The sequence below is a fragment of the Lapidilactobacillus wuchangensis genome, assembly GCF_003946645.1.
Classification (GTDB): Bacteria; Bacillota; Bacilli; order Lactobacillales; family Lactobacillaceae; genus Lapidilactobacillus; species Lapidilactobacillus wuchangensis.
On sequence record NZ_RHOU01000006.1, the window covers coordinates 1 to 115,343 of the forward strand.

At 41.6% G+C, this 115,343-nt stretch carries 113 protein-coding genes, 1 other RNA gene, 2 pseudogenes, 1 riboswitch and 1 other annotated feature (1 of these 118 running past the window's edge); of the genes and pseudogenes, 26 read left to right on the plus strand and 90 right to left on the minus strand.

The genetic code is table 11. The features are described 5' to 3' along the window. Nucleotides 1-260: 260 nt before the first annotated feature. Nucleotides 261-626 (minus strand): CvfD/Ygs/GSP13 family RNA-binding post-transcriptional regulator, encoded by a 366-nt coding sequence (locus EKM82_RS06240; RefSeq protein WP_125767448.1) that lies wholly within the window; start codon nt 624-626, stop codon nt 261-263. Nucleotides 627-871: 245 nt separating this feature from the next. On the opposite strand from EKM82_RS06240, the gene EKM82_RS06245 reads away from it, so the two are divergent. Together EKM82_RS06245 and EKM82_RS06250 are read left to right on the plus strand one after the other, a co-directional pair. Next, entirely contained in the window at nt 872-1,855 is a 984-nt protein-coding gene (locus tag EKM82_RS06245; RefSeq protein ID WP_125767449.1) for an NAD(P)/FAD-dependent oxidoreductase, read from the plus strand. A gap of 18 nt (nt 1,856-1,873) precedes the next feature. Then, entirely contained in the window at nt 1,874-2,392 is a 519-nt protein-coding gene (locus EKM82_RS06250) for a phosphatidylglycerophosphatase A family protein (protein WP_125767450.1), read from the plus strand. Between the two features lie 179 nt (nt 2,393-2,571). Here the strand turns inward: EKM82_RS06250 and EKM82_RS06255 are convergent, their stop codons facing one another. The 5 genes from EKM82_RS06255 to EKM82_RS06275 all read right to left on the minus strand — a co-directional run bounded on the left by EKM82_RS06255 (nt 2,572) and on the right by EKM82_RS06275 (nt 6,723). Then, entirely contained in the window at nt 2,572-3,198 is a 627-nt protein-coding gene (locus EKM82_RS06255) for a TIGR01906 family membrane protein (RefSeq protein WP_125767451.1), read from the minus strand. Between the two features lies 1 nt (nt 3,199). Beyond that, nucleotides 3,200-3,979: a TIGR01457 family HAD-type hydrolase gene (locus EKM82_RS06260; protein WP_125767452.1), complete on the minus strand. Its 780-nt coding sequence runs from the start codon at nt 3,977-3,979 to the stop codon at nt 3,200-3,202. A gap of 24 nt (nt 3,980-4,003) precedes the next feature. Continuing rightward, nucleotides 4,004-4,900, minus strand: a complete 897-nt coding sequence (locus tag EKM82_RS11795) for a YutD-like domain-containing protein (protein WP_225419674.1) — start codon at nt 4,898-4,900, stop codon at nt 4,004-4,006. A 1-nt stretch (nt 4,901) separates the two neighbouring features. Then, nucleotides 4,902-6,293, minus strand: coding sequence for a bifunctional metallophosphatase/5'-nucleotidase (locus EKM82_RS06270; protein WP_125767453.1), 1,392 nt, complete (start codon nt 6,291-6,293; stop codon nt 4,902-4,904). 115 nt (nt 6,294-6,408) lie between these two features. Beyond that, nucleotides 6,409-6,723, minus strand: a complete 315-nt coding sequence (locus EKM82_RS06275) for a hypothetical protein (protein ID WP_125650931.1) — start codon at nt 6,721-6,723, stop codon at nt 6,409-6,411. Nucleotides 6,724-6,937: 214 nt separating this feature from the next. On the opposite strand from EKM82_RS06275, the gene EKM82_RS06280 reads away from it, so the two are divergent. Then, a complete protein-coding gene (locus EKM82_RS06280; RefSeq protein ID WP_164508143.1) occupies nt 6,938-8,320 on the plus strand; it encodes a glycerophosphodiester phosphodiesterase in 1,383 nt (460 codons plus the stop codon). 94 nt (nt 8,321-8,414) lie between these two features. Then, on the plus strand, nt 8,415-9,824 hold the full coding sequence (gene pepV, locus EKM82_RS06285; RefSeq protein WP_125767455.1) for a dipeptidase PepV: 1,410 nt from the start codon (nt 8,415-8,417) through the stop codon (nt 9,822-9,824). 699 nt (nt 9,825-10,523) lie between these two features. On the opposite strand, the gene EKM82_RS06290 is transcribed toward pepV, so the two are convergent. After that, nucleotides 10,524-11,000, minus strand: a complete 477-nt coding sequence (locus EKM82_RS06290) for an ASCH domain-containing protein (protein WP_125767456.1) — start codon at nt 10,998-11,000, stop codon at nt 10,524-10,526. A gap of 218 nt (nt 11,001-11,218) precedes the next feature. On the opposite strand from EKM82_RS06290, the gene EKM82_RS06295 reads away from it, so the two are divergent. After that, on the plus strand, nt 11,219-14,002 hold the full coding sequence (locus EKM82_RS06295; protein WP_225419675.1) for a transglycosylase domain-containing protein: 2,784 nt from the start codon (nt 11,219-11,221) through the stop codon (nt 14,000-14,002). A 66-nt stretch (nt 14,003-14,068) separates the two neighbouring features. On the opposite strand, the gene ccpA is transcribed toward EKM82_RS06295, so the two are convergent. Further along, nucleotides 14,069-15,070 (minus strand): catabolite control protein A, encoded by a 1,002-nt coding sequence (gene ccpA / locus EKM82_RS06300; RefSeq protein ID WP_125767457.1) that lies wholly within the window; start codon nt 15,068-15,070, stop codon nt 14,069-14,071. A gap of 204 nt (nt 15,071-15,274) precedes the next feature. On the opposite strand from ccpA, the gene EKM82_RS06305 reads away from it, so the two are divergent. Both EKM82_RS06305 and EKM82_RS11405 read left to right on the plus strand, forming a co-directional pair. Next, a complete protein-coding gene (locus tag EKM82_RS06305) occupies nt 15,275-16,378 on the plus strand; it encodes an aminopeptidase P family protein (protein WP_125767572.1) in 1,104 nt (367 codons plus the stop codon). Between the two features lie 555 nt (nt 16,379-16,933). Continuing rightward, entirely contained in the window at nt 16,934-17,137 is a 204-nt protein-coding gene (locus EKM82_RS11405) for a hypothetical protein (protein WP_164508144.1), read from the plus strand. A 78-nt stretch (nt 17,138-17,215) separates the two neighbouring features. Here EKM82_RS11405 and EKM82_RS06310 read toward each other — a convergent pair whose 3' ends face one another. The 3 genes from EKM82_RS06310 to EKM82_RS06320 all read right to left on the minus strand — a co-directional run bounded on the left by EKM82_RS06310 (nt 17,216) and on the right by EKM82_RS06320 (nt 18,611). Beyond that, nucleotides 17,216-17,440, minus strand: coding sequence for a hypothetical protein (locus EKM82_RS06310; RefSeq protein WP_125767458.1), 225 nt, complete (start codon nt 17,438-17,440; stop codon nt 17,216-17,218). Between the two features lie 82 nt (nt 17,441-17,522). Next, nucleotides 17,523-18,179 carry a YtxH domain-containing protein gene (locus tag EKM82_RS06315; RefSeq protein ID WP_125767459.1) on the minus strand — a complete coding sequence of 219 codons (657 nt, stop codon included), beginning with the start codon at nt 18,177-18,179 and terminating at the stop codon, nt 17,523-17,525. Nucleotides 18,180-18,200: 21 nt separating this feature from the next. Continuing rightward, nucleotides 18,201-18,611: a DUF948 domain-containing protein gene (locus EKM82_RS06320; protein ID WP_125650917.1), complete on the minus strand. Its 411-nt coding sequence runs from the start codon at nt 18,609-18,611 to the stop codon at nt 18,201-18,203. Between the two features lie 462 nt (nt 18,612-19,073). Here EKM82_RS06320 and EKM82_RS06325 point away from each other — a divergent pair, with 462 nt between their 5' ends. Both EKM82_RS06325 and EKM82_RS06330 read left to right on the plus strand, forming a co-directional pair. Further along, nucleotides 19,074-19,901, plus strand: a complete 828-nt coding sequence (locus EKM82_RS06325) for a mechanosensitive ion channel family protein (protein ID WP_125767460.1) — start codon at nt 19,074-19,076, stop codon at nt 19,899-19,901. Between the two features lie 197 nt (nt 19,902-20,098). After that, a complete protein-coding gene (locus EKM82_RS06330) occupies nt 20,099-20,380 on the plus strand; it encodes a hypothetical protein (protein ID WP_125767461.1) in 282 nt (93 codons plus the stop codon). A gap of 173 nt (nt 20,381-20,553) precedes the next feature. On the opposite strand, the gene EKM82_RS06335 is transcribed toward EKM82_RS06330, so the two are convergent. Continuing rightward, nucleotides 20,554-21,459: a helix-turn-helix domain-containing protein gene (locus EKM82_RS06335; RefSeq protein WP_125767462.1), complete on the minus strand. Its 906-nt coding sequence runs from the start codon at nt 21,457-21,459 to the stop codon at nt 20,554-20,556. Nucleotides 21,460-21,556: 97 nt separating this feature from the next. Between EKM82_RS06335 and EKM82_RS06340 the strand changes: the two genes are divergently transcribed. Then, entirely contained in the window at nt 21,557-22,828 is a 1,272-nt protein-coding gene (locus EKM82_RS06340; RefSeq protein WP_164508145.1) for an MFS transporter, read from the plus strand. Between the two features lie 145 nt (nt 22,829-22,973). Here the strand turns inward: EKM82_RS06340 and EKM82_RS06345 are convergent, their stop codons facing one another. The 4 genes from EKM82_RS06345 to EKM82_RS06360 all read right to left on the minus strand — a co-directional run bounded on the left by EKM82_RS06345 (nt 22,974) and on the right by EKM82_RS06360 (nt 26,513). After that, a complete protein-coding gene (locus EKM82_RS06345; RefSeq protein ID WP_125767464.1) occupies nt 22,974-23,450 on the minus strand; it encodes a flavodoxin family protein in 477 nt (158 codons plus the stop codon). 30 nt (nt 23,451-23,480) lie between these two features. Then, nucleotides 23,481-24,338: an aldo/keto reductase gene (locus EKM82_RS06350; protein ID WP_125767465.1), complete on the minus strand. Its 858-nt coding sequence runs from the start codon at nt 24,336-24,338 to the stop codon at nt 23,481-23,483. Nucleotides 24,339-24,985: 647 nt separating this feature from the next. Then, on the minus strand, nt 24,986-25,633 hold the full coding sequence (locus EKM82_RS06355) for an NAD(P)H-binding protein (protein ID WP_125767466.1): 648 nt from the start codon (nt 25,631-25,633) through the stop codon (nt 24,986-24,988). Between the two features lie 19 nt (nt 25,634-25,652). Beyond that, nucleotides 25,653-26,513, minus strand: coding sequence for an aldo/keto reductase (locus tag EKM82_RS06360; RefSeq protein WP_125767467.1), 861 nt, complete (start codon nt 26,511-26,513; stop codon nt 25,653-25,655). Nucleotides 26,514-26,627: 114 nt separating this feature from the next. Between EKM82_RS06360 and EKM82_RS06365 the strand changes: the two genes are divergently transcribed. The 3 genes from EKM82_RS06365 (at nt 26,628) to EKM82_RS11410 (ending at nt 29,305) form a co-directional block, all read left to right on the plus strand. Continuing rightward, on the plus strand, nt 26,628-27,488 hold the full coding sequence (locus tag EKM82_RS06365) for a LysR family transcriptional regulator (RefSeq protein WP_125767468.1): 861 nt from the start codon (nt 26,628-26,630) through the stop codon (nt 27,486-27,488). A 128-nt stretch (nt 27,489-27,616) separates the two neighbouring features. Then, a complete protein-coding gene (locus EKM82_RS06370) occupies nt 27,617-28,645 on the plus strand; it encodes an alcohol dehydrogenase catalytic domain-containing protein (RefSeq protein WP_125767469.1) in 1,029 nt (342 codons plus the stop codon). A 519-nt stretch (nt 28,646-29,164) separates the two neighbouring features. Beyond that, the gene (locus EKM82_RS11410; RefSeq protein ID WP_164508146.1) at nt 29,165-29,305 is read left to right on the plus strand and encodes a hypothetical protein; all 141 of its coding nucleotides are present in this window, start codon (nt 29,165-29,167) and stop codon (nt 29,303-29,305) included. Nucleotides 29,306-29,353: 48 nt separating this feature from the next. Here the strand turns inward: EKM82_RS11410 and cbpB are convergent, their stop codons facing one another. Continuing rightward, nucleotides 29,354-29,812, minus strand: coding sequence for a cyclic-di-AMP-binding protein CbpB (gene cbpB / locus EKM82_RS06375; protein WP_318531086.1), 459 nt, complete (start codon nt 29,810-29,812; stop codon nt 29,354-29,356). 132 nt (nt 29,813-29,944) lie between these two features. Between cbpB and EKM82_RS06380 the strand changes: the two genes are divergently transcribed. Beyond that, entirely contained in the window at nt 29,945-30,676 is a 732-nt protein-coding gene (locus EKM82_RS06380) for an MIP/aquaporin family protein (protein WP_125767471.1), read from the plus strand. Between the two features lie 130 nt (nt 30,677-30,806). Here EKM82_RS06380 and EKM82_RS11415 read toward each other — a convergent pair whose 3' ends face one another. The 5 genes and pseudogenes from EKM82_RS11415 to EKM82_RS11420 all read right to left on the minus strand — a co-directional run bounded on the left by EKM82_RS11415 (nt 30,807) and on the right by EKM82_RS11420 (nt 34,366). Beyond that, nucleotides 30,807-30,980: a hypothetical protein gene (locus tag EKM82_RS11415; RefSeq protein WP_164508147.1), complete on the minus strand. Its 174-nt coding sequence runs from the start codon at nt 30,978-30,980 to the stop codon at nt 30,807-30,809. 415 nt (nt 30,981-31,395) lie between these two features. Next, entirely contained in the window at nt 31,396-31,959 is a 564-nt protein-coding gene (gene lepB / locus EKM82_RS06385; protein WP_125767472.1) for a signal peptidase I, read from the minus strand. Nucleotides 31,960-32,185: 226 nt separating this feature from the next. Continuing rightward, nucleotides 32,186-32,704: a metallophosphoesterase gene (locus tag EKM82_RS06390; protein ID WP_125767473.1), complete on the minus strand. Its 519-nt coding sequence runs from the start codon at nt 32,702-32,704 to the stop codon at nt 32,186-32,188. Further along, nucleotides 32,701-34,133: pseudogene (gene racE / locus EKM82_RS11800) on the minus strand (glutamate racemase). Before racE ends, EKM82_RS06390 begins: the two are co-directional and overlap by 4 nt. An 83-nt stretch (nt 34,134-34,216) precedes the next feature. Beyond that, nucleotides 34,217-34,366, minus strand: coding sequence for a hypothetical protein (locus EKM82_RS11420; protein ID WP_164508148.1), 150 nt, complete (start codon nt 34,364-34,366; stop codon nt 34,217-34,219). A 372-nt stretch (nt 34,367-34,738) separates the two neighbouring features. Here EKM82_RS11420 and EKM82_RS06405 point away from each other — a divergent pair, with 372 nt between their 5' ends. Next, on the plus strand, nt 34,739-35,227 hold the full coding sequence (locus EKM82_RS06405) for a DUF2507 domain-containing protein (protein WP_125767476.1): 489 nt from the start codon (nt 34,739-34,741) through the stop codon (nt 35,225-35,227). A gap of 59 nt (nt 35,228-35,286) precedes the next feature. Here EKM82_RS06405 and trxA read toward each other — a convergent pair whose 3' ends face one another. Then, complete coding sequence (gene trxA, locus EKM82_RS06410) at nt 35,287-35,595, minus strand: thioredoxin (RefSeq protein WP_125767477.1); 309 nt, start codon at nt 35,593-35,595, stop codon at nt 35,287-35,289. A gap of 406 nt (nt 35,596-36,001) precedes the next feature. Between trxA and EKM82_RS06415 the strand changes: the two genes are divergently transcribed. Next, nucleotides 36,002-36,538, plus strand: a complete 537-nt coding sequence (locus EKM82_RS06415) for a DUF4352 domain-containing protein (RefSeq protein ID WP_125767478.1) — start codon at nt 36,002-36,004, stop codon at nt 36,536-36,538. Between the two features lie 62 nt (nt 36,539-36,600). Here EKM82_RS06415 and EKM82_RS06420 read toward each other — a convergent pair whose 3' ends face one another. The 14 genes from EKM82_RS06420 to groES form a co-directional block, all read right to left on the minus strand. After that, nucleotides 36,601-38,955, minus strand: coding sequence for an endonuclease MutS2 (locus tag EKM82_RS06420; protein WP_125767479.1), 2,355 nt, complete (start codon nt 38,953-38,955; stop codon nt 36,601-36,603). Nucleotides 38,956-39,072: 117 nt separating this feature from the next. Further along, the gene (locus tag EKM82_RS06425) at nt 39,073-39,615 is read right to left on the minus strand and encodes a CvpA family protein (RefSeq protein ID WP_125767480.1); all 543 of its coding nucleotides are present in this window, start codon (nt 39,613-39,615) and stop codon (nt 39,073-39,075) included. 29 nt (nt 39,616-39,644) lie between these two features. Further along, complete coding sequence (gene zapA / locus EKM82_RS06430) at nt 39,645-39,884, minus strand: cell division protein ZapA (protein WP_164508149.1); 240 nt, start codon at nt 39,882-39,884, stop codon at nt 39,645-39,647. Between the two features lie 1,030 nt (nt 39,885-40,914). Continuing rightward, nucleotides 40,915-41,241: a DUF1292 domain-containing protein gene (locus EKM82_RS06435; RefSeq protein ID WP_125651028.1), complete on the minus strand. Its 327-nt coding sequence runs from the start codon at nt 41,239-41,241 to the stop codon at nt 40,915-40,917. Between the two features lie 8 nt (nt 41,242-41,249). Further along, nucleotides 41,250-41,684, minus strand: coding sequence for a Holliday junction resolvase RuvX (gene ruvX, locus EKM82_RS06440; RefSeq protein ID WP_125767482.1), 435 nt, complete (start codon nt 41,682-41,684; stop codon nt 41,250-41,252). 1 nt (nt 41,685) lies between these two features. Then, nucleotides 41,686-41,943 carry an IreB family regulatory phosphoprotein gene (locus tag EKM82_RS06445; RefSeq protein WP_125651024.1) on the minus strand — a complete coding sequence of 86 codons (258 nt, stop codon included), beginning with the start codon at nt 41,941-41,943 and terminating at the stop codon, nt 41,686-41,688. Nucleotides 41,944-42,012: 69 nt separating this feature from the next. Further along, nucleotides 42,013-44,658, minus strand: a complete 2,646-nt coding sequence (gene alaS / locus EKM82_RS06450; protein WP_125767483.1) for an alanine--tRNA ligase — start codon at nt 44,656-44,658, stop codon at nt 42,013-42,015. A gap of 1,130 nt (nt 44,659-45,788) precedes the next feature. Beyond that, nucleotides 45,789-46,592 carry a hypothetical protein gene (locus EKM82_RS06455; RefSeq protein WP_125767484.1) on the minus strand — a complete coding sequence of 268 codons (804 nt, stop codon included), beginning with the start codon at nt 46,590-46,592 and terminating at the stop codon, nt 45,789-45,791. Further along, nucleotides 46,589-47,938 (minus strand): DEAD/DEAH box helicase, encoded by a 1,350-nt coding sequence (locus tag EKM82_RS06460; protein WP_125767485.1) that lies wholly within the window; start codon nt 47,936-47,938, stop codon nt 46,589-46,591. Before EKM82_RS06460 ends, EKM82_RS06455 begins: the two co-directional genes overlap by 4 nt. A gap of 14 nt (nt 47,939-47,952) precedes the next feature. Next, nucleotides 47,953-48,915, minus strand: coding sequence for a DHH family phosphoesterase (locus tag EKM82_RS06465; RefSeq protein WP_125767486.1), 963 nt, complete (start codon nt 48,913-48,915; stop codon nt 47,953-47,955). Between the two features lie 2 nt (nt 48,916-48,917). Continuing rightward, nucleotides 48,918-50,243: a DRTGG domain-containing protein gene (locus EKM82_RS06470; protein ID WP_125767487.1), complete on the minus strand. Its 1,326-nt coding sequence runs from the start codon at nt 50,241-50,243 to the stop codon at nt 48,918-48,920. A gap of 172 nt (nt 50,244-50,415) precedes the next feature. Next, entirely contained in the window at nt 50,416-50,637 is a 222-nt protein-coding gene (locus EKM82_RS11425) for a hypothetical protein (protein ID WP_164508150.1), read from the minus strand. 724 nt (nt 50,638-51,361) lie between these two features. Then, nucleotides 51,362-52,999, minus strand: coding sequence for a chaperonin GroEL (groL, locus tag EKM82_RS06475; protein ID WP_125767488.1), 1,638 nt, complete (start codon nt 52,997-52,999; stop codon nt 51,362-51,364). A gap of 64 nt (nt 53,000-53,063) precedes the next feature. After that, nucleotides 53,064-53,348: a co-chaperone GroES gene (gene groES, locus EKM82_RS06480; RefSeq protein ID WP_125767489.1), complete on the minus strand. Its 285-nt coding sequence runs from the start codon at nt 53,346-53,348 to the stop codon at nt 53,064-53,066. Between the two features lie 306 nt (nt 53,349-53,654). Here groES and EKM82_RS06485 point away from each other — a divergent pair, with 306 nt between their 5' ends. Beyond that, the gene (locus EKM82_RS06485; RefSeq protein WP_225419676.1) at nt 53,655-54,314 is read left to right on the plus strand and encodes a CPBP family intramembrane glutamic endopeptidase; all 660 of its coding nucleotides are present in this window, start codon (nt 53,655-53,657) and stop codon (nt 54,312-54,314) included. Nucleotides 54,315-54,444: 130 nt separating this feature from the next. On the opposite strand, the gene EKM82_RS06490 is transcribed toward EKM82_RS06485, so the two are convergent. Then, nucleotides 54,445-55,122 (minus strand): redox-sensing transcriptional repressor Rex, encoded by a 678-nt coding sequence (locus tag EKM82_RS06490; RefSeq protein ID WP_125651008.1) that lies wholly within the window; start codon nt 55,120-55,122, stop codon nt 54,445-54,447. Nucleotides 55,123-55,385: 263 nt separating this feature from the next. On the opposite strand from EKM82_RS06490, the gene EKM82_RS06495 reads away from it, so the two are divergent. Then, nucleotides 55,386-57,287, plus strand: coding sequence for an ABC-F family ATP-binding cassette domain-containing protein (locus tag EKM82_RS06495; protein WP_125767490.1), 1,902 nt, complete (start codon nt 55,386-55,388; stop codon nt 57,285-57,287). Nucleotides 57,288-57,388: 101 nt separating this feature from the next. Here EKM82_RS06495 and EKM82_RS06500 read toward each other — a convergent pair whose 3' ends face one another. From EKM82_RS06500 to EKM82_RS06580, 17 genes are all read right to left on the minus strand, one after another. After that, the gene (locus EKM82_RS06500) at nt 57,389-57,706 is read right to left on the minus strand and encodes a PTS sugar transporter subunit IIB (RefSeq protein WP_125767491.1); all 318 of its coding nucleotides are present in this window, start codon (nt 57,704-57,706) and stop codon (nt 57,389-57,391) included. A gap of 97 nt (nt 57,707-57,803) precedes the next feature. Beyond that, nucleotides 57,804-58,826 carry a tRNA (adenosine(37)-N6)-threonylcarbamoyltransferase complex transferase subunit TsaD gene (gene tsaD / locus EKM82_RS06505; protein WP_125767492.1) on the minus strand — a complete coding sequence of 341 codons (1,023 nt, stop codon included), beginning with the start codon at nt 58,824-58,826 and terminating at the stop codon, nt 57,804-57,806. Nucleotides 58,827-58,849: 23 nt separating this feature from the next. Then, nucleotides 58,850-59,338: a ribosomal protein S18-alanine N-acetyltransferase gene (rimI, locus tag EKM82_RS06510; protein ID WP_164508151.1), complete on the minus strand. Its 489-nt coding sequence runs from the start codon at nt 59,336-59,338 to the stop codon at nt 58,850-58,852. 37 nt (nt 59,339-59,375) lie between these two features. Next, entirely contained in the window at nt 59,376-60,110 is a 735-nt protein-coding gene (gene tsaB, locus EKM82_RS06515; protein ID WP_164508152.1) for a tRNA (adenosine(37)-N6)-threonylcarbamoyltransferase complex dimerization subunit type 1 TsaB, read from the minus strand. A gap of 899 nt (nt 60,111-61,009) precedes the next feature. Beyond that, nucleotides 61,010-61,546, minus strand: coding sequence for a folate family ECF transporter S component (locus tag EKM82_RS06520; protein WP_164508153.1), 537 nt, complete (start codon nt 61,544-61,546; stop codon nt 61,010-61,012). A 36-nt stretch (nt 61,547-61,582) separates the two neighbouring features. Next, nucleotides 61,583-61,676, minus strand: a riboswitch (THF riboswitch). Between the two features lie 70 nt (nt 61,677-61,746). Beyond that, nucleotides 61,747-62,496 carry an acyl-[acyl-carrier-protein] thioesterase gene (locus EKM82_RS06525; protein ID WP_125767496.1) on the minus strand — a complete coding sequence of 250 codons (750 nt, stop codon included), beginning with the start codon at nt 62,494-62,496 and terminating at the stop codon, nt 61,747-61,749. A gap of 38 nt (nt 62,497-62,534) precedes the next feature. Next, complete coding sequence (gene rsmI / locus EKM82_RS06530; protein WP_125767497.1) at nt 62,535-63,407, minus strand: 16S rRNA (cytidine(1402)-2'-O)-methyltransferase; 873 nt, start codon at nt 63,405-63,407, stop codon at nt 62,535-62,537. Nucleotides 63,408-63,422: 15 nt separating this feature from the next. Further along, nucleotides 63,423-63,773 (minus strand): initiation control protein YabA, encoded by a 351-nt coding sequence (locus EKM82_RS06535; RefSeq protein ID WP_125767498.1) that lies wholly within the window; start codon nt 63,771-63,773, stop codon nt 63,423-63,425. Further along, nucleotides 63,770-64,759, minus strand: coding sequence for a hypothetical protein (locus EKM82_RS06540; RefSeq protein WP_164508154.1), 990 nt, complete (start codon nt 64,757-64,759; stop codon nt 63,770-63,772). Before EKM82_RS06540 ends, EKM82_RS06535 begins: the two co-directional genes overlap by 4 nt. A gap of 14 nt (nt 64,760-64,773) precedes the next feature. Then, entirely contained in the window at nt 64,774-65,103 is a 330-nt protein-coding gene (locus EKM82_RS06545) for a cyclic-di-AMP receptor (RefSeq protein ID WP_125649910.1), read from the minus strand. Nucleotides 65,104-65,115: 12 nt separating this feature from the next. Next, complete coding sequence (gene tmk / locus EKM82_RS06550) at nt 65,116-65,751, minus strand: dTMP kinase (RefSeq protein ID WP_125767574.1); 636 nt, start codon at nt 65,749-65,751, stop codon at nt 65,116-65,118. A 74-nt stretch (nt 65,752-65,825) separates the two neighbouring features. After that, entirely contained in the window at nt 65,826-66,071 is a 246-nt protein-coding gene (locus tag EKM82_RS06555) for a DUF2508 family protein (protein WP_125767500.1), read from the minus strand. A 2-nt stretch (nt 66,072-66,073) separates the two neighbouring features. Beyond that, the gene (gene recR / locus EKM82_RS06560) at nt 66,074-66,670 is read right to left on the minus strand and encodes a recombination mediator RecR (protein ID WP_125767501.1); all 597 of its coding nucleotides are present in this window, start codon (nt 66,668-66,670) and stop codon (nt 66,074-66,076) included. An 18-nt stretch (nt 66,671-66,688) separates the two neighbouring features. Continuing rightward, complete coding sequence (locus EKM82_RS06565) at nt 66,689-66,994, minus strand: YbaB/EbfC family nucleoid-associated protein (RefSeq protein ID WP_225419680.1); 306 nt, start codon at nt 66,992-66,994, stop codon at nt 66,689-66,691. A 17-nt stretch (nt 66,995-67,011) separates the two neighbouring features. Beyond that, nucleotides 67,012-68,736: a DNA polymerase III subunit gamma/tau gene (gene dnaX / locus EKM82_RS06570; RefSeq protein ID WP_125767503.1), complete on the minus strand. Its 1,725-nt coding sequence runs from the start codon at nt 68,734-68,736 to the stop codon at nt 67,012-67,014. 904 nt (nt 68,737-69,640) lie between these two features. Further along, an RNA gene (ffs, locus tag EKM82_RS06575) (signal recognition particle sRNA small type) lies at nt 69,641-69,739 on the minus strand. Nucleotides 69,740-69,774: 35 nt separating this feature from the next. Beyond that, the gene (locus EKM82_RS06580; RefSeq protein ID WP_125767575.1) at nt 69,775-70,299 is read right to left on the minus strand and encodes a nucleoside deaminase; all 525 of its coding nucleotides are present in this window, start codon (nt 70,297-70,299) and stop codon (nt 69,775-69,777) included. 77 nt (nt 70,300-70,376) lie between these two features. Here EKM82_RS06580 and EKM82_RS06585 point away from each other — a divergent pair, with 77 nt between their 5' ends. Then, the gene (locus EKM82_RS06585) at nt 70,377-71,255 is read left to right on the plus strand and encodes a helix-turn-helix domain-containing protein (protein ID WP_125767504.1); all 879 of its coding nucleotides are present in this window, start codon (nt 70,377-70,379) and stop codon (nt 71,253-71,255) included. Here EKM82_RS06585 and EKM82_RS06590 read toward each other — a convergent pair. From EKM82_RS06590 to EKM82_RS06665, 16 genes are all read right to left on the minus strand, one after another. Beyond that, a complete protein-coding gene (locus tag EKM82_RS06590) occupies nt 71,245-71,859 on the minus strand; it encodes a class I SAM-dependent methyltransferase (RefSeq protein ID WP_125767505.1) in 615 nt (204 codons plus the stop codon). The genes EKM82_RS06585 and EKM82_RS06590 overlap by 11 nt on opposite strands. A 531-nt stretch (nt 71,860-72,390) precedes the next feature. After that, a complete protein-coding gene (rplL, locus tag EKM82_RS06595; protein ID WP_125767506.1) occupies nt 72,391-72,759 on the minus strand; it encodes a 50S ribosomal protein L7/L12 in 369 nt (122 codons plus the stop codon). Nucleotides 72,760-72,798: 39 nt separating this feature from the next. Continuing rightward, a complete protein-coding gene (gene rplJ, locus EKM82_RS06600) occupies nt 72,799-73,305 on the minus strand; it encodes a 50S ribosomal protein L10 (RefSeq protein WP_125767507.1) in 507 nt (168 codons plus the stop codon). 43 nt (nt 73,306-73,348) lie between these two features. Continuing rightward, nucleotides 73,349-73,465 (minus strand) — a sequence feature (ribosomal protein L10 leader region). A gap of 38 nt (nt 73,466-73,503) precedes the next feature. Continuing rightward, a complete protein-coding gene (gene rplA, locus EKM82_RS06605) occupies nt 73,504-74,193 on the minus strand; it encodes a 50S ribosomal protein L1 (RefSeq protein WP_125767508.1) in 690 nt (229 codons plus the stop codon). A 121-nt stretch (nt 74,194-74,314) separates the two neighbouring features. Next, a complete protein-coding gene (gene rplK / locus EKM82_RS06610) occupies nt 74,315-74,740 on the minus strand; it encodes a 50S ribosomal protein L11 (protein ID WP_125767509.1) in 426 nt (141 codons plus the stop codon). A gap of 153 nt (nt 74,741-74,893) precedes the next feature. Beyond that, on the minus strand, nt 74,894-75,439 hold the full coding sequence (gene nusG, locus EKM82_RS06615) for a transcription termination/antitermination protein NusG (RefSeq protein WP_125767510.1): 546 nt from the start codon (nt 75,437-75,439) through the stop codon (nt 74,894-74,896). Between the two features lie 134 nt (nt 75,440-75,573). Continuing rightward, entirely contained in the window at nt 75,574-75,759 is a 186-nt protein-coding gene (gene secE, locus EKM82_RS06620) for a preprotein translocase subunit SecE (protein ID WP_125649947.1), read from the minus strand. Nucleotides 75,760-75,776: 17 nt separating this feature from the next. Continuing rightward, entirely contained in the window at nt 75,777-75,926 is a 150-nt protein-coding gene (rpmG, locus tag EKM82_RS06625; protein ID WP_125649950.1) for a 50S ribosomal protein L33, read from the minus strand. A gap of 1,077 nt (nt 75,927-77,003) precedes the next feature. Then, nucleotides 77,004-77,579, minus strand: a complete 576-nt coding sequence (locus EKM82_RS06630; protein WP_125767511.1) for a sigma-70 family RNA polymerase sigma factor — start codon at nt 77,577-77,579, stop codon at nt 77,004-77,006. 235 nt (nt 77,580-77,814) lie between these two features. Then, on the minus strand, nt 77,815-78,732 hold the full coding sequence (gene rlmB, locus EKM82_RS06635; RefSeq protein WP_125767512.1) for a 23S rRNA (guanosine(2251)-2'-O)-methyltransferase RlmB: 918 nt from the start codon (nt 78,730-78,732) through the stop codon (nt 77,815-77,817). Next, complete coding sequence (locus EKM82_RS06640; RefSeq protein WP_125767513.1) at nt 78,710-79,123, minus strand: Mini-ribonuclease 3; 414 nt, start codon at nt 79,121-79,123, stop codon at nt 78,710-78,712. Before EKM82_RS06640 ends, rlmB begins: the two co-directional genes overlap by 23 nt. After that, nucleotides 79,120-80,526, minus strand: a complete 1,407-nt coding sequence (gene cysS / locus EKM82_RS06645; RefSeq protein WP_125767514.1) for a cysteine--tRNA ligase — start codon at nt 80,524-80,526, stop codon at nt 79,120-79,122. The genes EKM82_RS06640 and cysS overlap by 4 nt, the downstream gene beginning before the upstream one ends. A 196-nt stretch (nt 80,527-80,722) precedes the next feature. After that, nucleotides 80,723-82,213, minus strand: coding sequence for a glutamate--tRNA ligase (gene gltX, locus EKM82_RS06650; RefSeq protein ID WP_125767515.1), 1,491 nt, complete (start codon nt 82,211-82,213; stop codon nt 80,723-80,725). 170 nt (nt 82,214-82,383) lie between these two features. Next, nucleotides 82,384-83,508: a PIN/TRAM domain-containing protein gene (locus EKM82_RS06655; protein WP_125767516.1), complete on the minus strand. Its 1,125-nt coding sequence runs from the start codon at nt 83,506-83,508 to the stop codon at nt 82,384-82,386. 39 nt (nt 83,509-83,547) lie between these two features. Continuing rightward, a complete protein-coding gene (gene radA, locus EKM82_RS06660) occupies nt 83,548-84,945 on the minus strand; it encodes a DNA repair protein RadA (RefSeq protein WP_125767517.1) in 1,398 nt (465 codons plus the stop codon). Nucleotides 84,946-85,029: 84 nt separating this feature from the next. Further along, nucleotides 85,030-85,569 (minus strand): dCTP deaminase/dUTPase family protein, encoded by a 540-nt coding sequence (locus tag EKM82_RS06665; RefSeq protein ID WP_125767518.1) that lies wholly within the window; start codon nt 85,567-85,569, stop codon nt 85,030-85,032. Nucleotides 85,570-86,031: 462 nt separating this feature from the next. Between EKM82_RS06665 and EKM82_RS06670 the strand changes: the two genes are divergently transcribed. Beyond that, complete coding sequence (locus tag EKM82_RS06670; protein ID WP_125767519.1) at nt 86,032-86,331, plus strand: GNAT family N-acetyltransferase; 300 nt, start codon at nt 86,032-86,034, stop codon at nt 86,329-86,331. A gap of 1 nt (nt 86,332) precedes the next feature. After that, nucleotides 86,333-87,022: a ribose-5-phosphate isomerase RpiA gene (gene rpiA, locus EKM82_RS06675; RefSeq protein WP_125767520.1), complete on the plus strand. Its 690-nt coding sequence runs from the start codon at nt 86,333-86,335 to the stop codon at nt 87,020-87,022. 9 nt (nt 87,023-87,031) lie between these two features. Here rpiA and EKM82_RS11430 read toward each other — a convergent pair whose 3' ends face one another. The 3 genes from EKM82_RS11430 to EKM82_RS06685 form a co-directional block, all read right to left on the minus strand. Then, nucleotides 87,032-87,208 carry a hypothetical protein gene (locus EKM82_RS11430; RefSeq protein ID WP_164508155.1) on the minus strand — a complete coding sequence of 59 codons (177 nt, stop codon included), beginning with the start codon at nt 87,206-87,208 and terminating at the stop codon, nt 87,032-87,034. A 555-nt stretch (nt 87,209-87,763) separates the two neighbouring features. Then, a complete protein-coding gene (locus EKM82_RS06680; protein WP_125767521.1) occupies nt 87,764-88,726 on the minus strand; it encodes an AEC family transporter in 963 nt (320 codons plus the stop codon). A gap of 83 nt (nt 88,727-88,809) precedes the next feature. After that, a complete protein-coding gene (locus EKM82_RS06685; RefSeq protein WP_125767522.1) occupies nt 88,810-90,432 on the minus strand; it encodes a malolactic enzyme in 1,623 nt (540 codons plus the stop codon). A 192-nt stretch (nt 90,433-90,624) separates the two neighbouring features. On the opposite strand from EKM82_RS06685, the gene EKM82_RS06690 reads away from it, so the two are divergent. Genes EKM82_RS06690 through EKM82_RS06695 form a run of 3 tightly spaced genes read left to right on the plus strand, consistent with a single transcriptional unit; the run spans nt 90,625 to nt 92,292 of the window. Next, a complete protein-coding gene (locus tag EKM82_RS06690) occupies nt 90,625-91,503 on the plus strand; it encodes a LysR family transcriptional regulator (protein ID WP_125767523.1) in 879 nt (292 codons plus the stop codon). Nucleotides 91,504-91,521: 18 nt separating this feature from the next. Further along, nucleotides 91,522-91,692, plus strand: coding sequence for a hypothetical protein (locus tag EKM82_RS11435; protein ID WP_164508156.1), 171 nt, complete (start codon nt 91,522-91,524; stop codon nt 91,690-91,692). 24 nt (nt 91,693-91,716) lie between these two features. Then, on the plus strand, nt 91,717-92,292 hold the full coding sequence (locus EKM82_RS06695) for a GNAT family N-acetyltransferase (RefSeq protein WP_225419677.1): 576 nt from the start codon (nt 91,717-91,719) through the stop codon (nt 92,290-92,292). Nucleotides 92,293-92,956: 664 nt separating this feature from the next. Here EKM82_RS06695 and EKM82_RS06700 read toward each other — a convergent pair. The 14 genes and pseudogenes from EKM82_RS06700 to EKM82_RS06765 all read right to left on the minus strand — a co-directional run bounded on the left by EKM82_RS06700 (nt 92,957) and on the right by EKM82_RS06765 (nt 110,867). After that, nucleotides 92,957-94,233: pseudogene (locus EKM82_RS06700) on the minus strand (NCS2 family permease). A gap of 603 nt (nt 94,234-94,836) precedes the next feature. Continuing rightward, nucleotides 94,837-95,508 carry a beta-phosphoglucomutase gene (pgmB, locus tag EKM82_RS06705; protein ID WP_125767524.1) on the minus strand — a complete coding sequence of 224 codons (672 nt, stop codon included), beginning with the start codon at nt 95,506-95,508 and terminating at the stop codon, nt 94,837-94,839. Nucleotides 95,509-95,525: 17 nt separating this feature from the next. Beyond that, on the minus strand, nt 95,526-97,820 hold the full coding sequence (locus tag EKM82_RS06710) for a glycoside hydrolase family 65 protein (RefSeq protein ID WP_125767525.1): 2,295 nt from the start codon (nt 97,818-97,820) through the stop codon (nt 95,526-95,528). Between the two features lie 229 nt (nt 97,821-98,049). Further along, nucleotides 98,050-98,760: an MgtC/SapB family protein gene (locus EKM82_RS06715; protein ID WP_125767526.1), complete on the minus strand. Its 711-nt coding sequence runs from the start codon at nt 98,758-98,760 to the stop codon at nt 98,050-98,052. Between the two features lie 162 nt (nt 98,761-98,922). Further along, nucleotides 98,923-99,711, minus strand: coding sequence for a DUF1189 family protein (locus EKM82_RS06720; RefSeq protein ID WP_125767527.1), 789 nt, complete (start codon nt 99,709-99,711; stop codon nt 98,923-98,925). A 5-nt stretch (nt 99,712-99,716) separates the two neighbouring features. Continuing rightward, a complete protein-coding gene (locus EKM82_RS06725) occupies nt 99,717-100,568 on the minus strand; it encodes a sugar ABC transporter permease (RefSeq protein ID WP_125767528.1) in 852 nt (283 codons plus the stop codon). Between the two features lie 2 nt (nt 100,569-100,570). Then, nucleotides 100,571-101,854: a carbohydrate ABC transporter permease gene (locus tag EKM82_RS06730; RefSeq protein WP_225419678.1), complete on the minus strand. Its 1,284-nt coding sequence runs from the start codon at nt 101,852-101,854 to the stop codon at nt 100,571-100,573. A gap of 128 nt (nt 101,855-101,982) precedes the next feature. Beyond that, complete coding sequence (locus EKM82_RS06735) at nt 101,983-103,227, minus strand: extracellular solute-binding protein (protein ID WP_125767530.1); 1,245 nt, start codon at nt 103,225-103,227, stop codon at nt 101,983-101,985. Between the two features lie 24 nt (nt 103,228-103,251). Beyond that, complete coding sequence (locus EKM82_RS06740; RefSeq protein WP_125767531.1) at nt 103,252-104,013, minus strand: tyrosine-protein phosphatase; 762 nt, start codon at nt 104,011-104,013, stop codon at nt 103,252-103,254. Nucleotides 104,014-104,039: 26 nt separating this feature from the next. Next, entirely contained in the window at nt 104,040-104,801 is a 762-nt protein-coding gene (locus EKM82_RS06745) for a tyrosine-protein phosphatase (RefSeq protein WP_125767532.1), read from the minus strand. An 88-nt stretch (nt 104,802-104,889) separates the two neighbouring features. After that, entirely contained in the window at nt 104,890-106,656 is a 1,767-nt protein-coding gene (locus EKM82_RS06750; protein WP_125767533.1) for a glycoside hydrolase family 13 protein, read from the minus strand. Nucleotides 106,657-106,709: 53 nt separating this feature from the next. Next, nucleotides 106,710-108,398: an alpha-glucosidase gene (locus EKM82_RS06755; RefSeq protein WP_164508157.1), complete on the minus strand. Its 1,689-nt coding sequence runs from the start codon at nt 108,396-108,398 to the stop codon at nt 106,710-106,712. Between the two features lie 227 nt (nt 108,399-108,625). Next, nucleotides 108,626-109,465 carry a metallophosphoesterase gene (locus EKM82_RS06760; RefSeq protein ID WP_125767535.1) on the minus strand — a complete coding sequence of 280 codons (840 nt, stop codon included), beginning with the start codon at nt 109,463-109,465 and terminating at the stop codon, nt 108,626-108,628. A gap of 415 nt (nt 109,466-109,880) precedes the next feature. Beyond that, the gene (locus EKM82_RS06765; protein ID WP_125767577.1) at nt 109,881-110,867 is read right to left on the minus strand and encodes a LacI family DNA-binding transcriptional regulator; all 987 of its coding nucleotides are present in this window, start codon (nt 110,865-110,867) and stop codon (nt 109,881-109,883) included. A gap of 262 nt (nt 110,868-111,129) precedes the next feature. On the opposite strand from EKM82_RS06765, the gene EKM82_RS06770 reads away from it, so the two are divergent. Continuing rightward, nucleotides 111,130-112,473, plus strand: a complete 1,344-nt coding sequence (locus tag EKM82_RS06770; RefSeq protein ID WP_125767536.1) for a C1 family peptidase — start codon at nt 111,130-111,132, stop codon at nt 112,471-112,473. A 617-nt stretch (nt 112,474-113,090) separates the two neighbouring features. Next, a complete protein-coding gene (locus EKM82_RS11440; protein WP_164508158.1) occupies nt 113,091-113,264 on the plus strand; it encodes a hypothetical protein in 174 nt (57 codons plus the stop codon). Between the two features lie 19 nt (nt 113,265-113,283). Here EKM82_RS11440 and EKM82_RS06775 read toward each other — a convergent pair whose 3' ends face one another. After that, a complete protein-coding gene (locus tag EKM82_RS06775; RefSeq protein WP_125767537.1) occupies nt 113,284-113,955 on the minus strand; it encodes a 2,3-bisphosphoglycerate-dependent phosphoglycerate mutase in 672 nt (223 codons plus the stop codon). 14 nt (nt 113,956-113,969) lie between these two features. After that, nucleotides 113,970-115,343: the 3' portion of a M3 family oligoendopeptidase gene (locus tag EKM82_RS06780; RefSeq protein WP_125767538.1), read on the minus strand. Its footprint extends 327 nt past the window's final position; the window shows 1,374 of its 1,701 coding nt (coding positions 328-1,701); its start codon lies beyond the right edge, outside the window; its stop codon occupies nt 113,970-113,972.

A 115,343-nucleotide genomic window follows, 5' to 3' on the forward strand; every position in this document is an offset into this window, starting at 1 on the left:
TACTTGATCACAACAACCGAAATTGTTATGAGCCCTGCACATTTTCGAAACTTTGTTCAGTTTTCAAAGATCTACCATTGTTGCAACAGCAACTTAACTATCATATCAAAGCGCTTAATCAATGTCAACAACTTTTTTCAAAACATTTTTCAACGTGATAAGCAAGTTATCAGCTCGTTTTGCAACACAAACTATCTTATCAACTCAGACTCAGTTCGTCAATAAGAAATTGAAAAAAAGTAAAAATTACTTATTAATTTCTAAGGGAAATCTCGCAATGCCGCCGCCAGCCACTGTTCTTGAACGTCGGCAATCGGCTGAAAACCAGTATCAGTCCGATGATTCGTCCAGAAATGGGTCTTGCGACGGTAAGGGCCAACATAGGGATCAGGTTGCAAAGCTCGAATCGACAAACTAATCTTCTGCGAATACTCGTCGATATCCAGAACCACCACCCGAATGCGATCACCTAAGCGAACAATTTCATGTAAATCTGTCACATAACTATGGGTACACTCAGAAATATGGACCAGTCCCTGAGTTTCCCCGCCAAGTAAAACAAAAACCCCATAAGGTTGAATTCCCGTGACTTGTCCAATCAAAATATCACCGATGCGATATGTCATTTGCGCTCACCTCGTTACACTATCATTTTATTTAAGACTATCATTAACCACAGACTTCAGCCACTGATAGCCATTCCCACGTTTCACAGCCAAGCCACACGATTACTACTCGTGCGACTCACCTTAACATTCACTTTAACGCTCACTTTGTCTTTCATTTTAACATTAAATTGTGCTAAAGTTGTTTTGCAAGCTGTCAATATTACCAGTTTTCGCAAATTCTTAATAGAAAGTGTGACCACACCTTGACCCATACTTATGATCTACTAATTGTCGGCGGTGGCCCCGTAGGATTATTCACTGCCTATTTTGCCAGTATGCGCAACGCCGACGTGGCAATTATCGAAAGTTTACCGCAAGTGGGCGGCCAAGCCAACGCTCTTTTTCCAGAGAAAGAGATTTATGATGTTGGTGGTATTCCAAAAATAAAAGCCAAACAACTGATTCAACAACAGTTGACCCAACTCAATCTTTTTAAACCCGATATCAAATTAAATACGACCGTCAACAATATCATTGAACAACCTGATGGTAGTTTAGTCGTTGCGACTAATCACGGTGATCTGCAAACCAAAGCGGTGATTATCGCGATTGGTACCGGCTCCTTTGCACCACGAAAATTAAATAACGTTTATGACCCAGCACTAGAAACTAGCGGCCAAATCACGTACTTCGTTAAGAACCTCGCTGATTTTGCTGATCAGGATGTGATGGTTGCCGGCGGTGGCGATTCGGCCGTTGATTGGGCCTTAGCCTTAGAAAATGTTGCCAAATCCGTCACGATTATTCACCGGCGCGATCAATTCCGCGGTCTTGAATCTAGCGTCGAGAAATTACAAAATTCAACCGTCAATATTATGACGCCCTACTTACTGAATCAAGTTACAACTAGCGCCGATCAATTAGAGGTTGATCTTAAAAAGGTGAAGACGGAAACACACCAAACCTTAACCGTTGATAAATTGTTGATTAATTATGGTTTTGTTGCGGATAGTCGCTTGCTACGCCAATGGCAGCTTGATTTGGCGGGAACTAAAATTAAAGTCAACACTAAGATGGAAACAAATCGGCCCCGCATTTATGCCGTGGGTGATGCCGTCACTTATCCTGGGAAGCTTGATTTAATTGCCGTCGGTTATGCTGAGGCGCCCATTGCCGTCACCACTGCGCTGCAAACAATCTACCCCGAAAAGATTCAACCGTTACACAGTACCAGCTTATTCAATTAGAGATAGGAGTTGTTCATCATGGAAAAACATGAAATGTTATATCAACACGTAGTTGGTTTACTAAACAAGCGTGGCGTTACCATTGATGACATTGCCGACTTGGTGATTTTCCTCCAACGTGATTACATTCATGGCTTAACTCGCGCTGAAGCAGCCAAAAATGTCGAAATTGTTCTGCAAAAACGTGAGGTTCAAAATGCGATCATGACCGGCATTCAATTAGACATGCTGGCCGAAAAAGGTGGTCTCACTGAACCGTTGCAGACAATCGTCGCTGATGATGAAGGCCTGTATGGTGTCGACGAAATCATGGCCTTAAGTATTGTTAACGTCTACGGCTCAATTGGTTTCACTAATTACGGCTACATTGATAAAGTTAAGCCTGGTGTTCTGGCAAAACTAAATGCCCATGAACCTGGGATCATTCACACTTTCTTAGATGATCTCGTTGGTGCCACAGCTGCAGCAGCTGCTAGTCGGTTGGCCCACGCTCATCCCGAATTAGAAGATGACGAAGCTATTTACCAAGATCAATAAAGCCAAGCAATCGCGCATGCCATCATCAGAATTGAAAAAGCAGCCCCAACAATCATCCTAACTTGATTGTTGGGGCTGCTTTTTATATTTGTTCATCATCAAAGAAATAAACGTGAACCACGCCTAAAATTTTAGACCAAGTAAAGCTACTTTTTACTGCAGTAGCTGCATAGATTTGCTTAACGCCAAGAGCGGCGGGCGCGTATGATTCCGGTAATCATTAAAGCTTCAAATATAACGAAGGCTAAAATAAAGCAGTGACTAAAAAATGATTCTGGTAACACTAAAATAATGGGGTCAGTGTTGGGATCAAACAGCCAATTACTATTTCGGAAAAATAAATGATGAAAGGTCACAAAAAATTGATCAAAATTCAAGCTGGCAATCAAGGCAATTGCTACTGGCAAAAGTGCCCCAACTTCAGCCGGATATTTCAAAAGATCTAATTGCCGTCGTTGCCGCAGTTTTCCGAGAAAAGCTAGCGCCCAAGGAACGGTAACGATCAATAAGGCCCAAGCAAGTAGAAACAACCGTTTAACATCAGCAAAATGAGCGGCGCCACTGGCAGACGTGGGAAAATCACTCATCACTAATTTACCCACCCAAGGGAAATTCAAGTAAGCCATTAACTGCTGATAATTTGCATTCAACTTCGTCGCACTCAAACCATAACTGGTTAAATGCTGACCTTTAATTTCCAGTGGATACATGATTAATGTTAAAAGAATCGTGGCAATCGCGGTGAAACTAATACAAGCGAAAATTAAAGCCACCCAATTAAGGACGGCTAAACTGTTTTTTTTCATTTTAGAGCTCCCAGTCGTCAAGCGAATCAATTTCGTGAGTTGGTTGAACTGCTTCTTTAGCGACGACTTCTTTCTTGCTGACCCCGGTGTAGACCAGCAATGTGTCCACATGGGCATTGATGCCAGCCCGAATATCCGTATCATAGTTGTCACCAACCATGACCGTCTGTTCAGCGGTTGTATTCAAAACACTCAAGGCCGCCTGCACAATAATCGGCTCCGGTTTACCAATATAAATGGCTTGTTGCTGAGTTGCATGCTCCACTAAAGAAATAACTGAACCGGCACCAGGCACTAAGCCCCGCTCATTAGGTAAATTCTTATCAGCGTTGGTGCCAATAAATGTTGACCCGGCCCGAACGGCTAACGTGGCGATTTCAAATTTGTGATAGGTCACGTCATAATCCAAACCAACCACTACATAATCAGGATTAGTTTCCGCCAGGCGCATCCCCGCACCAAGAAGCGCCGATAATAGGCCAATTTCACCAATTACATAGACAGTCTTGCCCTGAACGCTGCCGTTATTCTTGGCTTTCAAATAACTGACCGTTGCCAAAGATGGCGTATAAACTTGCTCGGGCTGCACATGAATATCATGATTGTCGGCCAAGTTTTTAACGACAGCTGCTGGTGTTTTGGTGGTGTTGTTTGTTAAAAATAAAAAGGGAATCCCCTTTTTTTGCAATCGCTCTACGAACCGTTTTGCTGCTGGAATTCGTTCACTGCCACGATAAATTGTGCCATCTAAATCAATTAAATAACCATTATAATGTTTCAATTACTTGTCCCCCACTTAATTAAATTACTGATTGTTCACATGGCGAATCCGAAACGGATGGGCCTTAGCTTGCTTAGTTGTTGCTGGTTTTGCAGCTGACGCCGGTGAGGAATGACGAGCTGTTGCTGACTGATTACTTTTAGGTGAGTGAACCGTTGCTTGATCAGCCTGTTTATTGGTTGTTGCCACCTTGCGACGCCGACTATTGCGTCGATTAGATTTCGCCGGTGTTGATTTAGGCGTTGCTTGCTTCGACGTCGTTGGCTTAGTCGCCGTTTTGCCGGTTGTTGCTGGTTTCGTCGATTGATTGGCGGTTTTCACATTTGGCTTAACTGGCTGCTTGGCTGTCGTCGTGGCTTTGTTGCCATGATGCTGACTGTTATTATTATTACTGTTATTACTATTGTTTTTATTGCTATTGTTGGTGTTGTTATTGCTATTTTTATTGCGGCGATTACGATGATTCTTCTCGTGATTAGGTCGTGACTGTTCCGCATTGGTATGCTTATTCGTCGGCTTTGCTGGGCCACCTTCGCGTTGCAACACAAAGAACGCACAACCGAAATTACAAAAATCGTTGATATAGTCTTCCAACGTGGTAATAATCTGATCACGATTAGCTGTGCGATTCTGGCTTTGATAGAAGCCACGCAGCCGCAACTGTTCAAAGCCCCAATCACCAACAATATAATCATATTTATTGAGAATTGTTTCAAACCGTTGGCCGAAACGTTCAGGATCAAAACCAGCACGATAATCATAAACCAGTTGATAAGCATGGTTATTCACCATAATTTTATCAACGGCCACTTGTTTCACTGCCGCACCCCGATAATCGGGATCGTCATCATGTTTAACATTGTAAATGTGTGGATAAATCACTGGTGCTACTGGACCCACACTAGCTATTTCTGAATTCAAATTAAGACTCCTTTGACAAGGGATAATGTTGTTGTAAATAATGGCCAAAGATATTGCGTAAAAAGTCGGGCATGAGAAATTCAACTTGCCCTTTGATAGCGACTGTTGGGAAGAACGGAATGAACATAAAATTATCGACCGTCGCCAAAGTATACGTTTGTTCCGGCTGAATCAGTTGCTGCTGCACCCAAACTTGCCGATTGACTGGATCGATCCGCCAATCTCGCAAAACCAGCTCACCATATATTTTACCGCGAAAGCTCATGCCTTTCAGCGGAAAATGTTGCACGAAATGACGATTCTTTTCAATTTCCATCGCTAACCGCCACAAGTCGGCGCCCGTTAACTTCACCGCAATCACGTGCATGGGATGGGGCAATTGTTGATGAAGGTCGTTTGCGGTCACCACCCCTTGGGGCAAATCACTCAGAAATAAGCCACTATTCAAGATCGCACAGTCAGCCTGGGCCGCCTGTTGAATTGCCGCCAAACAAACTTTAATGGCGGCATTGGGCGCATGAGGATCTGACGTCAATGCTTGAGGCAGTTGGGCCAAATGTTGCTGACTCAATAAAGCCACCCCACGTTGCTGATAACCGGCAATTTCCGCAGCATCATTGGCCAAAACCGGCAGTTCCGCCGTGGCTTGGACTGTTGCCGTGGCCGTTTGTAAATGATGTTGCGAATCGATTGTCAACGAAATTTTACCAATGTACTGGCCAAACTTACCTGCCGCTGCCAACAAAGTCGTGCCTTGTCGCTCACCAGTTGGCAACAAGTGATGGGTATGGGAACCAATTATAATCGCAATTTCAGGAAACTTTTGTGCTAAAAAGCGATCAACTGGTAGGCCTAAATGTGATAACAACACGACAAAATCAACTTGTGGGCTTAACTGGTCCATAAGAGCTGGCAACACATCAGTCGCGCGCTTGATTTGCCAGCCCAATGGTTGGTAAGTCGCGGGAAAGGCTGCTGTTAAACCGAGAATGCCAATCCGCGTGCCTTGTTCAGTGGTGATAATCAACCAAGGTTGGGCGAAACTAGCCAGTTGTTTCGTATCAGGGTCATACAAATTACCTAGAATCACAGGAAAATTGGCCTGTTGGTATAATTTTAAAAGTTGGTCCTTGGCATTGCCAATACCTTCATTATTGCCAATCGTGACACCATCATAATGAAGCTGATTCAAAAGTTCAACATTAAATTGACCGTTTGTCGCTTCAGTTAACGGATGTACCCGATCCATGGCATCCCCTAAATCAAAAGTCAGCGGCTGACTGCCAGTCGCCCGCGCTTCCGCCTGCTGTGCTAAAACATAGCGCCGTAAACGGGGCCAGTTCTCTAAATGCGAATGAAAATCATTTGTATGCAGTAATATTATTCGTTCCATGATAATTCTTTAACCTCGTCACTTAAAAGTCAAGCCAGCTAAGTCACATTTGGGTTGGCTGGCAATCACGGTTATAATAGACTGATGTACTTGGCAACCCTAATTGGCTTAAATTTTAGCCAATGTGATTAGCCCGCAAAATTTCTTTAACTGCATCAGCGATTTTACCTGCGGGTTTCTGCCACTCGACCCACTCCGTAAAATCCTCAGCCGGCATTTGATAATGATCATTAATATAAGTTTCATACGTATTAACGGCCGTTGAATGAGGAATATTCAACTGTAAAATCCGCACTTCTTTCAGAAAGCCGCGAACAACAGCTAATTCAGCCCGACCATTCATGAAAATATTGGCAATTTCATAATACTTGGAACCATCATTGCGCGTAATTTGTTCAATTAAATCAAGATTTTGATATTTTTCTGCCATTGGAATTCCTCCAAACTCTTATATAGTGTAACATGTTTTTTAGTTGTGTTGGTCATCAGTTCTACTCGTCATGATCACTAATGTTGACGGCTGCAGCAAGGCAAGTGACACCTAGGCGACGCAGCCTAAACCGCCAAAGCAAGTTTTCAGCCAAAAAAAGCCTGATTAGCTTGCACGCCAGGTTAGAATCTAAGTTAGAAAGTTGGTTACTTTTTTGATACGAAAATTATCGCTCTTACTGTTTATTTCTGGGCTCTGGTTACTGACCAGCGCCTTCACTGTTGTTGGTCACCGTGGCGACCCTTTGCGCGAACCGGAAGAAACTTTTGCCAGTTTTAACTCAGCCTTTAAAAGTGGCGCTGATTATGTAGAATTAGATTTACATGTCTCCCAAGATAATGTCCTCGTCATCTCCCACGATCGCAATTTGGAACGAGTCACTGGTCACAATGCCATCGTTTCGCAAACACCTTGGGCCGAAATCAAAACTTTCACCCAAGCCAATGGCGAACCGATGCATTCTTTAGACGAGTTATTCGCCTATTATCAAAATCGACCCAATACCAAATTCCTAATTGAGACTAAAAAAACCAAAAAAGGCAATCCTCAAAATATGGAAGCCTTAATTAAAGCCAGTGTCACCAAATACCAAATGGAAAATCGGGTCATGTTTCATTCTTTTTCACTGGCTAGCCTGCAAAATCTTAAAGTCGAATTACCACAAGCGCCGCGTATTTTCATCGCCGGCTCACTGCAACGTTTAAATTTCGAAGTTTTTCAAACGACGACTGGGGTTAACATTTCTTCCAATTTAGTCAATGAAACGTTAATCAAACAATTGCACGATTTGAATCAACAGGTTTACGTTTGGGACGAGATGAGCGAAAATGCGAAACAATGGAATTGGTTAGTGAATTTGCCAATTGATGGCGTGGTAACCAACTATCCGCAAACTGGTAATGAATATCGTGAACAGAAAGCAGCCGCTGATATTAAGGCAGTCGATTTTCCCGGCGTGCTTGTTAGTCTCACATCTGAAACTAGTTACGAAAATCCTTATAATCTTGATTTAGTTCGCCAGCAAGTGCAACCATTGCATCCTTTCGAAGTGAGCAACTTAATCATTAAACACGGCGAGCCATTTTATCAAATTGGCGCTAATCGCTTTATTCCCGCGGCTGGTTTTAATCGTGTGACTGATTTGGCAACAGCTTTGCCTTACTTAGGTTTAACTGTCAAACCAATTAATCAGAGTCGCGAACACACCCAGCTTTATGACCGACCACTGGCGCCGCGGCCCATTAATCAGTCCCTCAATCCTCAGCAAACTTACCAAATTCAAGCAGTGCAAATCAATGGTCTAGCTACTTGGTTCCAAGTCGCCGGACACTGGATCAATGCGAAACAAGTTTTAGTTGATTTCCGCGAACAAACTAGTCCCTGGCAACAATATCTGGCTATTTCTCAGAAACATCGCGCCGCATTACCTAATTTACAGACTTGGTTTCACCCTTGGTTAAAGTCAACCACCACCGCCGCTAATTTCAAACCAACTGCTTTACCGCAACCAATGATTTGGCAAACGAATTTGTGGTGAAATGGTAGCCCGATTGGTTGGTTATCCGCTATAATATAACCAACCACCGAAGCAGTTATTTCCGCAAACAAATATTTGAAAAGAGGTTATCCAAATGATTGATTGGTTAAATGAAGCCAAGAAATACCAAAATGATTTATTCCGTGATTTAGAAATGATTTTAACGATTCCTAGTGTTCGTGATACTGAGCATGCGACTAAGGAATTTCCGCTAGGACCTGGTCCCGCTGAAGCCCTAACAACCATGTTAGATTTAGCTGAACGTGATGGTTTTACCACGAAAAATGTTGAAAACGTGGCTGGCCGCATTGAATATGGTGATGGTCCAGAAACATTAGGCGTCTTTGGTCATTTAGATGTGGTTCCTGCTGGTGATGGCTGGCAAACCGATCCTTTTAAGCCAGTCATTAAAGACGGCAAACTTTACGCCCGGGGCAGCGCTGATGACAAAGGACCAGCACTGGCTGCTTATTACGCCCTGAAAATTCTTAAAGATTTGAATTTGCCCGTTAATAAAAAAATTCATTATATTCTTGGCACTGATGAAGAAAGTGAATGGTATGGCATCAATCGTTATTTAGCTGTTGAACCGACACCTGACTTTGGTTTTTCACCTGATGCTGAATTTCCGATTATTAATGGTGAAAAAGGGATTGCTTCATTTAAGGTCACTTTTAAGGCTGGACCAGCAATCACTGGGGCTTTACAATTACGCAGTTTCGACAGCGGCATTCGTGAAAATATGGTGCCTCAAAATGCCCAAGCAGTGCTAGTTGGTCATGATTTGGATGATTTAAGCGCACAATTCACTGATTTTGCTGCGGAAAACGAACTGATCGGCGACGCGCAATTAGAAGATCGTGGACTAATTCTTTCCTTAACTGGTAAAGGCGCTCATGCTTTGGAACCTGATGCTGGTGTTAATGCTGGCACTTATTTGGCAACTTTCTTGAATCAATTACCATTAGATGAGGCTGGTCAGCAATACGTCCGCGCAATTGCTCAAGTAATGCAACTGGACTCACGTGGTCACAAATTAGGCGTTGCTTACCAGGATCAATTAATGGGTGACTTGACAGCTAGTCCTGATATTTTCAACTATCAAGCTGGTGAGAATAACAGCGTCATCATTAACATTCGCTATCCTCAAGGCACCACCGCGGAAACAATCAATCAACAAATTAACACGACCATGGCTAAGTTCGGTGACAATATTGCTAGCGAAATTTTCGGTCATGCTCAAACACCTCATTACGTACCCGCCAACGATCCGCTGGTTCAAACTTTGTTGGCTGTTTACGAACGTCAAACTGGCCTGAAAGGTCAAGAACAAATTATCGGCGGTGGGACTTACGGTCGGCTTCTTAAACGCGGTGTAGCCTTCGGTGCCCAATTCCCAGGCCAACCTAATGTCATGCATCAAGCTAATGAATATATGCCAGTTGCCGATATTCTGAAAGCCACTGCCATTTATGCTGAAGCGCTGTATGAATTGACTAAATAAATTCTGCAAAAACCGATAAATATGATGAGACAGAATTGGTTCTGACTGCATTCCGGGCTTGCTGGTTGTGGAACGCTGCCGGCATCGATTGATGCCAATTTTTCAAATTGTCATCAATACGAGCCTTTGTCTAACCGCTGAAGCGGCAAGACAAATTTGGCGGCTGACAACCACGCCCTCCATTTCGTCTGGAATTGAGTTAGTGCATTTCATCATTGTTAGTGCTTAAGACACTTCTAGTGGAACTGAATCAACTATTGTTATTTTAACTAAAGAGTAGTAGCGAAAAAGCCCGTTTGACATTCCTCTGGTTTTAAATCCAGAAAACTTGTCAAACGGGCTTTATTAGTTTATTTCAATCTGTTTTTTCAAATAGTGGTAATCAGTTTTGTTAGTTTCATCCGGTGGTTGCTGGGCGATTGGCGTCAGCTGTGAAATTATTCTTAGCGATTTATCGCTTAGAATAAGCCTCGAATTTGAAACAATTTGGTTTGTAATTGGTTCAAATCGATGGCCACAGCGTTCCACGCCTTCTAAATCGCCCAGCGACCACCGCCCAAATTGGGGTAGTCTTGGTACTATTCTTTATTAACATTCTAAGGTATCAACAAAAGTACCACCAAGCAGTCGCAACTTTCCACAACCAACCGGCCGGAACGGAGTTGTCCTCAATTCTGTTCGAAATCAGTTTGAGTGGCATCAATTCTGTGCCAGTTCAACTGATCCGGGAACCACTTTGAACAACTCACAGACGACCAGATCATGTTCGTTAAATTGATAACGTGCCGCCGCGGATTCGTGGCTGAAGAATTGCCAGTGCACTTCCCGCCAATAATCAAGGCTGAGATCACCCTCACCTTCAGCCGCCGCATGTTGGGCGGTCACATCAGCAAACGGGACCACATCGATTTTCGTTGTTTGGATAATACAACGGGGCTGTTGACCACCGTCAAGAATGATACTGTAATCGCCAACTTTAGGTAGCGGCTCATTGGTCCAGCGATACAATTGATATAATGAAGCCGTGCCGACTTTTTTGCCAGCCAAAACTAAAGCCAGCAGTTCATCGGCCTGTTTAGGACTATTACCAAATGACCAGGCTTGAAACTGATCACTTAATTCGGGATTTTTTTCTTGAAAACGGCGCCAATATTCAGCCGCAGATAAATGAACCATGACGATCACTCCTCATCAATCAGTTTAATAGATTCTGTCAAAAAAGACAATCCAAACCGTGGCTCGACTAGACGGGCAATTAAAATCCCCTTGATTTTCTGGCCACGATGCCAATTGAAAGATGACATTCTAATGACAGTTTATCGGTTTCTAACCATTTAACAGTAAAAATGTTATATAATTTCAAAGAGTAACTATTAAAAAAGGTGGCGCTCCTCTTGAATAAGCCTCAAAATTGGTGGCAAGCATTTCTGAAAAACTTGCAACAGTTGGGCCAACGACTGGCAACCTTCTTCCAGAACCTTGGTCGTCGACTAACGCGTAACCGCGGGCAAGCTCAAACGAAAACCACATGGCAATTTAAAGTCAATGTGTTTATCCAAACCATTCGTTCCTTGTTTATTTATATCTTCTCAGCGTTACTAGTTGTTGGCGCTTTAGCATTCGGCTTACTATTGGGTTATTTCGGTGGCATTATGAGCCACGAATCAATTCCATCTTATGCCAGCATGAAACGACAAATTGAAAACGTCAATCAATCTTCCAGTCTTTATTTTGCTCAGAAGGTCAAGTTGGCCGATGTTAAAAGTGACTTAATTCGGACGAAAACTTCTTACGATGATATGTCACCCTACTTGATCAAAGCCGTGATTGCCACGGAAGACGATGACTTTTATGAGCATCGTGGCGTGGTGCCCAAGTCGCTGATCCGGGCCGTATTATCTGATGTAACGGGCATGGGCGCCCAAACTGGTGGCTCTACTTTAACGCAGCAATTAGTTAAAATGCAATTATTATCTTCAGAAACAACCTGGCGTCGTAAGGCCACTGAAGTCATGTTGGCATTACGAATCGACAAATACTTTTCGAAGCAACAAATTATTGAATCTTATCTGAACGTGGCAACGTTAGGCCGCAATAATGCTGGTCAAAACATTGCTGGGGTTGAAACGGCAGCCCAAGGATTGTTCGGCACCACTGCTAAGAATTTAACTTTGCCTCAGGCGGCTTTTATTGCTGGCCTGCCCCAAAGCCCTTCGATTTATACCCCTTATCAACAAGATGGTACTGTCAAAAAAGATTTGACTTACAGCATGAAACGTAAAGATGTGGTCCTCTTCCGGATGTATCGCCACGGCGACATTACCAAGAAGCAGTATAACGAAGCCAAGAAAGTTGATTTGCGGGCGCAATTTCAGGCGCCAACGACGGCTAGCAGTTCCACAACTGAAGGCTATATGTATAACTTGTTGTTAACGCAAGCCCGTAGTATTTTAATTGACCAATTGATCGAACAAAACGGCCGTAAAGTGGCGACAGTTAAGAAAGATGCCAAACTTTATGCCCAGTATTATGATCAAGCTGATGAATTACTGAAACAAAAAGGTTATCGAATTGACAGCACGATCAACAAGAAATTATATGATGAATTACAAGACGTCACGGCAACTCAAGGCACAACTTTCGGCGAAGATTACACCGAAACGGCTTTCGATGATAATCTCAATAAGAATGTCACCATTACTGAAAAAGCTCAAACAGGTAGTGTCTTGTTAGATAACGAAACTGGTGCGGTCTTAGCGTTCGTTGGTGGTCGTGATTTCAACGATAATCAAATCAATCACGCCTTTGACACCCAACGTTCGCCTGGTTCTTCGATCAAACCACTGATTGCCTATGGACCTGCTGTGGAAAACAAGGTGATCAATAGTCAGACGATGATTGCTGACTTTGCCCATAACTTCAACGGTTACAAACCAACCGACTATAACAAGTCGATTGAAAACCGGTTTGTGCCAGCAACTGAAGCCCTGGCTTGGTCCTATAATTTGCCAGCAGTTAACCTTTACAATCATTTGAAGAATGAAACCAAGGTTGACGTCAGCACTTACATGAGCAAAATGGGTATTAACTTAACTAGCAATGAGTACTCACAATTAGGGATTGCCCTTGGTGGGACTGATAAAGGGATTAGCGTCGAGCAAAATGCCAGTGCCTTTACAACTTTCGCCAATGGTGGCAACCATGTTAATCCTTATGTCATTGCCAAAATCACCGCCCCCAATGGCAGCGTGATTTACCGGCATAAGACTAAAAAGACCAAAGTTTTCAGTAAATCAACGGCCTACATCATGCAACAAATGATGAAGAGCGTCATTTCCACTGGTACTGGGACGCAACTTGCTTGGCAATTGAATTTCAATACCAGCAATGTTTATGGTAAAACTGGGACCTCAAATGATTACCGCGATATTTGGTTTGTTGGTTCCACTCCCGGCGTTACTTTAGCTACTTGGATGGGTTACGATAACTTCTATGGTAACTCCCACAACTTAACCAGTGCCTCCAGTAATACCAATATGAGTTACTGGGCGAAAATGGCCAATGCCTTATACCAGACCCAACCTGATCTTTTCAAGTTGGAACAAACACCGGCGAAACCGACTGGCGCTGAACAGCATCAAGTGCTAGCTAGTACTGGTACTGAAGCTGGTAGCATCACTTATGGCAGTAGCAAGATCAATTTAACTGGCGCTAAAACTAACGCCTGGTTTAATGATGGCGCCACCCCAGCTAAAGCTTCGGCTAATTTCGCCATTGGTGGTACTGAAGAGAATTACAAACTATTCTGGGATCATTATCAAGGTAAGAGCAATGACTACGGTGTGGTCCAAAATGTCGACGACAATGGTGATGTCATCAAACGAACCACAACAACGACTGATACCACTAGCGATAATAACAACACAACCAGCGAAGCGACCACTAATAAGGATGTTAATAATTCCAGTGGTCAAAATACCGACAGTGCGAATAATGCTACGGATAGTAATACGACGACTGGTGGCACTGGTAGTAATCCTGATACTGGCACTGAAGATACCACGAATCAAGGTAACGAAAATACAGGCAACACCACCGATACGACTACTGATCAAGGCAATACTGGCACTGGCAACACCACTGATCAAACCACTAATAATCAAGCAGCCACAAATTAACCAAGGTCAAACAAAAAAGCTTCAGTCGCAATCAAATGATTGCTGGCTGAAGCTTTTTTACAAGGCTTATTTAGTTGAATTACGAGTAATAATACTGTGTGGTAATAAAACTGTCTTTTGTTCGATTTCTTCTTTGTTCATCATCTTGGTCAACAGACGCATAGCAACGGCACCAATATCATAAAGAGGTTGCGCAATCGAAGTTAACTTAGGCCGAACAATTTCGGTTAACATCGTGTTGTTGCTAGTAATAATTTCAAAGTCTTCCGGAATCCGCACATGAGAATCATTGGCACCATTTAAGAAACCAACGGCTAATTCATCATCAGTAATGACTGCTGCAGTCGCACCAGAACGTTTAACCGCGTCCCAAATTGCCTCACCAGCACGATAACTATATTCAGTTTCAAAAACCAAACTTTCATCATAAGGAATTTTGGCATCAGCCAAAGCTTCTTGGTAACCCTTCAAGCGGAATTGACCATTGATTGGATCATCTAAGGCGCCAGTGACAAAGGCAACATGTTCGTTACCAGTTGAAATTAAGCGTTGCGTTGCCTCACGAATGGCAGCCACATAGTCAATATTGACACTACCTAATTTGTTTTGTGGATCAACTGTCCCGGACAAAACAACTGGTGTCTTGCTCCGTTCCAATTCCTTACGCGTTGAATCTTGTAAGTTTTGGCCCATGAAAATCAAACCATCAACTTGTTTAGCTAAAATACTTTCCAAAACTGTATTTACTTTACCCTTAGCAGCGTCAGCACTAGCTAAAATAATATTGTATTTATACATTGTTGCCACATCATCGATACCACGTGCTAACGAAGCATAGAAAATGTTCGTCAAGTCAGGGATCAAAACCCCAACAGTAGTGGTCCGATGACTAGCTAAGCCACGAGCTACGGCATTTGGCCGATAATCTAATTTTTCAATCACTTTTAAAACTTTTTCCCGAGTATCAGGACGAACGTTAGGGTTGCCGTTTACAACCCGCGAAACAGTTGCCATGGAGACATTTGCTTCACGTGCCACATCATAAATCGTAATCGTTTGTTTTTCCATTTAAAGTATCTCCCTGTCATTTTCATATTTCCAGTTTTCACTTTAGCACTAGCCTAGTGGAAATGCAAGCGTTTTTACATAAATGTAATGAAAATGAATCGTTTTCACTCCATCCGCTTTCAAATTTCTTTTTCATTTGTGCTGTGATCAATTATGTTATACTAGCATTATCAGTACAGTATGAAAGGAAGCCCTATCATGACTATGACAAAACTTGAGTCACTGCAACAATGGATCCAAGAACAACAGCTAGATTTGGTTTATATTAGTGATCCCGGCAGCGTTGCCTACTTCACCAATTTCATTTCTGATCCCCACGAGCGAATCCTCGGTTTATTTGTTTTCGCTGATGCCGCACCTTTCCTATTTGCGCCTGAATTAGAGGTCAATTCCGCTAAGAAGGCCGGTTGGGATGGCGATGTTTATGGTTATCTTGATCATGAAAAGCCATTTGCCTTGATTGCTGAACACATTAAGGCACGCACTAGCCACTTCAAAAACTGGGGCCTTGAAAAGGATAGCCTTTCGGTGCAACATTATGACGCGGTGCGCCAAGAATTTCCTAACGCTGAATTTCCGGGTAATGTTTCTCGCTTTGTTGAACATCTCAAACTTTTCAAAACGCCTGAAGAAATCAAAATTATGGAAGAAGCCGGCGAAGAAGCTGACCTCGCCTTTTCAATTGGTTTCAATGCCATTCAAGCCGGCCGCACTGAAGAAGAAGTTGTCGCCGAAATCGAATATGGTTTAATGAAACAAGGCATTATGAAAATGAGCTTCGACACCATCGTGCAAGCCGGTGCCAACGCTGCGAATCCTCACGGTGGCCCCGAAAAGAATCCGATCAATCCTGGAGAACTCGTTTTATTTGACCTTGGTACTGATCACTTAGGTTACATGAGTGATGCTAGTCGGACGATTGCTTTTGGTAAATTAAGCGATAAGCAACGCGAAATTTATGATGTCTGTCTTGAAGCCCAACTAACTGCTCAAGACGCAGTGAAACCTGGGTTAACTGCCGCTGAATTAGATAAAATTGCTCGCGATATTATTGATAAGGCTGGTTATGGCAAGTACTTCATTCACCGGTTAGGTCATGGGATCGGTACTTCCACTCATGAATTTCCATCAATCATGGCTGGCAATGATTTAGTCTTGCAACCGGGTATGTGTTTCTCAATTGAACCTGGTATTTACATTCCTGGTTTTGCTGGTGTTCGAATTGAAGACTGTGTTCATGTTACTGAAAATGGTAGTGAGGCTTTCACTCATACCTCTAAAGAGTTGAACCACATTCCTGTTCATTAGTTTAAAGGCGTAAACCAATTAGTGGCAAGTCTTCCCCATTGAGAAAGATGGTTGCTGGGCGATTTAAATCTAAACTGATTTTAGGCAGAATTGTGAACAACTCCGTTGCGACCGGCGGGTTGTGGAACGTTGCCGGGATTGATTCGAGCTTATTGCTTTGCAACAATCTCAAATACAACCCTTCTTCTAACCGCTGAAGCGGCAAGAAGAATTTGGCGACTGACAACCCGGCGGCCTTCACTTCGTTTTGAGCTAATTTAAATCACTTTAAATTTAGTCGATCTTAAGGCACTACTAGTAAAGCGAGCGGTCAATCGCCCAGCAACCACCTGAATAAACTAATGGAACTGATCACCACTATTTGAAAAAACAGATTGATGTAAACTAATAAGCCTGTTTGACAAGTTTTCTGGAATTAAAACCAGAAACCGTCAAACGGGCTTTTTCGATACTACTCTTTAGTTACAAACACAATTTGAATTTAGTTGATCAGTTTCGCTAGAAATATCTTAAGCACTAACAATGATGAAATGTTCCACCTCAACTCCAGACGGAATGGAGGGCGTGGTTGTCAGCCGCCAAATTCTTCTTAGCAATTTATTGCTTAGAAGAAGGCTCGTATTTGAAACAATTGTGGTTTTCAATTGGTTCAAATCGATGCCGGCAGCGTTCCACAACCAGCAAGTCCGCAATGCAGTCAGAACCTGTTCTGTTTCAACACTATTACTTCAGAAACATATCTCGCAACTGTTCTTGTAATGCACCTGGTAAATAATCATTGGTTTGAAAATGATTGGCAGCTGGTCGATAGGCATAGCCAATCAACTGCTGATCATCCTAAAGTCCATATAATTCGGGAAATCCTGGCTGCTGGACTTCCTTTTGAAATTGATCAAACCGTTGCCGCACATCACTTTGCCAAGCTGCTGAGAATTGGTGTTGTTTGAAATAGTCTTCAATTTGCGTCCACGAGGTCAACTTGGCATTATCATCCAAATTCATTTGGACAAAGGCGCGAACTAATAAATCCGTTTCACCTTGATAAGGTCGCACTTCAGTCATCACAATATCCCCTTACTTTTGTTTTTATGTACTAAAAAACTTCATTCGCTCTTATCACGAATGAAGCTCATTAATTTTAGAATTACTTGTCAGAAGGTGTTGCACCCAATTTAGGGTCACTGTCGTCAAAACTGAATTTGTCAGTAGTCTTTTCAGCAGGTTCCGCAGGTTTTGGTGCTTCAGGAGCTTCTGGTTGAGCAGGTTCAACTGGGGTTTCTTCAGACTGATCATTGTCATCATTGTCATCGTTCTCATCAGCTTCAGCTGTATCAGCCTCTGCTGGTTCGTCGTCTTTAGCTTCTTGGAAAGCTGATTGACTGTCTAAGACGATATCATCGAAGTCACCATTATCTTGGTCGAAACTATCTTTAGTTTCTTCAAAACTGCTCTTCAATTGTTGGCTAGCATCGCCAAATTGAGATTTCAATTGATCAGTTGTGCCTTGGAAGTTGTCTCGCAATTGGCCTAATTTCTCACTTGAAGTGGAAACAGCTGATTGCAAACCTTCATGTTCATTTAAGACCTGTTCAACTTTGGCAGCAGCATCTTCGCGCCAGCTAGCCGTCGCTTCATCGGCAACTTCATATAAATCCATTGCGCGCTCTTTGAAGTCGTCGCATTTTTCAGCAACTTTTTTCTTCAAATCAGCTGCGGTTTCTGGGGTTAACAACATTGAGGCGCTAACGGCCGCCGCACTACCAATAATTAAACCTAATAGAAAGTGTCCTTTTTTTGCCATGTGATAATCTCCTTCAATAAATTAATCGTTGTTCCGCGAAAAAATAGAAGTTAACATTCGTTTACCTAATCGAGCCTTAGCAACCGTACCACCAGCATTGGTGATGCGTTCAGCCAAATCCCGAGATGATGCATTCAAATCAGAAACAGATTCGCCTAAGTCACCCATTGCTTGGAAGACCGGATCCAAAGTGGCCATCTTACCGTTGACGTCATTCATTAAGGTATTGCTCTTGACCAATAGGCCCTCGACCTCACCTGATAAAACGTTCACGTCTTTCGTGACAGACTGCATGGAAGTATCCAAGTTCGCAACCGTCTTTTCAATATTCTTTGTCACTTTACTTAATCGAGTTAAGAAAATCGAAATAAAGATGACTAGGATCAAAAGTGCACCTGCAGCAATTAAGCCTGCAATTTCTCCACCTGACATAATGGCCTCCTCTAGAGTAAAAACTTATATAGCTTTAGCATAACACCAATAAACCAAGGGGGCAATTGAAAAACGTGAAATCGCTTTTCATTTTTTTAAAGCTAAAAAATTGCCGCCGAATTTGGTAAAATAAAGCTATTAGCCGAAAATATCTTGGGCTGTGATATTCGAGTAAAACAGAATGGCGTCTGACTCTGTTCCGGGCTGCTTGGCGTGGAACGCAGCCGACGTTGATCTGAGCCAATTAGAAACCAAATTGTCTCAGATACAAGTCTTGTACTAAGCGGTAAACCGCTAAGAACAATTTGGCGGCTGACGCCAAGATCCCTCCACGCCGTCTGGAGTTAAGTTGGCGCTCTTAATTTTTGCAAAATTTCAAGGCAGCAACCGTAAGACGGTGGCATATTTTCTACTGATATCACAGCCTGATTGAACATCACATTAGTAAGGAGTTTTACAAACATGAAATTGAATCTTTTCGAAAAATTTGATTGGAGTCAGCTGGGAACCACTATTTTAACACGTGTGATTCAACTCGTTTTGATTTCGTTACTCTTTTATTTCTTGAATTTCTTTGGTCAGAAGTTGATCAACAAAGGCATGGATCATTATGCTAATCTAGAACAAACTTCTAATAACCGCAGCTATACGCTAAAATCACTACTTAAAAACATTTTGCGTTACACCTTAATGATTTTCTACATCTACACTGTTTTGAGCTTGTTTGGCATTCCTGTTGGTACTTTAGTGGCCAGCGCTGGGATTGTCAGCCTAGCCATTGGTCTTGGTGCCCAAGGATTCGTTAACGACGTGGTGACTGGTTTCTTTATTTTGTTCGAGCAACAATTTCAAGTTGAAGATTATGTTCAAATCGGTGATATCACCGGTACTGTCAGCGCTGTTGGTATTCGGACCACTCAAATTCGCAGTTTCGATGGCACCCTACACTTCATCCCCAACCGCAACATTACGATTGTTTCGAATTTTTCTCGCGGTCAACGCCAACAAGTGATCAACTTACGGCTTGATCCAGAAACAGATCTTAAAAAACTTGAAGCAGTTTTGACACCAATCAACCAAGCTGTTTTCAAAGAAACCAAAGACTTATTGGTCGAGCCCCAGTTGTTAGGCGCTAATTTATTGGCTAATGGTGATTTGGTTTATCAAATTCAAATTACCGCCAGCCAAGGCATGGACATTCCCATGCAACGTTTGTTATTAGGCAAATATTTACCCGCGCTGAAAGCTGCTGGGATTAACTTGCCCCAGAGTTTACTGAATTTGCAATAACGTCACTATTTTATATTTTACGCAAAGTTCGTCTGAGCATGATTGAATCAACTCAGACGAACTTTTTATTCTGCTTTTTGTTAAATCTTATTCAACTAAAAACGACTTACGCTACTTGATTTTCATTATTGTAGCAGCTATATTGTTCATAGATAAACTATTCAGTTAAACAAACTTCGAACTGGAGGCATTACCCAATGCGTAAGGGAAAATTAGACCTTGGTAGTTTAGGTATCCTGTTTTTAATCGTCTTTCTAGCACTAGAGGCCATTTGGATTAACGGTCAAAATCTTGCCATGATGCTTTTCGGGAATAATCACGGTGTGGCCTTAATATTTTTATTTGCCGCCCTGTTCTTCGCCGCTGTTTTCCCCGACGACCGCTTCGCCAGTCTTACTCGGAAAGCTGTTGGCATTACCATGCTGGTTGCGCTGATCTGGTTGTTAATTCCCGTCATTATGGTCAAATTACATTCATAAATTAAAGCAGCTGTCCATTTCTGAATCATTACTGAGAATGATCAGGAACAGACAGCTACTTTTTTTACTTGCTTCATTTAAATGTTGCCGTTGATGACGACCGAAAAATAGCACCAGTTTTAACAAGTTGCCTAAGCGTACCAGAGCACTTGTCAGCCAACTCGACCAATCGGTTAATCGTTTGCAGCTCTTTGTCGATAGTGGCGCGCATCAGGTTCGCGATAACGATAAATCGCGTCTAAATTACGATCTGGTCGCTGGGGAAATAGTTGCTGTAATTGATTGATTTTCGCTATCACCTCACGACCGGCAGTGGCGTCGCCAAAATACAATTGCCAAATTGCTAGCCAAAAGCGTTGTGAAATCAACGTATCCCAACTGAGACCAGTATTTTCAAACTGCGTAAAAGCTGATTGTATTGACGCAGCCGCCTGATAATCATGCCGATTCAAGTATTCTTGAAATAACATCGCATTGAAATCAACTAATTCACTTTTAATTTGAAAAGGATCACCATTCTTCACGAGGTAGATTTGGCAGTTGGTCATCATTTTCTGCTGCAATTTGTTCAAAGCCGTTGGATCTGACGTCAAAACTCGTAAGGCCGGAATCAAATAACGAACCAGCTTAATCTCCTGTAAAGTCCAAGTTTTGGTCTGACTTAATTGCTGCCAAAGCGCCTGCATGCTCGGCGTGGGCTCACCAATAAAACGATCGTAACTAATCAATAAAACTTCAGCCAAGGCCACCAATGTTTTCACTTGCGGATTGGTGGCGGTTTTCTGGTCGCTGATCCACTGACTCAGTGCTTCAAAATTATGTTCCCCATACCAAGTATCAATCTGCAAACGAGCTGCCACTACCGGCGAGACCTGATGTCCTTGTAGCAAATATTGAAATTCATCAGGACTGACCCCTAAATTAGCCAAGACCGCCAAAAAGCTGGTGGCTTTCATGTCATTGCGTCCTTGTTCGAAACGAATCGCAAACGAAGGTGAAACCACACCTTGATAAACTTCTTTTTGAGTTAATCCCTTAATCGTTCGAATAGCTTTAACTTGTGGTCCAATTTTCAGCATTTCTAATCCAACCTTGCAAATATGCGACATTTTTCTTTAATAGTCAGCTTAGCACGCCGGTAAAATGAAATCAATCTTAGCAAAAGGACTGATTTTCATGATAATTAACCAGCACGATACCAACATTCAAATTTTCAAAGCTGTTAGTAGCAGTTTAATTAGCGGCATTAGTGGCAACATGTTTTCTTATGGTCTAGGACTAATGCTACTGGCAACCACTGGCTCCGCAATTAGTTTTGGCTTAAGTATGGTGATTACACCGGTAGTCGATCTGTTGGTTCTGGTACCCATCGGCAATTTAGTCGACCACGGCACTCATAAAAAATTAATTCTCAGTGGCATGTTAGGCCGTTTGCTGGCCCTTGCACTACTAATGACAGTCATTGACCGCTTCAGTGGTCAGCAGAAATTAATTCCAGTAAGTATTTTTCTGGTGGTCAATGCGGTTTGCGTGAATCTCTATACCACCGCGCAAAATTCGGCCATTCACGAATTAGTCAATGCCGAGCAGATTCAACGATTGAGTTCATTAAATAATTCTGCTAGTTCCTTAGCCGCGATTATCTCGCCAACTTTAGGGGTGGCACTTTATAGCTGGTTAGGCTTTGATGCCTTCTTAGTCTGTGAATTGGTTGCTAGCCTGATCAGCCTAATCATTACCGCGGCCATGAAATTTCAGGTTAGTTCAAACACAGAGCAGATTCAGCACCAACAACATTTTCAGCAATTGCAGAATTTTAAAATGGGCCTTGCTTATTTAAAACAACGCCCCTTAATTCTAAAATTAATCAGTATTTCCGTTTATTTAAATTTCATCTTCTCAGCTTTAAACATTGGCTTGCCCTTTATTGTGATCAAGCAATTGCACTTAGGTAACGCGGCCATTGGCTATTTAGACACTTTTAACGCGATTGGCATGCTAACTGGCAGTTTACTGTTAAGTTGGCGGCCGCAGCAAAAACATCTCCATCAACAAATTATTGGGCCGGTGATCATGCTAACTAGTTTGCTGGGCTTATTAGGTCTAGTTTTGCGCCAAACAACCTCATTGAGCCAAGTATTGACCTTAGGCGGGAGTTTGTTATTCATTCTAGGATTCAGTTTGGCGATTTTAAATGTCACCAGTCAGGTCCGAATTCAAACGACTGTGCCTAGCCATTTATTAGGTCGAGTTTCGGCGACCATGACCACTGCCAATACAGCAATATTTCCATTGGGCACCTTATTTTTCACGGCTTGTTTCCAAAATTTTCCATCAGGTGCTTTGATTCTAGCCTTAACTGGTGGGATCGGTTTGTTGATCAGCCTGATGATTTTACCGAGTCTGCGCCATGACTTAATTCAAGATCAGCAAAAGTTTGACCATTAAGCTAACTTTATCTATCTGGAAAAATCGATATTGTTGCTAACTTCCATCGCCACAATTAAATTGCACTCAAAACAAAAAAGCAGTTATGCCTGACAATTATCATTCATTGAAACTGATGATTGCCAGGCAACTGCTTTTTATGAATTTAATTTAACTGTTTCCACCAATTATTGATGGTCGTGGTTTCATTGCTAAAGCTACTACCACTTAAACCCAAGCCTTTGACGACACGAGCAGCGGTCAACTTTTGAAAATTGGCCTGATACTGCTCATCCCCACCGGCACTGGTATAAAATGGGGCAATTATTCCGGCATAATTTGCAGGTACCTGCTTTAATAACTGCTGAACTGGCGTGGCTGGTTCACCACTCCAAACTGGCCCACCAACTAATAACAAATCGTAATCATTTAGATCTGGTAATTGGTTATTTAGCATTGGTAAACTTTCCGTTGCCAATTGTTGCTTCGCAATATCCGAGGTTTGATACATGTCAGTTGAGAAAGTGCCTGGTTTAACCGTTAACTCAATGGCTGTAGCTTGACTGACTTTCTGTAAAGCTTGCGCCATTTTTGCGGTGGTACCTGACCAGGAATAATAAAGAATTAACGCTTTTTTTGCCATTTTAATGACTTCCTTCAAAAATTTCGTTGATTAATCGTTGGCATGAACATCGAACGCCGATAATAACATCTCGCCTACGCCGGGTGCATCAGGATCATGACGGCCATGACCTTGATCAAGTTCCTTCATTTGCGCCATTTCAACATTCGTCAATTCAAAATCAAAAATATCAAGGTTACTCTTAATGCGTGCTTCGTGAGTTGATTTTGGCAAAACAATCACGCCCAATTGATTCTCAAAACGCAAAATAATCTGGCCGGCATCTTTATGATATTTAGTTGCTAACTGCTGAATAATTGGTTCCGCAAATAATTGACTATTCCCCTGACCTAAGGGACCCCAGGCTTCAATTTTAACATTAAGTGGCTCAAGAATTTGCCGCAATGGTTGTTGCTGGAAATAAGGATTAAATTCAACCTGATTCACTGCCGGCATCGTCTTAAATTGGGGCACAAACTGCTGCCATAATTTTGGTGTCATGTTGCTCACACCGATCGATTTGATCTGACCCTGTTGCTGACCTTCTTCTAGTGCCTGCCAAGCACCAGCCACATCACCATATGGTTGATGTAACAAATACAAATCAATATAATCTAATCCTAATTTTTTAAGCGAAGTGGCTAAACCTTTCTTGGCAGCTTGGTAGCCATAATCTTGCAACCACAATTTGCTAGTGACGAAAATATCTTCCCGAGCAATGCCACTGTCTTTAATCGCGCGGCCCACTTCGGCTTCATTGAAATAAGCCACCGCCGTATCAATATGACGATAACCAGCCTTGAGCGCTGCTAGAACTGCTTGATAAGTTGACCCATCAGCAGGAATTTGGAAAACGCCAAAACCAATTGCGGGAATTAAGTTGCCATCATTTAATAAAATCTGTTCCATTATTCATAACCTCTTTCTTTAAGTTATTACTAAAAACATTCGTGATTGATTACTTTGCTTGTAAAATCGCTTGAATCTGATTAAGTCGCTCCCTAGATAGTAACGGCAGGGGCCAAGCGATTTAGAGGCGTGGAACATGGTGGCCATCGATTTGAGCTTTTGCTATGCAAAATCTCAAATTCGAGGCTTATCGTAAATGCTAAAGCATCAACGATAATTTCACCATTGACGCCAATTGCTCGGCCCCCGCCTTTACTAAGAAGCTGGATTGAGCACCACCTTTTAGCCAAACCAGTCTACAGAAACTAACTGAATTTGAATGCACAACTTTGACAGCTATTAGTCCTAAGTTTTTTTATTGCAACCGATATTGGCTGACTAAAACCCAAAGACCTAACTTTACTAGTTTTATCTTTGCACTATCTCATCTAAAGATGGCCAACTAAACTGGGCAGCGACTCCGTGGAGGGGACTGGCGTCAGCCGCCAAATTCTTCTTGCCGCTTTAGCGGTTAGAAGAAGACCTGTATTTGAGATTGTTGCGTTAGCAATAAGCTTAAATCAGTGTCGGCAGCGTTCCACGCCAAAAGTCCCTGGAACGGAGTCGTCGCCAGCACAATTTCGTTTTAAAACTTTTTTGCAGCGTATTTAATAAACCGGACGTGTTTCGCCTTGCGTGTCAGCATCAGCAATGCCGACACTATCATTCTTCAAATAGTCAAAATCGGCAATGATCATCACAATCACATCAGCCATACTTTGCCGTGAACCAGAAACACCAAGATAAGGTTCATGGCGATGCGTAATCGTGTACTTGACTTCATCACGATCATTTAACCATGGGAAACGTAACGTGGTGTAATCTAAACCAGAGTTAGCCAACAATTGATCAGCTTTGATTGCTGCTGGTAATCCTGACTTAACCATTTGGTAATTCCAACGACCGTATTCACCAGGCACCTCATTATAAAGGCCGAGCAAGCTGGAAGCGACCACGCGTTGAACGCCATTAGCTTTCATGGCTTTAATGATATTCTTGGTCAAGACATTATCAGGGGTATGATCAACCAGCGCCAAATAAACGAGGTCTTGGCCTTTCATGGCAGTATTAACGGCATCATAATCTTGAATATCGCCATCAATCAAAGTTACCCGATCATCCGCAGCTAATTCATGCAAACGAATAGCTTGCCGTAAAAATAGCGTTAGATGGACATCCAGTTGTTCATTTAATAAGCGTTCTTCGACAATCCGAGCAATTTGCCCGTTGGCACCTAAAATCAAAATATTTTTCATTTTAAAAACTTCCTTTATCTTAATTTTTTAATCGTGCGAGACTCGCACCGAAAATTTGTTCAATGGTCACGGGATCGCGATGGTCGAAGAATTGACTTTCGTGACGATCAAGACCTGCAATCAAAGTCATTTCAGCCGCTGTTAATTTAAAATCAAAAACGTCGATATTCTCGGTAATTCGGGCGGGATGAACCGACTTAGGGATCACCACAATGCCACGCTGCAACAACCAACGTAGAATAACTTGACCAGTGGTTTTATGGTATTTCGCGGCAATGTCAGCCAGGACTTCATTGGTGAAAATATCATGCTTGCCTTCAGCAAATGGGGCCCAAGCTTCAACCGTCACTTGCTCCCGTTGGTTAAAATCAACCTCAGTCCCCTGTTGGTACCAAGGATTAACTTCAATTTGATTAACGGCCGGTTTAACCTCACTAGAAAGTATCAAATTCTGCAACTGGTCAGCGTAAAAATTCGAAACCCCAATCGCTCGGATTTTCCCCGCGTGATAAGCTTCTTCCAAAGCTCGCCAAGCACCAGCCACATCACCATAGGGTTGGTGGAGTAAATACAAATCTAAATAATCCGTTTGTAAATTCTTCAAAGAACGATCAATGGCAGCTTGAGCCCGCTGATAATTGGCATCAGCCACCCAAAGTTTCGAGGTGACAAATAGTTGTTGGCGATCAACACCGCTTTGTTTGATTGCCTGACCAACAGCCGTTTCATTTTGATAAGCGGCGGCCGTATCCAATAAGCGATAACCTGCTTGAATGGCCTCGACAACCGCAGTCCGACATTGTTCTAAATCGGTGATTTGAAAGACACCAAAGCCTAATTGGGGCATGGCTACACCGTTATTTAATTGAATTTCTTGCATTAACTTAACCTCACTACTTACTTGATGAATTCATTCTAACCCCAGTCGCATCGCTTGAAAATTACTAGATAAGCATGCTACTATACGTCTGATGTATACAAGGAGTTGAGGCCCATGATTGATAATTACTTACTGGAAGAATTGGTCACGTTTGCCAAGTATGGTACCTTGGCAGCAACGGCGGAACAACTAATGGTAACCCAGCCCACCGTGACTCGCGGCATGCAAAAGTTGGAAGAAGAATTAGGCGTCACGTTGTTTGTCCGGCAACCTAATCGCATTTCTTTAAGCAAAACCGGTCAATTTGCAGCAAAGGCAGCGCAAAAAGCGCTCGATCAAAATCAGCTTTTCATTGATGAGGTGCGTAAATATGAGCTTAATCAACGCGTCATCCAATTAGGAACGGTGGCCCCAGGACCGCGAATGGTTGTCAATAGTTTGAGATTAGCCAGCAATACCCGGCTTGAGCAACAGTTTATTGCACCAGAAGCTGTGGCGCCAAAGCTATTAAGCCATGACTACACCCTAATTATTACTAATCAAGAATTACAAACTGAGCAGATTGAAGCCCGATATTTAGGGAGTGAAAGTCTGTCAGTCAATTTGGATCAATTTACTTACCTCGCTAATCAACCAATGGTGACTTTTAAAGAGCTGAAGGGTCTGAGCTTCATAGTTTTGACTGATATTAGTCTGTGGCGTGATATTATCCAAGCCAATATTCCCCAGGCTAAATTTCTCTATCAAGCCCAAACGACTGCATTTACCGAAATCACTAAATATTCGAACTTTCCCTATTTCAGTACGAACTTATCTAAATTGGCCCCAGAAAATCATCCCGATGAAAATGATGACCGTGTGCGGATTCCAATTAGCGATCCAGCCGCAAAAATGGATTTTTACGCGGCTTATCTGCAACAAAATCGAAAAATAGTAGCACCCTTAATCAAACAACTTACTGCCGCTTGGCTTTAATTCAAGCAACGGCACTTTAACTTGCACCAGCAGTTTCTGAAGAAGATAAAAAAACTGCTAGTATTCGCGTTATACTGAATGGGTAATTCGTTAAACTAATTTTTACAACAATCAAAGGAGCAAACAAAATGAAATATGCAGAATTTGAAGGCGCGGGACAATTAACAATTAAAGATTATCCGCTGCCAAAAATTGAACAGCCCGACGATGTTATTTTGAAAGTTGTTCGTACTTGTGTCTGTGGCTCAGATCTTTGGGCTTATCGTGGTTTCGAAGAACAAGGTCCCGAAAATGATGGTCATGAAGCACTGGGAATCGTTCAAGCAGTCGGCGCTGAAATCACGACGGTCAAGCCTGGTGATTTCGTCATTGCGCCCTTTACGCATGGTTGTGGTCATTGTCGTGCTTGCCTAGCTGGTTTTGACGGCGATTGTCAAAATCACACGGATAATTTCAGCAATGGCTGCCAAGCCGAATACATTCGTTTCCAACATGGTCAATGGGCTTTGGTTAAGGTTCCCGGCCAACCAAGCGATTATTCTGAAGGCATGTTGAAATCCCTGCTGACCCTTGCTGATGTCATGGCAACTGGCTATCATGCTGCGCGGGTGGCCAATGTGCAACCAGGCGATTCTGTGATTGTCCTTGGTGACGGTGCTGTTGGACTTTGCGCAATTATTGCCGCCAAGCTTCGTGGTGCAACGCAAATTATTTCGACCAGTCGCCACCCAAGTCGGCAAGCTTTAGCCAGTGAATTTGGCGCCACCATCAATATTGCTGAACGTGGTGACGAAGGCATTAAAAAGCTCATTGCTGCTTCAAATGGTGGAGCTGACGCGGTGCTTGAATGTGTTGGTACTGAATTATCAACGAACGAATCCCTAAAGGTTGGCCGTCCTGGCGCCATTATTGGCCGCGTCGGTTTACCTCATGGTGACAAAATTGACCCCAGCGAAACTTTCGAACGAAACAATAGTCTCGCTGGTGGCCCCGCTTCAGTCACAACTTACGATAAAGCCTTATTATTAAAGGCCGTTCTCGATGGCAAAATCAATCCTGGTAAGGTCTTCGATGGCACCTTTACCCTTGACCAAATTGAAGAAGCTTATCAGGCCATGACTGATCGTCAGGTTATTAAGTCTTATATTGTTTTATAATTAATGCCAACTAGAGTGATATTTGCTTTGAATCCGAATTGGTTTTAGGCAGAATAGTGGACAACTCCGTTACGGCCGACGGAGTGTGGAACGGTGTGGGCATTGATTTGGGCTTATTGCTAGCGCAACAATCTCAAATACAAGCCTTATCCTAAGCGATAAATCGCCAAGGATAATTTCACGCCTGACACCCCGGCGGCCTCCACTGCGTTTTGAGTTAGTTTAGTCCACTTTAGATTTGATTGATGTTAAGGCAGTACAAGTGAAGTTAGATACCAATCACCGGTATAAACGAACAAAATTGAGCGTCACTATTTAGAAAAATAAACTGTGACAAATTAATAAGCCTATTTGACAAGTTTTCTGGGAATTAAACCAGAAACTGTCAAACAGGCTTTTTGGATACAGTTCAATTGTGATAACAATTTAAATCAAGTTGATTAGTCGCACTAGAATTGCCTTAAGCACACTGACAAAGATGAAGTGAACAAAATCAACTCCAGACGGAATGGAGGGATCTTGTCGTCAGCCGCCAAATTTGTCTTGCCGCTTTTAGCGGTTAGACAAAGGCTCGTATTTGAAACAATTTGGTCTTTAATTGGTTCAAATCGATGCCGGCAGCGTTCCATGACAAGCAGCCCGGAATGCAGTCAGAACTAATTCTGTTGCAACACTTTTATCAAGCGATAAAACTTCACCTAAAATCTGCTAATCTTTGTCAGCAGGTTCTTTAGCAACGACTTCATATTCCTGCTCAATATTATGGGCCACATAATTGAAAGCCTTCATCATTTCCCGTCGCGTCAAAATACCTTGAAAAACATTTTGCTCATCAACGACTGGCAAGAAAGGATTATCTACTAATAAATGTAAGGTCAAATCCATATCATCAGTCACTTTAATCGTATCAAATTCCGTTTGCATCACGTCTTGCACAGTCATTTCCGCAATCGGATCAAAACTTAATTCCTCTAAGCCTAACATTGATTCCGTAATCATCGGCATAGTCAGTAAACCAGTTAAATGTGAATCAGTATCTAATACCGGAATTTTAGAATAACGCACTTTGGTTAATAGCATAAAGGCATGGGTCAGTGGATTAGTTGCTTGCAAGGTGGCAACGCGATCGGCCGGAATCAAAAAGCCGGTTTGTTTTTTTAGTAACATTTCTTCAATCGATTTGGCAATCATTTAGCAAAAATTCCTTTCTGTTTCCATACTTTTTATTATGACACAGATTGCTTGTCGTGCCATTAACAAGTATAATATTTATCTGTATTTTAATTTTGGAGGAAGAAAATGACTTATTCGTTATTAACGCGGTTAGCCGCGGAATTCATTGGAACGGCCATCATGGTAATTCTTGGTAATGGGGCCGTCGCCAATGTTGATTTAACTGGTACTAAAGGTGAACATGGTGGCTGGGTTTTAATTTCATTAGGATACGGTTCTGGCGTAATGATTCCTGCACTTATTTTCGGTGGTATTTCCGGAAACCATATCAACCCTGCCTTCACAATTGGTTTGGCCGCTAATGGTTTGTTCCCCTGGTCAGAAGTGCTCCCTTATATTTGTGCCCAAATGTTAGGTGCCTTCATTGGCCAAGCCATTGTCGTTTTGATTTACAAGCCCCATTACGACATGACGACCAATCCGCAACATATTTTAGGGACGTTCTCAACGATCGATGCTACTTCTAGTCGTTTCAACGGTTTCGCCAACGAATTTGTTGGTACTTTTATTTTAATTTTCTCAGCGCTGGGCATTACTAAGGCGCCATTTTTCCACAACGATTTGGGCACGGCTCATTTAGCACTTGGTTTCCTAGTGATGACTTTAGTTGCCTCATTAGGTGGCCCAACTGGACCAGCCCTGAATCCGGCTCGTGATTTAGCACCTCGGATTTTACACAGCTTACTGCCCTTGAAAAATAAAGGCAGTTCAGATTGGCGTTATTCTTGGGTACCGGTGGTTGCACCAATTTGCGCCGGTATTCTCGCCGCGTTAACCTATAAGTCAGTCTTCATGTAAACCATTAATTTAAGCTTACAAAAAAGCAACTCAGAAAGCAATTCTCTGGTTGCTTTTTATTTTGGCTAAAATAGTGACATCCTTTCAAAAATACGTAAAGCCTTTCTATTTTCACCAAAAAACTACTCAATCAATTTTGATATGTTGGTAAAACAGAACTCGTTCTGACTGCATTGCGGGCTTGCTGGTTGTGGAACGCGGCCGACACTGATTGAAGCCTTTTTGCAAAAGTCTTCAATGCAGGTCTTATTGTAAGTGCTAAAGCACTAACAATAATTTGGCGGCTGACAACCACGCCCTCCATTTCGTCTGGAGTTAAAGTGGTACATTTAAGAATTATTAGTGCTTAAGACAGTCGTAGTGGGATTCAATAACTCATTTAATCAGTAGTAATAGTTGAACAGTAACAAAAAACGGCGTAACAACTCAATTGTCAGTCGAGATTGTCACACTGACTTTTTTTACCACCACATTCTGGTTCGGCCAAGTAGTGGTGATCAGTTTTGTTAATTTAGTCCAGGCAGGGGCCCAGCGATTGGCGTCAATGGTGAAATTATTCTTGCCGCTTCAGCGGTTAGAATAAGGCTTGTATTTGAGATTGTTGCGCTAGCAATAAGCTCAAATCAACGCCCACCATGTTCCACGCCCTCTTAATCGCTGGGCCCCTGCCGTTCTCAACTAGGGAACGACTTAACTCAATTAATTGCTTGAAGGAAATGCTAATAAAACTGTAAAGTATTCAACGGCCAATAGCGCATTTTAACTGTGCCAATGATTCGATTCTGTTTAATGAAGCCGATCCGTCGACTATCACGGGAAATCGGGCGATTATCGCCGAGGACAAAATAACTGTTAGCTGGCACCTGATCGACGCCAAGCTTTTCTTTTAAAGTAAAGTCCTCCGTAAAGGCACTCCCGGTCAAATAACGCTGCAAATACGGCTCTGGTGTTAAGTGGCCATTGATGTAAAGCCGATCTTGATTCATTTGCACGCGATCACCTGGCAAACCAATCACCCGCTTTATATATAACGTGCCCGGATCATTAGGTGCATCAAAAATAATGACACTACCATGAATAATTTTTCCGTGACGGTAGGTCAGCACTTGATCACCGTCACGAAAATTCTGGGCCATGGAAATGCCAGAAACAACATCTGTCGAAATTAAACGATGCAAAATAAACTGGGTGCACAAAAACAAAATCACCATGCTGGCCATCAATTGTAGCCACCAACGCCAAGTGATGCTGTCATCGATCTGAGATGTTAATTGTTTCGCCATGATTATTAACCCCTAAAATACCGTTAGTTTTGTAGTCGACCGGTCACACCACATCTATTTGTGTATTACTAATCATTATAATCATAGTATACCACTAATTGCTCAATTCATTGCAATCATTTTAACGGCTAATTTTAGTGATTCATGACTTTCAACTAATTTTCCCCATAAAAAAAGCGCTGACTTCCGCTAAAGAAATCAGTGCTCACTAAGCTCATTCAATTAATTAACGTTTGAATTCAAAGGCTAAGTCACTGACTGGCGTTAAATCGCGCGTATAGTACTGTACCTTGATGTTTTCAGGTGTGGTAGTCACAATGGCATAGGTGCCACCTAAAACGGCCCAGTGACCTCGAGGTTGGCTAATTGAACCAGGATTTAAAAACAAACAGCCCGCCGCCATTTCACAGGCCAATTGATGACTGTGACCATAAAAAGCTAAGGTGGCGCCAGCTTCTTGGGCCGCCAACTGCATTTTCGTCAAATCATAATTAATGCCCAGACGATGACCGTGCGCAATAAAAACGGTCTCGTCACCAATCTTCTCAGTTAAACTAGCCGGAAATTGTTGATCAAAGTCCATATTACCACCAACAATTAAAAACTTGCTGCGTAAATCCGCATCATAAGCCAACTCAGAATCACCACAATGGATCAATGCGTCAACATTGTTTTGATAGTGGTGAACTAATTTTTCAAGAATTTTTTGATCGCCGTGATTATCACTGACCACTAGAAACTTCATTTTACCTGCTCCTGTTCTTGCCACCATTGCTGCCAAACGGGTAATAAGTTCTTAATAGCAGCGCCACGATGACTGTATCGATTTTTCTCTGCGGGATTCATTTCTGCAAAAGTCTTCGCTAATTCTGGTAAATAGAACAATGGATCATAACCAAACCCATCATCCCCGCGTGGCACACTGAGAATTTGTCCCAGAACATCACCAGAAATCACTAAATCAGCAGTTGGTCGCTCTGGCCAGGCCAAAACCAAGGTGGTATGGAAATTGGCAGTCCGTTGCTCTGGTGGTAGGCCACCAAGTTCAGCTAAAAGCCGGGCATTGTTGGCAGCATCATTATGATCACCAGCATAGCGGGCAGACCGAATTCCAGGAGCACCATGTAAATAAGCTACTTCCAAGCCAGAATCATCGGCTAAAACCGGTTGTTTTAATAAGGCCGCAAAATGATCCGCTTTTAAGCGCGCGTTTTCTTCAAAAGTATGACCAGTTTCCCGGACTTGTGGTAAATCAGTGAAATCATTTAAAGTTTTGATTTGCCAACCGGCTGCCGCAAATACCGCTTTAAATTCTCGGGCCTTACCTAAATTATTAGTGGCAATGACTAATTCGTGCTTCATTACTTCGACTCCTTCACATTGACTTGTTGTGCCTGGATATCATTGAGACCTAACCAATCCCCAGCAATTTGATCGAACATTTCTGGTGAAGCCGTGGTATAAAACGAGGTTTGTCGCGGTCCTTCGAGATGATGGTTCGCAATTTCAAAGTAATCCAATAAAACCGACACTTCTGACACAGCTTCAGCGCCAGAATCAATTAAAGTGACTTTTGGTCCCATAAAATCTTGAATTAAGGGCCGCAACAATGGATAGTGCGTACAACCAAGGATCAACGTATCAATTTGAGTTTGTTTCAATGGTGCCAATGTTTCAGCCACAATTTTGCGAGCTAACTCGCCTTGATACTGATTACTTTCCACAAGCGGTACAAATTTCGGTGCGGCCAAGCTCACCACATCCAGATCAGGGTCCCGTAATTTGATTGCTTTCTCATAAGCATTGGAGGCAATCGTGCCTTCTGTGGCGATGACCCCAATCTGACCATTTTGCGTGGCCTTAATTGCTGCCCGCGTCCCTGGTAAAATCACGCCGACAACGGGAATTTGTAAATGTGGTTTGATCACCTCTAAGGCCTCAGCTGTGGCCGTGTTACAAGCAAACACCAGCATTTTAATCTGCTTCTTTAATAAAAAGTTGGTCAATTGCCAAGTAAATTCCTGCACCTGACTAGCTGGCCGTGGTCCATAAGGCAAACGCGCTTGATCACCAATAAATACAATATCTTCTTGGGGCAACTGCCGCAGTGCTTCTTTGACAACAGTTAAACCACCCACACCTGAATCTAAAAAACCAATTGGTTGCTTTGCCATAATTATCCCTTCAAATCTTGAATTAAACTATATTGTCGCTTTTTTAGCGACTAATTTCAAGTGGCACCCTGTAAAAATCCCTGTCAAAACAGAATTGGGTCCGACGCCATTGCGGGCTTGCTGGTTGTGGAACGCGGCCGGCATTGATTTGAGCTTATTGCTAGCGCAACAATCTCAAATACAAGCCTTGTTCTAAGTGGCACAGCCACTAAGAACAATTTGGCGGCTGACAACCACGCCCTCCATTCCGTCTGGAGCTGAGTTGGTGCACTTCATCTTTGTTAGTGTTTAAGGCTGTGATAGCATGATTAAGTGATTCAATTCAATCAGTATTAATAGTTGAACAGTAGCAAAAAATCGGTGCGACAGTTCTATTCTTCAGTAGAGATTGTCACGCTATTTTGTTACCACCACCTCATCAAATTAGGGAAGACTTGATACCCTCTAAATCGCTGGGCCCCTGCCGCTCTCAACTAAGGAGCGGCCAAGTTAGTTACGATTCATTCGAAAACTTTCTTCTAACAATCTTACCAAATAGTTCAATAGTTTCCTTTGTCAGACCGCCATAAAACCAGTATAATAGTGGATAGCTTGGAGGATGAACAATGAACTGGGAACAATTACAACAACAACTTGTTAAAGATCCAACTGCTTTTCAAAATGAATTCAGTCGGGAAATTGTTTTACCTTTATTACTAGGTCAAGACACTGCTGACTTAACTTACTGGTTAGGTAAAGAGATTGCCCGCCGCTTTCCTTTAGGTACTTGGTCTGACCTACAACAATTCTTTACCGTCGTTAATTGGGGTCGTTTAGAATTGACCCAACAGAAGAAAGCCACGACCACTTTGAAGTTAACTGGCGCGATTGTTGAGCAACGTTTAGCCAATCCTAAGAATACTGGGTTTAATTTAGAGGGCGGCTTTTTGGCGCAGTCATTACAGCAGCAATTAGGTTTCTTAACCGAGGCGGCTTATGAAGTCGATAAACGTCATCAACAGATTAATTTCACTTTGAAAACCGATCCCCACGATCCAACTGATGATAAGGTGACCGATTTTCTAAAATTTCAAGACCCAACAACGACCGAATAACCACGAAATTAAAAAAGAGTCACTCAACTGCGAAGTTGAGTGGCCCTTTTTTTAAATGCTTATTTGTATTTAGCCAATGTTTCTTGAAGTTGCTCTTTGCTGTGATAGCCAACTAATTTATCAACAACTTCGCCGTCTTTTTTGATGATCAAAGTTGGAATTGCCATAATTCCAAATGATTGAGGTGTTTGTGGGTTTTCATCCACATCCATCTTCGTAAATTTAACTGTCTTGTCTTCGTTCTCCAAAGCCTCGACCACAGGTGATTGCATCCGACATGGACCACACCAAGTTGCCCAGAAGTCAGTTAAAACAACACCATGATCAGTTTCTTGCGCGAAAGTTTTATCAGTAATTGCTTTTACCATTTGATTGCCTCCATTCATGACTACTTTATAATGATAATCAGCCTGATGCAGAAAAGCAATCTTTTTGCTTACTAATAATAACCTTATTATTTCATTGGAAATTAAACGTTATTAGCAACAACTGAAAAAACACTAACCAGCGATCAATGAAAATGGCTACCATTAGATTGCCTTGTCGCACTTATTAGACTTGCTGACTTAATCACGTCGATTTTGAGCAGCACCGCCCTGACCTAATCGTAACTAACGGCGTACAAAACCAGCTGCTAAAACTTTTTTCGGCTTAAATTCAGGAGAAAAGGCGCTTCGCTGAGCTTATTTTTTCGGCCCACTTATCGTATAATTTTTGCTGCTGCCTTTACTTGATGTGGAAAATTCAGTTAATGACTGCTAACGGAGGAGAAAAATGAAGCAACCGCAAAAGAAGAAGCCAATTTATCAACAACTTTGGCTTTGGTTATTAATACTCGCTTTTATTATTGCTGGGGCCTGGAATAGTCAAAGGCCGAAAAAAAGCGCCGACAGCTCGCAACCTAAATCAACGCTGATGGCAAAAAAAAAGCCCGTCAAGAAAGAATTTGGAAAAATCGGCGATTCAATCACGGTCGACAAAGTTACCTACACCTTGAATTCGCTCAATAAAAGTGATGAGCGCAACCTGTTTGACGACACGCAACCTAAGAATGTTATTTTAGTTAAGTATACAGTTAAAAATAACACTGATAAAGAACTGCTAGTTGGTTCAGACATTAATATTTATGGCCCTGACGGCAAGAAGTTACATAGCTATGCCAGTGGGCAAACACTGGACACAATTGCAGTCGGAAAATCGATCGATGCTTATCATCATTTTGGTACGGAAAACCTTGGTAATTTCGAACTACAATTCGCGCCAACTTTCAGCTTAGCTAAGCCTGGTAAATTTAAAGTTAATCTACAATAATTACCAAAAAAGACAGTTAATTAGCGTCTGGCTAATTGAACTGTCTTTTTTTTAATTTTCATTTACTTAAAGAAAACAATCGTGGCGCCGTTACCACCAGCCGAAGCCGGTGCATACTCAAAACGTTTAACCCGCCGATTCTGTTTCAAATAATCTTGAACACCTTGGCGAATTGCACCCGTCCCTTTCCCATGAACAATTGTAACGGACTCATAGCCAGCTAGTAATGCGGAGTCAATGTAACGATCGAGGTTAGCCAAAGCTTCCTCATAACGTTGGCCGCGCAAGTCCAATTGCGTAGCGACATGATGATCACTACCACGAACCGTGACGACTTGCCGACTTGGTTCTGATTGTTTGGGTTTAAGTTTCTCTAATTCGCGTTCTGGCAATTTCATTTTAATAATCCCCATTTGGACTTCAAACTCATGGGCATTAAATTTCTGAGTGACGACCCCAACTTGGCCATAGGAAAGCACCCGGACATCATCACCAACTTGAATCTCTTGTTGCCGTTTAGCTTTTTGTAAAACCCGATTTTTCTTTAAATTATGATCTTGATGTAAACTATTCAACTGACTTTTAGCAGCGATCAGCTTGTCTTCTTTAATACCAGAGCCACCTTGGAGCCGTAATTGTCGCAATTCATCGATAATTTCGGCGGCTTTTTTCTGGGCTTGATCGACTAAATCATTGGCCTTATCTTGGGCCGCTGCTAAGCGTTGCTCTTTCGTCTGATTAAATTCTTGCCAAGCTGAATCCAGTTCTTGATGTAACTTGGTGGCAGCCTGTAATTCCTCTTGCAAATCTTGATCAGTTTGCTCAGTTTGTTTACGTTGCTGTTCCAAACTACTGATCATATTATTTAAATCTTGGCTAGCGCCGTTCATTAGGCCCTTAGCTGCTTCAACAATGGCATCAGGCATTCCTAGTCGCCGTGAAATGTCAAAGGCGTTAGAACGGCCCGGAACCCCAATTAACAGCCGATAAGTTGGCTTTAGCGTATTCACATCAAATTCCATACTGGCATTAATTGTATCTGGTCGTTCATAACCATAGACTTTCAATTCCGGATAATGGGTTGACGCCACAACATAAGCACCAGTACCACCAAGATAATCCAAAATAGCAATGGCTAAACTAGCCCCTTCTTGTGGGTCAGTCCCGGCACCTAATTCATCGAGCAAGACCAGATCCTGATCATTTACTTGATCAAGCATACCAATAATATTTTCCATGTGGGCGGAGAAAGTACTCAAGTTCTGTTCAATCGATTGTTCATCACCAATATCAGCGAAGACTTCGCGGAAAATACCAACGCGACTTTCTTCCCGAGCTGGAATAAACAAGCCTGATTGTGCCATTAACTGAATCAAGCCCAGGGTCTTCAAAGTAATTGTTTTACCACCAGTATTAGGACCGGTGACCACAATTGTCTTGTAATCAGCGCCAATGGCAATATCATTACTAACAACTTTCTTCGCATTTAAAAGTGGATGCCGCGCTTGCAACAAATTAACGTGATTTTCTGAGTCAATCAAGGGCTCAGTTGCTCGCAATTGGGCAGCATAGTGTGCTTTCGCATCAATGAAATCAAATTGCCCTAAAAGATATTCATTGCTTTTTAATTCGTTGGTATAAGGGGCTAATTCAGCTGATAATTCCGCCAAAATGCGTTCAATTTCTTGCTTCTCAGCTAATTGAACTTGACGCAATTTATTATTCATTTCCAAAACACTTTGTGGTTCAACGTAAACTGTTTGCCCACTAGCACTTTGATCATGGATAATCCCGCCGAACTGGCTGCGATATTCAGAACGAACAGGAATAACATAACGTTCATCACGAATCGTCACGATTGGCTCACTTAAATATTTTGCCTGACTACCACGCGTGTAGCCATCCATTCGCGCCCGAATTTGGCTTTCTTGACCGTGCATTGTTTTGCGCAAATCCTGCAAACGGCCTGAAGCGGTATCCAAAACGGTGCCGTCTGATTCTAACGAACGCCGCAACAATTGGCTTTGTGTAGGCAGACTGACTAAATTAGCTGCCAATGCTGGTAAAGCTCTTAATTCAATATCTTCATCTAAATCACGGAAGAAATTGATCACGGCATTCGTCGCTTGCAAACTGCGACTAATCGCGGCCAACTCCTGGCCATTTAAACTGGCACCGATTTCCAGTCGCCGAACTGGCGCATCCAAATTAATTAATTGCGCAATGGGTAAGCCGCCCTTTAAACGCAAGATATCAGCGCCATCTTTAGTTTGGTCTAACCATAATTGCACCGTTTTGGCATCATGACTAGGCGCCAGACCATTCAGCGTTTGTTCGCCCATCTCCGTGCGGAGAAACGGCCGAATTTGTTGTTTAATTTTGTTAAACTCGAGTATTCTTAATACACGTTCATTCATTTAATTGTCACCACAATTCTTCTAATCTATTTCATTGCTAAAGGTTCACTAAACAGTGCTAGCACCAACCGCGGTGTTAATGGCAGTCAGTGCTAACAATGAATTCAATTGACAAAATTACGCAGCCACGATCCAAATTTGCGTCGCCCAATGAGTCAAAAATGGTGTATAACGCACGATTAAAGTTGCAATCCAAGAATTACTTAACATACTTTGAATGCCAGTTACGGGAATTAAAGCCGTTAAATAAAGTAAGAAAAATAACGCAATATAAGTATTGACGAAGGCCAAAAAAATGCCACCAGCCAAACTAACATGCCGATCAATTGGGTAATAAGCCAAATTATTCAAGAAAATCATAACGAAATGAGTCAGGAGCCAACCTAACAGTAAAATAATCATAAATGCACAGCCCCGATAAAAAGCAGTATCCAAACCAAGCCCAACCTCTGTCGAGAAGAAGGCAAAATGGCTATCTAATGAAGCTGATGGATAAGGAATCAGCAAGGTCAACTTACTGCTCAGGCCTAGATAAAAAATCCTGGCAAAAATCAATGTCAGGAGAAAACCAATGGTATAGGCACCTTCCAGCAAAATTCCCCGTCGCGCCCCAACGTATAAATTATAGGCAAAAATCAAAATAATTAAAAAACTTAGCATATTTTCCTCGTTGAAATTAGTCTATCGCATTATTTCTTGCGACGTTTTTGCTTGAGTTCTTCATGAGCAACTTGCTTGGCTGTTAAATTAAAAGCCAACAAAATTGCCGCATCCTCGCTACTCAAAAGTTGATCATGTTGCTTAATTTCTTTTAATTGCTGACTCACCTGAGCCGTCACGCGATCCAAAAAATCAACTGACCCTGGACCAACAATCTGATACTCACGATGATTAATGATGGCCTTATAGGCCCGATTCTGCTTCGTCATAGTCCACTCAATCACCATTTCTATAAACTCTATTACATTTTATCACTAAACAGACATTCCACCAAATCAGATTAGAGTGTGAGGGGCGACGCACTTTTGGCGTAGCCTAATTTCGATAATTTGATTGGGCGAGAATTCGACCGAGCAAATTATCAAATTAGGCATAGCCATTTGGCACCCCGAACACGTTTCAGCTCTTTCCAAATAACAAACAAAAACAAAACCCAAAAACATTTGTACTGGTTTTAAAACAGAATTGAGTCTGACTCTGTTCCGGGCTGCTTGGCGTGGAACGCGGCCGACGTTGATTTGAGCTTATTGCTACGCAACAATCTCAAATACAAGTCTTATTGTAAGTGCTAAAGCACTAACAATAATTTGGCGGCCGACGCCAAGATCCCTACACGCCGTCTGGAGCTGAGGTGGTTCATTACACAGTTGTTAGTGAGTAAGTCACTGCTAGTGGGACAAACCAATTAAATGTCAATCATTGTCACTTCTGAATACTAGTTAAAATTAGCCTTACGGACAGTTTTCGCTTAAGCTAAACAAATTGTTGAGCAGACTTAGCTGCTATCAGAGTATGATTTTCTAAATTGTACTGTACTTAATTTTCTTAGTTTCATCCAGTGGCTGCAAGGCAATCGGCATCTAGTAAGACTGGTATTGCCACGATATCAAACAAATATTGAGTGGGCACCCCTAGCTCAAAACGCAGTGGAGGCCGCCGGGTTGTCAGCCGCCAAATTATCCTTGGCGCTTTAGCGCTTAGGATAAGGGTTGTATTTGAGATTGTTGCGTTAGCAATAAGCTCAAATCAATCCCGGCCGCGTTCCACAACCCAACCGCCGCAACGGAGTTGTCCGCTATTCTGCCTAAAACCAGATCGACTTCAAATCGCTGGGTCCCTGCCGTTTTCAGCTAAGGAGCGTCACAAAGGTTTACCAGTACCATGATCATTAAAAAAAGATTCGGCTCTTCACCGAATCTTTCTCTAAACCATCTTAAACTATTACTTCAATGACAACAATTAATTATTTAAATTCTCGTCATTTAAGAAGACATCAAGGACACCTTGAACCATATCCCATTCAGCGTCATCTTCGATTGGTTGTAATTCGCCATCAGTCGCGTCACCGTTCTCATTAGGTGTGTAAGCAAATGGATAAATATCCGTTTCCTCATCTTCAGCGGCATCAGCAGGAATCAACAAGACGTAAGACCGATTAAAGTCCTCAGAATCAAAAGTGAACAACACTTCATATAATTCTTCGTTACCTTGATCATCAACTAAAGTCACTTGACGATTATCTTCGTCAAAGTTACTGAAGTCAGTAATATTTTGATTGTCTGACATAAATCCTCCTATTTTTGTTGCGTCAAAGGACCATGAGCGTCCAAATAGTTTTGTAAAATAACCACACTGGCCAACTTATCAATCACTTGTTTACGTTTCTTTCGTGAAACATCACCAGCAATCAAAACACGTTCAGCCTGAACGGTGGTCAAACGTTCATCTTCATAGTCAACTGGTAACCCAAATTTATGGGCCACGCGATCACCATAGGCACGACTACGAGCAACTCTGGGGCCACTAGTATTATTCATATTTTTCGGCAAACCTAACACAAAACCGGTGACTCGATATTCCTCAACCAACTTCTTCAGCCGTTTCATGCCGAAGTTCTCGTTGGCTTCATCAATCGCAATAATCTCCACGCCTTGAGCGGTCCAACCTAATTCATCACTAATTGCTACGCCGACTGTTTTCGAGCCAACGTCTAGTCCCATTAAGCGCATCTTATCGTTCCTTATTCAAATATTTACGTACCAATTCTTCAATGATCTCGTCACGTTCATGCTTCAGAATCAAATTACGCGCATCATTATGGCGAGGAATGTAAGCTGGATCACCGGAAAGCAAATAACCGACGATTTGATTGATCGGATTATATCCCTTTTCTTCGAGGGCTTGATAAACACTTTCTAAGGTATCTTTCACATTTTTTGATTCATTTTCATTAAAAGAAAAGGACATTGTCTTATCCAATTCACTCATGACTGTCACCTCACTCTAAACAAAATCATACCTGAAATCGCTTGAAAATACAATGATTGTTATTGATACTTAATCTTGTTTTGCTAAAAATTCTTGAGCTGCTTGTAAAGCTTGTGGTAATTTATCAGCTTCTTTACCACCAGCCTGGGCCATATCAGGACGGCCACCACCGCCACCACCAATAACTGGAGCGATTTGCTTGATGATCACGCCGGCTTTAATGCCCTTAGCAACTGCCGCTTTTGCAACCGCGACTAACAAGTTCACTTTAGCACCTTGGGCCGTGCCTAAAACTAACACGTCATCTTGACTTTGATTACGCCAATTATCAGCTAATTGCCGCAATTCATTCATAGACACGTTCGGAATCAGAGCCGTGGCTAATTGATAATGGCCAGCTGTCACGACTTGTAACTTGTCTTGAGCTTCTTCTTGAGCCATTTTAGCTTTAATATTCTGTAAGTCACGTTGTGCATCTTTCAGATCTTGTTGTAACCGACTGATCTTGTTAGGCAATTCTTTTAATTGCTTCACTTTCAAATCAGCAGCCACATCTTGCAACATTTGATCATGGTCGTTCAAATATTGATAAGCTTCTTTAGACGTGACAGCTTCAATCCGCCGTACACCAGCACCAATTGCTGACTCAGAAGTAATCTTCAACAAGCCTAATTCAGCCGTGTTCTTAACATGAGTGCCACCGCAAAGCTCCATTGAATAATCGCCAGCCTTAACAACCCGAACGCGATCACCATATTTTTCACTGAATAACGCAATTGCACCTAGCTTCTTAGCTGATTCCAAATCAGTTTCTACAGTTGTGACCGGTAATTCTGCCCAGATCTTCTCGTTAACTATTTGTTCAACTTCAGCTAATTGGGCCGCGGTAACTTGACCAAGGTTCGTGAAATCAAACCGTAAATAGTCAGGTTCAACTAATGACCCAGCTTGATGTGTATGTTCGCCTAAAACATCGCGCAAAGCTTGATCTAATAAATGAGTGGCCGTATGATTACGCCGAACTTTACGCCGCCGTAATTCAGCAACAGCTAACTGATATGATTGACCCACAGTTAAATCAGCCACTACTTCAACCGTATGCAGGTTTTGACCATTTGGTGCATGTTGAACATCAGTTACTTTGGCTAAAAGATTGCCATCAGCATCTTCGATTGTTCCCCAGTCAGCAACTTGGCCACCCATTTCGGCATAAAATGGTGTCCGATCGAAAATTAATTCAGCGGTGCCACTAGTCAAAGTCTTCACTTCTTGACCATCTTGCAAAGCCACGACTAATTTTGCATCAGGAATAGTGAGATTGTCATAGCCCACAAATTCACTAGGTTCTTTCAAGGCCATTAAGGTTTCATTTTGAGAACCCATTGACTGTAAATCACCACGAGCAGCCCGGGCCCGATTCTTTTGTTCAGCCATTGCTTCATCAAATTCAGCCTGATTAACGGTTAATCCTTCTTCATCAGCGTACTCAACGGTTAATTCAATTGGGAAGCCAAAAGTATCGAACAATTTGAAGGCATCGCGACCATCGATCACAGTTTTGTTAGCAGCCTTTTGGGTAGCAATTAATTGATTTAATAATGCTAAGCCATCAGTCAAAGTAGCACTGAACCGCACTTCTTCGGACTTAATGACTTTGGCAATGAAGCCTTCTTGTTCTTCAACTTCAGGATAATAGCTGTTCATGATTTTGCCGACAACTGTTACGAGTTCATACAAGAATGGCTTGTCGATTCCTAAACGACGACCATTCAGCACTGCCCGGCGAATCAAACGCCGCAAGACATAACCACGGCCTTCATTGGAAGGTAAAGCGCCGTCACCAATGGCGAAACTAACGGCCCGGGCATGATCAGCAATAATTTTAAAAGCTACATCGGTTTTTTCAGAATCGCCATATTTCACTTGGCCACTGATTTCTTCCGTGCGATGAATAATCGGCATGAATAAATCAGTTTCAAAGTTAGTTGGGGCATTCTGCAAGACTGAAACAACACGTTCGAGACCCATCCCCGTATCAATATTCTTATGAGGTTGTTCAACGTAACGGCCATCAGCTAAATGGTTAAATTCAGAGAAAACAATGTTCCAAAGTTCCAAATAACGTTCATTTTCGCCGCCAGGATAATTTTCGGGATCATCTTCAGCAACATTATTGAACTTTTGACCACGATCGTAGAAAATTTCTGAGTCTGGGCCACTAGGACCTTCACCAATATCCCAGAAGTTATCTTCAACTTTAATAATGTGGTCTTCAGGCAAGCCAACCACTTCATGCCAAATACGATGAGCTTCAGTATCTTTAGGATAAACAGTGACATACAATTTTTCTGGATCCAAATCTAGCCATTTAGGTGATGTTAAGAATTCCCAAGCCCAAGGAATGGCGTCTTCTTTAAAGTAATCACCAACTGAGAAATTCCCCAACATTTCGAAGAACGTTTGATGACGTGCCGTTTTACCAACATTCTCAATATCATTGGTCCGAATACTCTTTTGGGCATTGGTAATTCGAGGATTCTTGGGAATCACGGTACCATCAAAATACTTCTTCAAAGTGGCTACCCCTGAGTTGATCCACAATAAAGTTGGATCATCATGAGGAACTAACGATGCACTAGGTTCAACATCGTGACCTTTTGACTTAAAAAAGTCTAAAAACATTTGCCGAAATTCGGCACTGGATAATTCTTTCATCAGTAAAACTCCTTCTTGATTCTTAAAATAATATAAAAACACCGTTGCCATCAAGGACGCTTATGCGCGGTACCACCTTGTTTGCAACGATGTTCATCGTTAACCTCTTCATTAAAAGAACGTATTCAATTACCACTTAGGGAGCACCAATCGTGTTAACTGGAGATTTCGCACCACCAATCTCTCGCTGAGCAGTCGCCACACGTTGGCATATCTTAAGCCTCCCTAATTATAGTGAACTAGCCGAACCCTGTCAAATGGAAGCTTTTTTGTTACTGCAGGTATTGTCTAGCAAGGCGTAAAACCATTAAAGGCCAGTGAAGGTGTTCAAGCAGAACTGGTTCTGACTCCATTCCGGGCTTGCTGGTTGTGGAACGCTACCGGCATCGGTTGAAGCCAATTAAAGGTTAAAAGTCAAAACCGCTAAAACTTGATAATGGCGTTAAAACAGAACTGGTTCTGACTGCATTCCGGGCTGCTTGGCGTGGAACGCGGCGGCCATCGATTTGAGCTTTTCTGCGAAAATCTCAAATTCGAGGCTTATCGTAAATGCTAAAGCACCAACGATAATTTCGCGGCTGACGCCAAGATCCCTCCATTCCGTCTAGAGCTGAGGTAGTACGCTTCACATTTGTCAGCGTTTAGGGCAATTATAGTGGGATTGTGTAACTCAATTCAGTCAGTAATAATAGCCGAACGGCACCAAAAAACGATGTGACAACTCACTTCTCAGTAGAGATCGTCACACCGTTTTGTATTATCACAATCTGGTTCGACCAAATAGTGATGATCAGTTTTGTTAGTTTCATCAGGTGGTGGCTAAGCGATTGACAGCTTACTTCACTAGTATTGTCTTGATATCAACCAAATTTTAAATGATCTCAATAAAATCAAAACGTAGTGGAGGCCGCCGGGTTGTCAGCCGCCAAATTATCCTTGGCGCTTTAGCGCTTAGGATAAGGGTTGTATTTGAGATTGTTGCGTTAGCAATAAGCTCAAATCAATCCCGGCCGCGTTCCACAACTCGCCGGCCGCAACGGAGTTGTCCGCTATTCCGCCCGATACTAGTTCAGCTTTAAATCGCCCAGCAACCGCCACTCTAACTGCGGAAGTCTTAACATTTCTCACTATCAATCCAACTGCACGTTCAACACAGTCCGGTAATAAAAATCGGCGGTTAAAACAACCGGCAAATCTGCTGCGATCGGCGCTAAACCAACTTTATCTGGTCCGCGATGGAACGGATTAGGTTGGATTAAAGCTGGATCTGTTAGTAACTCAGCTTGCATAGTCGAATTAAAACGCAAGCCCAAACCTAACAAACTATCGCCAGACAAATCATCAATTTGCCAGGACACACTATCCTGATTAGCAAACGCGGCTGCTTGCCATTGATTGGCCGTTGGCAAATTGCCACCCTGGCGCCGCAATTGCTGTTGCAAATCAGCTTGAGACCAGAATTGGCGCTGATAAACGGCGATGACTTGATCCTGGTCCACAAACGTCAAATGTTCGCTGGCCCATTCTGTGGGCTGAGCAAAGGGATTTAAAGTATTATTTGGTCGCTGTAAAAAGTCAGCGATTTCCCCTTGATAATGCTTCAAAGCCAACTGATTAGTTAATGGCTGACCAGAAACTGGATCAATCGTGCCTAAAAAATAATGATTTGCGGGAATGGCGTCAGCACTGATTAAAAAAGGTGCCACGGCCTGCTGTTGATCATTAGCTAATTGTCCTGGTTCAAAATAAAAATGACGACCATTTAAAGCAACCTGCCAAGTTTGCTGGTCAAGCTTATTTTGCAGTGGTTGAATCTCACCAACTTGCCACAGGGGATGAACGAAATACCGTAACATTTGTTCAAATAGACCCCGTTGTTGGGCACTAGTCAGCTGTTGCCACTGTGACCAATATAAAGCCTCTTCTGTAATCATCCGCGCTGCCGTTTCTGCTTCTTATGCAAGTTACGTTCCTCGCGTTCAGCAATTTTTTTCTTACGACGACGATCATCATTGATTGCTTGTTTGATTTTCTTCTTATAACCCGGCTTAACTTTACGATGCTGCTTCTTCACATAACCAATCATATTAGGGTCAAGCCGTTCATGAGTTGCCGTCCGCTGTTCACGCCGACGCCGATCGTAACTCGTAACTATCTGACCGTCATGCAGCGTTTTCGGAATAAAATTAATCCCTAATTTTTCAAGTTGATGAACTCGGCCTTCTTCTTCGGGACTGTACAACGTAATCGCCGTCCCATCTAAGCCGTTACGACCAGTTCGTCCAACTCGGTGAATGAAGAATTCCAGGTCACGGGGAATATTGAAGTTGATAATTAAAGAAACACCAGGAATATCAATGCCACGAGCCGCTAAATCAGTAGCCACCACGTATTGAAAATCAAGATTTTCAATTTGCTTCATCACGCGTTTACGTTCTCGAGGTTGTAAACCACCATGAATTTTCGCAACCTTCAACCCTGATTGTTGTAATTTCGTGGTGATCTCGTCAACTTCTTCTTTGGTGTTGGCGAAAATCAAAGCCAAATAAGGTTGACCCACGTTAAGAATCTTTTCAACTAATTTAACTTTATCGCGGCCTTGACTAGCAAACAGCCAGTTTTCAACGTTAGGATTGATGACTGTTTTCGGCGTCAAATCAACTTCGGCGGGATTCGTTAAATATTTCTTCAAGAATGGTTGTAACTTGTCAGGGATCGTCGCCGAGAAAACCGCCATCTGTAATCCAGTTGGCATTTTACTAGCGACTGCATCGACATCCTTCAAGAAGCCCATGTCTAAAGTCATGTCGGCTTCATCTATAACTAAGAAACGCACTTGGTCAACTCGTAAAGCCGAGCTTGAAACCAAATCCAAGATTCGACCCGGCGTACCAATCACAATATCTGGCTGTTGACGACGTAACTTTTCAATTTGGCGTTCCTTATCGCTACCCCCCACATAAAGATGAGTTCGCCAGTCTAAACCACTGGCCTCAATCAATTTACGAGCAGCTAAATAAGTTTGATTTGCCAATTCTCGACTTGGTGAAGTGATCACCAATTGTGGCAAATCATCGCCCTTTTGTAATTGGGAAATTAATGGTAGTAAGAACGCATGGGTTTTACCACTGCCGGTTTCTGATTGGACAATGGCATCGCGGCCAGCCAATAAAATTGGCATGACTGTTGCTTGGACTTTAGTTGGTACTTGGAACTTGATTTTAGCAAGGCCACTTTGTAGTTCTGGGCTTAAGTTAAAACCAGTAAAATTTTCACTCATATTTTTCTCCTAATTTAAGCTTGGCCGTTTTCAAAGGCTTGGCCGGCAGCAATCATCTCAGCGACAATTTGCTTTACTTCTTCTAAATCAGCGGCACTAGCACCACTAGCCAAAGGATGACCGCCGCCATGATGTGCTTTGGCAATCCCATTGATGACTGGCCCCTTAGACCGGAAATGGACCCGATAAGTGCCATCAGGTTTTTCAACATATAGCGACCAGAGCAAGACTTCCCGCAAGCGACCAGGTGTTGAAACCACAGAATTGACTTGATCATCGCGAACATTTAATTTCTTCAGTAACTCTTGGGAAATAACCAAATGAGCGGCACCATGACCATCAAAAGCCAATTGATCAAAAACAACCGCTTGTAAACGGGCCTGATTTAATGAAATTTCATTTAACGTTTGACTCACGTTACTATGACTAAACTTGTAACTAACCAGCTGGGCTGCCACTTCGAAAGTGTGGGCACTAGTTGCTGGATATAAGAAACGGCCAGTATCACCAATAATGCCGGCATACAAAACCCGTGCTGCTTCAGCATCAAGACTTAATTTACCATCGCTGTGATTGATTAAATCCACAATAATTTCGGAACAGCTTGAAGCATTGGTGTTCACATAATAATAATCGCCATAGGCATCATCATTGGGATGGTGGTCAATTTTGATCAGGAAAGCACCTTGGTCAAAACGGGCATCACTAACTCGCGGTGTATCAGCAGTATCCGTCACAATCACCAGCGCACCTTGATAGAATTCATCTGGAACTTCTTCAGGTGGTGTCAACCAGTCAAGATCACCAACATCCCCACCAACAAAACGAACTTGTTTGTCAGGAAAACTGTGTTTGATTGCTTCGCCTAAGCCACCTTGAGAACCAAGTGCATCTGGATCTGGATTTTGATGACGGTGAATAATAATTTTATCATATGCTTCGATCTTCGCAATAATTTGTTTAAAAGTAGCTTCCATAATTAAATCTCCTCAATAACTTGACAGCCAACAACAGCTTTAGCAACTAATAAATGATCTGAATAAACATTAATATCAAAAGTTGTGCGGCGCCGATTTTCATTAACCACATCCAAATGAATCGTTAACTCATGGTCCAGCTGAACCAAACGCCAATAATACAAGTTCATTTGATCAACCATACTGACCTTTTGTTGATAACGACGTAACGAGCGGGTCGCTGTCAAGGTTAATAGTTCAGTTAAAACGCCAACAGCAAGCGTTCCTTGTTCATTAGCCATCTGCGGGGTCACCATCGCATGCCAATCAGGAAAATCGCGCTCTTTACTAGGCAGTTTTTGCTGATCCACAAACAGTGCTTCGCCAATTTGGGCGGTTAATGTCCAAGTCCCTGTTTTTGGTGCGGGCAAATCATGATTTTGAACATCGCCCCGATTGACCACGCCGATCAAATCATAATTATGATCAACCACCGGCAATAAATCAATCGCATTGGACATTAACAAATGAATGGCATTGGCCAATGAGGTATGGCGTGTCACCGTAATCGGACTTTTGACCATGGCCTTATCTAAACTAGTGCCCTCACTTAAATTCTGGACATCACGATAAGTAATGACGCCGACCAAGCGACCTTTATCAGTGACCACAGCAAATCGCGATTTATTCGTTTGTTGCCGTAATGTTAAGTAATCGGCAACGCGTTGTGATTGACGCAACACCTGAATTTGTTCTAAGGGCTCAAACACATCATTCACTAGTAGAATATCCTGTTTAATATTCTTATTTGATAACTCGCGGTTGATCAAGCTAGCCACTGTATAAGTGTCATAATTCGTGCTAATCAGCGGTAACTTTGCCTGATCGGCCAACGCTGTATTACTGGCCACCGCATCAAAACCACCAGTAATCAAAACGGCGGCGCCATGTTCCAAAGCAATTCGCTGAGCACCTGAGCGATTACCAACAATCACCAACGACATCGGTGAAATGTAAGGAATCATCGCTTCCTCAGTCATCGCACCAATCACGAATTTATTTAAGGTTTTCTTTAACCCTTGCGCACCACCTAAAACACGGCCATTGATCAAATCAAGAATATCGGCAAAGGATAGCTCTTCAATTTTCTTAGGCCGTTCTTTTTCAATTCGAACTGTACCAACTCGTTCAATCGTTGCTACCAAGCCATTAGCTTCAGCAGATTTAATTGCCCGATAAGCCGTACCCTCACTAACCTTTAAGTTATGGGCAATTGAGCGCACTGAAACCTTCTGGCCGATTGGCAGTGTTTCTAAATAATGAATAATTTCTTCATGTTTTGTCGCCATTTCATCACCTACACTATAACAGTTTACCTAATGTTTAGTATATCTGTTTTAATGGCTAAAGACAAAGCTAATTCTTACCGTCAAAAATATTTTTTCGGGCGTTAATCAAAGCCATATGCAAACAAAAGTTTAAAACCATTAAAACATAGCAAAGATGTTGAGACAGAACTGGTTATGACTCCATTGCGGGCTTGCTGGTTGTGGAACGCGGCCGGCATCGGTTTGAACCTGTGAAATAAGTGCAAAAACGGAATGGCGGCTGACTCTGTTCCGGGCTGCTTGGCGTGGAACGCGGCCGACGTTGATCTGAGCCAATTAGAAACCAAATTGTCTCAGATACAAGTCTTGTACTAAGTGGCACAGCCACTAAGAACAATTTGGCGGCTGACGCCAAGATCCCTCCACGCCGTCTGGAGTCGGTGTGGTGTACTTTATCTTTGCTAGTAATCAATGCAGTCAATGTAAGATTGCAGCAAATATCTGACTTATGTCACGGTCTCAAATTTAGCGGCTGACAACCACGCCCTCCATTCCGTCTGGAGTTGATTTCGTTCACTTCATCTTTGTTACTGCTTATGGCAATCAGAGTGGGATTAGTCAGGTAAAATTTAAAATATTGTCATATTTGAGCAGTAATCAAAATAGTCTGACCAACAACTTTTGGTTGATTTAAATAAATTGTTAATCAACCTTTGTGATTACTACAATCTGTTTTTCAAAATACAGTAGGAATTAGTGCTATTGGTTTTTGTTTACTAATACGTTTGCTGAAGGATTAGCACCTGAATTTGCAGCTACTGCCTTGATATCGACAGAATATAAAGTGGACTAGTTTAGCTTAAAACGCAGTGGAGGCCGCCGGGGTGTCAGTCGCCAAATTCTTCTTGCCGCTTTAGCGGTTAGAAGAAGACCTGTATTTGAGATTGTTGCGTCAGCAATAAGCTCAAATCAGTGTCGGCAACGTTCCACACCCCGGCGGCCGCAACGGAGTTGTCCACTATTCTGCCAAAAACTAATTCAAATTCACATTTCGCGCCGTCAACAAAAAACAGTATTCAAACCCCGAAGGATTCAAATACTGTTTCAAAATTATTCATAAATTATTGTAATCAGTTAGATTACATCATACCGCCCATACCAGGAGCGCCAGCAGGCATTCCGGCACCAGCGCCATCATTCTTTTCTGGTTCTGGCTTGTCAGCAACAACAGCTTCAGTTGTTAACATCAAAGCGGCAACACTAGCGGCATTCTGTAAAGCAGAACGCGTAACCTTAGTTGGATCAAGAATCCCAGCTTCGATCATGTTTTCCCACTTGTCAGTTGCGGCATTGTAACCAACTTCATTAGCTTGGCTCTTCATATGTTCAACAATAACTGAACCTTCAAGGCCGGCATTTTCAGCGATTTGACGAACTGGTTCTTCCAAAGCACGGAGAACAATGTTGATCCCAGTTTGAACATCGCCAGTTTCTTTCAACTTAGCAACAGCTGAAATCACGTTGATCAAAGCAGTACCACCACCAGCAACGTAGCCTTCTTCAACGGCAGCCCGAGTTGCATTCAAGGCATCTTCGATCCGATACTTACGTTCCTTTAATTCAGTTTCAGTTGCGGCACCAACATTGATGACTGCAACACCGCCAGCTAATTTAGCCAAACGTTCTTGTAATTTTTCTTTGTCAAAGTCAGAAGTTGTATCAGCGATTTGGCCCTTGATTAAGTCAACTCGTTCTTGAATAGCAGACTTGCTACCAGCACCTTCAACAATTGTTGTATTGTCTTTAGTAACGGTAACCTTGCCAGCCTTACCTAATTGTTCAAGTTTAGTATCTTTCAATTCCAAACCTAAATCACTAGTAATAACTGTACCACCAGTTAAAATAGCGATATCTTCCAATTGAGCCTTACGACGATCACCAAAGCCAGGAGCTTTAACAGCAACAACATTGAAAGTCCCACGGATCTTGTTCAAAACAAGTGTTGGTAATGCTTCACCTTCAACATCGTCAGCAATGATCAATAATGATTTACCTTGTTGAACAATTTCTTGTAACATTGGTAAAATATCTTGAATGTTGCTGATCTTCTTGTCAGTGATCAAGATGTATGGATTGTCTAAGTCAGCTTCCATCTTGTCATTGTCAGTAACCATGTATTGTGACAAGTAGCCGCGATCAAATTGCATCCCTTCAACGACGTTTAAGTCAGTTTCGATACCTTTTGATTCTTCGATCGTGATGACACCATCATGACCAACTTTTTCCATGGCTTCGGCAATCAAATCGCCGACTTCTTTACTTGCTGAAGAAACAGCGGCAACTTGAGCGATTTGGCTCTTGTTTTCAACTTTATGAGCAATCTTGTGTAATTCGTCAACGGCTGCTTTAGTCGCTTCTTCAATCCCAGAACGAATCCCAACTGGGTTAGCGCCGGCAGTAACGTTCTTCATACCTTCGCGAATAATGGCTTGGGCCAAAACAGTAGCTGTTGTAGTACCATCACCAGCGATGTCGTTAGTCTTTGAAGCAACTTCAGAAACTAATTTAGCACCCATGTTTTCGAAATGATCATCTAATTCGATGCTCTTAGCAATTGTCACACCATCATTAGTGATTTCAGGTGAACCATAAGATTGTTCCAAAACAACGTTGCGACCTTTAGGGCCTAAGGTTGTTTTAACAGTATCAGCTAATTTATCGACACCACGTAACATTGCTGAACGCGCGTCTTCAGAAAATTTAATTTCTTTTGTCATTAAAAATGCCACCTTATCTATTTAGAATTTTGCGAAATTTATATTTTTACTTTTAGTTGTTGAATTAGTCGACAATCGCCATGATATCTTTTTCATGAAGAACTAAATAACTGACGTCTTCATATTTAACTTCAGAGCCAGCATACTTATCAAAAAGAACTGTTTCGCCTTCCTTAACTGATAATGGTACTTGTTTGCCATCATCAGTTACACGGCCAGCGCCGACAGCAACAATTTTGCCAGTTTGTGGTTTTTCTTTAGCATTGCTTGCTAAGACGATCCCACCGACAGTTTGTTCTTCTGGTTCTTCAACAGTTACGATCACGCGATCTCCTAATGGTTTTAACACTGAGAATCCCTCCGTTAATGTTTTTCTTTTTTAGCACTCAATGTCATCAAGTGCTAACTACAAAATTCATAATAACATTTCTAGACATGAATGCAAGTATTTTTTCTTATCACGCCCAAAAAGTTAACTGCCAATAATCACAACCAGGCAATCCTCAAATACCACAATCAGTTTTACCAACACCAAGCAAAGAAATTTGTTCTTTTTCAATGAATAGTTATTTCACTAGCTCTTTTTTAATGGTTGATAAATTGTTATGATTGAAGAATACCTGAACGTTGATTTTGCCTTAAGAAAGGAAACATCATGCAATATAAAAAAGTTTGGAATAAAATTATTTGGATGTTACTTGGCTATGGCCTAGCCTTGCTCTTACCAGCATTACTTGTGCAAGTTTTCCGGCTCCACGGCGCAATCGCCATAAATCTTGAAGTTGCGTTAACTGCCATTCTGACGGGACTATTGATTTGGATCGACCGGCGCACCACTCGTGAAGCCGGCTTACCAAGTGATAAGAAAATTACCCTTGGCGACTGGCTGGTATATGGCTTCACTGGGCTGTTATTAATTTACGGTGCTGAAATTCTGGGGACCTTCTTAATTACTGCTTTATTCGGGATGCCACAAACCTCACAAAATACGACCCAGATTCTAAAAATCATTAAAAGTGCGCCCGCCTTCGCCATTTATGCCGTTATTTTGGCACCAATTATGGAAGAACTGGTCTTTCGTAAAACAATTTTCGGTGTTGGCCGGCACATTATTAATCCCATTGGTGCCGCATTAATTTCCAGTCTGTTATTTGGTTTAGCTCATAATGACAATCGTTTCTTAATTATTTATTCAGGTATCGGTTTAGTCCTCTGTTGGTTATATAATCGGACTGGGTCGATCAAGGTAACCATGTTAGCTCATGCACTCCTAAACGGGATTACGATTGCCTTACAATTACTGATTCTTAAATAACAGCCAGCGCTTAAATAGTCGCCGCGCCACCTTTTAAATTTCACTGTTTAGCTCAGATTCTAATTTGAAAACAACGATTTTTAACGACAAAAAAATAGCCATGATTTTCATCATGACTACCTCAGTTTAATTAGTTGAATAACGGATCATTTGCTAAAGGATTAACCAACGTGCCATCTTCGTTGAAGTTATCTAAGAAGTAGATCAACGTTTGTAATTCATTAGCCAAGTCAACGTTGTGGACCCGAACATCGTCAGGTACATTCAACCGCATTGGTGTAAAGTTTAAAATACCACGCACGCCATACTTCACTAATTCATCAGCGATTTCTTGGGCGTGATCAAATGGCACTGTTAAAACAACAATGTTGATTTGTTGATCAAGCAATTGTTCTTTTAATTCTGACATTGGGTAAATTGGCACACCACTATGAATCGTGCCGGTCAATTTAGGATCAACATCAAATGCTGCGCTAATGCGGATATTGTTTGTTTGGCGGAAATTATAATTAAGTAATGCCTGACCCAAATTACCAACACCAACTAAAGCAACGTTAGTCAAATGATCTTGATTCAGTAGCTTCTTGAAGAATTTCAATAAAGCATCAACATCATAGCCATAACCACGTTTGCCAAGAGCGCCAAAGTATGAAAAGTCACGACGGATTGTGGCACTATCAACTTTAACTGCTTCTGACAATTCTGCAGAAGAAACTTTTGTCTTTTCGCCGTCATGCAAGAACTGCAAATAACGGTAGTATAAAGGTAACCGCCGAGCAGTTGCCTTTGGAATTTTTATTTCAGCCATTGCTGAAACACCTCAGTCTTTCAAAGAATATTGTAGTACATTGTCAATCATCCAAAGTGATTATTCCACAATTTGTGTAAAGTTACAACACCAATTCTGACTTTTATCTTAAACAATTAGTGAAAATTATGCAATTAAAACGTTCAAAGGTTAATAAATACGCTATTTTCTTAACATAAACTAACGTTAAATAAATTTTTTAATTTTTTCTTAACATCGATTTTTTATCGTACAATCATCAACAAAGTGAGGATTTTTTAATCATGATAATTTTACAAACGCAACAAGTCGCTCGTTATTTCGGCGCCGAAACACTTTTTGAAAAAGCCAATTTAGAAATTCAGGATCAAGGCCGCGTCGGATTAGTCGGCGTCAATGGCTCTGGTAAATCAACACTACTGAAAATCATCGCTGGGATTGATGCGCCTGATGCCGGCCAAGTCATCTACAATAAGGGCTTGACCATTGGCTATTTGGCCCAGAACAGTGGTTTAGACTCACAGAAAACCATCCTTGAAGAAATGACCAGTGTTTTTAATTACTTGCGGGAAATGGCTGATCAGTTGCATCAAATGGAAGTTCAGCTTGGGAGCGAACCAACAAATCAAACCCTACTCAATGCTTATGACGATTTACTTGTGAAATTCAAATCTGAAAATGGTTACGGCTATGAAGCAGAAATTCGCAATGTTTTATCTGGCTTTCAGTTTCCAGCAGCCACCTATGATAAATCAATTGCCGATCTTTCTGGTGGTGAGCGATCACGCCTAGCCCTAGCAAAGATTCTTTTGCAAAAACCAGTTTTATTAATTCTCGATGAACCAACAAACCATTTAGATATTGAAACTTTAAATTGGTTAGAGAAATATTTACAAAGCTATGCCGGTGCTCTTTTGATTGTTTCACATGACCAATATTTTCTTGACCACGTCACGAAAGAAATTTATGCCTTAAGTCAGCATGAGCTGCGGCATTATCATGGTAACTACACGGACTATCTCCAGCAACGCGACCAGGATTTTCAACAAGCAACACAAGCCTATGAACAACAACAAGCTGAAATCAAACGATTGCAAACTTTCGTCGACAAAAATTTAACCCGGGCTTCGACGACGAAACGGGCACAAAGTCGGCGCAAACAATTGGAAAAAATGGACCGTTTAGTTAAACCGAAAGATGAAGAAAAGGCCCTGCACTTCCATTTTGATATTAACAAAGAAACCGGTAAGGAAGTGCTAGGTGTTCACGATTTAGCAATTGGTTACGATTCGCACACCATGGTTAGCCCGATTAACTTCGACGTGCGGAAAGGCCAACGTTTGGCGGTGATTGGTGCTAACGGGATTGGTAAATCAACCCTCGTCAAAACACTGATTGGTAAAATCCCAGCAATTCAGGGCACTTTTAAATTTGGCGCCAATGTTGAAATTGGCTACTACGATCAGGATTTAACTCAGTTAGACCGTAGTAAAACGGTTCTCAATACGATTTGGGATGAACATCCCCTTTTGCCAGAACAACAAATTCGTAATGTCCTAGGCAGTTTCCTATTTAGCGGCGATGATGTGCTTAAAGTGGTTCATCAATTATCTGGTGGTGAAAAAGCCCGGCTGCTATTAACCAAACTAGCGATGGAACAACGAAATGTGCTGATCATGGATGAACCAACTAACCATTTGGACATTCAAAGTAAAGAAGTACTGGAACAAGCTTTGCAAAATTTTGCCGGGACGTTGATTTTCGTTTCTCATGACCGTTATTTCATTAATCAATTGGCCGATCAAGTCTTGGACGTTCAAAGTGATGGCAGTCATCTTTACGCTGGTAATTATGATTTCTATTTAGAAAAACGTGCGCCAGAAACCAACGCCACTGAAACAACTAACCAACCTATTTCTGATAATCAAGCCCAATTCTTAGCGGACAAGGAGCAGCAAAAGCAACGCCGCCGCCTTGAACGAGCAGTCACTGCTGCTGAAGAGAAAATGCAAAAGTTGGCCCAACAAGATGCCGACTTACAGGCGGCCATGGCTCAACCTGACATTCAGGCTGACTTCACTAAACTAGCTGATTTACAACAACAACTAGAGCAAGTTCAGGCCGCTGCTGACCAAGCCGAAACTGACTGGTTACAAGCAGCCGATGATTTGGAGAATGCGGAATAATCGCTTCGCAAGTCACCTCATCACAAGTGTACAAAAAAGGCCTAGCCCAACGAAAATAAATTCGTTTGGACTAGACCTTTTTTAATGAACAGTTAAACTAATTAAGCCATCAACTTTTCAGCTTGTGCTAAAACAGCATCGCCATCCATCATGCCATATGAACGCATGTCGATAACTTCAACAGGGATATTCTTGTCAGCTAATTTCTTCTGGAATTGGCTTAACATGAAACGAACTTGAGGCCCGAGCAACATAACGTCGATCTTCTTTGCTGCTAATTCGTTGTCAGCATCGCTGGCAGCTGTTGCGAAGATATCAACATCGATACCCTTTGCTTCAGCAGCTTTTTGCATTTTTGTAACTAAAAGGCTAGTAGACATACCAGCACTACATACGAGCATAATTGTTTTTTCAGCCATAATATAAGCGCTCCTTTATTGTTAAATGAAAGTGATCTAATCGCTTTCAGTACAATCTAATATTAGTCTAAAAAATAGTAAGTGTCAATCATCCGAACTAGATCAGGTCTAGACCAGGTGCTGCGTTTAAACTTAACTCAGCAAAAGCATCATGATTGTCCAGTTTAATTTGTGCAGCGGCACCGATCATGGCCGCATTATCACCACATAAACGCAGTGGTGGCACAATTAAATCAACCTGGGGAAACTTAGCAGCTAATTCAGCCGTCATCTTTTCATGTAAGCCTTGATTAGCAGCCACACCACCAGCAATAATTAATTGCTTAACTGGGTATTCCACTAAGGCCCGCAGTGTTTTACCAACTAAGACATCACTCACACTAGCTTGGAAGCTAGTGGCCAAATCAGCGCGATTTAAAGTCTCACCGATTTGTTCGGCATGGTGGACCCGATTGATAAAGGCACTCTTTAGGCCACTGAAGCTAAAGTCATAATTGTCTTCATCTAACATTGCTCGAGGAAAATTAAAGGTATCTTGGCCTTGATGAGCCAACTGATCAACAGTTTTACCAGCGGGATAGTTGATGCCGAGAATGCGACCAATTTTATCGTAAGCCTCACCTGCTGCATCATCACGAGTCTCGCCTAGCAAATGATACTCATCAGGTTGCGGCACCAAAACTAATTCAGTATGACCACCAGAAACAACCAGCGCCATAAATGGATAAATAAGTGGCTTAACCAGCTGAGCTGCATAAATATGGCCAGCCAAATGATTCACCGGGATCAAGGGCAGCTGATGAGCATAAGCAATGGCCTTGGCCGCACTAATCCCGATTAATAACGAACCAACCAGCCCGGGACCATAAGTTACCGCAACTGCGGTCAAATCCTCATAACTGACATTTGCTTCTGTTAAAGCCAATTCCGTACAATGCAAAATCGCCTCAACATGATGTCGGCTGGCCACTTCAGGGACCACGCCGCCAAATCGTTGATGACTTTTAATTTGAGTCGCAATAATATTACTCAAAATTTTTCGACCGTTCTCAATAACGGCCACACTAGTCTCATCACAACTAGATTCAAACGCTAAAATAAGTTGTCGCTGATTATTCAAACAAGACACCACACTATTACTTTTTATTTAAGAGGTAAACACATTGAAACTGCGTCAGAATGATCATAGTCATAATAATTAACCCTGACCCTCTGATCAATAAAACCTAATTGATGATACAAATTTAGCGCTGGTAAATTATCAGTCCGCGCTTCCAATGTCACAATTTGACACTGATGTTCTTGGGCAACCGCAATCATTTTCGTCATCAAAAATCGACCTAAGCCCCGACCTTGCCAGTCTTTAGCAATTGCCAAATTCGTAATATGACTTTCATGATACTTAAACCAACAGCCGATATAACCAATTAATTGATCGTCATCAGTGAACAAGCCCCAATATAGGCGTTGGCTTTGGTGGCTAATTTCATTAAGGAAGACCCAGCGATTCCAAGGTAACATGCCGGCGTACAGTTCTCGTTCAACAACCAGAACTTGGTCTAAATCACCAGCTGCCAAGGGCCGTAAATAATAATGATTAGTCGCCAACGTAAAATCATAAGGATACGTCATCGTTGATACCTGCTTATAACGCCATGGCCACCATTGTTTAAACTTCTTCAACATAGTTCGTTTTAGGCGCATCAGGATGAGCCTTGAGCCAATTTGCTTCAGCCTCAGTTGGTCGCAAATAGTTAGGTACTAACGCATTTAAGTCAGTCACTAAATGACGTTCATTCACTAATAGGCCAAAGTTACCCGCCAATGGTTGCGTCGCTAAGCCTTGGGCAATTTGAACTTTTTTATTGGTTAACGCGGTCTGGAAATAGTCCTGTTGTTCAACTGTTAATTGGCCGGCTAGTACGATTTGTTCCTGTGGCAATTTCAAAATGGCCGTGACGATCTGTTCAGCACTTAAATAAGCATCAGGTTGTAAAGTAACAGCCTGATGGTCTTGCCACCGATAAAAACCAGTAAAGAAGCAATTACGCCGAGCATCAATTAACGGCACAATCACTTGATCCATCGTTGCCGTCGCCCATGGTGTCGTCAATGCCGCTAAACTGGACAACGCATAAAGTGGCTTTTTTAAAGTCCAAGCTAATGTTTTCGCAGTAGTAACCGCAATCCGTACACCAGTATAAGAACCTGGACCAATTGTCACCACGAAACGATCAATTGCTTGAATGGTCGTTTGCGCTAATTTTAGCGCCTGATCAATTGCTGGCATCAAGGTTGTACTATGATTCTTAGCACAGGCGGTTTGAATTTGAGCAACTGGCTGTTGATCAGCAAGCACTGCCACGCTCAAAGGAATATTAGAAGTATCTATTGCAAGGGTCAACAAAAGCACTGCGCCTCTTTCTGAAATGAATAACCTCATTTTAACATAAAACGTGGTTGTTGTAAGTGACGATAACTAGACCAGTGAAGTTGAGATAAATAAAGTTTTAATTTTAAGTTCAAAAAATTGACGGTGTTAAAACGGAACTGGTTCTGACTGCATTCCGGGCTGCTTGGCGTGGAACGCGGCGGCCGTCGATTTGAGCTTTTCTGCGAAAATCTCAAATTCGAGGCTTATCGTAAGTGCTAAAGCACCAACGATAATTTCGCGGCTGACGCCAAGATCCCTCCATTCCGTCTGGAATTGATGTAGTGCACCTCAGCTATGTTAGTGCTTAAGACATTACAGCGGGACTGAGCAACTCGTTTCAAATTGTTGTTACAACTAAACAGGATTAAAAAAAGTCTGTTCAACATTTCCCTGGTTTTATCCAGAAAACTTGTCAAGCAGGCTCAGTAGTTTACTTCAATTTGATCCTCAAAACAGTGGTGCTCAATTCTGTTAGTTTACTCTGGTGGTTGCTGGGCGATTGGCCATCCAACTTCACTAGTACAGCCTTGATATCAATCAAATGTGAAGTGAACTAATTTAGCTCAAAACGCAGTGGAGGCCGCCGGAGTGTCAGCCGCCAAATTATCCTTGGCGCTTTAGCGCTTAGGATAAGGTTGGTATTTGAGATTGTTGCGTTAGCAATAAGCTCAAATCAATCCCGGCCGCGTTTCACACTCCGCCGGCCGCAACGGAGTTGTCCGCTATTCTGCTCAAAACTAGTCCGTCTCCAAATCGACGACCACAGCGTTCCACGCCCTCTAAATCGCCCAGCAACCACCTTTTCTAATTGGGGAAGTCTTGGCCCAATTTCAAACTCAAATCAATCCGGCGGCGTTTCATAACCTAACTTAAGAATTCAAGCGCTGATCCAAATGCAATTTGGCGACTGCTTTTAGTAGAAAATAGATGCCTAAATAATAAATCGGAATCATTAACAATTCTTTAGGCAACCGCGTCAGGAATAACGGCCAGAAATTAGCGCCGTACATAAAATGCAGTAACAACGTGTTCAGCAATAAATTGCTGCCTAAATTGATTATCACGGCAACTGCTAGCACCCGCCACCAAGAAATTTGTGGCATGCGCCGTTGGTCTAACAGCCAGCCAAAAATAAAGCCACTGAAAATCGCCACAAAGGTAAAGCCAATGTTAAAGCTACCCAACGGAAACAGAATTGCGCCAATAAAATCACTGACACCGCCGGCAATCGCTGCATAAAACGGCCCATACCAGTAACCAATCAAGGCACTAACTAGAAACGTTGCCGAAAACTTGAGAAAATTTGTTCCAAACGAAAAGCGGCCCACTACTAATTGCATTGCAATGAGGACCGCCAAAAAGACCAACTTCTGCGTAGCCAAGCCACGCCGCGTTGTTTTTTCCATAATTGAACACTCCTTCTTGGGAGCGCCACTAAAAAAAGCGGCGAATGCGGTGAATAAATCGCGAATGATCCTTCGTCCGATGTTCACATTCCGTTCCATCAGCACTTAACGCTTACTCACCTACTCCGAATAAGTTCAATCATAGAATATTTTATTTTAAAAGGCAAGCAAATAAATTGTGCCCAATTAATCATCAACGCTTAACGTGCTTGCCAAGTAACACTGGCCTCAGCGGCAACGTCATCACCACGAGTAATGCGATGATACGTTGTCAGAGCCGGCGCCTGTTCGAGCTGCGTCTGACTAACGATTTCCTCACCATAACGAGTTTCGCGTTCATAACGAATCAACATCGTCGTAATTTGATGATCACGCAAGAATTCACCGGGTAGACTATCCAGCATCCAATCGAAATAATGAACATTGTTAACATGCCGATTGGAATCAATATCAAAATAACGCACTTGATAGTCCTTCTGATAATCAGCCTGGTTCCAATCACGTTTAGCAATTTTAGGAAAACGGACAACTGCAGCCGAATATTCTGAGCAATCGTCTAAATGTAACTCTTTAACTGGCAATTGAATCATTCGCCGGGTCGCAAAACTCATGATCACCCAAATACTGTGAATTGTCACAATTTCATCGCCAGCCTCATCAATTAGAAAATAATCACGATAACAGAAGAATTTATTGAATTGTGGCACCCCAGTCTTGGCAGTCACAAATTCATGTTGCTTCGGCAAACGTTGAATGTTAATTTGATATTCAGTCGTGACCCAGCCTAATTTCATGGCGGCTAATTGAGTTGGTCCCGCACCAAACTCCTGTAATTGATGCTCTGATGCCAAAACCAAATGGTCCATTAATGCTGATAAATGCATCATCCCCTGGGCATCACACTCAAAAAATGGTACTTGAAATTTTTCTGAATAATAAGAAACGGTCATCGTTTCGCCTACTTTCTTAATTTATAAAATAACTGCGCCTAGGATAATTGATGATAACGTTGATAAACTTCTTGACGAGGTAAATCAAATTGATTGGCGACTTGCTTAATGGCGGCATTAGGTCGCAAACCTTGTTCAATTAAATCCGTCACGGCGCCACGTAAATCTTGATCAGATAATGCGGCAACTGGCGTCGTGGCTGTCTCAGGTTGACCGGCAATCAGGATCACATATTCACCACGTGGTTCATGATCTTGATACCAACCTTGTAGTTCTGCCAGCGTACCGCGCTCAAATGACTCGTGCAGCTTGGTTAACTCACGGCCCAGGACAATTGGTCGGTCCGCCGCAAATAGCTCACCTAGGTCACTTAATGTGCGTCGTAAGTGATGTGGCGATTCATAAAGAATGACTGTTTCGGTATGCGTGACTAATTGACTTAAGGCTTCGCGCAACAATTTTTTCTTCCGGGGCAAAAAGCCATAGAAATAAAATGGTTGTGGTGCTAACCCGGAAGCAATCAAGGCAGTAATGCCAGCACTAGCGCCCGGCAACGGTACCACGGCAATATCGGCCGCAATTGCCGCAACAACCAACTCATGCCCTGGATCTGAAATTGATGGCAAGCCAGCATCAGAAACTTGGGCAATTGATTTACCTGCTTGCAACTCGGCAATTAATTCTGGAATTCGTTGTTGGGTGTTATGCTCGTGAAAACTAATTTGGCTCGTTTTAATGTCAAAATGAGCCAATAATTTACCAGTATTTCGGGTATCCTCTGAAGCCACCAAATCAACTGACTGCAAAGTTTTTAAGGTTCGCACCGTAATATCATCTAAATTACCAATTGGTGTCGGCACTAAAAAAAGAGTGCCTTTTTTCGTAGGTTCAAAACTGTTTTGAATCTGCAAAATCATGGCCTCCTTTTAATGGTTAGTACGATTACCGCTACCATAAATGATCGCGGTACAAAATGCACAAGGTTCATTATTTTCCCGACGAGCGCCATACATCATATTACAAATATGATAGCCAGCATCATATAATTTTTCCAAATTACGTCGTGATGGTAACATGTCATCTTTTTGACTGCCATGTTCTGACTGTGGGGCCAAATCATTGAGACGACCACGTAGATGCTTGTTCTCAATAACCAACTCGGCATTTTGTTCTAAAACGTGATTCAGCTCTTGCCTAAACTTGGCAAGGTCGTGAGCGAGGTTATCGGCTTCTGCTGACAAACGCTGAAAATCTGTAAAAGGATCAGGCTGATTCATTTAAAATTTCCCTCTTTTATCATAAAAAATTGTAAGGATAACTGCTCTAAAACATTCTGAAAAGTAACATTAGCGCGCAATAACTGCTTGACTTGAAGTACTTGCGTTAAGCCGCTAGTTAATTGCGCACTAGTCAACTTGCCAGCGACATGTTGATAGCTTGGCTCTTGTTGCGCCCATTTCAATGGTTGCGACAAGGAAAACTTCACGGTAAACAAATCGCTAAAGACAATCAATAAGATTTCCTGACAAAGCTCCTGCAATAACGGCCCCTTAAAATCAGGGACGATAGTAGTTTGTACCTGGGGAAACGCCAACGTCTTGCCCAGGGCTAACCGTGGCCACCATTGGGCAAAAGCATCAAGTTTATCTTTTAACTGCTCATCAGTGGCTAATTCTGCTAATTGGGTCTGATTCAACGTGGTCTGCGCCAAAAGCTGACTAAGCTCCTGATTAAATCCCAAATCAGCTAGCCCCTGAACTCGTTGTGGTAAATCAGGTTCTGGTAGCATCATTGTTTGCACCCGGGACCGAATCGTGGGTAGAATCTGACTTTCTTGAGTCGTGGTCAAAATGATCAACACCTGACTAACCGGCTCCTCAAGAAATTTTAACAGCGAATTAGCAGCAGGAATCGTCATTTTATCAGCGTCCTCAATGACGAAAATCCGCCAACTACCATAACCACTCTTAGACAGTTCTTCCTTCAAATGCCGCGTGTCATCAACTGAAATGGTTTTAGTGGGACTGTTCAGCACTAAATAATCGGGATTGTTCCCCTCAATAATTCGCTGACATTCATGACACTGACCACAAGGAAAACCCTCAACGGTTAAATGATCACAGAAGAGTCGCTGAGCTAGCCATTGGGCCAAGGACAAAGCATTGGCTCGGACTGGTTCAACAAATAAATAAGCATGGCTAAGTTCATCTTGTTGGATCAGTTTTTGAAAATGTGTTTGTAATTGCTTGATTGTTATTTCCACGAGAAATCCTGACTTTAGAAATGATGAAATTGATCAACTGGCATGACGAAAACAGTGGCACCACCAACTTGAACTTCCATTGGGTACGGCATTGATGTGTCACCCATCGGATCCAAATTAACTGGTGGCGTCATAAATTGTTGCCGAGCGTGAGAGGTTTGCTTGATAATATCCAAAACTTCTTCCACTCGATCGTCTTCGATCCCCACAATAAACGTCGTATTACCAGAACGTAGGAATCCACCAGTAGTTGATAGTTTTGTCGCGCGAATATTGGCATCAATTAATTGATTACTTAAAACATTAGCATCTTTATCTTGGACAATCGCTAAAATAAGTTTCATGATCGGCTCCTCCTAAATGTTTGCTGTGAGATAAGTTTGAATCACTGTCTGACAGTCTTGAATCACCTGTATCAAAGGTTGTTGGGCATCAATTTTTTTGATCCGTTCAGGATGATCAGCCGCTAGTTGTAAATAAGCTTGGCGAACCCGCTGATGAAATTCAAGTTTTTGACCTTCTAAACGATCAAAACCCTGACCCAATTTTTGGACGCGTTGTAAACCAACTTCGACTGGCAAATCTAAATAGATCGTCAAATCTGGCAGCTTACCTTGAATGGCGAAATCGTTTAATTGAGCGACTGCTTGCGGACCTAATTCCCGACCGCCACCTTGATAAGCAATTGAACTATCCACATAACGATCACACAAAACAATTTGACCCGCTGCTAAAGCTGGTTCAACAACCTCAACCAAATGCTGGCGCCGTGACGCTGCATAAAGTAAAGCTTCCGTCCAATCGTCCATTGCCTGATTCTCAACATCCAAAATAATCTGCCGAATTTTCTCGGCGATTTGACTGCCACCGGGTTCACGAGTAATTAAAACTGGCGCCTGATTCTGAGCCTGCAACTGCTCAGCAATCGCCTGAATAACGGTCGACTTGCCAGCCCCATCAGGACCCTCAAAAGAAATAAAACTCCCTGCCATAACAACCTCTACCTTCATTGTACCCTAAAATTGGTTCTTACTTATTGTTAACGCCTTTTTTAAATTGGCCAATCTTAGTCAATGCGCGTAATGGCTTGACTAATGACTGCCGCTTTGGTGCCACGATGACGTGCCTCATTATAAAGTAAATTAAACTTGGCTTGCTGTAATTTCACACTTTCGGCAAAAGAACTGCCAGCATCAGCGTCCTGTAATTCAACTCGCCGCAGACGTAACAATTGATCTTGAACATCCATAATCTCGGCACGCAATTCATCATCGCCTTGTCGACGTAGTTGCTGCTTATTTCGGGAAAACATGCCTACATCTCCTGTCGACCTTCAACTGCCCGTTGTAAGGTCATTTCATCAGCATATTCAATATCAGAGCCAACTGATAAACCATGTGCCAACCGAGTGACTTTAATACCCGCTGGTTTGATCAAGCGAGCCAAATACATGGCTGTCGCTTCACCCTCAGGCGAGGCATTAGTGGCAATGATTACTTCGTTAACGTCACTATGCTGCAATCGTTTGATCAGCGGCGCAATATTGAGATCCTCTGGTCCTTTACCATCCATTGGTGATAAAACACCATGTAAAACATGGTACAGGCCATGATAGTCATCCATTTTCTCTAAGGCCATAATATCTTTTGGTTGTTCGACCACGAGAATTTCCTGCTGATTACGACTCGTATCACGACAAATCTCACAAGGATCGGTATCCGTAATATTACCGCAAATACTGCAGTAATGAAGATCTTTCTTGGCTTGAAGTAAACTGTCAGAGAATTCTTTGACAGTCTTTTCGTCCATATCAATCGTATAAAAAGCTAACCGTGTGGCGGATTTACTACCAATTCCCGGCAATTTCATGTAACTATCGATCAGTTTCGCAATTGCTTCCGGATATTGCATCTTTTAACCACCTATACCTTACATCAAACCGCGAGTATACTTGCCCATTGTTTGTTCTGTTTCTTGATCAACTGTTGTTAAAGCTTGGTTGAAGGCTTGAATCAACAAATCTTGTAACATGTCAGGATCATCGGGATCAATCACCTTAGGATCAATTTGTAGATCTTGAATTTCGCGCTTACCATTCATCGTCACTTGTACCAAGTCATCACTGGACTTGCCAACAAAAGGTTTTTCATCTAACTGAGCTTGAGCAGCCTGCATTTCCTTTTGTAATTTTTGCATCTTTTTCATCATACCAGCCATATTGCCATTGCCACGCATCATAATAAAGCACTCCTTTAATCTTTTTCAATTTTTACCACGTTGCTGCCAAATAATTGTTCTGCTTGACTAACAACTGGTGATTGTTCTGGTTCCGCAGGTGTGGCTGCTTGAGTCTCACCCAACTGTTGTTGCTTTTTCTTGTGTAAATCTTGAATATAATCTTGCCGTAAGCCTGGCCATTGATCTTTTTCGACCAAGACAATATTGGCATCATTATTCATAAAATGGTTTAATTCTTGTTTCAAATCATTTTGCAGGGTTTGATCTTCGTTGGCCGTTTTCAGAGTAAAGGCATACTCAAAAGCCACCACAATTGCTGCTGGACTAGCCGCAACTGGTTCAGAAACATTCATCATCGCTCGTTTAGCGGGCGTTAACTTATCTAATAAGTCGGGCCAAACTTCCCGGACCGCACTTAAATCTTCCTTGGTTGCCGCAGCTAAGACTTGATAAATGGCCTGCCGATTAATTTTCGGTGCCGCTTGATGCTTGACTTGCTTTGGCTTCGCCGCTGCTGTTGTCGCAGATCGACCAGTTTGTTGCAATTGACTGACCTGTTCCTGCAGCTTGGTGACTTCTGATTGTAATTGCGTCACAACCGCTTGATCAGCAGCCGGTGCAGCGGCAGCAGGCGTTTCAGTTGTGCCTGATTCTCGCAACAAATTAACGAGCCGAACCGTTAAAACTTCCAAGAACAAATCACCATGGGTGCTGTTGCGCAATTGCTGCAATGTTTCATTAGCATCACTAATCATGCGATACAGCTGACTAGTCGTTAACTGTTGGGCAAATGGCTTCAGTGAGTCTGGTAAGGGCCGATAATTAAGACTGGCCACTAATTCAGGACTATTCTGCTGCAGTAACAAGTTACGAAACAGTTCAATCATGCTTTCGATTAAACGTGTAGTCGCACGTCCGTTAGCAAATAGCTGGGTAATTTGTTGCAAAGCTTGATCCAAATCTTTTTGGAAAACCGCACTTAAATAATCAGCCAGTTGATTATCACTGGCATCACCAGTTACTTCTAAAGCATTCGCCAAGGAAACGTGATCTTGACCAAAAGAAAGTACTTGATCAAGAATACTTAAAGCATCACGCATCCCCCCGTCAGCAGCGCGACTAATGACTTGTAAGGCCGGTTCATCGTAACTGATTTGTTTCTGATCCAGAATTTTAACCATTTGTTCGGTTAAATCAGCTGGTGTGATCCGGCGAAAATTAAAACGCTGCGTCCGGGAAATAATCGTTGCTGGTACTTTTTGAATTTCCGTCGTTGCTAGGATAAAGACCACATGAGCCGGTGGTTCTTCCAAAGTCTTCAGCAAAGCATTAAAAGCCCCTGTCGAAAGCATATGAACTTCATCAATAATATAAACTTTATATTTAGCTTCAGTTGGTGGATATTTAACTTTATCGCGAATATCGCGAATTTCATCGACGCCATTATTTGAAGCCGCATCGATTTCAATCACATCAGTCAGCCGATTTTCATTAACTGCCCGGCAAATATCGCAATGATTGCAAGGCTCACCATCAACTGGCGTTAAACAGTTAATCGCCTTTGCGAAAATTTTGGCACAGGAGGTTTTACCAGTTCCCCGCGGACCCGCGAACAAATAAGCATGACTAATTTGATCAGTTAAAATTGAGTTTTTAAGCGTCTGAGTGACAATCTTCTGACCAACCACTTGAGCAAAAGTCTGCGGTCGCCACACTCGATACAACGCTTGGTACGCCATGCTGACACCTTCTTTTCTCGAACTGAAATCTGACACGTTACTTATTATGTTACCACAAATTCTACTATTAACTGTACCAAAACAATAGCAACCTGTCATCTTCAATTCAGCAATCGAACATCAAAAATAACTGGTTCCGGTTTAGAATTAGTGCCACACTAAATTCACAGTGATCAAACAGAATTGGTTCTGACTGCATTGCGGGCTTGCTGGTTGTGGAACACGGCCGACGCTGATTTGAACCAACTTGAAGCTAAATTTGAAAATCGTTAAAACCTGATTATAGTGTTGAAACAAAACTGGTTCTGACTGCATTGCGGGCTGCTTGTCGTGGAACGCGGCCGACACTGATCTGAGCCAATTAAAGACCAAATTGTCTCAGATACAGGTCTTATTGTAAGTGCTGAAGCACCAACAATAATTTGGCGGCTGACGACAAGATCCCTCCATTCCGTCCGGAGTTGAGACAGTGCATTCATCATTGTTAGCATTTAAGACAGTGGTAGCAGGATTCATTAACTCATTTCAATCAGTAGTAATAGTTGAACAGTAACAAAAAATCGGTGTGACAGTTCTATTCTTTAGAGAGATTGTCACACCATTTTTATATCACCACAATCTGGTTCGGCTAAATAGTGGTGCCCCATTCTGCAAATTTAATCCAGGCAGGGGCCCAGCGATTGGCGTCAATGGTGAAATTATTCTTGCCGCTTTAGCGGTTAGAATAAGGCTTGTATTTGAGATTGTTGCGCTAGCAATAAGCTCAAATCAACGCCCACCATGTTCCACGCCCAAAAAATCGCTGGGCCCCTGCCGTCCCTAAACTAGGGAGCGACTTAAATCTTTGTGTGCATTTGAAAATACCCAACAATGTTTGGTGAGTTTCATCAATTAAATTTGAAATTTTGGCCAAAAAAATAAGGCACATGTTCTACCCCACTTAGTGCTGCTTTCTTCCGAATCTGACACGATTCACAGGGAGGACATTGCCTTAGCCTTAACGGCAATATATATTGTAACTAATTTCGGCTTAAAAAGCTAGCCTTGTTCCTGATTTTTAGAAATTTGTTGCCGTTGTTGTTTAGCCCGTTTTTGACGTTGCCGAATTTCCCGAAAGAAATTTTGGAGTAAAGCTTGGGTTTGGGCCCGCTCAACATCAGGAAAGACACCAGGTTGATGGTTAAACCGCGGATCAGCCAATAAATTGACCAAAGTACCAGCAGCTCCAGCTTTAGGATCAGGTGCCCCAAAATAAACTTGCTCAAGGCGACTATTAATGATTGCCCCAGCACACATTGGACAAGGTTCTAAAGTCACAAAAATCCGACAATCTTCTAAGCGCCAACTTTTTTGTTGCTGGCAGGCTTGGCGAATTGCGATTAATTCGGCGTGATCAGTCGCATCTTGACTAGTCTCGCGTAGATTATGACCGCGGCCAATAATCGTCCCTTGAAATTCAATGACAGCCCCAATCGGCACTTCACCAATTGCGGCTGCCTTCTCAGCCTCAGCAATCGCGGCAGCCATAAATTTATGCTGTTGTTCAATGGGAAGCGGCAGCATTCGATCCACTTGTACACGCCCTTTCTTTTAATCGTGAAAACATGTTAAACTAAAAATAAAAACGGTGGTCACAAATCATGAGTAAAGGAACCAACGATCTTGTCATGCGTTTAAAAAATGCTTTTCCTAAATCACGAATTATTAGCGGTCCCCAAGCAGCAACTACTGCTGAGGAAGTTTGGTCTTTTGACGGTAATTGGTTAGCCATTCGCCGCAAAAATTTAAATAGTACTAGTGAAGCAATTCTGCAAGACTTAAGTGACCAGAATTACACCACCACCGCTCAAAACAACCCTTGGTATCAATTTCTAACGCAACAGTCAACAATTCTGCCACAAGCAGCTTCCAAAACTGTCCGCATTATTCAATTTAAGTTAACTTTTCGCGACCAAAGCAACCAGGCTGAATTGGAACAATCAATTTCTGATTTGTTCAATCACTTAGTTTCCCACTTTTACTTAAACACACAAACTTTAATTGTGGTACAAGCAAACGGCCCAGAAACATTAACTTTAACGGAACTTGAAAGTATCTTGCAAACTGTTGAGAGTGACTTTTTTGTTAAAATTCAGGCTTTCATCGGCAATTATTGGCCGTTAGATGAGCAGTTGGCGCTAATTTTCAACGAAGAACAAGCCGTCTTCTCGAAATCAACCTCTTCAGTGAGTAGCTTAGCCACTTTGGCGCTGGATTACTATGCCCGGCCGCAACTTCGCGAATCGCCATTAGCCCAGCAATTGAACAGCATCCTCAATAAGGACAGCGAAATTAAAGACGTGATTATTGCTTTGTACCAAAGTGCTGGCAATTTAAGTTCGGCGGCGAAAAAACTATTTTTGCATCGAAATACACTCCAATATCGCCTTGAACGTTTCTACGAGAGTACCAACCTCAATCTGAAACAAATGGACGACTTAGTTTTGTGTTACTTATTAATTACTGCTTTTAAAGATTAAGTCCCCGCAAAATATAGTAACCTTTATCGCGTTTAACAATTTCCGCCTGATCATAAATCGATTGTAATAACTTTAAAGCAGAGGGTGCCCCCTGCTTTTTTTGCATAACTGCAAAAAATTGACCTTGCTTGGTTAAATAATTTAGGCTTTCACTCAGGAGCCGATTAACCACCTGCTTGCCCGCGCGAATTGGCGGGTTCGTTAAAATAAAGTCAAAATCGGTTTTGCTGAGCGCTTGGTAGCCATCACTTAACAAAATTTCAACTTGCTCACTAACTTGATTTACCTTGGCATTTTCCTGAGCCAAATCTAAAGCCCGTTGATTAACGTCAACCATCGTCACCTGCGCCTGAGGAAATGCCTTAGCAATGCTGAGACCAATTGGGCCATAGCCACAACCCAAATCTAACACTTTAAAGGTGCCCTGTTGCGGCAAAAATGGTGCCACCGCATTCAACAACACCACGCTACCATAATCAACCCGCTCCCGCGAAAAAACGCCAGCATCAGTTGTTAATTGCAACTGATGACCTAGCAAGTCAAAGTTAAATGTTTCCCGTTGATGAGCTAAATCCTGATTATCTTCAAAATATTGATGACTCATTGGTCAACCCCACTTCTTGTTCAATTCATTTATTATAGCATAGCACGGAGAGTACCTAGATAAGCGATTTATTTTAATCCTAGCCGGGAATAGCGCAGTTGCTAAAACAGAATTGCGTCTGACTCTGTTCCGGGCTGATTAGCGTGGAACGCTGCCGACGTTGATCTGAGCCAATTACAAATCAAATTGTCTCAGATACAAGTCTTATCGTAAGTGCTGAAACACCAACGATAATTTGGCTGCTTCTCGCAAGCTCCTGCGTAAATAAAACTCGATTGTCTGATGCCAAGATTCCTCCACGTCGTCTGAAGTTAAGTTAGTCTCACTATTGTTAGTCATTAAGACAGTACTAGTGAGATGAAACACCTCGTATTTTGACCAAGCGGGACCAAATTAAAAAATCCCGCCGAAAATCCCGCCGTTTCATTCTGATTGGTTCCTTTTCATGCCAAACTAGCGCACTAAAAAACCACCTAACTCCCGTTTAATTGGGAATCAGGTGGTTTTAATTTACTTTAATAAGTGATTAGCTTATTTGTAAGTTACAGTTGCGCCAACTTCTTCAAGTTTAGCTTTGATCTTGTCAGCTTCTTCAGGAGCAAGACCTTCCTTGATGATTGAAGGTGCTTTGTCAACTAAGCCTTTAGCATCTTTCAAGCCTAATTCAGTGATTTCACGAACAGCCTTGATAACCTTAACTTTTTCTTGACCTACTTCAGTTAATTCAACATTAACTTCTGTTGGTGCAGCATCAGCAGCAGCGCCAGCAGCACCGGCAGCAGCTACAGGAGCTGCAGCAGTAACGCCAAATTCTTCTTCGATTGCTTTAACTAAGTCGTTTAATTCTAAGATTGTTGCATCTTTTAATTGATCAACAATTGCTTGTGTATCTAAAGCCATGTTTGTTTCCTCCAATTAATTATCTGATTTTAAAATTGATTAAGCAGCTGGTTCGTCGTCTTTGGCCTCAGCCACTGCCTTAACAGCATAAGCGACGTTGCGAACAGGTGCTTGTAATACAGAAAGTAACATTGATAACATACCATCGCGGTCTGGCAAAGTAGCCAATTCTGCAATTGCATCCAATGAAGATACTTTACCTTCGATGATACCACCCTTGATTTCCAAGGCATCGATACTCTTAGCAAACTTAGACATAACCCGAGCTGGGGCTGTGACATCATCGTAAGAGAAAGCAACGGCTGTAGGGCCAGAGAATGTTTCATCAAGGCCTTCGTAACCAGCTTTATCAGCGGCACGACGCAAGTAAGTATTCTTAACAACTTTCATTTCCACGCCTGCTTCACGTAATTCCTTACGTAATTCAGTCGCTTCAGCAACAGTTAAACCTAAGTAGTCAACAACGACGACTGATTTAGCTTTGCTAAACTTTTCGTAGATGTCATCAACAACAGTTGCTTTTTGTGCAATAATTGCTTCACTCATTTTTTTCACCTCCACGTAATATTTATCTTTCAACCACAAACATGCCGGGATTAAAAAATCTCTGTATCCGAAGACACAGAGATTAAGCGTTCATCATCTGGCCTCGGCAGGATATTAAGACATAAGTCACCTGAGTCTTAGGTAGAAAAACTATTCTTAAATAAGATAGCACGTCAATTGGTGCTTGTCAAATGAGTCTTAGAGTGAATTAGTATCGATTGCTAAACCAGGACCAAATGTTGAAGTCAAAGTTAAGCTCTTGATATAAACACCCTTAGTAGCAGCTGGACGAGCACGTAAAATGACATCGTCAAGTGCTTTGAAGTTTTGGAACAATTGTTCTTCAGTAAAGCTTACTTTGCCGACAGGTGCATGGATCAAACCAGCCTTGTCAACACGGTAAGTTACTTTACCAGCTTTAACTTCTTCAACGGCTTTCGTAACGTCCATCGTTACAGTGCCAGTCTTAGGGTTAGGCATTAAACCTTTAGGACCTAAGACCCGGCCTAAACGACCAACTTTGGCCATCATTGGTGGTGTTGCAACAGCAACGTCAAAGTCTAACCAGCCGTCTTGGATACGTTGTACTAAGTCATCAGAACCAACAACATCAGCACCTGCTTCTTCAGCAGCTTTTGCTTGTGGGCCTTCAGCGAAGACAACGACTTTTTGAGTTTTACCAGTACCGTTAGGCAATACCATTGCCCCACGGATTTGTTGATCTGCTTGTTTAGGGTCAACGTTCAAGTTGTAAGCAACTTCAACAGTAGCGTCGAATTTTGCGAAATCAACTTTCTTTAAAAGAGCGATGGCTTCTTTAGCAGTATATTCTTTGTTTTTGTCAACTTGCTTAAGTGCTTCAATGTACTTCTTGCCATGTTTTGACATTATTTTTCCTCCTTGCAAATGTGGTCAAGTGGACGATGTTCTTATACTTGCCGTTTAACGACAGTCAATCGTCCTCCCACTTGATTGAACAATTTTCATTGTCTATCCGACTAGCAATAAGCTATTCAGTGACTTCAAAGCCCATGCTTCTTGCAGTACCTTCAACCATGCGCATAGCTGCTTCAACGTCAGCTGCGTTTAGGTCTTGCATTTTGGTTTCAGCAATTTTACGAACTTGGTCTTTAGAAACCTTAGCTACTTTTTTAGTATTAGGTTCGCCAGAGCCATGTTCAACACCAGCAGCCTTCTTCAAAAGAATAGCAGCAGGTGGTGTCTTAGTAACGAAGTCGAATGAACGATCTTCGTAGACAGTGATAACAACAGGAATAATCATTCCTGCTTGATCAGCAGTCCGTGCATTGAAATCCTTGGTGAAGCCCATAATGTTAATACCGGCTTGACCTAATGCAGGACCAACTGGAGGTGCTGGAGTCGCTTTACCAGCAGGGATCTGTAACTTAACGATGTTCGCAACTTTTTTTGCCACGGGATAAAACCTCCTTAATCCGTGTTGTGGTAAATGGAGATCGAAATTTCTCCTCCCACATAAAAGCACACTAGAGTAATATAGCATATTACTGGCTTAATTGAAATAATAAATTGAAAATTTTGTCAATCGCCTGAAAATTTTCAGGGCAAATTATAACTTATCAACTTGATCAAAATCTAATTCAGCATTGGTTTCGCGATTAAACATGTCGATCACAACTTTTAACTTCATCTTTTCAGGATCAACTTCGGTAATCTTACCAGTCAAACCAGTAAAGGCACCATCAACGATTTTAATGGTTTCACTAACATCAAACTTCATGTCAGCATGACGAGTGCTCATACCTAAATCATGTAAAATATGTTTGATTTCGCTATCTAATAAAGGCGCTGGCTTACTACCAGATCCGTGACTACCAACAAAGCCGGTAACCCCAGGAGTATTCCGAACAATAAACCAAGCTTGGTCAGTCATGACCATTTCAACTAACACATAGCCAGGGAAAGTTTTCCGAACTTCTTCCTTTTCCTTGCCATTTTTAATTTCTTTTTCAGTTTCTTCAGGAACAATGACGCGGAAAATATTATTCTCCATCCCCATTGAAGTTGCCCGAGATTCCAAGTTAGCCTTAACTTTATTTTCATAGCCAGAATAAGTATGTAAGACATACCATTTCTTTTCGATTGATTCAACCATCTTTTAATGATCCTTTCTTAATTGCCTAATAATTATTGACCAAAATAAAAAAACTCCGTCAGCACGAAGTTTCTCAACTAAATTCATTATACAAAAAAACGAGACTAGAAACAAGCCTCGCCTCATCAGGTTCGCTACTTAAAAATAAATTGTGTCAAAAGTTTGTTTAGGACAAAATCGCAAAGTGCGAAATATAGTGCAAACAAAATTGATGTTGAAACAACGACCCAGCTATCGCGACGTGTTTGTTTCATTGTTGGCCAGGCAACCAACTTCATTTCTTGACCGACACTCTTAAAAAATTTAAATAATCGTTTCATCTGTGATTGCTCCTCAACTAACGCGTTTCTTTATGCAAAGTGTGTTTACCACAATGTTTACAAAATTTGCGAACTTCCAACCGTTCCGTCCGTTGATTGTTCTCAGTGATCGTATAATTACGCGACCCACAAACGGTACAAGCGAGGGCTACTTTTCTAACTGACATCTATCTGGCCACCCTTTTTAAACTAACTTTAAATTTAGCATAATTACTACCAAAAAACAAGAGTGTGAGTGACAACGTACTTTTGGCGTAGCATAACTTCGATTATTTACTTGGGCACTGCAAGTGACCGAGTAAATAATCAAGTTATGCATAGCCATTTGTTGTCCCGAACACGTTCCAAATCAGAGTGTGAGGGTTGCCGGTTTTTTGGCGTAGGTTAATTTCAAATAATTGATTGAGCGGCATAGCCGATCGAGCAATTATTTAAATTAGCCATAGCCATTTGGCAACCCGAACACGTTTCAGCTAGAGTGTGAGGGGCGACGATCTTTTGGCGTAGCGTAATTTCGATAATTTGATTGAGCGGTGCAACCGATCGAGCAAATTACCAAATTAGGCATAGCCATTTGTCGCCCTGAACACGTTTCAGCACCGCAAAAAGTAGAACCAGAACCAGTTTTGAAACAGAACTAGTTCTGACTCCATTGCGGGCTTGCTGGTTGTGGAACGCTGCCGGCATCGATTTGAGCTTATTGCTCCGCAACAATCTCAAATACGAGCCTTATACTAAGCGATAAATCGCTAAGTATAATTTGGCGGCTGACAACCGCGCCCTCCATTCCGTCTGGAGTTGAGTTGGTTCATTTAATAATTGCTAATGGTTAAGACAACGCTAGTGGGATTCATTGACTTAATTCAATCAGTAATAATAGTTGAACAGCAAAAAAACTGGTTTTGCTTCATTTTGCAAATTTAATCCAGGCAAGGGCCTAGTGATTGGCATCCAATGGTGAAATTAAGGTCATGACATCATTCAAATATTTGCTGCAATCCTACAATGACTGCATTGGTTACTAGCAAGGATAAAGTAAACCACTTCAACTCCAGACGGCGTGGAGGGATCTTGGCGTCAGCCGCCAAATTATTGTTGGTGCTTTAGCACTTACAATAAGACTTGTATCTGAGACAATTTGGTTTCTAATTGGCTCAGATCAACGTCGGCCGCGTTCCACGCCAAGCAGCCCGGAACATAGTCAGATGCCATTCCGTTTTACACTTGTAAGACATTTATAATTGCTAATCCATTTTCTTCATGAATTCACGCATCTTGCCATGACAACGATCAATTCCTCGCGTTATTTGAATCTCACTGCATTCTAAATGCGTACAAGCTTCAGTTAAGGTTTGTTGATGCATTGCCACGCGAAAAGCTTGTAATTCGAAATATGATAAAGTTTTTAAAAATTGTTCCATATCAAAAAAAGTTTGGGTCGTTAATTGGGTGGGATAATTAACACTACCAAAAACATTTTCTTCCGCCAAGTAATTCTCCAAGGGCATACTTTGCTGATTACTTTGGCGCTTAAAAGCTAATTCGTGGCGCAATAAACTACGCAAATGATTATGAAATCGTAATTTGAAAAAGGCGCCAAATTGGCAATTGTAAGTTGTTTGGTACAACAAACAGGTTTCATAGCAAACAATTCGGGCTTCTTGTTGCCAATCATCTTCATCAAACAACTTAAAATAAAATTGTTGGGCCGCATTTCCAATCATAGGTTGATATTTCCGCACCAACGATTCCAGGGCTTGGGAATCGCCATGATCTTGAACTGCCTCAATTAAAACTAATTCATTTTGATTGATGCTCATAAAAGCTTGCTCCTTTATGAGCGATTCCTGGTATTCTCAGCATAACGTACCTAAGCAGAAGTTGTAAGAGAACAGGTGTTTAATTGCAAAGAAATATTTAGCTAGTCGGACTGTCCGTGTTTTATCAATATTCATCAGAAAGAAGAATTCAATCTCACCAAATTAAACGAGTCGAAAAAAGCCTGATCAACGGCCCCTAATTCATCACTAGCGACTATCGATCAAGCTTGGTTAATTATTTTTCACTAATTTCATTAACTGGATGGCGTTGATCAAACATATGATAGAGCAAAATCGAAGTTGCCACGCTAGCGTTTAAACTTTGAACGTGACCAATCATCGGAATTGTCACCATACCATCAACCGTCTTCGCAACCAATGGCGAAATGCCTTTGCCCTCGTTACCAATCACCAGCGCTACCGGACCGCGGCTATTCCAAGTCCGATAATCTTCGCCTGCCATGGCCGTACCAAAGACCCAAATGCCTTGTTCCTTCAATTCATTGATTGTGGCCGTTAAATTAGTCACTCGTGCTACTAAGACATGTTCCAAAGCCCCAGTTGCCGTTTTAGCAACGACTGCCGTCACGCCAACTGCCCGACGCTTGGGAATAATTACGCCATGAACCCCAATCGCATCAGCTGTTCGCAAAATTGAACCTAAATTATGAGGATCATTTAAATTATCCAAAATCAAAATCAATGGTGCTTCGTCGGCTGCCTTAGCTTTAGCTAAAATATCGCTCACTTCAGCATATTGATACGGCGCTAACGTCAACAACACGCCTTGATGATTACCATCAGCTGTTAATTCATCTAAGCGACTTTTAGGGACTTCTTGTAAAACTAATTTATGCTTTTGACTGAAATCAACAACTTTACTGGCTAATTCGCCGTGTAAACCCTTCTGCATGAAAATCTTGTTAACAGAGCGCGGATCGCCACTTTTGACATATTCCAGAACGGCATGTTTGCCATAAATAAACTCAGCCTGGTCTGCTTCATCATTAACATTGACTGCTTGACTAACCGGCTCAACTGCTGGTCGTTTACGATGTTGCGAGCTGTTATTGCTGCGCTGCTTTTGCTGCTGGCCACGATTGTCACGACGATCTCGACCAAATTGTGCTTTATTTCTTGGTTGTTTCTTCACGTTTTTTCTCCACTTCTGCGATACACCATTGTGCCAATTCAGCAATTCTGGTGTCCTGTTGAGTCAGCTTTAAGTAACCAAAAACGGCCTCAAAGCCAGTTGACATTCGATAAGTGATGACCTCAGTATTCTTAGCCTTGGTATAACTTTTCGCATTACGGCCACGATGATAGACGGCTAATTCCGCCGTGGTCAGAATTTGTTCAGCCTGCATTTGCTCGATCAAAGCTGCTTGTGCCTTAGCCGAAACAAATTGGACTGCCTGTCGTTGTAGCTGATTAGGTTTGCTAACACCAAGATTTAATAAGTGCTCCCGAACAAACACTTCATAAACACCATCCCCTAAATAGGCAAGGGCAATGCCATTTAAACTTTGCGCTAAATTACTCATTTACGACGCCACCTCGTTCCCTGTGCGGTGTCTTCAAGAATAATGCCAGCTGCTGTTAACTGATCGCGAATTTCATCGCTGGTCTGATAATCTTTGGCCGCGCGTGCCGCATTGCGTTTCACGATTAAATCAGCCACTTCAGCATCTAAACCAACTGTTTGGCCTAAATCAACGCCATAAATACCAACAAATTGATCGAGTTGCGCAACTAAAGCCATTAAAGTGTCTAATTTAACGTTGGGATTAACGGCATACTTATTCATGAAACGGACATACTCATGAATGACCGCCAAACCATTTTGAACGTTAAAATCATCATCAAAAGCATCCTTGAATTGATCAACAAATAACCGGCGCTGACCATCAATGGCGTCATCATTACCAGCCGTCGCATCTTTGCGGCGATACAATAAATTAGCCCGGGCAATTTTAAAGCGTTGAATTTCCGATAAGGCATCATCCAAACCGGCCTCAGTGTATCGTAAAGGCCGGCGATAGTGAGTTGCTGCCATAAAGAAACGAATCGCTTGGGGATTAAATTGACTTAAGGCTTCATGAGCCGTCACGAAATTGCCTAACGACTTACTCATTTTCTCATCGTCGGTGCCGACTGTGACAAAGCCATTATGCAACCAGTAATTGGCAAATCTCTGACCGGTAAAAGTTTCACTTTGGGCGATTTCATTTTCATGATGCGGAAAGGCTAAGTCTTCACCGCCACCATGAATGTCAATGGTTTTACCCAAATACTTAATTGCCATTACGGAACATTCAACGTGCCAACCAGGTGACCCGGGACCCCAAGGTGACTCCCAGAAAACTTCACCAGGTTTGGCCGCCTTCCATAAAGCAAAATCGATTGGATCTTCTTTACGAGCCGTTTCTTCAGAATTAGTCCGTTGACTGGCGCCCACCTCTAATTCAGATAAAGGCTGGTGGGAAAGTTTGCCATATTCAGGGAATTTTTTCGCGCGAAAATAAACATCGCCATCAACTTCATAGGCCATTCCTTGCGCAACCAAATCAGTGACCAACGCAATGATCTCTTTAATGTTCTCAGTTGCACGGGGATGGTAAGTCGCTGGCTCAATATTTAAAGCCGCACTATCTTCATTAACCGCCGCAATATATTTTGCCGCCACTGCTGCCACAGTTGTGTTCTCAGCAGTCGCCGTTCGTGCTAGCTTCTCACCAATATCAGTGAAATTGGAGATGTAGTCAACTTGGTAACCACTGAATTCTAAATAGCGGCGAATGGTATCAAAGGCCACAGCACTTCGCGCATTACCAATATGAATGTAATTATAAACAGTTGGACCACAGACATACATTCGTACTTTACCAGGTTCAATTGATTTAAAGGTTTCTTTTTCACGAGTTAAGGTATTAAAAACTTTCAACATGGACTTAGTTCCCTCCATTAGTTATGCAGCACCAGTCAGCAATCAATAAAAAAAGACTGGAGCAAAAATCGTTCCAGTCTCTAATATAGCATAAAAACAACTTATTTTGATATCGAGTTTACCAAGTCGCTGTAACTCATTAGGGCTTTTATTTTAAAATAAGTCCCCTTAATTACGAGCCAACAATGCGAATGGCTTAGCCTTGCATTTGCTTTAAAGTTTCATCAATATGCTTCAAAGTTTTAGTACGACCCAATAATTCTAAGGATTCGCCTAATTGTGGACCGTGCATTGACCGCGTCGTGGCAATCCGAATTGGCATGTACAACTTACGACCACGCACACCAGTATCTTTTTGCACTTGCTTAACCACTTTCATGATTTGAACTGAAGTGAAATGGTCAATTGTGTCAATCCCAGCTTTGAAAGCTTGTAATACTGGCAAAGCATCGTCGTCGGCCAATTCCTTCATTGAAGCTTCATCAAGTTCTTGTGGTTCTTCAAAGAAGACATCTGACAATTCGGTGATTTGAGCCGTATAACTCATTTGATCTTTATACAACGAAATTAGTTGCCGTGCCCATTCAATTTCCATTGGTTGAGGATCGTTGTTAACTTTACCAGCCTTAATTAAAGCATGCAGTGATAAATCAGTGATGACTTCACTGTCAGCTTTCTTAACATACTGGTTATTGACCCATTCCAACTTCTTCGCATCAAAAGCAGCTGGTGATTTACTTAAGCGTTTCTCATCAAATTCTTTAATTAATTCCTTACGGTTGAAGACTTCGTTCGTACCAACTGGTGACCAACCTAATAAGGCAATAAAGTTGAACATGGCATCAGGCAAGTAACCTAATTCCTTATATTGTTCAATAAATTGAAGGACACTTTCGTCACGCTTGCTTAACTTCTTACCAGTAGCAGCATTGATAATTAAGGTCATGTGACCAAAGACTGGTGGATTCCAACCAAAGGCTTCATAAATCATCAATTGCTTAGGAGTGTTGGCAATATGATCATCACCACGTAAAACATGGCTGATTTTCATCATATGATCATCAACAACTACGGCAAAGTTATAAGTAGGCATACCGTCACGTTTTTGAATCACGAAATCGCCACCGACAGCTTCGGAATCAAAACTAATGTCGCCCTTAACTAAGTCTTTGAACTTGTAAGTCCGGTTTTCAGGAACGTGGAACCGAATCACTGGTTCCAAACCTTTAGCCTTAGCAGCAGCAATTTTAGCTTTTTTCTCGTCTTCAGTTAAGCCAGCGTATTCATAAACATAATGTGGCATCTCACTGTTAGCCCGTTGTTCTTCACGTTCAGCTTCCAGCTCATCCTCAGTCTTGTATGATTCGTAAGCCAAGCCGCGATCAACAAGTTGTTGAATCAGTGGTTGATAGATTGACATCCGTTCAGATTGACGATAAGGGCCATAATCACCGCCGATATCAGGACCTTCATCCCAATCCATGCCTAACCATTTCAGGTTCTCTAACTGACTTTGCTCGCCGCCAACCATATTACGTTTCGTATCGGTGTCTTCGATCCGAATAATAAACTTACCCTTGTTGTGTCGTGCGAATAAATAGTTAAATAATGCTGTCCGCGCATTACCAATGTGGAGGTGTCCCGTTGGACTTGGTGCATAACGAACACGAATTTCATCCTTTGCCATGATTAAAATACTCCTTTTTCTGAAAATACCAATTACTAGTGTAACGATTTTAGTCGGTTAAAACAAGGGCTGTTCCCTAACTAAAAACCACATTCAACACAAATTTTCATTGTCCTGATGTCACTTTAGTTAAGTCACAACCCTTTTCGGTTTCTAATTAAGAAAACAAGTTACTTTTTACTAGCATGTTCGGTAATACCGTGTTGCGCATGTAATGGTTTGGCAAAAATCATTCGTCCAGCTGCTGTTTGTAAAGCACTTGTGATAACAACTTGAATTTCTTTGTTCAAATAATACTGGCCATCTTCAACCACAACCATGGTGCCATCTTCCAAATAAGCCACACCTTGTTGACGTTCAGTCCCCGCCTTAACTACGGTCACAGTCATCGTTTCACCTGGTAAAACAGCTGGCTTCAGCGCGTTGGCTAACTGATTGATATTTAAAACTGGCACATTCTGAAATTCGGAAACCTTATTCAGATTGTAATCATTGGTGACCACGATGCCATCAATTAATTTGGCTAGCTTAATGAGCTTGCTATCGACTTCGGTTAAATCATCGAAATCCCCATCATAGTTTTCAATCTTAACTTCAGGATCATCCTTCATTTCATTAAGAATATCCAATCCTCGACGACCTCGAGCGCGCTTCAAACTATCAGCTGAGTCCGAAATCAATTGTAATTCGTGAACCACAAACACTGGCACTAACAAAACACCTTCGACAAAGCCGGTTTTAACCAACTCATGAATTCGGCCATCAATAATCACACTCGTATCCAAAATTTTATACTTGTGGAAATTATCATCAGCTTTTCGATCATAAATTAGGTTTTCAACATCATTGTCGCCCCGGCGTTTACCAAACAATTTCCGCCAATCTTCCATTTGAGTCGTGCCCAAACGAAAACCAAGGTAGCCCAGCACGATCATCAAAAGAATTGGCAGGAAAATATTAATCAGAGAAATATTAATGCGATAAAGTGGAATAGCAATAACGTTCGCTAATAATAATCCGATCAATAAGAACACTGAACCAAACAAGAGTTTTGAAGGATTCATCGCCAAAAGCTGTTTTTCTTTACGCCCTAAAAATCGTGCAAATGGTGGCAACAGCAGTAACGATAGAAGATACAGAATAATTGCGCCAAGCAGTAAATTCGTTAAAGTTGTGTTCAACCAACGCAGATCAGCAAGGCCTAGTAATTCCCATAACGCTGGTAAAAATGAATAACCAGCAAAGGCCCCAGCAATGACGAAAAGTAACCGACCAATAAATTGTTTATGTCGCATAAATTCACCTCCTCTCAATGAATTGACTTCATTTAATATCTAATCATTTGTATCCTGAAAAACCAAGTAAATAGCTTGCTTGATCGTCTTCACACCGATTACTTCTAAACCGGCTGGTGCCTCAAGATCAGCTAAGTTATTTTTAGGCACAAAAGCGCGTTTAAATCCTAATTTTGCTGCTTCGCGTAAACGCTCTTGCACCCGATTAACCCGACGAATCTCACCAGTCAAACCAATTTCACCAATAAAACAATCATCGGCCGGTATTTCTTTATTACGGTAACTGGAAACAATCGCTAACGCAATCGATAAATCAATTGCAGGCTCGTCTAATTTGACCCCACCAGTTGCTTTCAAATAAGCATCTTGATTCTGTAACATCAAATTAGCCCGCTTCTCCAAAACCGCCATGATCAAAGCAACCCGATTGTGATCCAACCCAGCCGCCGTCCGTTTGGCATTGCCATACATTGTCGGTGTAATTAGCGCTTGAATCTCCACTAAAATCGGCCGGGTGCCTTCTAAGGACACGACCACAGCTGAACCGGTTGCATCAGCTAACCGCTCCTCAAGGAAAAGCTCCGAAGGATTCGCTACTTCCCGCAAACCATCCTCGTGCATTTCAAAAATACCTAACTCGTTCGTCGAGCCAAACCGATTTTTAACTGACCGCAAAATTCGATAAGCATGATGCAGATCGCCTTCAAAATAAAGCACCGTATCCACCATATGCTCAAGAATTTTCGGCCCGGCAATTGCGCCATCTTTGGTCACATGACCGACGACAAAAATCGTCCGTTGTTGCGTCTTGGCAATCTGCATTAATTCAGCGGTTACTTCGCGAATTTGCGAGACACTACCAACGGCTGAACTCAATTCCGGCACATTCATGGTTTGCACTGAATCAATCACAATAAACTTCGGATCTAACTCGGCAATTGTTTCACGAATATCCGTCATATTGGTTTCAGGATATAAGTATAGCTTAGCACCTTTAACGCCTAAACGCGAAGCTCGAAGCTTGATTTGGCCAGAACTTTCTTCACCAGAAACATAAAGAACTTTTTCACCAGTCGCTTGTAGCTGACCACACACTTGTAACAGCAAAGTGGACTTACCAATTCCCGGATCACCACCGATTAAAATCAACGAACCTGGCACAATACCACCACCAAGCACCCGATTTAATTCGCCGAGATCAGTTTTAATCCGCGGTTGTTTGGTTAAGTCGACCTGACTTAATAATTGTGGCTTTTGCCGTTCACCACTGCGATTAACGTGACGACTTGGTTGGGCAACGGCCGCCGCACTAGGTGTTGGTTGAACTTCTTCCTCAACCATTTGGTTCCAAGCCCCACAATTAGGACAACGGCCGAAATTAGTTGGCGAAGTGTAGCCACAGTTTTGACAGACATATTGGGTTTTAATTTTCGCCATAAATACTCCTTCTAAACGCTTGATAACTATCCATTAATCAAATACGAGAATGACACCACTAATTCATCAGCAATTCGCTAAAGATTATCGTCCTGATGAACCAAAACCACCTTGGCGTTCTTGAGTAATTGGGGCTTCATCATCCGTCGTCAAATATTTAACGAAAATACCTTGACCTAAACGATCGCCCTTTTTGATGACTTGATCGCGCAAGCCGTAGTTGACGAGCTGAAAGAAAATCTCACCTTCATTAGTTTTATTATTGTAGTAATCCGAATCAATCACCCCAACACCATTGGGCAAAATTAAGAAGCGTTTCAACGGACTGCTAGAACGATTAACCAACAATAAAACTTCATCATCAGCCATTTTAGCCTTAATTCCAGTTGGAACTAATAAGGGACGTAACGTCGCTTCAGCACGTAAATAATCTTTGTTCATTAATTCGTGTTCATTATTAATTTTCCGGAAAACCTTCACGAAATTCATTTTCCAAATTGATGGCAATACAAAATCCTCGGCAGCTGCAAAATCATAACCAGCCGCATGTTTTGTATGTCGTTCTGGCAGTGCCACTTCTTGACCTTTAAACCGCGAAACAATTTCAAATCCACGAACACCCATTTACGCAAACCTCCAAATAAATTAACCAAAAACAATGGTACATCTAAACTAATATCATACCATTTCTAAGCAAACTGATAAATATTACCGGGCTTAAAATTAAGATAAATAGTTGGAATTATCCCAAGAATTCACCACCAATTAATGAGGTGGTTGCTGGGCGATTTAGAAATCGCGAATACTGTAATTGGTGCATCTAATCTGAATTTGTTTTAGGTAGAATGGTGGACAACTCCGTTCCGGTCGCGTTCCACAACCAGCAAGCCCGGAATGCAGTCAAAACCAGTTCTGTTTCAAAACATTCAACGATTTTACACGTCTTAAACTTTGACTGTAATTCAAATTGATACCAACACGAGCTGACAAACAAAAATTGTTGGCAACTAAGGGATTAAATTGAAGCTAGCCCCTAAAATAAGGTAGAATAAAGGTAGTTATTCAAAAGAAAAGGAGCGATGATTCATGGAATTCGATTATGAACCGGGACGTTTCTATCACTTAGGGCCAGATCAGCAGTTACTGGCGGAAGTTACTTTTCAAGAAGCCAGTAACCAAACTTTTTACGCCCTTGATCACACGTTTGTTGATCCTAGTCTGCGTGGTCAGGGGATTGCGCGCCAATTAGTTGCCGCCGTGGTGGCGAAAGCTCGGGCGGAACATAAACAGATCATGCCGTTATGTACTTATGCTAAGCGTGAATTTGAGCAGCGTGCTGACTACGCAGATGTTTACTACCATAATCCCAAAGGAGCTACGGAATAAGATGGATCAAAATCAATTGAAGCAACAAGCTGCTGAAGAAGCAGTTAAATTTATTAAAGACAGCATGTTTATTGGCTTAGGCACCGGCTCAACCGTTTTTTATTTAGTTGAAGCTTTAGGCCGCCGGGTTAAAAATGAACACTTGCAAATCACCGGCGTGGCCACCTCGTCGCGGACGGCCAAACAAGCCAGTGCGTTAGGCATTAAAATGATTGATTTAAACGACGCCCCAGAATTAGACTTAACCATTGATGGTGCCGATGAAGTGGATCGGAATTTCCAAGGCATCAAAGGTGGCGGTGCAGCTCATTTGCTAGAAAAAATTGTCGCTCTCAACTCCAAACGCAATATTTGGATTGTCGACGAAAGCAAACTAGTGACTAACTTGGGCGCTTTCCCCTTACCGCTTGAAGTCATTCCTTTCGGGGTCGAACGACTTTACAAACGTCTGGCTGCTAAAGGATTGAATCCTAAATTCCGCTTAGACGAAAACGGTCAGCGTTTACGAACTCATAATAAAAATTTCGTGATTGATTTGCATCTCAAGCAAATCGATGACCCCCACGCCCTCGCTGATTGGCTCGATCACCAAACTGGGATTGTGGAACATGGTTTGTTCTTAGATATCGTGAATCAAGTGGTCGTTGGTCGAGAAAATGGTGTTGAAGTTCTTGATGCTGGCCGGGGCTAATCATAATGTTTAAATTCCTAAAACTGGCGTTAAAACAGAACCGGTTCTGACTCCATTCCGGGCTTGCTGGTTGTGGAACGCGGCCGACGCTGATTGAAGCCTTTTTGCAAAAGTCTCCAATACAGGTCTTATTGTAAGTGCTAAAGCACTAACAATAATTTGGCGGCTGACAACCACGCCCTCCATTCCGTCTGGAGTTGAGTTAGTGCACTTCAACCTTGTTTGTGCTTAAGGCGATGATAGTGGGCCTAATCAACTTAATTTGGATTGTTACTACAACTGAATAATAGTATCAAAAGAGCCTACCTGGCAGTTTTCTGGTTTAATTCGAGAAAGCTTGTCAAGTAGGCTATTAGTTTACAGCAATTTGTCTTTCCAAATAATGGTGCCAAATTTCGTTAGTTTGCACTGGTAGTTGCTGGGCAATCCGTATCCATTCTCACTAGAATTGCCTTGATATCATTCAAATCTAAAGTAAACCGAATTAACTCAAAACGTAGTGGAGGCCGCCGGGTTGTCAGCCGCCAAATTCTTCTTGATGGCGGTAGCCATTTAGAAGAAGACCTGTATTGGAGACTTTCGCTAGAAAGGCTTCAATCAGCGTCGGCAGCGTTCCACAACCCGCCGGCCGTAACGGAGTTATCCGCTAATCTGCCTAAGACTATTTTAATTGGAATCAACTGGAACAAAAAACAACCGCTTCTATTCGAAGACGGTTGTTTTGGATGATTGACAATTTAATTATAGTAATGAAACAACTTGCATCAAGATTGGCACGACAACGACGAACAAAACAGTCGAAGTTGTGACAACGTTAGTGGCATAGTCAACATCCCCGTGTGACTGACCAACTAAGATAGGTAAGACGGCCAAACCAGGAGCGGCAGCTTGGATGATTAAAGTGCTGCTTTCCAAAGATGGCATGGTTGTGCCCATTGAGCGACCAATTAAGATGAAGCTGATCATCAATGCTGGTGCAAAGACGAACCGACCTAACAAAGCCCAAACTGTATCGCGGTCGAAACGAATTGATTTCAAACCAGCGTCAGCTAAGATAATCCCAATATAAATTAGGGACATTGGTGTCACGATACCGCCAACCATATCTAGAGTTTTGTTGATCCATTCTGGTACTGGAATTGCTAAGAGCAAGAAGACTAATGACACTAAGAAACCAACCAATGGTGCTGGTAACAATTTGCGCCAGTTGAAATCTTTTTTAGCACTTTTATCAGCAGTTGGATCATCACTTGAGATGAAGAAGACCCCAACGGCCCAAGTTGAAACAGTGTTCATGACATAATAAACCAAGAAGTAAGGCAAGCTCTTAGTTCCAAACAAAGCCATGTTTAATGGTAAACCAATGAAAATTGTGTTGGCATTGGCAAACATATTGATGAAAGTACCCCGACGGCCCTTACGAACCTTCAAGACTTTAGTCAATAACCAAGCCAATAAGTAACTAGCTGCAAAGCTGGCGAAGGCGAAAACCAAGCCGCCTGACAAACTAGCCAATTTATCACGATTTAAATATTTAAGAACGGAAACGAAGATTGATGCTGGCAAAGCGATTTTCATAATGATAAAGGAAATTTCGCCCTTGAACTTGTCACCTAAATGACCAGAACGACGTAACCAATAGCCCAAAGCAATCACTAAGACAATTTCAACAACGCTCTCTAACGATGTAATAAATGCTTCCATGTTTTTACTACCCCCGAATTAAAATAAGTTTGGCGAATGGCCGCCCGTAAATCAATTAATCAACCACAAATTATGTGAGTTAATTAATATTTTGGTGTCCACTTCAAAGCTTCGACTGCAGCTTTTGCGTCAGTGGCGTCTGATAATTTCTCAGCGATTGCTTGTTCAGCAACGCCAAGGGCAACGGTCATACTAAATTGGTTTAATTTAGAAACTGGTGGTAAAACAGCAGCGCCAGCTTTAGTTGGATCAACAATACCACCAAGTGAATGAGCAGCCTTATTAATCATGCCATCACTCAATAACTTAGCTGAAACAGCTAAGGCACCTAAACCAAGGCCTGGGTATACTAACGCATTGTTAGCTTGACCAATTTCATAAGTAACACCATTGTATTCGATTGGATCAACAGGAATCCCTGTGGCAATTAAGGCTTTACCATCAGTCCAAGCTAATAAGTCTTCAGCCTTTGCTTCAGCTAATTTAGTTGGGTTAGATAATGGGAAGATAATTGGCCGTGGTGTATGAGCAGCCATTTCCTTAATAATATCTTCGGTAAATGAACCAGGTTGAGTTGAGGTACCAACAAGAATTGTTGGATGAACCGCCTTAACAACTGCTGCTAAATTAGTTAATTCATCAGCATTCGCGAATTCACTGCGTTGATGTGTAAATGGTTTTTGTTCTGGTGTTAAACCTTCTGTATCGTCGAAAAGTAAACCTTGTTTGTCAACTAAGTAGAAATGCTTCTTGGCTTCTTCTTCAGACAAACCTTCTTCGACCATGGCATCATAAATCCGTTTCACGATCCCAGCACCGGCAGTACCAGCACCAAATGACAGATAAACTTGATCAGTTAATTTTTCATGAGAAATATTTAAGGCGCCTAAAATACCAGCTAATGTGATGATCCCAGTACCTTGAATATCGTCGTTGAAAGTTAAGATATGTTCGCGATATTTATTCAAGATATTAGCGGCATTGTCACGACCAAAGTCTTCAAAGTGCAAATACATATTAGGGAATAACTTCTCAGCCAAAGCGACAAACTTGTCAACAAAATTGTAGTAAGGTTGACCAGTCACACGTTGATGATGATTGCCAAGATAAAGTTCGTCATCCAATAATTTCTGATTATTCGTACCAGAATCCAAGACAACTGGTAAAACCATACTTGGATCAATACCGGCAGCGGCCGTGTAGACCATTAATTTACCAACGGAAATATCCACACCTTGGACGCCCCAGTCACCAATGCCGAGAATACCTTCGCCATCAGTAACAACGATCAAACGAATGTCACGGTCGCCAGCGGCATTTTTCAAAGCTGCTTCCATGTCTTCTTGAGCATCAATTGATAAATAAGTGGCATTCTGTGGGTCTAAGAATAACCGGCTGTAATTTTCAATGGTATCAGCAATCGTTGGGTCATAAACAACTGGCATAAATTCATACACGTGTTCACTGAATAATTTATAGTAGAGCACTCGGTTTTCATTGAAAATATCCATTAAGAACAAGCGCTTAGCTAAAAATGTTTCGCGCATTTTGTATTGTTCATAAGCTTGTTCAACTTGCTGATCTAATGTTTGAACGAATGGTGGTAACAAACCTTCAATTTTGTTAGCATGACGTTCTTCTGCGGTAAATGCAGTGCCCTTATTTAAGAATGGATCGTTAAGTAATTCTAAACCTGTCTTAGTCATAATCGACAACCTCCAAATTTAACTTGTCTGAAAGTAACAAATTCTCACTCACATTGATTACTTTCGTCAACTTTTTACGAACGATGTTTTTTCTGTTGCAATTAACTTACGGTGCCTACTATAGCCCCCTATAAAAAGCATAGTCAAATATGTTATAATTAATAAATAAAATTTATAGGTGTTGATATAGCAATGAATTTTAAGGACTTACGTTACTTTCAAAGACTTTCCGAAGAAAAAAGTTTTTCAGAAACGGCAAAATATTTCCAAGTTAGTCAACCAACGATTACTTATGCACTAAAACGCTTGGAAGCTGAATATGGCGTGATGCTAGTCGAACGCAAAAGTTATGCTAACTCACTTCAACTAACACCAGCTGGTATTCAACTGCAACAACACATTCAGCGAATCTTGCATGAGGATCAATTAATTAGTCATGATCTGCGCCGTATTAAATCCAAGCAGATCAAAGTTGGTTTGCCACCAATTATTACCAACTATTTATTTCCTAAAGTCTTCACCACACTCCGCCGGGAAAACTTATTAAGCACGATTGAACCAATCGTGAATGGCTCCCATAAACTAGAACAGTTACTGCAAAACGGCCAGTTGGACATTTCCTTACTAGGCAGTACCAGTTTGCCTCGTGATCCAAATTTGTCTTATCAAATTATTCGGGCGCATCAATTCAAATTGATTGCGTCCATCGATCATCATTTTAAAATGCCGTTGAATATTGCCGATCTCGCCAAAGAAGACTTTATTCTATTAGACGAGCAATCTGTGCATCAACAAGTCTTTCAATATTTCACTCAGAAATATCAAGTCGTGCCTAATGTGATTTACCAGACCAGTGAGTATCGCCTATTGCTTGATTTAGTTAAACAAAATCAAGGTATCAGTTTTATTACCGAGACGGCGATTCTTGGTGAAGGTGGCATCCAGCAATTGCCGATTCCTAATTTACAATTGCCGCCATTTTATCTATTATTAGTTTATCGTAATAGTTCGTTACCCGATCCCCAGCTCCAGAAACTAATCAACATTTTCAGTACCATTCCGTTCCTCTAAATAAAGCGAGGTAAAATCATGAAAAAAGGTAAAGTTCAAAATAAGGCCGAACTCATTGTTGGTTTATTACTGCTGTTGTTTGCCTTATTAGCTGCCTACACTGACCATAATTATTCACTTTCAATTGTTTTCTTAATCACCGGTTTAATTTTTACCTTTGGTGGCTTTAAACATACTTCCAAAAAATAATTATTTGAAACTAGGTCCACAGAGATGACAAAGAAATTTCACCCTTATTGGTATTTCGCACCGGGAAATATTACGATGCGCTTGGGTTATGCTGATGAAGCCAACGCCTATTATCAGCATAACTTCAATCCAATTGATCCAGAAGTTGTACGAATGACTGGCTGTGCAGCTACTTTTACTGAAAACGAAGTCGTTGATTTCTTTCACAACTGTTGCCTAGCCGACAACCGTTACGATTTCTTATTAATCAACCAACAACAACAAATTATCGGTGAAAGTGTTATTAATGAAATTGATTGGTTAAATCGTTGTGCTAATTATCGAATTGCCATTTTTCAGCCTCAGGTCCGTGAACAAGGTTTGGGGCCTTGGGCCATTGAACGCACCCGCGACTTTGCTTTTGAGCAGTTACAACTGCATCGTTTAGAACTAGACGTTTTTTCGTTTAATACCCGCGCCCAAAAAGCTTACCAACATGCTGGTTTCCAACTTGAGGGCCGCCGCCGTGAAGCAATTCTTGATGGTGACCATTATGCTGATGACTTGTTAATGGCCCTCATCAATCCTAACGATGAGGTGAACAACAAACAAAAGCATTAAAACAGATGAGTTGTTAAAACAAACTAGCGTCTGACGACAAGATCCCTCCACGCCGTCTGGAGTTGATTTGGTTCACGACATTTCTGTTAGTGCTTAAGGCAATTGCAGTGGGACTAATCAACTTAATTCAATTGTTGTCACAATTAAATAGTAGTATCGAAAAAAGTCTGCCTGACAGTTCTCTGGTTTCATCCAGTGAAAACTTGTCAGACAGACTTATTATTTTACGTTAATTTGTTTTTCTAAATAGTGGTGCTGAATTCTGGTAGTTTCATCAAGGTGGTTGCTGGGCGATTGGCAGCTAATTTTACCAGTACTGCCTTGATATCTGTCAAATCTAGAGTGGACTAAATTAACTCAAAACGCAGTAGAGGCCGCCGGGTTGTCAGTCGCCAAATTCTTCTTGCCGCATTTGCGGTTAGAAGAAGGCTTGTATTTGAGATTGTTGCGCAGCAATAAGCTCAAATCAACGCCGGCAACGTTCCACAACCCGCCGGCCGTAACGGAGTGTTTGTTATTCCGTCCAAAACTATTTTAGATTCAAATCGACGGCCACAGCGTTCCACGCCCTCTAAATCGCCCAGCAACCACCTTTCCAAATAGGGGAAGACTTAGCACTATTCTTATTTCACCAAATTTACCTTGGTTGCAATCTGTTCCTATATCAAATCGTTGCCGACAAAATAAGATTTAATAGAAATAAAATTGAAACCGTCACAATAACTGGATTTAATTCCGCCGTCTTTTTAGCAAAAATCTTGACTAACGGATAAGCAATAAAGCCGAATTCCAAACCAGTGGAAATACTGCCAGTCAGTGGAATCAATGTAATGATCAAAAACGCGGGGAACCAATCATCCAACGAATCCATTTTAATGTTGGCTAATTCTTTCATCATTAAGGCACCGGTAATAATAATAACTGGCGAAATGGCCGCCTGGGGAATCATGGCAATCACTGGGGCAACGAAAATCGAGATGGCAAACATCACCCCCGAAGTTAAAGCCGTTAAGCCAGTTTTACCACCACTTTGAATGCCTGATGCGCTTTCGGCTGCAGCAACTGTAGGGCTAGTTGATAAACCGGCTGACAACAAGGCCGTGATTGAACTTGCTTGGAATGATTTCTGAAATTTCTGCTGATCGGTTAACAGGCCTTCCAGCAAGCCCATCGATTCAAAAATCAAAATCATCGACATTGAGAAAACCGCAATTAAAATTTCGTATTAAAGAAGTTATTAAAATCAAATTGGAATAACGCATGGGTAAATTGACCAATGTCACTGATTGAAACCGTCGTCGCACTGCTACTTTTCACACCAAATATTTTAGCAATAATCGTGGTAATGATGATGCCAATCAAGAAATCACCAGGAACTTTTTTGACCATTAAAAACAAACAAATAATAATACCAATGAACGCAACAATCGTGGCTGGATCAGTGATCGAGCCAAATGAAAGTAATGAGCGGCTACCACCTGATTTAATAATTTCTGCTTTTTCTAGACCTAATTCGACTAAAAACAAGCCAATACCCACAGTGATACCCTTTTTTAAATTAAGCGGTATTTTTTCAGATAAAATTTGGCTCAGCTTGGTAAAGGCGACAATCACATAGACCAATCCACTGAAAAACGAAATGGTTAGTGCTTGTTGCCAAGTTAAATGCATTCCCGTCACTAAGGTATAAGTAAAGAACGCATTAACTCCCATCCCCGGTGTCAACACAATTGGGGCGTCGGCAAAAAAGGCCATGATTAAACAGCCCAATGCCGATGAAATTGCCGTTGCAAAAAATGTAATTGCAACAGGCATACCAGCATCTTTCAAGATCATCGGATTAACAATTAAAATATAAGAAATTGCAAAAAAGCTCGTTAATCCCGCAATAATTTCCGTCTTCACGTTAAAGCCGTCATGATTGCGATCAAAAATCTTCATTTTTTCCACAAAATCCCTCCTAAACTCAGTTCATATTATCATCTTTAGTCACAATTTAAAAGATTACTTATTTAGTTATTAGTTCGTTTAAGAATCAAAACCAGCAACCTTAAAACCTAGTGAAAATGTTGAAAGGGAATTAGTTCTGACGCCATTACGGAGTTGAGTTAGAGCACTTACCTGTTGTTTGTGGCTAAGACAGTTGTAGCCAGACTAATCAACTTGATTCAAATTACAGTAACTAACGAATAATTGTATTCAAAAAGCCTACATGACAGTCTCTAGTTTTAATCCAGAAAGATTGTCATGTAGACTTTGTAAGATATTGCCGTCTGCTTTTCTAAATAGTGGTGCTCAATTCTGTCAGTTTCATCTGGCGGTTGCTGGGCGATTGGCATCAGCTGTGAAATTATTCTTGGCGCTTTAGCGCTTAGAATAAGCCTCGAATTTGAGATTGTTGCGAAGCAATAAGCTCAAATCGACGGCCACAGCGTTCCACGCCCACAAAATCGCCCAGCAACCGCCTTTCAAATTGAGGAAGTCTTGGCACAATTCTGACTTCACCAACACTGTTGCTTGATCCAGCAACCACACTGATCCAGACTATTTATGTTTTGCAGCATAAGCCGCTTTGATTTTAGCTAAAGAAACTTCAGCAGTGCTGTTAAAGTTCAAATCAGCTTCATTTAAAATCTTAGGATCGCCAATACCGACGGAAAATTCGCCAGCGCCATTAATCGACTGAATACCAGCAAAGGCATCCTCCAAGCCAACTGCTTCGTTAGGTTTGATCTTTAATAATTCCGCACCCTTGGCAAAAATTTCTGGATCTGGCTTGCCGTGATGTAAACTGGCTGGATCAACAATCTTGTCGAAATATTCAGTTAATTTTAGCCCCTTTAAAATCCGCGGCGCATTTTTGGAAGCTGAAGCTAAGGACATGCCATAGTTTTCTGCTCGTAATTCATCAAGGAAATTTTTCATTCCTGGAAGAATATCAGCTGGGGTCATGTTGGAAATCAATTCAACATAATAATCGTTCTTTTTAGTTGCCAACGCTTCTTTTTGTTCTTGAGTAAAATCATTTTCGCGATGACCAAACTTTAAAATCACATTCAAAGAGTCCATCCGACTAACACCCTTGAGTTGTTCATTGACACTGGGATTAATCGTGATGCCCATATCATCTTGGGCAATTTTAGCCCAGGCTTGGTAATGGAAACGAGCCGTATCGGTAATGACGCCATCTAAATCAAAAACAAAACCTTTAATCATGTTCGCTACTTCCTCCACTAGTGTACTTGATTAGCAATTGTAACTGCCTTAGCCGTTGGTAAAGTTACTTCCTGATCATTGACCTTGACAACGATTTCATCGCCAGATAACACCTCTAAGGTGGTCTCCTGATGACCAACAGTTACTGCTAACAAACGATTACGATAGTTGATTTGGAACCGATATTGTTGCCAATTTTCTGGGCAGAAAGGCTTGAATGATAATTGACCTTGGTGGTGACGTAAACCAGCAAATCCTTGGACAATTGATAACCAACCGCCACTCATCGAGGTAATGTGTAAGCCATCAGCCGTATCGTTATTGTAATTATCCAAGTCCAAGCGCGCGGTCCGACTGTAAAGTGAAACGGCCTTGTCTTCTTCCCCGATTTCAGCGGCGATAATCCCATAGATACAAGCTGACAATGATGATTCATGAACAGTCATTGGTTCATAGAAATCAAAGTTGCGCTTCTTCTCTTCCAGAGTGAATTGATCATCCAAGAAATAAATACCTTGTAAGACATCCGCCTGCTTAATAAATGGCGAACGTAAAATCTTATCCCAAGACCAGTGCTGATTTAATGGCCGTTCACTGGGATCAAGTGTTGAGACTGGCCGTAAATCTTTATCTAAATAGCCGTCATTTTGAACGAAGATACCCAACTTCTCATCAGTTGGATAATACATCCGTGCAATAATATCACGCCAATGATCTTGTTCTGCTTGGTCAACTTGTAATTCGGCTGCCTTATCCTCAGAAACTTGTTGTAAGATTTCCAGAGTGTAGCGCAAGACCCAAGTGGCCATTTGGTTAGTGTACCAGTTGTTATTGACGTTGTTTTCATATTCATTTGGCCCAGTAACGCCATGAATCATATATTGTTGATGGCGCTTGGAGAAATGAACCCGATCAGCCCAGAACCGAGCAATTCCAACTAAAACGTCAATCCCTTTAGTCAGGACATAACTCGTATCACCAGTATAATCGGTATACTCATAAATTGCATGAGCGACGGCTGAATTCCGGTGTAATTCTTCGAAAGTAATTTCCCATTCGTTGTGACATTCAATCCCATCGAAGGTCACCATTGGATACAAGGCACCTTTTAAACCTTGTTGACGAGCATTGTGGAAAGCACCAGCTAATTGATTATAGCGGTATTCCAATAATTGCCGGGTAACTTGCGGCTTGGTTACAGAAACATACATCGGCACAATAAAGGCTTCAGTATCCCAATAAGTAGCACCACCGTATTTTTCACCAGTAAAGCCCTTAGGTCCGACGTTAAGCCGTGAGTCTTCACCATAATAAGTCATGAATAATTGCAAAATATTGAAACGAATTCCTTGTTGAGCAGCCGGATCACCGGAAATTTCAACATCAGCTTGCGCCCAACGTTTCTGCCAAGCGGCATCCTGTTCAGCTAAATGAGTGGCCAATGATTTTTCTGAAGCAGCAACTAAAACTTTAACGGCGGCTGCTTTTTGATCAGCAGTTTGAACATCGCGACTAGTCACAACGGCAATTTCTTTCCGCAAAATAACTTTTTGGCCAGCTTGTAACGTTGTTTTAATGGTTTCGACAACTTTTTCTGGACTAGAGCTAGCGATTCGTTCAACTTTAGCATCGCTTTCAACCAAGTTAGCCATTTGTTCCGTCACAGAAAACCGCGGCGTACCAAAAGGATTCGGTTTTGTTTCCATGGTTAGGCTAAATTGATCCTTAGTTGCGGTTTGATCAACAAACTGCCAGAAGGCTTCTTCGTAATTTGAATCCTCATTATGGACGTTGCCGTTGATTGATGGCGCAAACTCGATGTCAGCCTGCCCACTTAAAACTTCAGCTGAAACAGTAATCAAGCCTAACTCCCGCGTTACCACACTCATAAAACGTAAGAAATTAAATTTAACTTTAGTCTCACCAAAATTCGCAATAAATGAACGTCGTAAAACACCATCATGCATATCCAGTTCCAAATCAAAATCAGAAAAGTTCGTTTTAGCCAAATCTAAGGTCTGACCATTGACTTTAATCGGAATTCGGAGAAAGTCTGGTGAATTAATCGCCTTACCAAAATATTTGGGATAACCATTCTTCCACCAACCAACACGAGTTTTGTCGGGATACCAAACTCCTGCTAAATAAAGGCCCTGATGAGTATCGCCAGAATAATCCTCTTCAAAATTACCCCGCATCCCCATATAACCATTACCAATGGACGTAATACTTTCTTGTAATCGCTTATCATCAATGGCTAACTGATTCGTCTTGATCACCCAAGGATCAATTTCAAATAATCGCTTTGTCATGTTAGAACCTCCTAAATCTCTACCACATCGTCTCATGAGACTGAGCCTCATTCAACGCTTGTTACCGTGTTATCGATAACAGAATCACAGACGTACCATGTTACTTTATCAAGTCACGCAACAAAAATTCATAATGACTTGACAACAAAAGAAACATCTAAATGAATATTTAGATGTTTCTAAAATAATCTGTACTAAACAAGATCATTTTCAGCAACAACTAAGTAAGCTAGCTTTGCAATCCAATCAAGCGAACTGCCCGCGTATTACCGTACAAGGACATCTCTTCAATAATGTCGCTATAAGTCAAAGTCTTGGGCATCTCAACTGAGTAGACATTGGTGTAGACCGTCGCATTTTGAACAACTTCGGTCTTGAAGCTAACGTTAGTCGCCTGAACATGATTCTCTTGAAAGTAATTCTCGATAAACTGCTTACTTTCTTGTTTATGCACATATTTAATTTCAATTCTTCGATATGGCTTTACTCGAATAAGTTTCTTAAAAATAGTTAGAGAGCAAAATACAATCACCGCACTTATTAATCCAATTCTGTAATAGCCCATGCCAAAGGCTAGGCCTAATCCAGCAGTCGCCCATAGCGAAGCGGCTGTTGTTAATCCTGTTACTGCATGACGCGTGGTAACAATCGTACCAGCGCCAAGAAAACCAATCCCGCTGACTACTTGCGCAATTAAACGAGCATCATCAGCCCGCACAACGCCGGAAAACTTCGGAAATGATTCCGCAATTTGTAAAGACTGAAAACCAATTTCTTGTTGAATCATCGCAATCACACAAGCACCAACACACACAAGAATGTGGGTTCGAATGCCTGCCGGATGGTTCTTTTGCTCACGATCATAGCCAATAATTCCGGCAATCAACATTGCCAGCAATAAACGGATTAATATTTCTGATGTTGTCACTGTTAATTTCAAAGTTAGCTCTCCCCCCATCATTCTTTAAAAATAGAAAGGCCCAGGAGCTTTCATCACATACTCTGAAAGATTAAATCAGCTCTTGGGCCTAACTAGTTATGAAAATGTCAAAATACTTAAATACAACTGTTTTTGTGACGACTATTCCCTAAAAACTTTTTGCTATTTACCTTGCTCGCGATTGATTCGTAGATATTTTGCAAAGATTAATATGACAATCATCAGCATTTGTAGCTGGAACAAGATCGTAATATCAAATTTAAAAATACCAATAATTGAAATGAGTAAGGTTGGCAAAATCAACGCGCTAAATGACCAGCTAATACCATTACGTAATGGTTGACGCGCTTGCTGCTTGATTTTCAAATAACTGCGTAGAATTAAGACTAAGCAAAGTGTCAACAATAAGACGTTAATAATCGATAGGAAAATCATATTACTCATCTTAAGTAGCATTAGTGAACCACGGTTGGCTTGAGTCCAAGCTAAAATTCCAGTTGATTTGAAATGTTTAAAATCAGTTACTTCAGGTTGATAATTTACTAAGAAATTCTTGCCCCGCTCACGAATAATGTAGCTCTTCTCGTGGAACAGAATACCATTCTGTTTTGGTAGCGCATTTGATTGTAAATCAACCCGAATCACACCAGCTTTAGTTGTGGCAATCTTTTGTGACCGTGGACCAACAAGTTGACCATCTTTAATTTGGTAGTCACGCATTGATTTTGACCAATTAGTCTGCTCAATTAACGCATAGTTATCTTTGATAATGGTTTTTGCCTGATTAAGATCCGTATTCGTGGAATGATTGACTGATAGATTTATCGAAAACGAAAGTACCGGGAGCATTATCAAGAATAAGAAACTGACAATTAAGTTACCAATTGAGAGTCGCAATGGCTCAAGCTTGATTGAATTAGCAAATAAATTAATAGGAAATTTTGTTTTCATAAGAATTAACCCTTAGTACCGCCAGAAACTAATCCTTTAACAAAGTACTTCTGTAAGTAGAAGAACAAGATACAGATTGGAACGGCGATCAAAATTGAGCCAGCGGCAAACAAGACAACTTCTTGTGATTTAGGATCAGAAATGAAGGTCTGTAAACCAACGGCAACAGTATAGTGGACATCGTTACGTAACAAGAATTTAGACATTAAGTAATCCCCGAAAGGACCCATAAATGATTTCAATGCTTGTACGGCGATCATTGGCTTAACCAATGGTAAAACAATTTGCCAGAAAATCCGGAAATTGCCAGCACCATCAAGTTTAGCTGACTCGTCCAAGTCGTATGGAACGGTATCAAAATACCCTTTCATCAACCAAGTACTCATTGGAATCCCACCACCAATATAAAGAACGGTTAGGAACCAATATTGATCTAAGGCATTCAACAAGTTTGCCATGACATAGAAAGCAGTCAAAGCGGCCATTGTTGGCACCATTTGAATGATTAAGAAGAAGATCAATGATCCTTTCTTACCAACAAATTTGAACCGACTATAAACATAACCTGCTAATGTAATAACGAATGTTTGAATGACTGTTGTCCAAAAGGCAATAATAATTGTGTTTTTGTACCACGTACCATAAAGTGTTTCTCTAAATAGTCTACCGAAGTTATCAAGTGTCCAATTTGTAGAGAATCGCAATAAGAAAGAAGTCACATCAGAAGTTTGAAAGGCTGAACTTACCGTGATCAAAACTGGATAGATAATAATAATTGATAAAATAATTAAATAGAGATAAGTCGGAACAGCATTTTTTGTACGAAAGTTACGCTGTTTCTTTCTTCGTAATGCCATTGTTATCCCTCCAAATCAAATGCTTTTGTTTTCTTAAAGACGATTAACGAAATCGAAATGATAATAACCGAAATCAATAAGGTCAAAGCGGCGGCAATTGAATATTGAGGTGCAGAACCAGTGGTTAACTTGTAAATCCAAGAAATCAAGATATCTGTACCGCCGGCGCCACCACCAACATCCCCAGGACCACCATTATTAAACAGGTAGATCATCGAGAAGTTATTAAAGTTGAAGGTATACTGAGTAACGAAGAATGGCGAAGCAACTGCTAAGATCATTGGGAAGGTAATGTGATTGAACTTCTGCAAAACAGTTGCGCCATCCATGGTTGCTGCTTCATATAATTCGTTAGGAATTGACTGAAGAATACCAGTAACTAAGACGTAGACATATGGGAAACCTAACCAGCCTTGGATCAAGATAATGGCTACCTTAGTCCACATTGGATCAGTTAACCAAGCAATTGGTGGAATGCTAACCCCAGGGATATGATTCAATAATCCTAAGACCTGAACGTTCATGGCACCAGCTGAATCGTTGAAAATGTTCGAGAAACTCATAATAGAAATAAATGATGGGATTGCCCAAGGTAATAAGAAGATAACCCCGAAAATCCGTTTGAACTTGATATAATCCTGGTTTAAAACGACCGCAGTCATAATACCCAAGAAAATCTGCAAGGTTGTTGCACATAAAGTCCAAACAATTGTCCAACCAAACACAGTTAAGAAGGTTTGCTTATAACCGCTTAGCATAAACATGCTAAAGAAGTTCTTAAACCCAACCCACTTCAATAAATGTGCTGGTGGATTATTCAAGAAGCCGTAGTTGGTGAAGGCCATGAATAATGTAACCAATGCTGGGAACACGATGGTAAACAGCATTAATAAATAAGCAGGTGTTGACAGTAAGTATGGGAAACCACTGTCACCGATTGAATGCATGAATTCACCCCAACTAATTGGGATTTTTTCACCACGTTCAACCTTTTTAGCAGTGTGACTTGCGTCAACGATATTCATGACATAGAACATCACGAATACAACGGTGATAATTAATTGCATGGTACCCTTGATCATCAAGAATAAAGAGTTATCTTGAAATGGTACGGTGCCTAATGTTACAAGAGAAATTAAAGAACTAACACCGAATAGTGCTAATTCGACAACCATGATAATGAACAATGCTAAGAAGACGATCCCTTTTGCAATCTGACCGTTATAGAATTGTCCTAAACCAGGTATGATCGATAGATAAGGTGCAAGACCTTTCTTTTTCTTCAAAATAATCACATCCTAAACTAGAAGAAACCGACTAAAACGCAAGTTTTACATCGGTTTCTTACTTTATAACTCTTCGACTAATATAAACATTCTGATGAAATACTTACGTGCGACCTAAAAGTACGAAATTACTTGTTATACTTTTGCTTGATGTTTTGCTTGATTGTTGTAACACCCTTATCAGCAGCAGCCTTAGCAGTATATTTACCACTTGCAGCATTAGTAATCATGCTTTGTGCTGGAGTCCAAACTTCTGACATTTCAGGAATGTTTGGTGCTGGAATTGTATGCTTAGATTCGTCAACAACGGCCTTAACAACTTCATTGTTGCTCTTAGCTGCATCTGCATTAGCAACTTTGTTGGCAGGAACTTCACCAGTTTCTTTGAAGAATGACTTCTGATTAGCATCATTAGTAATGAAGTCTAACCATTTTTGTGATAATGACTTGTTCTTAGTGTAAGCTGAGATAACCCATGACTTACCACCACCGAATGGTTGATATGCTTTGCCATTTGGTAATGTAGGAATTGTCGTTGCACCAAAGTCAACGCCGGCCTTCTTATATGAAGCAGCCATCCAAGGTCCGTCTAAAACATAAGCAGTCTTGTTAGATGTAAATTGTTGTGTAATTAAGTTTTCATTTGAAGTAGCGTTTTGTAAACCAGTTGGCCAAGTATTCTTGTACCAGTTAGCGATATAATCAAGACCCTTAACCGCGCCATCATTATTCAAACCAATATCTTTAGGATTGGTATTGTCTTTACCAAAAACATAACCACCGTAACCTTTAATCAGGCCATAAGCAGTATAGAAGTTAGTCCATTGTGCTAAGAAAGCAACATTCTTAGTTTTGTCATTTTCATAGGCAAATTTAGGATCTTTTGATAATTTTTCAATTTCACCAAAAGTTGTTGCTGGTTTCGTAACGAACTTCTTGTTGTAATACATGATGATTGATTCAATTACAATTGGGGCACCATAATACTTACCCTTATATTTAGTTGAATCAGCAACAGTACCTGAATAACGTGATTTGTCTAATTTAACTGGGGCAACTAAACCTTGGATAACTTTACCACCGACACTACCATTTGACATGATCAAAACGTCGGGGCCTTTACCTGAAGGGCCATCAAGTTGTAACGCATCAGAAGCATCAAGCATGGCCTTATAAGTAACGTTGACCTTAGCGTTATACTTCTTTTCAAACTTAGGTACCATGGTCTTCATATATGATTTGTAACTTGGGTCAATTGAAACCTTTAAAGTTTGTTGACTACTTGAGTCAGATTTCTTGCCGCAACCAGTTAAAACAGCGCCTAATGATAATACCGCTGCCGCACCGATTAAAATACGTGCAAATTTCTTCATAATATCCTCCCATAAAGCAAATTATTATTTTATATATAACTGCCGTAATGAAATAAAATCGTTATCGTTCAAACCCACAATTGCTTTTAAATATTCTTTAGTGCCGCCATAACGATTAATTAAATGATCCATGCGTTCGTAATAAGCTGATTTGGCTGTCATGAACGCATCTACATCGGCTAGTTCTGCTTGACTCGCATTTCTAGCCTTTGCTTCTTGCAACGCTTGTTCAGTAACTTGGCTGGACAAAACATTCGTATACATATAATCAGCAAAAATCCGTTCCGGCGCTACGCCTAATGCACCTAATAACAAATAGGCAATAATGCCAGTTCGATCTTTACCACCCCAGCAATGAAACAAGACACTGTGACCAGGCTGTTTATTGGCTAATAGGATGGCAAAAATTTGCTGATAGGCTTGCTGTGAAAACTTTGAATTGACTAATTCAGTGTATTCAGTCAGCATTTGTTCGTAACCGCTGATTGGCTTACCAGTACCGTGATGAGCAGCATCAGTATCACCTTGTTGGAAAATTGGAATATTGATGACTTCAATCCCATCAGTTAAAAGCTGATCAGCATCTCGAGCCACCTCATCAGGCGCTCGTAAATCAATCACCGTTTGAACACCATAGTCTTTTAGAAATTGACTATCAGCTTGATCCAAATGAACCAAATTAGCTGAGCGAATCAACTTATGATAGGCCAGTTCTTGACTAGCACTCACAACTGTTCCGCCAAGATCGCGAACATTATAAGTATGATTTAATTCAAGTACTCGCATAACCACCACTCACTCCTGTTAATTAGTTACTTCTTATATAATTTCTTTAACAGTTGTAAGTCTTGGTCACTCAAACCAACTTTATCCTTAAGATAACTTGTTGGACCGCCATACTCATTAACCAAATCATTCATGCGATCGTAGTAGGACTTCTTCGCTGTCATAAACGCGTCTAAATCAAGTAATTCTTTACGACTCGCTTGTCGAGCGTGAGCATCTTTAACAGATTGTTCAATCACCTCTCGTGAAGAGAAGTTAGTATAGAAATAATCAGCAAAGATTTGATCTTGGGGAACTCCTAATGCGCCTAAGAATAATAATGAAATAATGCCGGTTCGATCTTTACCACCTAAACAATGATATAAAACACTTTGATCAGCACCATCATTCGCTAAGAAAATATCGAAAATCTTACGATAAGCTTTTTGCGAAAAATCAGAAGTTACCAACTCAGTGTATTCGTCCATCATTTGATCATAACCAGATCTCACTTTATCTTTACTATGATGAGCAGCATCAGTATCGCCATGCTTGAAAATCGGAATGTTCACGTAATTAATATCTTTAATCAAGATATTATCCGGATCACGTTGCACCTCATCGCTTGACCGTAAATCAATTACAGTCCGTACACCATAATCATAAAGTAACTGATTATCAGCTTGGTCAATATTGATTAAGTTAGCTGAGCGAATCATTTTGTGATAGCGAACCTCGCCATCCGGTTCAGTAAACTCACCACCAAGATCACGAACGTTATGGGTATTATCAAGTTTTAACTCCTTCAAAGTAACACCTCTTTCCTAACACGATTAATTATTGGTCATAAAAAGCGTTTCCACAAGTGATTTATCCGTGTTACCGATAACAGAAAAGTTATGCACCAATGTTCTTAACATTGATGACAAAACCATGTTGTCCTAATTTCTGATCTTGATAGCTCTGACTGAGAACCATTTGTCCTGTAAGCTTTAACGCCGCAACATCAAGATTCTCTTGACCTAAATTAAAGGTGCCAATGATCTGCTGTTCCTCACCAGTTCTTGTTACTTGTACCAAACCGCGTTGATCATCAACAATTGTCCATTCCAAATCACCTTGAGTTAATAAATCAGCATTGCCTAACCGTAATTTAATCAGGCTTTGGTAAAAAGCAAATAGGTCGTGATCTTGCGTTGCTTCATTCCAGTTCATTGGTTTGCGACAATCAGGATCGTTGCCACCATCCATGCCAACTTCACTACCGTAGTAAATACATGGTTCGCCTTCTTGTAAGAAAGTGAAGGCCACGGTTTGCCGCAATAAATCTTTATTATCGTCACAGACTGTTAATAAACGCGCCGTATCATGAGAATCCAAAGTGTTCAACATCACTTCGTTAACTTGCCGTTGGTACAACATCCGCTGATAGTTCAAGCCATCAACCATTCGTTGTGGTGTCAACGTCTTTTTAACGAAACCATTGACGACTGTTTCTGTGAAGGCGTAATTCATCACTGCTGAGAATTGATCGCCCATCAGCCATGGTTGTGAGGAATGCCAAACTTCACCAAGAATGTAGAAATCCTTCTTTGCAGCATGACAAGCATCAGCAAAGTGGCGCCAGAAACGATGATCAACTTCATTGGCCACATCTAACCGCCAGGCATCAATATCGAATTCATTGATCCAATAAGTGGCCACACTGACTAAATAATCACGAACTTCTGGATTAGCCGTGTTCAATTTTGGCATGTGCGGTGTGTAGGCGAAAGTATCATAAGTCAATTCATTAGCTTTTTCGAAATCGTCGGTCTCTTTAAAAGCAACGGGGAATTTATTAATGTGGAACCAGTCAGCAAATTTCGACTTTTTCTCATTGATAACCACGTCTTGCCATTGGACTGAACGATCGCCCATATGATTGAAAACGGCATCCAGCATCACTTTCATGCCCCGACGATGAGCTTCAACAACTAACTTCTGGAAAACTTCTTTGTCACCAAAGTCAGGGTCAACCTCCAAATAATCAATCGTATCGTACTTATGATTAGAGTAGGCTTTAAAAATTGGGCACAGGTATAAACCGTTAATGCCTAATTCTTGTAAATAATCCAAGTGATCAATAATTCCTTGAAGATCACCACCATAATAATCAGTCCGCCCTGGTGTCAGCTCACTATTCCAAGGCTTAATACCTTCAGGATCATTGCTGACATCACCATTGGCAAAACGTTCGGGAAAGATTTGATACCAAACAGTGTGCCGAACCCAATCAGGTTCTTTGAAGCGATCAATTTCATGGAAATAAGGTTGGCGGAAAGGATTCCCGGCGGTGCCAATCAAGTCACGATCAAAGGGGAAGAATCCACGATCACCATATAGCACTTCTTGGCCGTCATTGCCGACGACTTTGAAATCATATTGGACTCGCTTATGAGCAACATCTAATGATGCTTCCCAGTAATCGAAAGTTTCAGTACTGGCGATTTTAGTTAAGCTAATTGTTTGGTAAGAATCAGCGGCGTCATAAGGATCCATGTAAAAACACAGCACTTCCTTGACGTCATCACGTTTAGTCCGTAACCGCACCCGAAAGTCTCCTGGTTGATATAAATAAGCAAACTCACTATCAGGACGGTGATAAATTGCTGCAGCTTCCATAAATATTAATTTCCTCTCTTATCTGTGTTATTTATTCTCAACATCTTTAATGATTAAAGCCAAGGTAACTGGTCTTGTTTCAAAACAATGCTGGACCAAGGTGCCAAATGCCATTGTTTATCGTCTAAAGTCACTTGACCGACAGTATAAGTAATATCAGCGTTGGTCCAATCGTCATTGGTGTAACTCATGGAATCACTCGTTAAATTAGTAACCACCAGTGCCGACTTGCCCGCTAAGTAACGTTCATAAACTAATAAACCAGTTGGCGCCGTCAACAACCGAAATTCGCCATTAGCGAATAAATCTTGTTGTTTCAAGTGTAGTAATTGCCGATAGAAGTTCAGTAAACTGTCAGGATCATCTTCTTCGGCAGCTACCGTCACTTGTTTCGATGAAGTGCGTAACCAAGGCTCATGTTCAGAGAAGCCTTGATTAGCCGAATCGTCCCAAGGCATTGGCTGCCGGGCTGGTGTCTTGTGAGTCTGGGACAAATATTTCAAAACTTCGGTTTGTTCCCGGCCAGAAAGTTGACTCTTCAAAGCAGTCACAGTTTGATCTTGAAAGGCTGTGAAACGTTCTAATTCAACATTCTTTAAGCCTAATTCCTCACCGTAATAAATAATCGGCACACCCTTTTGCAAATACTGCATGGTCGCTAAAGTCTTTAAACTGCGCTCGAAGTATTCTGAATCCGCATAAGCAGTTGCCATTCGTGGCATGTCATGATTGCTAAAATACAACGTTGGTTGGGTTGTTTGCGCCAGCGAAGTCTGCCAGTGAACAATACTTTCAGGCAATTGGGCTAAGTCTAATTTTTCTTTCGCTGGTAAATTCAGCTTCATGGCTAAGGGATCTTGTTGAGCCAATCGTTCTTTAGGTAAGTTACGGAAGCTGACGATGCCATCACATAAGGCATTGCCACGATTGGAACGCGTATATAAGGCTGCCAATTCAGGGCCAGCTGAAGCACCCTCGCCTAAAATAAACAGATCAGGATTGATCTTGCGTAATTCATTAATGAACTCTTGCAAATAAGTGACCACATTAGGCAAATTAGCATACATTGGTTCCGCAATTACCGCACCTTTTTCCGCACTAGGAAAATCTTGCCGCAAATTTGCTTTGGCAATGTGGATAAAGGCATCCAGCCGTAAACCGTCGACGCCCTTTTCCACCCAGTATTTAGCAACTTCAATCATTGCTTGCCGTACTTCAGGATTAGCCCAATTTAAATCAGGCATATGTTGGTCGAATAAATGGAAGTAATAGGTATTTTTTTCAGTGGGATGTTGGGCCCAGACAGAGCCGCCAAAGAACGAACCCCAGTTATTCGGAACTTGCCCATCTTTTGTGTGTTCCCAAATATAATAATCGCGGAACAAACTCTTGGGACTCTTCAAGGCATCTTGGAACCAAGGATGCTGATCAGAAGTATGGTTCAAAACAAAATCTAAAATAATGTGCATTCCTAATTCATGAGCTCGCTTAATGAGGGCATTCATGGTGTCCATCGAACCAAAATGCGGATCAATATTGAAATAGTTGGAAACATCGTAGCCGTTATCAACTTGTGGTGACGTAAAAACTGGATTGATCCAAATTGCGTTCACACCAAGTTTTTTAATATAATCTAACCGTTGTAAAAGGCCTTCTAAATCGCCAAGACCATCATTATTACTATCTTGAAAACTACGGGGATAGACCTGATAAATAATGGCGTTGTCATACCATTGTTTCATTAGCTTAGGCATCCTTTCTGGAAAATGATTGCGCTCACGCGTACCTTGCTAATGACTATCTTATGGAAGTCACTAGCAAACAACAAGCTTGTTACGTGATGTTATCGGTAACAACTTTGAGCGCCATTTTTAGCCCCTCAATATAAAAATCTCGCGGCCACTTTTAAGTAAAAAAGTTGACCGCGAGATTTTTTCGGCATTAACGCCACTGGCTTGAAATGATTGACTTAATATTGATCAGCCACTTCAGCTTCAGTAATAAATTGATTGCCATCATAGAGTTTTTCTTTAATCGCACGTTTCAGCTGAACTTCAGTCCCCGTTGGCGTTAAGGTCAGTGCAAAAATGCCGCCATCATAAGCGCCGGAACGACTGCCTGAATCAATCAAATAACGAGGTACATCGTGGATGCTGGCCTTCATCTCCAAATAACCGTAACCGCAGCCAACCAAAGTCTGGACTGGCGTGTGACCGGTCACCAATACTTTACCTAAGTCATTGGTGTGCCAAGTGCTGGGCCGTTGACCATCAGCAAAATAATAATCATCACGAATCCAAATGAGATCGTCGCGACTTTGCTGTTTTAAATTGTCATGCCAGTGCAGACCAGCATGGACTGCAAAAATGGTTTCATTCTGCCAAGTTAGTGGTAACTGACTTAAAAAATCTGTGTATTCTTGAAGTGGTGGCTGATTTAAAGCGCGGGCAACACTGATCAGGTCACTTTGTTCAATGCCTAATTCAGGCCATGTTGCCTGACCACCATTAGCCGCCCACATCCGAAAATCATGGTCATTTTTCATTGCGGTCTGAACCCAGAAGTCATCATGATTACCTAATAGCGCCACATCATGATGATTCATCACCCGATTACGAATAATTGCCAGTGTGCGCAACGGTTCAACTGAGCAATGCTCAATATGATTGGTGAATTTCCGTTCCGACAAGCCATCAATATAATCGCCTAGAAAAACAATTTGACTTGCGGCAATCACTGGATCAGCTAACAGCGCCGTCAAATCAGCGGCCGCGCTATGAATATCACCGATAAACGTCAGATTTCTCATGGTGCCACCTACTCTCTATTTAATAGGTTTATTATACCTATTTCACCAGCAGATGAAGTGTCCTAAGTCAGCTCATCCAGACAAGAATTATTGTCTGGGCTCCAATTTAAAACAGAATCGAGTTGGTGTTGAAGCAGAACTGAGTCTGACTCCATTGCGGGCTTGCTGGTTGTGGAACGCTGCCGACATCGATTTGAACCAATTAAATGTTAAATTCAAAACCTTTAAAACCCGATGATGATATTGAGACAGAATTGGTTTTGACTCCATTCCGGGCTTGCTGGTTGTGGAACGCTGCCGGCCGCAACGGAGTTGTCAGCTATTCTGTCCGAAACTAGTTTAGACGGCCACAGCGTTCCACGCCCTCTAAATCGCCCAGCAACCACCACTTCAACTAGGGAACGACTACACTCGGTTAATTCAAATGATAATTTCGCGTGGTGTTACGACGAATTAGTTCTGGTGAGAACATCACTTCCATGCGATCACGATTGGGATTCTGTTCATCGTCAGGGCTAGCCTGATTTATCTTCTGCATCAATAGTTCGGCAATTTTACTGCCCATGGCCATTACTGGCTGTTTAACTGTTGTTAGTTTTGGTTCGGCAATTTGGTCGAGAAAGACACCATCAAAACCAGCAATGCCGAAATCTTCAGGAATATTGCCGCCCATTTTTTGAATGCCCCGTTCAACGCCGATTGCCAGACGATCACTGGAACAAACGAAACAAGTATTCTTTTTGAACTCTGGCCAATGTTCTTGAATATATTGCTGCGCTTCCGAAGAATGGTTGCCAAAGCGGACAATTTGCGGTTGCAAGCCTGACTTCTGCATCGTATCCATGTAGCCACGTTCCCGGGAATATTCGAAAGACTCCTTTAATTCAATGCCGAGAAAAATAATTTGCTGATAGCCATCATTGATCGCTGCACTGGTCGATAAAAAAGTCCCGTATTTGTTGTCGGAATCGACAAAATCGTAATTGTGGCGATTTTCGCCATAAAGAATGATCGGCCGATCTAAATCTTGAATCCAATCAAAGTCATTATTCCGAGCGCCAGTAATAATATAGCCATCACAATCACCAATATTAGCATTTTTCTGGGTCACAACTTGTAACGCATATTGGTGGGCGTTCAAGAATTGGGCCACTCCCATTAACAAAGTGGCATAATAAGGTTCGACTGTATCAACTTTTTCCAAAATAACCAGTTTGATAATTCGGGTCGTGTTGGCAGCCAAAGCTTTAGCTGCGAAATTGGGATGATAGTCCAACTCATCCATGGCCTTAAAAACCAATTGCTTTAATTCATCAGTTACTTGTTCGGGATGGTTAATCACCCGCGAAACTGTCATTTTAGAGACGTTAGCCGCCTTTGCGACGTCATTTAAAGTAACGATACACTCCACCCTCTTCAGTAATCTCTACTATTATATTATATTAATCTTACCCGATATTAACAACAATGTGATTGTCTAGGTAAGGAATTACCAATTTAAATAAGAATTATTGAATCAATTTGCTAATTTAATTATGAATTTTTTAGTTTATTAAAAAATGACTCCAGCACCTTTTTTTGACGAAAGATTAAAAATAAATTAGACGTTCATGCTAAAATAAGATATTATGGAAGATGTTAATTCTAGTTTTGGAGGTTATATGATGAGTAAAGAAATTTCTGCTGAAAATCTGAAAGCATACGCTGAAGATTTTGCTGATTTACCAAAGTCAAACGCAACTGCTAATACTGTCGCTCATAACGGTATTCTAGCATCAAGCCGCAATTTAGCTGCTGATGTTGCGATGACACCTAATTTTTCTGTCGAGATCGACACTGGTGCAGTTGCTAACCAGAAACAATCTGGCCGTTGCTGGATGTTTGCTGCCTTAAACACCATGCGTCATCCTTTACAAGATGAATTCAAGTTAAAGGGTTTTGAATTATCACAAAACTACACGAACTTCTGGGACAAGTTTGAAAAATCAAACTGGTTCTACGAGAACGTGATTGCCACAGCTGACCTACCATTAGGCGACCGTAAAGTTGACTTCTTAATGGCAACTCCTCAACAAGATGGTGGCCAATGGGATATGCTTTGTGCCTTAATCGAAAAATACGGTTTAGTGCCAAAGGATGTTATGCCAGAAACTTACAACAGTTCAAAATCTGCTGAATTAAACAGCACTTTGAACACGAAGTTACGTCATGATGCGGTTGCTTTGCGTGCTTTAGTAGCTGCTAAAAAGACTGCTGCTGAAATCGACGCTGCTAAGGAAGACATGTTAAGCGAAGTTTATCGTTTATTGGTCTTCACTTTAGGCAAACCACCAGTTAAATTCGACTGGGAATACACTGACGATGACAAAGTTTATCATCGCGAAGCTGGTTTAACACCACAAACTTTCTTCAAGAAGTATGTTGGTTGGAACTTGGAAGACTATCTTTCAATGATCAACTCACCTACTGCTGACAAGCCATACAAACACGTTTACACCGTTGATTTGTTAGGTAACGTTGTTGGCGGTCGTCAAGTTCGTCACTTGAACTTAGACATTGACGACTTCAAGCAATTAGCAATCAAGCAATTACAAGCTGGCGAAACAGTTTGGTTTGGTTCAGATGTTGGCAAGTCATCTGATCGTCAACTCGGCGTAATGGATACCAACGTTTACCAAAAGTCTGATTTATTAGACATCGACTTAAGCATGACTAAGGCAGAACGTCTCGATCATGGCGAAAGCTTAATGACTCATGCCATGGTCATCACTGGTGTTGATTTGGTTAACGGCCAACCAACTAAGTGGAAAGTTGAAAACTCATGGGGCGAAAAAGTTGGCCATAAAGGCTACTTCGTGATGAGTGATGCTTGGTTCGATCAATTCGTTTACCAAGTTGTTATTAACAAGAAATTCTTGTCAGACGATTTGAAGAAGATCGTTGCTGACGAACATGACAATCCAACTGTTTTGAAGCCTTGGGATCCAATGGGTGCCTTAGCTTTATAATTCAACGGTTTATAAAAAGACTAGTCCACAATTTGTGGCTAGTCTTTTTTATTTTGTTCAATAGCAATTGTTGACAACTTACTGGTAAGAAAACTGGTTGTTAAGCGATTATACCAGATAGAATGTAGTGATTGAATCCGAAATAGATTTTGGCAGAATAGCGGACAACTCCGTTGCGGCCGGCGGGGTGTGGAACGTTGCCGACACTGATTTGAGCTTATTGCTAGCGCAACAATCTCAAATACAGGTCTTCTTCTAACCGCTAAAGCGGCAAGAAGAATTTGGCGACTGACACCCCGGCGGCCTCCACTACGTTTTGAGTTAGGCTGGTCCACTTTACCTTTGCTAGATATCAAGATTATTAAAGGTAGATGACAATCGTGCACCAGCCACCTTATGAAACTAACCGAATTGAGCACCACTATTTAGAAAAACATATTGGTGTAAACAAATAAACCTGCCCGGCAAATTTTCTGGAATTCAACCAGAAACTGTCAGACAGATTTTTTGATATTAGTATTCAGTTGTGACAACAATCTAAATCGAGTTGAGTTGTCCTGCTACAGTTGTCTTAACCACTAACCATGCTGAAGTGCACCAAATTAACTCCAGACGGTGTGGAGGGATCTTGGCGTCAGCCGCCAAATTATTGTTGGTGCTTTAGCACTTACAATAAGACCTGTACTGATGACAATTTGGTTTGTAATTGGCATCAATCAGTGTCGGCAGCGTTCCACGCCAAGCAGCCCGGAACAGAGTCAGACGCCATTCTGTTTCAAACACTTCACTAAGGTTCGATTGGTTTTGCACCTACAAAACTGTCTCCGTTAAAATATCTAAATGCTGATTCAGTTCATAAACAATCGGTTCGCCATTAGCCACCTCAACGCCATCTAAATCGCGATCAGTAATTTGTTCCAAATATTTGATCATCACGCGCAAAGTACTGCCATGAGCAACCACTAATTGGTCATGACCGGCAATTAATTCCGGCGCAATTTGATCAACATAATAAGGAATTACCCGGCGACTGGCCATCGCCAAACTTTCACCCAAAGGCATGCTACGTGAATCTAAATTAGCGTAACGTCGATCATGGTCCGGTTCAGTTAGCAAAGGTGGCATCGTCCAATAATCCCGCCGCCACAGAGCAACTTGTTTTTTACCAAATTCACGACGAGTTTGATCTTTATTATGACCACGTAAAGCGCCATAATGCCGTTCGTTTAGCCGCCAACTTTTATAAATCGGCAAATAAAGCCAATCGCGATCCTCGCAAATAATATTCGCAGTTTTAATGGCCCGAATCAGCACTGACGTATGGACAGCTTGGGGATGAAAATTCAAATCGGCTAACATTTTTGCACTGTGATGTGCCTGTTTGACACCTAAACGAGTTAAATCAACATCGGTCCAACCCGTATAAATATTATCAGCATTTGCTGTACTTTCACCGTGTCGAATGAGCACAAGTTTTACCAAAATAGTCGACCTCTTTATTGTAAATCTGTTTCAGAAACAGCTGCCAAATTGGCAGAAATCTTAGCTAAGACATCATCAAGTGCGCCGTCCTTAAAGGGACTCTGCAAATGACCCAGTTCAATCAGCTGGTTAAACGTTAAGCTACCACCAGCCTTAGCCATAGCCAAATAATCAGCCCAAGCTTGGTCATCATGGTTCACTTCAAATCGTTCCCAGAATTGGAAAGCCACCACTTGCGCCAGCGTGTAATCAATATAATAAAATGGCGCTTCAAAAATGTGACCTTGGCGATACCAATAAATGCCTCGCTCTAAATCAGCATCATCATATTGGCGACTAGGTAAATACATTTTCTCTAAACGACGCCAAGTTTGCTTACGTTCTGTTGGCGTCCATTCTGGATGGCGATAAACTTCCGTCTGAAAATGATCGACTAACACGCCATAGGGCAGAAAAGTCACAGCACTAGACAAATGTTCAAACTTATATTTGGTCGTTTGTTGGCCAAAGAATTTGTTCATCCACGGATAAGCAATGAACTCCATACTCATGGAGAAAATTTCCGCAGCTTCATTGGTTGGAAAGACACACTCCCAAGCCTTAATTGCCTGTGCTTGATAAGTTTGGAAGGCATGACCAGTTTCATGAGTCAATACGTCGACATCGGCCGAAGTACCATTGAAATTAGCGAAAATAAATGGTGTTTTAAATTCAGGCAAATACTCGCAATAGCCACCACCTTGTTTGCCATGATGGCTTAACAAGTCCAAATTATGATTATCAACCATCATTTGGAAGAACTTGCCAGTTTCAGGTGACATCTCGTGATACATATCATTGGCCTTTGCCACTAATTCCTCAGCTGTGCCTTCAGGTGTGGCATTACCACTAAGATAATTGTAATCTTCATCGTAAAAATTAAGTTCATCTAAGCCTAAACGTTTTTGTTGGCGTTGGCGCAACTGACTGACAATTGGGACAACTTTTTCCAGAATTGTTTGCCGATAACGGGCCACATCATCAGCATCATAATCGAAGCGATTCATGAAGTCATAGCTCATATCCGTATAATTATCGTAATTTAACTGATGCGCGATTTCAGTGCGCACTTGCACCATCTGATCATAAATTTGATCAAATTCAGCCTCATGTTCAACAAACCAAGCAGTGGTTGCCTGAGTTGCACGTTGGCGCAATTGGCGATCAGCCTTATTCTGAAACTTCTTCATTTGCGTTAAATTATAAGTTTCGCCAGCAAATTCAATTTGAGCCGAAGCAATCAATTCAGAATACTTTGTACTCAATTGATTATCTTGCTGCAGCAAAGGAATCACTTCCGGCGAGAAAGTTTTCAACTGATTTTTCGCCATTAAAAATAAGGTCTTCGG

Excerpts from the sequence above, each read along its gene's own strand:
- EKM82_RS06240 (WP_125767448.1), bottom strand. The coding sequence starts at position 626 with ATGACATATCGCATCGGTGATATTTTGATTGGACAAGTCACGGGAATT.
- EKM82_RS06250 (WP_125767450.1), top strand. The coding sequence starts at position 1,874 with ATGGAAAAACATGAAATGTTATATCAACACGTAGTTGGTTTACTAAAC.
- EKM82_RS06255 (WP_125767451.1), bottom strand. The coding sequence starts at position 3,198 with ATGAAAAAAAACAGTTTAGCCGTCCTTAATTGGGTGGCTTTAATTTTC.
- EKM82_RS06270 (WP_125767453.1), bottom strand. The coding sequence starts at position 6,293 with ATGGAACGAATAATATTACTGCATACAAATGATTTTCATTCGCATTTA.
- EKM82_RS06275 (WP_125650931.1), bottom strand. The coding sequence starts at position 6,723 with ATGGCAGAAAAATATCAAAATCTTGATTTAATTGAACAAATTACGCGC.
- pepV (WP_125767455.1), top strand. The coding sequence starts at position 8,415 with ATGATTGATTGGTTAAATGAAGCCAAGAAATACCAAAATGATTTATTC.
- EKM82_RS06290 (WP_125767456.1), bottom strand. The coding sequence starts at position 11,000 with ATGGTTCATTTATCTGCGGCTGAATATTGGCGCCGTTTTCAAGAAAAA.
- ccpA (WP_125767457.1), bottom strand. The coding sequence starts at position 15,070 with ATGGAAAAACAAACGATTACGATTTATGATGTGGCACGTGAAGCAAAT.
- EKM82_RS06305 (WP_125767572.1), top strand. The coding sequence starts at position 15,275 with ATGACAAAACTTGAGTCACTGCAACAATGGATCCAAGAACAACAGCTA.
- EKM82_RS11405 (WP_164508144.1), top strand. The coding sequence starts at position 16,934 with ATGGAGGGCGTGGTTGTCAGCCGCCAAATTCTTCTTAGCAATTTATTG.
- EKM82_RS06310 (WP_125767458.1), bottom strand. The coding sequence starts at position 17,440 with ATGACTGAAGTGCGACCTTATCAAGGTGAAACGGATTTATTAGTTCGC.
- EKM82_RS06315 (WP_125767459.1), bottom strand. The coding sequence starts at position 18,179 with ATGGCAAAAAAAGGACACTTTCTATTAGGTTTAATTATTGGTAGTGCG.
- EKM82_RS06320 (WP_125650917.1), bottom strand. The coding sequence starts at position 18,611 with ATGTCAGGTGGAGAAATTGCAGGCTTAATTGCTGCAGGTGCACTTTTG.
- EKM82_RS06325 (WP_125767460.1), top strand. The coding sequence starts at position 19,074 with ATGAAATTGAATCTTTTCGAAAAATTTGATTGGAGTCAGCTGGGAACC.
- EKM82_RS06330 (WP_125767461.1), top strand. The coding sequence starts at position 20,099 with ATGCGTAAGGGAAAATTAGACCTTGGTAGTTTAGGTATCCTGTTTTTA.
- EKM82_RS06335 (WP_125767462.1), bottom strand. The coding sequence starts at position 21,459 with ATGCTGAAAATTGGACCACAAGTTAAAGCTATTCGAACGATTAAGGGA.
- EKM82_RS06340 (WP_164508145.1), top strand. The coding sequence starts at position 21,557 with ATGATAATTAACCAGCACGATACCAACATTCAAATTTTCAAAGCTGTT.
- EKM82_RS06345 (WP_125767464.1), bottom strand. The coding sequence starts at position 23,450 with ATGGCAAAAAAAGCGTTAATTCTTTATTATTCCTGGTCAGGTACCACC.
- EKM82_RS06350 (WP_125767465.1), bottom strand. The coding sequence starts at position 24,338 with ATGGAACAGATTTTATTAAATGATGGCAACTTAATTCCCGCAATTGGT.
- EKM82_RS06355 (WP_125767466.1), bottom strand. The coding sequence starts at position 25,633 with ATGAAAAATATTTTGATTTTAGGTGCCAACGGGCAAATTGCTCGGATT.
- EKM82_RS06360 (WP_125767467.1), bottom strand. The coding sequence starts at position 26,513 with ATGCAAGAAATTCAATTAAATAACGGTGTAGCCATGCCCCAATTAGGC.
- EKM82_RS06365 (WP_125767468.1), top strand. The coding sequence starts at position 26,628 with ATGATTGATAATTACTTACTGGAAGAATTGGTCACGTTTGCCAAGTAT.
- EKM82_RS06370 (WP_125767469.1), top strand. The coding sequence starts at position 27,617 with ATGAAATATGCAGAATTTGAAGGCGCGGGACAATTAACAATTAAAGAT.
- cbpB (WP_318531086.1), bottom strand. The coding sequence starts at position 29,812 with ATGTTACTAAAAAAACAAACCGGCTTTTTGATTCCGGCCGATCGCGTT.
- EKM82_RS06380 (WP_125767471.1), top strand. The coding sequence starts at position 29,945 with ATGACTTATTCGTTATTAACGCGGTTAGCCGCGGAATTCATTGGAACG.
- EKM82_RS11415 (WP_164508147.1), bottom strand. The coding sequence starts at position 30,980 with ATGGAGGGCGTGGTTGTCAGCCGCCAAATTATTGTTAGTGCTTTAGCA.
- lepB (WP_125767472.1), bottom strand. The coding sequence starts at position 31,959 with ATGGCGAAACAATTAACATCTCAGATCGATGACAGCATCACTTGGCGT.
- EKM82_RS06390 (WP_125767473.1), bottom strand. The coding sequence starts at position 32,704 with ATGAAGTTTCTAGTGGTCAGTGATAATCACGGCGATCAAAAAATTCTT.
- EKM82_RS06405 (WP_125767476.1), top strand. The coding sequence starts at position 34,739 with ATGAACTGGGAACAATTACAACAACAACTTGTTAAAGATCCAACTGCT.
- trxA (WP_125767477.1), bottom strand. The coding sequence starts at position 35,595 with ATGGTAAAAGCAATTACTGATAAAACTTTCGCGCAAGAAACTGATCAT.
- EKM82_RS06415 (WP_125767478.1), top strand. The coding sequence starts at position 36,002 with ATGAAGCAACCGCAAAAGAAGAAGCCAATTTATCAACAACTTTGGCTT.
- EKM82_RS06420 (WP_125767479.1), bottom strand. The coding sequence starts at position 38,955 with ATGAATGAACGTGTATTAAGAATACTCGAGTTTAACAAAATTAAACAA.
- EKM82_RS06425 (WP_125767480.1), bottom strand. The coding sequence starts at position 39,615 with ATGCTAAGTTTTTTAATTATTTTGATTTTTGCCTATAATTTATACGTT.
- zapA (WP_164508149.1), bottom strand. The coding sequence starts at position 39,884 with ATGACGAAGCAGAATCGGGCCTATAAGGCCATCATTAATCATCGTGAG.
- EKM82_RS06435 (WP_125651028.1), bottom strand. The coding sequence starts at position 41,241 with ATGTCAGACAATCAAAATATTACTGACTTCAGTAACTTTGACGAAGAT.
- ruvX (WP_125767482.1), bottom strand. The coding sequence starts at position 41,684 with ATGCGCTTAATGGGACTAGACGTTGGCTCGAAAACAGTCGGCGTAGCA.
- EKM82_RS06445 (WP_125651024.1), bottom strand. The coding sequence starts at position 41,943 with ATGAGTGAATTGGATAAGACAATGTCCTTTTCTTTTAATGAAAATGAA.
- alaS (WP_125767483.1), bottom strand. The coding sequence starts at position 44,658 with ATGAAAGAATTATCCAGTGCCGAATTTCGGCAAATGTTTTTAGACTTT.
- EKM82_RS06455 (WP_125767484.1), bottom strand. The coding sequence starts at position 46,592 with ATGATTACAGAAGAGGCTTTATATTGGTCACAGTGGCAACAGCTGACT.
- EKM82_RS06460 (WP_125767485.1), bottom strand. The coding sequence starts at position 47,938 with ATGAGTGAAAATTTTACTGGTTTTAACTTAAGCCCAGAACTACAAAGT.
- EKM82_RS06465 (WP_125767486.1), bottom strand. The coding sequence starts at position 48,915 with ATGGAAGCTACTTTTAAACAAATTATTGCGAAGATCGAAGCATATGAT.
- EKM82_RS06470 (WP_125767487.1), bottom strand. The coding sequence starts at position 50,243 with ATGGCGACAAAACATGAAGAAATTATTCATTATTTAGAAACACTGCCA.
- groL (WP_125767488.1), bottom strand. The coding sequence starts at position 52,999 with ATGACAAAAGAAATTAAATTTTCTGAAGACGCGCGTTCAGCAATGTTA.
- EKM82_RS06485 (WP_225419676.1), top strand. The coding sequence starts at position 53,655 with ATGCAATATAAAAAAGTTTGGAATAAAATTATTTGGATGTTACTTGGC.
- EKM82_RS06490 (WP_125651008.1), bottom strand. The coding sequence starts at position 55,122 with ATGGCTGAAATAAAAATTCCAAAGGCAACTGCTCGGCGGTTACCTTTA.
- EKM82_RS06495 (WP_125767490.1), top strand. The coding sequence starts at position 55,386 with ATGATAATTTTACAAACGCAACAAGTCGCTCGTTATTTCGGCGCCGAA.
- EKM82_RS06500 (WP_125767491.1), bottom strand. The coding sequence starts at position 57,706 with ATGGCTGAAAAAACAATTATGCTCGTATGTAGTGCTGGTATGTCTACT.
- rimI (WP_164508151.1), bottom strand. The coding sequence starts at position 59,338 with ATGACGTATCCTTATGATTTTACGTTGGCGACTAATCATTATTATTTA.
- EKM82_RS06520 (WP_164508153.1), bottom strand. The coding sequence starts at position 61,546 with ATGGAAAAAACAACGCGGCGTGGCTTGGCTACGCAGAAGTTGGTCTTT.
- EKM82_RS06525 (WP_125767496.1), bottom strand. The coding sequence starts at position 62,496 with ATGACCGTTTCTTATTATTCAGAAAAATTTCAAGTACCATTTTTTGAG.
- EKM82_RS06535 (WP_125767498.1), bottom strand. The coding sequence starts at position 63,773 with ATGAATCAGCCTGATCCTTTTACAGATTTTCAGCGTTTGTCAGCAGAA.
- EKM82_RS06545 (WP_125649910.1), bottom strand. The coding sequence starts at position 65,103 with ATGAAACTTATTTTAGCGATTGTCCAAGATAAAGATGCTAATGTTTTA.
- tmk (WP_125767574.1), bottom strand. The coding sequence starts at position 65,751 with ATGGCAGGGAGTTTTATTTCTTTTGAGGGTCCTGATGGGGCTGGCAAG.
- EKM82_RS06555 (WP_125767500.1), bottom strand. The coding sequence starts at position 66,071 with ATGTTTTCCCGAAATAAGCAGCAACTACGTCGACAAGGCGATGATGAA.
- recR (WP_125767501.1), bottom strand. The coding sequence starts at position 66,670 with ATGCAATATCCGGAAGCAATTGCGAAACTGATCGATAGTTACATGAAA.
- EKM82_RS06565 (WP_225419680.1), bottom strand. The coding sequence starts at position 66,994 with ATGCGTGGCAATGGCAATATGGCTGGTATGATGAAAAAGATGCAAAAA.
- dnaX (WP_125767503.1), bottom strand. The coding sequence starts at position 68,736 with ATGGCGTACCAAGCGTTGTATCGAGTGTGGCGACCGCAGACTTTTGCT.
- EKM82_RS06580 (WP_125767575.1), bottom strand. The coding sequence starts at position 70,299 with ATGCTGCCGCTTCCCATTGAACAACAGCATAAATTTATGGCTGCCGCG.
- EKM82_RS06585 (WP_125767504.1), top strand. The coding sequence starts at position 70,377 with ATGAGTAAAGGAACCAACGATCTTGTCATGCGTTTAAAAAATGCTTTT.
- EKM82_RS06590 (WP_125767505.1), bottom strand. The coding sequence starts at position 71,859 with ATGAGTCATCAATATTTTGAAGATAATCAGGATTTAGCTCATCAACGG.
- rplL (WP_125767506.1), bottom strand. The coding sequence starts at position 72,759 with ATGGCTTTAGATACACAAGCAATTGTTGATCAATTAAAAGATGCAACA.
- rplJ (WP_125767507.1), bottom strand. The coding sequence starts at position 73,305 with ATGAGTGAAGCAATTATTGCACAAAAAGCAACTGTTGTTGATGACATC.
- rplA (WP_125767508.1), bottom strand. The coding sequence starts at position 74,193 with ATGTCAAAACATGGCAAGAAGTACATTGAAGCACTTAAGCAAGTTGAC.
- nusG (WP_125767510.1), bottom strand. The coding sequence starts at position 75,439 with ATGGTTGAATCAATCGAAAAGAAATGGTATGTCTTACATACTTATTCT.
- secE (WP_125649947.1), bottom strand. The coding sequence starts at position 75,759 with ATGAAACGATTATTTAAATTTTTTAAGAGTGTCGGTCAAGAAATGAAG.
- rpmG (WP_125649950.1), bottom strand. The coding sequence starts at position 75,926 with ATGTCAGTTAGAAAAGTAGCCCTCGCTTGTACCGTTTGTGGGTCGCGT.
- EKM82_RS06630 (WP_125767511.1), bottom strand. The coding sequence starts at position 77,579 with ATGAGCATCAATCAAAATGAATTAGTTTTAATTGAGGCAGTTCAAGAT.
- EKM82_RS06640 (WP_125767513.1), bottom strand. The coding sequence starts at position 79,123 with ATGAGTAATTTAGCGCAAAGTTTAAATGGCATTGCCCTTGCCTATTTA.
- cysS (WP_125767514.1), bottom strand. The coding sequence starts at position 80,526 with ATGTTGAAAGTTTTTAATACCTTAACTCGTGAAAAAGAAACCTTTAAA.
- gltX (WP_125767515.1), bottom strand. The coding sequence starts at position 82,213 with ATGGCAAAGGATGAAATTCGTGTTCGTTATGCACCAAGTCCAACGGGA.
- EKM82_RS06655 (WP_125767516.1), bottom strand. The coding sequence starts at position 83,508 with ATGCGACATAAACAATTTATTGGTCGGTTACTTTTCGTCATTGCTGGG.
- radA (WP_125767517.1), bottom strand. The coding sequence starts at position 84,945 with ATGGCGAAAATTAAAACCCAATATGTCTGTCAAAACTGTGGCTACACT.
- EKM82_RS06665 (WP_125767518.1), bottom strand. The coding sequence starts at position 85,569 with ATGGGTGTTCGTGGATTTGAAATTGTTTCGCGGTTTAAAGGTCAAGAA.
- EKM82_RS06670 (WP_125767519.1), top strand. The coding sequence starts at position 86,032 with ATGGAATTCGATTATGAACCGGGACGTTTCTATCACTTAGGGCCAGAT.
- rpiA (WP_125767520.1), top strand. The coding sequence starts at position 86,333 with ATGGATCAAAATCAATTGAAGCAACAAGCTGCTGAAGAAGCAGTTAAA.
- EKM82_RS11430 (WP_164508155.1), bottom strand. The coding sequence starts at position 87,208 with ATGGAGGGCGTGGTTGTCAGCCGCCAAATTATTGTTAGTGCTTTAGCA.
- EKM82_RS06680 (WP_125767521.1), bottom strand. The coding sequence starts at position 88,726 with ATGGAAGCATTTATTACATCGTTAGAGAGCGTTGTTGAAATTGTCTTA.
- EKM82_RS06685 (WP_125767522.1), bottom strand. The coding sequence starts at position 90,432 with ATGACTAAGACAGGTTTAGAATTACTTAACGATCCATTCTTAAATAAG.
- EKM82_RS06690 (WP_125767523.1), top strand. The coding sequence starts at position 90,625 with ATGAATTTTAAGGACTTACGTTACTTTCAAAGACTTTCCGAAGAAAAA.
- EKM82_RS11435 (WP_164508156.1), top strand. The coding sequence starts at position 91,522 with ATGAAAAAAGGTAAAGTTCAAAATAAGGCCGAACTCATTGTTGGTTTA.
- EKM82_RS06695 (WP_225419677.1), top strand. The coding sequence starts at position 91,717 with ATGACAAAGAAATTTCACCCTTATTGGTATTTCGCACCGGGAAATATT.
- pgmB (WP_125767524.1), bottom strand. The coding sequence starts at position 95,508 with ATGATTAAAGGTTTTGTTTTTGATTTAGATGGCGTCATTACCGATACG.
- EKM82_RS06710 (WP_125767525.1), bottom strand. The coding sequence starts at position 97,820 with ATGACAAAGCGATTATTTGAAATTGATCCTTGGGTGATCAAGACGAAT.
- EKM82_RS06720 (WP_125767527.1), bottom strand. The coding sequence starts at position 99,711 with ATGAAAACAAAATTTCCTATTAATTTATTTGCTAATTCAATCAAGCTT.
- EKM82_RS06725 (WP_125767528.1), bottom strand. The coding sequence starts at position 100,568 with ATGGCATTACGAAGAAAGAAACAGCGTAACTTTCGTACAAAAAATGCT.
- EKM82_RS06735 (WP_125767530.1), bottom strand. The coding sequence starts at position 103,227 with ATGAAGAAATTTGCACGTATTTTAATCGGTGCGGCAGCGGTATTATCA.
- EKM82_RS06740 (WP_125767531.1), bottom strand. The coding sequence starts at position 104,013 with ATGCGAGTACTTGAATTAAATCATACTTATAATGTTCGCGATCTTGGC.
- EKM82_RS06750 (WP_125767533.1), bottom strand. The coding sequence starts at position 106,656 with ATGGAAGCTGCAGCAATTTATCACCGTCCTGATAGTGAGTTTGCTTAT.
- EKM82_RS06755 (WP_164508157.1), bottom strand. The coding sequence starts at position 108,398 with ATGAAACAATGGTATGACAACGCCATTATTTATCAGGTCTATCCCCGT.
- EKM82_RS06760 (WP_125767535.1), bottom strand. The coding sequence starts at position 109,465 with ATGAGAAATCTGACGTTTATCGGTGATATTCATAGCGCGGCCGCTGAT.
- EKM82_RS06770 (WP_125767536.1), top strand. The coding sequence starts at position 111,130 with ATGAGTAAAGAAATTTCTGCTGAAAATCTGAAAGCATACGCTGAAGAT.